Source organism: Bacillus sp. FSL K6-2944, assembly GCF_038005385.1.
Taxonomy (GTDB): Bacteria; Bacillota; Bacilli; order Bacillales; family Bacillaceae_G; genus Bacillus_A; species Bacillus_A cereus.
On record NZ_JBBOTE010000001.1, the window covers coordinates 3682501 to 3797843 of the forward strand.

Consider the following 115343-nt stretch of genomic DNA (forward strand, 5'->3'; position numbering starts at 1 on the left):
AGCGACGGTTATTAATATATCATGGTGAAAAATGAAATGCAACACCTTTTATAAACTTTTTTTAAAACTGCCCACATTTCTTTTTTTATATCATATACTTAAACGAAATATCTCTTTCATGTATGAGCAATTCCTACATATATTTTATATAAAGTTACTCTATCAAAAGACGTTTCTTTCTATAAATAAGCGTTTTATTCATATAGCATATCATACAGGGAGGAATATATATGGACTATACCGATTTATTAATCAAACTAGGTCTCTCGGCTATTTTAGGATTTGCCATTGGTTTAGAACGTGAATTAAAACGGAAACCACTTGGTTTAAAAACGTGTTTAGTTATTTCTATTATTAGTTGCCTCCTAACGATTGTTTCTATTAAAGCAGCTTATAACTTACCACATACCGATCATATGAATATGGATCCACTTCGACTTGCCGCTCAAATTGTATCAGGAATTGGTTTTTTAGGTGCTGGCGTAATTTTAAGAAGAGGCAACGATAGCATTGCAGGGCTCACGACTGCCGCTATGATCTGGGGTGCTTCTGGTATTGGTATTGCTGTTGGGGCCGGATTCTATATTGAAGCGATATTCGGAATGTGTTTCCTTATGATTAGTGTCGAACTTATACCACTCGCGATGAAATATGTAGGCCCTAGATCATTTCGTCAACGTGATATCGCTGTGAAACTTGTTGTACGAAATATGGACAATATCCCAATCGTAATTGAAGAAATAAAAGAAATGGATATAAAAGTTAAGAATATGAAGCTTAAAACATTAGAAAACGGTTCTCACTATTTACATCTTAAACTATCCATTGATCAAAAAAGACATACTGCTGATGTTTACTATGCTCTCCAGCATCTTGAAAGTGTCCAACAAACTGAAGTGGAAAGTATGTAACGTAAAACAAACTCTCTTTAATTAGAGAGTTTTTCTTTTTTCTATAATGGCAACAATGAATGTAGTCCTACAAAGTAAGGAGGAATAGGCAATTGAAATCCCGTCCGAATTTAGTAGATACATTTCGTGATTCCATTATTTTTCGTTTAATTTGTTTTATTATTGTACTGACTGCTTTTTCCGGTTTTCTTATACATAGATTAGAACCTTTTCATTTCACTACATGGTTTGACGGAATTTGGTGGTCAATCGTTACCATTTTTACAGTTGGATATGGCGACTTTGCTCCCCATACGACGATAGGAAAACTAATAGGTATAAGTATTATTTTATTAGGAACTGGCTTTTGTTCTTATTATATGGTGCTGTTTGCTACTGAAATGATTAATAAACAATATATGAAAATTAAAGGTGAAGAAGCCGCTACTTCTAACGGTCATATGATTATCGTTGGCTGGAATGAGCGCGCAAAACATGTCGTAAAGCAAATGCACGTATTACAACCAAACCTTGATATCGTTTTAATTGATGAAACACTTTCTTTACTCCCAAAACCATTTCATCATTTAGAATTTATAAAAGGTTGTCCGCATCACGATCAAACTTTATTAAAGGCCAATATTGCAACGGCACACACCATATTAATAACAGCTGATAAAGAAAAAAACGAAAGCTTAGCGGATACACAGTCCATTTTAAATATTTTAACTGCAAAAGGGCTCAACCCAAACATTCACTGCATCGCTGAACTTCTTACTTCTGAACAAATACAAAATGCAACGAGAGCTGGCGTGTCAGAAATTATAGAAGGAAATAAATTAACGAGCTATGTATTTACCGCTTCTCTTTTATTCCCTTCCATTTCAGGTGTACTATTTTCACTTTACGACGAAATCTCTGATAATAAATTACAACTGATGGAGCTTCCATCGTCCTGCACCGGACAAACTTTTGCCAATTGTAGCTATACTCTTTTAAAGCAAAACATTCTCTTACTAGGTATAAAGCGCGACGAACAATATATGATTAATCCAGTTCATTCCTTTGTTCTCATTGAAAGCGACATACTCATTGTTATTCACCATTAGTAAAATGACGCTCTAATTCTTGCATGAGCACTTTCCCAATATTGATATATTTTCTTTTCACATCTCCATCTGGATCTTTCGGCTCAGCAAATTGATCCATTCCACTCGTTCCAGCTGTTAAAGTATTCACATTATCATCTAGTTCGTCTTGATATACGTGCGAAAGAATATACGGCGTTCCAAGACGAACTATTACGCCTGGTACATCTAGTTCTCCATCAATGGCTGTAAATGGAACTCGTAAAAATTGATACCCATCTTCTTCATCAATTTTGTAATCGAAGCATCCTTTATCATAATCCCAATTACCACCGATGCTATATCCAAGTGGTTTCATAATCTCTTCTAACTTATATAACGCATATGTACGTCCTTCTAAATTTGATTGAATCGGAATCAAGCCCATCCCTCCTAGACTTTTCCTTTAGCATACCCACTTTAGTTTGAATATACTGATGGACTTTTCGATAAAATAATAAAAAGCGACCGGAATCCGGTCGCTTTTTATTATTTTAAACGCTCTTCTAATTCTGCTTTTAATTCTTCAAATCCTGGTTTACCAAGTAAAGCAAACATGTTTTTCTTGTATGCTTCTACTCCAGGTTGGTCAAATGGATTCACGCCTAATAAGTAGCCGCTCATCGCACATGCTTTTTCGAAGAAGTATACAAGGTAACCGAATGTGTACTCATTTAATTCAGGAATATTTACGATTAAGTTTGGTACTCCCCCGTCGCTATGTGCAAGTAATGTACCTTCGTATGCTTTTGTGTTTACGAAGTCTACAGTTTCACCAGCAAGGTAGTTTAATCCGTCTAAATCGTTTTCTTCTGATTCGATTGTTAGTTCATGTGTAGATTTACCTACTTTAAGAACTGTTTCAAATAAGTCACGACGCCCTTCTTGAACGTATTGACCTAATGAGTGTAAATCAGTTGAGAAGTTTGCTGAAGATGGGAAAATGCCTTTTTGATCTTTTCCTTCACTTTCACCAAATAACTGTTTCCACCACTCAGCGAAGTATTGAAGTGCTGGCTCATAGTTAACAAGCATTTCAATTGTTTTTCCTTTATTGTATAAAGCGTTACGAACTACTGCGTATTGGTAAGCTGGATTTTCTTCTAGTTCTGATGTTCCGAAGTCATCATGACCAGCAGCTGCACCTTTCATCATCTCTTCAATATTTAAGCCACTTACTGCGATTGGTAATAAACCAACTGGCGTTAATACAGAGAAACGACCTCCAACATCATCTGGAATAACAAATGTTTCGTAACCTTCGTTATCAGCTAATGTTTTTAATGCACCACGCGCTTTATCTGTAGTTGCATAAATACGTTTGCGAGCTTCTTCTTTTCCATACTTTTCTTCTAATAACTTACGGAAGATACGGAATGCTAGTGCTGGCTCTGTTGTTGTACCTGATTTGGAAATAACGTTAATAGAGAAGTCTTTACCTTCTAATACGTCCATTAAATCTTTCATGTAAGTGGAGCTAATGTTTTGTCCAACAAATAGCACTTGTGGAGTTTTACGTTGTTCTTTAGAAAGCGTGTTGTAGAAAGAATGGTTTAACATTTCGATTGCTGCGCGTGCTCCTAGGTAAGAACCACCAATACCTACAACAAGTAAAATGTCAGAGTCATTTTTAATTTTTTCTGCGCATTTTTGAATGCGAGCGAATTCTTCTTTGTCATATTGAAGCGGAAGGTCTACCCACCCAAGGAAATCGTTCCCAGCTCCAGTTTTTTCGTGGATTGCGTGATGTGTTACTTTCACTGCATCACGTAAATAAGTGATTTCATGTTCACCGATGAAGGATAACGCTTTAGAATAGTCGAACGTTACATGTGTACTCATCTTTTTCCCTCCAATTATGGATATGTATTTCTGTATTCACTTTAGCGAAACTGAAGTTGTAAATCAAGCGATTAGGCAATTGTAAACGTAACCAATATATATTTTTTAGAAAAAGTTCATTTTTTGCATAAAAATTCGCATTTTTCGGTATAGATGTATATACATCCATTTCCAAACATTTTTTATGTATAAAAACAACATAACTACCCCATTCTATAAAAGAGTTAATTAACTCATCGCTTGCTCATGCTTCACAATTAAGGGGGGCTTTTTCATGAGTACTTTGCAACGTATCGCATTAGTCTTTACTGTAATTGGCGCTGTGAACTGGGGATTAATCGGGTTTTTCCAGTTTGACTTAGTAGCAGCCATTTTCGGTGGACAAAATTCAGCTCTTGCACGTATTATTTACGGCATCGTTGGTATATCTGGGCTTATCAACCTTGGTTTACTGTTTAAACCATCTGAAAATCTTGGTACGCACCCAGAAACAAACGAAATTCGATAATCAGTATGTCCTTTCACCTCCGACATACGAATATGATTGCATGCAATCATATTTGCAAATATATATCATAAGATAAAGTAAAAGAGGAACGCTCATATGCGTTCCTCTTTTACTTTGTTAACTCAGACTCTTCAATCCATTCTGCCAACTTTTCTCGCAGCGTATTAAATCCGTTTTCAGATGGGTTCGGTATAAGAATCCTTCCTTGTTTTCTTTTCGCCGCTTTTAACGATAAACTCATTTTTCTGTGCTCTTCATCAATTGAAAGTACCTTTACTTCTACTGTATCGCCGACCTTTAAAAAGTCATGAATATCCTTTACATATCCATTTGTAATTTCAGATATATGCACAAGTCCTTGTGTTTCTGCATCTAACGCTACAAACGCACCGTAATCTTGAATTCCAGTCACTTTCCCTGTTACAACCACTCCTGTTGTATATTGTTCTGACATATGAAACACTCCCATACGTTTACCATTCTCTCTACAATTATAGAGAGCAAAGCAGATATATTTATTTTAAATATCCGATTGGTTAGTACGCATTCTAGATAACAATATCTAGAATGCGCATACCTTATATTAGTAAATTATACCACTATGACAGAACTCATTCAAAATTCATGAAAAATTTCCCTTAAAGAAGTATAATTCTCCAATATTGGGATAGACTACTAACACATGGCTTTCTAGTATTCCCCCCCCTTTTATGGACAAAACGTATTACGTTTTGTCCTTTTTTTATTTTCAACAAACCGTTCCATTCTCTTCATTGCTTCCATAAGTTGTTCAAGCGACGTCGCATAAGAACAACGAATAAACCCTTCACCACTTTCGCCAAATACGCTACCAGGGACAACAGCTACTTTTTCTTCCAGCAATAACTGTTCTGCAAATTCCGCTGAAGATAATCCTGTTGAAGATATAGAAGGGAAAACATAAAATGCTCCGCCCGGCACATGACACGTTAAGCCCATTTCATTGAAAGATGTCGTCATAAAATTACGACGCTTCTTATAACTATCTCTCATCCGAATTACTTCATCATTCCCCGCACGTAACGCTTCAAGTGCTGCGAACTGAGACATCGTCGGTGCACACATCATGGAATATTGGTGAATTTTGAGCATCAATTCTGAAAACTGAACAGGAGCTGCAATCATACCGAGACGCCATCCTGTCATCGCAAATCCTTTTGAAAATCCTGAAATTAAAATCGTATGCTCGCGCATATTTTTAATACTCGCGAAACTTGTATATGCTTCGTCGTATACAAGCTCTGCATAAATTTCATCAGATAATACAATTAGATTGTACTTCTCAACAATCACTGCTATTTCTTCAAGCTCGAATTTATTTAGCATTGCACCTGTCGGGTTATTTGGTGAACAAAGTAAAATCGCCTTTGTTTTCGCTGTAATAGCTGCTTCAATTTGTTCTGGTTGTACTTTAAACTCGTTTTCTAGCTTAGTCTCCACAGGAACCGGAACTCCTCCAGCTAATGTCACAAGTGGTGCATAAGAAACGAAGCTTGGTTCAACAATGAGCACTTCATCATCAGGATTTATAATGGCACGCATCGCTACATCTAACGCCTGGCTCGCTCCAACTGTAACAATGATTTCATCACTTGGATCATAAGATACTGCAAATTGTTTTTTTAGATACTTTGCTATTTCTTGACGGAGCTCCAATAATCCTGCATTTGCTGTATATGACGTATACCCTTGTTCCAAAGAACGAATACATGCTTGCCTTACATTCCAAGGGGTAACAAAATCCGGCTCTCCTACCCCGAGGGAAATAACACCTTTCATATTTGCTGCTAAATCAAAAAATTTTCGAATACCAGATGGTTTTAAAGATTCTGCTGATCTAGATAGTTCAAATTGCTTCATGGTGTCACCACAATTCGCTTATCATCATCGTCTTTTTCATAAATAACGCCCTCATGTTTATACTTCTTCAAAATGAAATGAGTAGTTGTAGAAACGACAGATTCAATTGTTGCTAATTTCTCAGAAACAAACATCGCTACTTCCCCCATCGTTTTACCTTCTAATGTAATAGAAAGATCATATGTCCCTGACATTAAATAAACGGATTTCACTTCTGAATAACGATAAATTTGCTCAGCAACCGCATCAAACCCAACGCCGTGCTTTGGCGTAACTTTCACATCGATCATTGCCGTTAAACCTGTATGTTCTTTCACTTTCGTCCAATCGATATGTGTTACATAATCCACAATAATCTTTTCATTTTCTAATCTCGCAACCATCTTCTTTACTTCTTCTACTTCTATATTTAACAGCTTCGCTAATGTATCTACAGATAATCGACTACTCTTTTCAAGACAAGCTAATAATTCTAATTCTTTTTCTGTCACCATATAAATCATCCTTCCTTTTCGTTTGTGTCTAAATTATACAAATACCCTTTCCAGTTTGAAAAGAAGATTTTTCTATTGAATTATGTCAAAATAAAGTGAAACTTTAATCAGCGGAAAAATGCGTGATAAAGCGAAAGGGGATGGAACCGTGAAACCAAAAATTTATATTGCTGAACCAGTTCCGACATTTGTAGAAAACTATTTATCAGAACACTGTGATTATGAAAAATGGGATCAAAATGAGAAAGTACCTCGTGATGTTCTATTAGAGAAAATACAAGATAAAGATGGGTTATTAAATTTCGGATCTGCTATTAATGAAGAATTACTGACAGTGGCTCCTAACTTAAAAGTAGTGAGCAACATTTCTGTTGGTTACGATAATTTTGATTTACAAGCGATGAAAAATCGAAAGGTTATCGGAACAAATACACCATACGTATTAGATGATACAGTAGCTGATCTCGTTTTCGCCCTTATGCTATCAGCTGGGCGCCGCGTTTGCGAACTCGATTCTTACGTAAAAAATGGTGAATGGAACGCTGAAATCGGAAAAGAACACTTCGGACTAGATGTACACCATAGCACAATTGGTATTATCGGTATGGGCCGAATTGGAGAAGCCGTTGCAAAACGAGCAAAATTCGGATTTGATATGAATGTTCTTTACTATAACCGCCGTCGTAAAGAAGAAGCTGAACAAAAATTCGATGCTACATATTGTGATTTACAGACGCTACTGAAGCAGTCTGACTTTATTGTTCTTCTTACTCCATTAACAGATGAAACATATCACCTTATCGGAGAAAAGGAATTTTCATTAATGAAAGAAACAGCAATCTTCATTAATGCTTCTCGGGGGAAAACAGTAGATGAAGAAGCGTTAATCCATGCTTTAACAGAAAAGAAAATCTTTGCAGCAGGCATCGATACTTTTACACAAGAGCCAATCCAAAAAGATAATCCACTCTTATCATTACAAAATGTTGTGACTTTACCGCACATCGGATCTGCAACATTAAAAACTCGTCAGCAAATGGCCATGACCGCCGCTGAAAATTTAGTTGCAGGATTACAAGGAAAAACACCGCCTAATATTGTGCGCGGGTAATACTGAATAAACGAAAGGCAAGATGACATCGTCATCTTGCCTTTTTTGTTAACATATTTTCTTCTTCCTTGGAGATGATATGAACAAAAATCAATGGAGTGACAAAAAATGAATCATAAATATACTTGTCCTTATTTCACTTTTTCCACTCGCGGCACTACTGTTCATTACGAATTGTATGAACATGATAATAAAACAGAACGCCCTACTTTCGTACTCGTTCACGGCTTTTTATCTTCCTCATTCAGTTACCGCCGTCTCATTCCTTTACTAGCGAAGGAAGGAACAGTCATTGCTCTTGATTTACCACCGTTCGGAAAAAGTGATAAGTCTCATCTGTTTAAGTATTCTTATCACAATTTAGCAACGATTATTATTGATTTAATTGAACATTTATCTCTCTCAAACATTGTATTAGTTGGGCATTCTATGGGTGGGCAAATTTCTCTCTATGTAAACCGTATACGTCCTGAACTCATTTCAAAGACGATTTTACTATGTAGCTCGAGCTATTTAGCGCGCGCAACCTTACCTTTACTATACTCTTCTTATTTACCGTTCTTTCATTTATACGTAAAGAACTGGATTATACGGCGCGGCATTGTTCATAACTTAATGAATGTCGTTCATGATCACTCATTAATTGACGATGAAATGAAAAAAGGTTACTCCGCTCCTTTTTATGACAACCGTATATTTCCCGCTTTAACTCGCATGATACGAGACCGTGAAGGTGACTTATCTTCAACTGAATTACAAAAAATCGAAACACCTATCCTACTCATTTGGGGTGAAAAAGACCGCGTCGTCCCTGTACATGTAGGTCATCGTCTACACAAAGATTTACCGAATTCAAAATTTATTTCTTATGAAAATACAGGACATTTACTACCTGAAGAAAAGCCTGAACATGTTTATGAAGAAATTATCGCTTTTTCCGCGCAATAAAATGAAACTTTAATCAGTCCCTACCTAACTTCTTTGCTTCCGCTGAATTTTGAGGTGAGGGTCTTACTGCCCGGAAAATAGCGGGATAATATAAAAAAGGCTGTCGGAAATTCCGACAGCCTATAATGAACAGCTTCCACCTTCTTTTATTACAAGTAATTCCATAGCTAATTTCTCACATTTTTCAAGCGCAGGTACTTCCTCAAAAGACATAAAGTATATATGTTGAATCTTCTTTGCGATGTATTTTGGATCGTCAAACACACTTATGACGTTCACAACATCGCTCGCTTCTGTTTCATAAAACTCCGGTCCCATTTGAAACGGATCCCAATTCTTCACAACCTCTATCATCTTTTCATATGTACCCATTCGCTTCCCGCCTTTTCACTTTTTAATACTTTTCTTTATCCTATCACATCAGCTATTCTATAAGAAGAGAGAGAACTTTCATAACTTATTGGTTTTACAGAAGAAGGGAGCAAACTTATGCAACTATTTCATAAAGCAATCAATCGACGTGGAACGCATAGTATAAAATGGGATACATATAAAAACGAAGAACTTATCCATGCTTGGATTGCTGATATGGATTTTGAAGTACCAAAACCAATTCAAACTGCCTTAAAACAACGAATCGAACATCCGATTTTTGGCTATACACTTCCTCCCGAAAATATTGGGAATATTATTTGTAACTGGACAAAACAACAATACGACTGGGATATTCAAAAAGAATGGATTGTCTTTAGCGCCGGAATCGTTCCAGCTCTTAGTACGAGCATACAGGCTTTCACAAAAGAAAACGAATCCGTTCTCGTACAACCACCTATTTATCCTCCATTTTTCGAAATGGTCACAACAAACAACAGACAGTTATACGTGAGTCCATTACAGAAACAAAATGATACATATGCGATAGACTTCCAGAATTTAGAAAAGCAGTTTCAGCAAGGCATCAAACTCATGCTTCTTTGTAGCCCTCATAACCCAATCGGGCGCGTTTGGACGAAAGAGGAACTTGTGCAGCTCGGATCGTTATGTACTAAATATAACGTAATCGTTGTGGCGGATGAAATTCATTCCGATATTATTTATGCAGATCATACACATACACCGTTCGCTTCCTTATCTGAAGAATTAGCAGAGCGCACTATCACTTGTATGGCTCCAAGTAAAACATTTAATATCGCTGGATTACAAGCATCGATTATTATCATTCCAAATGAAAAACTCCGTCAAGCCTTTACATCTATCCAATATAGACAAGGCTTCCACGGATTAAATATCTTCGCTTATACAGCGATGCAAAGTGCCTATACAGAATGTAATGATTGGCTAAACGAAATTCGATTATATATAGAAGATAATGCTCAATTTGCTTGTGAATATATTAAAACTCACATACCTGCTCTTTCCGTAACGAAGCCAGAAGGTAGCTTTTTATTATGGATTGACTGTTCTCGTCTAAAGCTTTCTCAAAACGAGCGTACTGCATTACTTGAGGAAAAAGGAAAAATCATTGTTGAACCTGGTGAGAAATACGGGTTAGGTGGCGAAGAACATATTCGAATTAATATCGGCTGTCCACGATCTGTTTTAGAAGAAATTTTAAACAGACTGCGTCATACGTTTTCATAATAAGAAAGGAGTCTGTCCCCCTAATCATTCTTGGACAGACTCCTTTGTCATATTTTGTCGGTAAGTCGCTATATTTCAAGTTACGGTCGATATATTCCAATAATCGCTGATATATTTTTAATTACATTTCACAAAGAAAGCTACCATTCACGGTAGCTTTTACTTTTTCTTCATATCCGATGCTTTTTTTACAATTACGCCACAAGCAATTCGATCCCCTGATTTACCTGTCGGTTGAGTCATACCATCATCAGGGTTTTCTGTAATAATAATAGACGCTCCATCTTTTCTATGAATCGTCGTTTTTCCTTCTTCAAGTGTGATGTGAGGTGCATCGATTTCCGCTTTAATCTTTCCAGAACCATCTGCAACTACGTTCGGTAAATCACCGTTTTCTGCACCCTTCGGATTAAGAAGACCATGTTTTTTATCATCAGGATTAAAATGATTCCCGGATGATTCAAAACGAGGTGCCTTACACTCTCCGATTTCATGTACATGTAGTCCGTGTGGTCCTGGCGTGAAACCTTCTCCTTTAATCGTAATTTTCACGCCACTTGTTTGCTGCACTACTTTCGCAGTCCCTACTTCATCTCCTGAAGCATTATGTAATTTCACTTCAATTTCTTTCGGCTTTCCTTGGTCACAACCTGCCATCAGAAATAATAAACAACAACTGAAAAAAAGCCGTTTCTTCATTTTATTCCCTCCAAAATATATTCTGCCCTTAGATTGTCCGAGCATAGAGGGAAACATACAAAAATGCATTACTGTTTCTTTTCAGCTAATAGTTTTTCTTCAACTTTCTGCAATCGCTCTGCTTCTCTTTTTGATACACGAATAAACATGCGCCACGTGGCAATAGCACCGATAATAAATAGAACGCAAACAATCCCTGGAATAATATATTCTGTTTTATCTTCCGGAAAATATAAAGGCATCATATAGAACACTCCTTATTATAGGATTTATAAAACATCAGAATTTTCTGTTATATCATTTTAAATTATAGTGGAACCTATCCATATTCTCAAGGGGCGTTCTGAAAGCAAATGATTTCTTTGACTCCTTCTCCTACTTTCCTTACTATAAACTTGAGGTGAAAAATATGAGAGAAACATTTGAAATTGGCGAAATCGTTACTGGTATTTATAAAACAGGAAAATACATCGGCGAAGTTACAAATAGCCGCCCTGGCAGTTACGTCGTAAAAGTATTAGCTGTTTTAAAACATCCGGTGCAAGGTGACTTACATAACGTAAAACAAGCTGACGTACCATTTTTCCATGAAAGACGCGCTTTAGCTTTCCGTGAACAGACGAACATTCCAGAGCAAATGGTGAAAAAATATGAAGGAGAAATTCCGGATTATACCGAGTCACTAAAATTAGCATTAGAAACTCAAATGAATTCATTTTCTGAAGATGATTCACCTTTTGCAGAGCGTAGTCTAGAAACATTACAACAGTTAAAGAAAGACTACAAACTCTAAAAAACAAAACGACCAAATTACATAATGTGCAATTTGGTCGTTACTGTGTGCTCACTTTCTTTAACACTTTTGAAAAATCAACAAGTTCTCCTAATGTTGGAGGTGCTGGCTTTACTAAATACTCTTTATCTTTTTCTACTAGTTTAAAAATATTGTACGTCGTCATCGCATCATCAAGCGCACAATGATGCTTCCCTGTCCCTACTTTTCCATACGCCTCAATTGCTTTCCATAATCCTGTTTGATTTCTTTCTCCAAAAAACTTCTTATACTCAAGCGATAAATCACGACACTGTCCGAAGAATGGAAAAGCTATCCCTGCCATTTCACAATTATGTTTCAGCACTTTCATATCCATATTTCCCCACGTTACAATTGTCGGTTTACATTTCGTTTCGTATTCTGCAAGCTTCTTAACGAGTTCAGGAAATGAAATCCCTTTATCCACGACTTCTTGTTTTATTCCCAAAAACTTCTTACATCGATCCGTTAAAGAAGGAAATGTTTTCGGCCTGACATGTGATGAATACGTATCTTCTACCTTACAGCCAGCAACTGAAACGAGTCCTACCTCAATAATCTCTGGAAAAAATCCTTTCGGTTTCTTTCTATGCTGGGGCATCGTAAACTCAAAGTCTAAAAATAAAAATCGTTGTTCATCCATACGATCCCTTCCTTATCATTTTTGTCATTCCTTTCTATTTGACACTCCTACACGAACAAGCTCGAATGCTAATTCCATTTTAAATATTCAGATTGGATGTATCTTATATATATGTCAAATGCCCACAAATATTTTAAAAAATAAGAAAAAATGACCTATGCAGAAAATATGACAAAATCTCTCCTTTCATTTACATCCGCAGTTTTTCTACTTTATAATGACGTTATGTGTGTTTCATCTAGTTAATATTTGACACACTAAGAAAAATGAATGAAAGGAGATGAGATTTTTGCACGAAACAACGCAAGAACTCGCTAACTGGCAGTATTATTTTGCTATCGCAGTCTTTTTAATTACATATGCCATTATTATTTCTGAAAAAATTAATCGCGCTGTCATCGCACTTCTCGGTGCAGCATTCATGGTAATTGTGGGGGTCGTCGATCTACATAACGCCTTTACGAAACATATTGAATGGGGAACGATTACGCTACTCATCGGTATGATGATTTTGGTGAACATTACGAGTAAATCAGGTGTTTTCCAATACGTTGCCATTAAAGCAGCAAAAGGGGCACAAGGAAATCCAATTAAAATTTTAATTTCCCTTTCCCTACTTACCGCGCTTGGCTCCGCATTTTTAGATAACGTTACAACTGTACTTCTTGTTGTTCCAGTTACTTTATCTATTACGCGCATACTGCAAGTAAATCCTGTTCCTTATTTACTTTCTGAAATTATTTTTTCAAATATTGGAGGAACAGCAACATTAATTGGTGATCCACCTAACATTATGATTGGTTCTGCAAATAAGCATTTAGACTTCAATGCTTTCCTATTAAATCTAGCACCAATCGTAATTATTATTATTGCAGTTACAGCAACAATACTTTACTTCATGTACCGTAAACAATTAATTGCCGATCCTGTACAAGTTAAAAAATTAATGAGCTTAGATGAAAAACAATACATTAAAGATCCAGTATTAATGAAAAAATCTTTAACGGTACTTGGACTTACAATTGTAGGTTTCATGACTCATTCTATTTTCCATATTGATGCCGCTATTATCGCCTTAACTGGTGCTACTGTACTTATGTTAATTGGTGTGAAAGAACATGAAATTGAAGAGGTATTCGCAAGTGTAGAATGGGTAACAATCTTCTTCTTCGCAGGGCTATTCGTACTTGTTGGAGGACTTATCGATATCGGTCTTATCAAAATGTTAGCTCAAAAAGTAATTGGTATAACAGGCGGAGATATTTCTTACGCATCCATCCTTATTTTATGGGTATCTGGTATCGCCTCTGCAACAATTGATAACATCCCATTCGTTGCAACAATGATTCCACTTATTAACGATATGGCAGTTGGGCTAGGCTTATCACCATCTGACGCACAAATCGATGTATTATGGTGGGCATTAGCACTAGGTGCTTGTCTGGGCGGAAACGGAACATTAATCGGAGCTTCTGCTAACGTAATCGTTGCAGGTATCGCGAGCCGCGAAGGACATAAATTTAGTTACATGGACTTCCTAAAAGTCGGTTTCCCAATTATGATCGTTTCATTAATCATTTCTCACATTTATATTTATTTACGCTACCTTATGTAGTAAAAAAAGCGCTCTGATAATCAGGGCGCTTTTTTACTTATATCTAAAATATATCGACTTATCAACAAAAAAGAAAAATCTACTCTTTATATCTCACCGGTTCATTTCGAATGATAAATAAATGAATCGGTAAGAACACTGAAAATGTGATTACATGAATAATCGTAAATAATATAGAGTTCGTTCCGTATCTGTCTAAAATAGCGTAGATAAGATAAATGGACAATACAATCAATACAGCTGTTGCTAGTAAACTTATAATTGGTACGAAATTAAAAATAAAACATGCAACGTATATACCGAATACTTTCCACCCTGCTTCTTCTTTCAAAAAATCTGGTAATTTATCTTTCGCTAAGTCACCCCATGTCTTACTATTCAAAAACGGAATAAACGCAAGCACCCCGTCCGTTGCACCATCATTTTTCGCCATCGAATAAAGTGCAAAAGCCGTTAACAAATATGAAATAATTGCCCAAATCAATATAACAAGAATAAACGCAAAACTAAGAGCAAAGAAACCTGCTAATACGCCTTGATCCTCCATCTTATCCTCTCCTCTCTACTTTCAACATATTTCATTACATTGCAAGTTATGTTTTAAAATTTATCCAAACTCTTTGTATAATAAGAGAAGAAAGAGAATAAGAGAGGAGCAACACTTATGCATCCATTTGTAAAAGCATTACAAGAGCATTTCACAGCTCATCAAAATCCTGAAAAAGCAGAACCTATGGCTCGTTATATGAAAAATCACTTCCCATTTCTAGGTATTCAAACACCGGAAAGACGCCAATTATTAAAAGACATCATTCAAATACATACTCTCCCAGATCAAAAAGACTTCCAAATTATCATACGTGAGCTTTGGGACTTACCAGAACGTGAATTCCAAGCGGCCGCACTTGATATTATGCAAAAATATAAAAAGCATATAAACGAAACTCATATCCCCTTCTTAGAAGAACTGATTGTCACAAAATCTTGGTGGGACTCTGTCGATAGCATCGTCCCTACATTTTTAGGCGATATCTTTTTAAAACATCCAGAATTAATTTCTGCCTATATTCCAAAATGGATTGCATCAGATAACATATGGTTACAACGTGCCGCTATTTTATTCCAACTAAAATATAAACAAAAGATGGATGAAGAACTTCTTTTCTGGATTATTGGACAACTACATTCTTCAAAAGAATTTTTCATTCAAAAAGCGATTGGCTGGGTCCTTCGTGAATATGCAAAAACAAATCCGGATGTAGTTTGGGAATACGTTCAAAACAATGAGCTCGCTCCATTAAGTAAGCGTGAAGCAATTAAGCATATTAAGCAAAATTACGGAATAAATAATGAAAAAATAGGCGAGACTCTATCATAGATAGACGCGTTCCTCTATTGAGATTTAAAAAAGAACGTGTTAGAATATGTTCATTATTATTAATATAAGTAGCGATGACGGACTTATAAGTACTTGCATAAAAAGCGATTCAGGGATAGTGAAAGCCTGAAGCCGCAAGGAAACGGCAGTCCCGAGCAATACATGATAAAGTGGATGCACCTTTTGTGTATCAACTAGGGTGGAACCGCGGGCAAACGCTCGTCCCTAGGCAAATAAGCCTTGGGATGAGCGTTTTTTTATGTTCTTTTTAGCATATACTGCTCGTTTCCAAAGTATCAGAGTATGTCATCGCCAATACGTTAACTTTCAAAAGGAGGATTTTCTTATGTATTCAATGGAACAAGTTGTAAACTTAGCGAAACATCGCGGTTTTGTTTTCCCTGGTTCTGAAATTTACGGTGGTCTTGCAAACACTTGGGATTACGGTCCACTTGGAATCGAATTAAAAAATAATGTTAAAAAAGCTTGGTGGAAAAAATTCATTCAAGAATCTCCATACAACGTTGGTTTAGACGCAGCTATTTTAATGAACCCTAAAACTTGGATAGCTTCTGGTCACGTTGGTAACTTCAACGATCCAATGATCGACTGTAAAAAATGTAAAGCTCGTCACCGTGCTGACAAATTAATTGAGGATGCTTTAGATGCAAAAGGCATCGAAATGGTTGTTGATGGTCTTACTTTCGACCAAATGGCTGACTTAATGAAAGAACATGAAGTAAAATGTCCTGATTGCGGTAGTGAAGAATTCACTGAAATCCGTCAGTTCAACTTAATGTTCAAAACATTCCAAGGTGTTACAGAGTCTAGCACAAACGAAATCTTCCTTCGTCCTGAAACAGCACAAGGTATTTTCGTAAACTTCAAAAACGTTCAACGCTCTATGCGTAAAAAGCTTCCATTTGGTATCGGCCAAATCGGTAAGAGTTTCCGTAACGAAATCACGCCTGGTAACTTCACATTCCGTACACGTGAATTCGAACAAATGGAACTTGAATTCTTCTGTAAGCCTGGTGAAGATTTAGAGTGGTTTGCATTCTGGCGTGAAACTTGTAAAAACTGGTTACTTTCACTTGGTATGTCTGAAGAGAGCATGCGTCTTCGTGACCACGGTGAAGAAGAGTTATCTCACTACAGTAATGCAACAACTGACATTGAATTCAAATTCCCATTCGGTTGGGGCGAACTTTGGGGCGTTGCATCTCGTACAGACTTCGACTTAAAACGTCACATGGAACATTCAAACGAAGACTTTAACTATATTGATCCACAAACGAATGAGCGTTACGTGCCATACTGCATCGAGCCATCTTTAGGCGCAGACCGCGTAACATTAGCATTCTTATGTGATGCATATGAAGAAGAGCAATTAGAAAACGATTCTCGTACAGTTCTTCGTTTCCACCCTGCTTTAGCACCATACAAAGCAGCTATCTTACCATTATCTAAGAAGCTATCTGAAGGTGCTACTGAAGTATTCGCAGAATTAGCTAAAGACTTCATGGTAGACTTTGATGAAACTGGTTCTATCGGTAAACGTTACCGTCGTCAAGACGAAATCGGTACACCATTCTGTATCACATATGACTTCGACTCAGTTGAAGACAAAGCTGTTACAGTACGTGACCGTGACACAATGGAACAAGTTCGTATGCCAATTAGCGAACTAAAAGGTTTCTTAGAGAAGAAAATCCAGTTCTAATTATAAGAAAAAGAGGCTGCTCATAAGAGCGCCTCTTTTTTACTTTTCACGTTTTTCTTTAATTGCTACTGTACATCTTGATATACATAGTAAATCATCATTTTCATCAATAATACGAACATCCCAAACCATTGTCGATTGTCCTCTATGTATCGGTGTTCCGATCGCTGTTACAATTCCATCTTTCTTTGAGCGAATGTGGTTTGCATTAATTTCTAATCCGAAACAAATACATTTTTCTTGATCAATTAAATTATATGAACCAACACTTGCCACTGTTTCCGCTAATGCAACCGATGCACCTCCATGTAAAAATCCAAACGGTTGATGCGTACGCTCATCAACAGGCATCGTAGCAACTACCTTATCTTCTGTCATCTCTAACAACTCAATTCCAAGTGAATCCATTAAAGTTTTTGCCATATCGCTTCCCCCTTCTCTTACTTTAATTAAATGTATAATTTTACCTATTTATTTTCAAACTACTTATAACACTTATATAAGGAGGCTTCACCTAAATGAAACAGAAATTTTGTATATTACTGCTTATGTTCTCCTTGCTGACTATTGTACCAAATTGTGCAATAACAGCCAAAGCATCTAACCTGACAATCGATGTTAAGACTGTAACGCAAAAAGGTAAGAAACCTTATATAGAATATCAAATAAATAGGCCTTCTTTTCACAACTTTTCTGATTCTAAATTTCAAAATAAACTCAATTTATACTACAAAAAATCCACTGACAAATTTAAAAACAAATTAGAAAAAGAAGCAAAAAAATATTATAAAGAGACAGAAGGATCTAGTACACCCTTTCATCCGTACGTAGCAAATGTTGATTATAAAGTCTCTTTAAACAAACCACCTTTTCTTAGCCTATATGTGAATTACTATCAATATACTGGCGGAGCACACGGTCTTTATACGTGGAAGGCAAATACATTTGATTTAAACGAAAAAAAGGTGCTGCACTTAGACGATTTATTTCAACAAAAGGATAAATATAAAGATGTAATCCGTGCAGAGATTGTACGACAAATTAAACAAAATGAAAGCATTTATTTTCCTGATGCAACTGAAAAAGTAATGAGTATGAAAAAATTTCACTTCTTTTTAGAGCCAGACAATCTCGTCATTTATTTCCCTTTATATGAGATTGCTCCCTATTCAAGTGGAATTCCGCAATTTCGTATTCCATATACGTTGCTAAGAGACTATTTAAAGCCTTCTTATCAAAATATTTTGATTGACAACAAGTAAATATTTTCGCTACGATAATGTTAACCTAAAAACAACAGGAGGTTAACATTATGAGGAGATTTCATGTTTTAGATTTAGCATTAGCTGCCATGTTCGTTGCTCTTATGGCCATCGGTGCAAATATTGTATCTTGGGCACCTTTCTTACAAGTAGCAGGCATCCCATTATCTATGCAACCATTTTTCGCAATTTTAGCAGGTCTTCTTCTTGGAAGTAGACTTGGTGCCTTATCCATGACTGTATATATGCTCGTTGGCTTAGCCGGCGCACCAATCTTCGCTAACTTCAAAGCTGGATTTGGAGCACTTTTAGATCCTACTGGTGGTTTTATTATCGCATTTATTATCGTTGCTTACGTATCAGGAAAACTAGTAGAACAAAAAGAAAGACCCACTTTCATTACATTTACAATTGCCTCTTTCACTGGAATTATTTTAACTTATATAATCGGTACTACTTACATGTACGGAGCAGTCAATCTCTTTATGGGCGGTAATATGAGCTATAAAGCTGCTTGGATGATTATGATGTGGTTTGCAGTAAAAGATATTGCATTTACAATTATCGGTGCTATTATCGCACCTCGCATATACTATGCTGTGCGTCGCTCTGCTTATCAGCATTCTCATTCGACGATTTCATAATAAAAAAAATGAGTTATTTCAGTATACTGAAATAACTCATTTTTTATTTTCGACAATATACGACACATATTAAAAATAAATTTTGTTATGATAGTCCAGAAAATCTTATATTTTGTACATTTAATTAAAACAATGTTCTGGAGGAAAGTCAGTGAAACTATCAAAAAACACACTTATTAAAATAGGTGTAGGCGTACTATCTTTACTTTTCATGCTATGTATATACAGAAGTTATACATTATATGGAAACGGCGAGTTAGGAATGAACTATATGCTTGGAAACGGTATAGCATTCTTCTTGCTATTTCTTACTATAATTAGTTTATGCGCGGCTGTAATCTTTATTATCATCGGATTAATTAAGAAAATACGAAAAGTAGCAGCAAAAAAAGTTTTTATAACATCTATAATACTATTTCTTACATCAGTTATATCAATCCTTATTTTCCTTTTCACCATATCAAAAGTAACGAATATAGAGGAAGAATATCAGGCTATTCAAGTTCAAAAGAAAAAAGAAGCTGATTACTTAAAGGCTGCAGCATCTTTTTATAACACCATAGAAACTTTCGAATACTCTGCATCATATGTATTGTCCGAGTATTCAACTACATGGTCAAACGCAATAAATAACCGAAGTGATTTCAATACTGCTCTTAGATCTAAGAAAAAAGAAATTGATCATATGGTTGTAGCTGTAGATGTATTTTATAACGGCATGGGAAGAGATTTAAGGTTGGTCTCTGAGGCTGCAAAAGAACAGCCAAGTAAGTACAAAGAAACCTATGAAGAATATAAAAAAATGTATGGTATTGTGACTGCACTTAATGAACAATCTCAATCTCCAAGCGGTAGTTTAATTACATTTAATCAAAATGTTAATACATTAATTCAAGAATACAAAAAATCTGCCGGAAATATTAATATCGCTATTTCTAATGAAATTAAATCAAAAGCTAATGAATTGAAGCCGACCGATAAAAACTTAAGTTCTAATTAAAGACACTCTCTCTAGAGTGTCTTTTTTTCATAAAAAGTCCCCTTTAGATTGCACAGTAAATTACATATCTCTACTGTACATCCAAAAGGGACTTTACCTATAAATTAAGACTCTTGATTCGCTTGTTCTTCTAAAATTTTCTTCATCATTGCAACCATGTCATCACGTAATTCTGGGTGTTGCAGGGCCATTTCAATTGTCGTTTGAACGAATCCTAGCTTTTCACCTACGTCGTAGCGCTTTCCTTCGAAATCGTAAGCAAATACACGTTGGATTTCATTTAAGCTTTGGATTGCATCTGTTAATTGAATTTCACCACCAGCACCGACATGTTGCTGTTCTAAGAACATAAAGATTTCAGGCGTTAAAATGTAGCGGCCCATAATTGCTAAGTTTGAAGGAGCTGTACCTTGTGCTGGTTTCTCAACGAAATTGCGAACTTGGTAACGACGACCTTCTTGTTCTAATGGATCGATAATTCCATAGCGATGTGTTTCCGACTCTGGAACAGTTTGTACACCAATAACAGAAGAAAGTGTTTTTTCATACTCATCCATTAATTGACGTAAACACGGTTTCTCAGCTTGGACAATATCATCACCTAGTAACACTGCAAACGGCTCATCACCAATGAATTTACGCGCACACCAAACAGCATGTCCTAGTCCCTTCGGCTCTTTTTGACGGATATAATGAATATCTACCATTTTTGAAGAAGCTTGTACTTTTTCAAGCAACTCATATTTTTTCTTCTCTAATAAGTTTTGTTCTAGTTCAAATGCATTATCAAAATGATCTTCAATAGAACGCTTTGTTTTACCAGTAACGATAATAATATCTTCGATACCCGATTTCACTGCTTCTTCTACAATGTATTGGATTGTTGGTTTATCTACTATCGGTAACATTTCTTTCGGCATTGCTTTCGTTGCTGGTAAAAAACGTGTTCCTAATCCAGCTGCTGGGATTATCGCTTTTCTTACTTTTTTCATCACAAAATACCCTCTCTCCTGTCGGAATCAATAGCAATCATTTCCTACATAAAACAAAAGGGAGATTTCGCTCCCTTTTGTTCCTTACTACTTAAAATTACTTTGTATTATAAACGATTCATAATGTCTTCTTTAATAGTAAGTAACTTTTGTTCACTATTTTGTAAAGAACTATCTTTTACACCAAAGTAAAACTTAATCTTCGGCTCAGTTCCAGATGGACGTAGGCAGAACCATGAACCATCCTCTAATTGATATTTTAACACATTTGATTTCGGTAAGTGAATCTCTTCTTTATGTCCATCTTGTAAAGATGTAACGATGCTTGCTTTATAGTCTTCCACTGCTACGACTGTTAAGCCTGCTACTTCTTTCGGCGGATTCTCACGGAACGTTGCCATCATCTCTTGGATTTTTTCAGCTCCATCTTTTCCTTTTAACGTTAACGATACAAGGTCTTCACGGAAGAAACCGTACTTCTCAAATACTTCTAATAGACCGTCATATAACGTTTTCCCTTGTGATTTGTAGTATGCAGCTACTTCACATGCAAATAGGACAGATTGTACTGCATCTTTATCACGGCAGAATGGGCGGATTAAATAACCATAGCTTTCCTCATAACCGAATTGGAATTCATATTGTCCGCTTTCTTCATACTGCCTAATTTTCTCACCGATAAATTTAAATCCAGTTAACGTATCAACTGTATCTAAACCGTATGCTTTCGCAATTGTACGGCCAATCTCAGACGTTACGATTGTTTTTAATACGACACCGTTCTCCGGAAGCGTTCCGTTTTCTTTCTTTTGAGATAGTAAGTAATCAAGCATTAATGCACCTGTTTGGTTTCCTGTTAATACTTGGAACTCACCATTATGATTACGCACTGCTACACCAAGGCGGTCTGCGTCAGGATCAGTTGCGATTAATACATCTGCGCCTACCTTTTCACCGTCACGAATGGCATACTCAAACGCTGCGTGCTCTTCTGGGTTCGGTGATTTTACTGTAGAGAAGTTTGGATCTGGTAACTCTTGCTCTTTTACAACTGTCACATCTGTAAATCCAACTTCTTTTAAACCACGGCGTACAGAAATATTTGATGTTCCGTGTAATGGTGTAAAGACGATTTTTAAGTCTTTGCCGACCTTTTGCACCATTTCTTTATTAATGATGACATTGTTCAATTCTGCAGCATATGCATCATCTACTTCTTGTCCAATAATATGTAATAAACCGTCAGCTTTTAATTGCTCTACATCAGCGACTTCAACTGTTAATTCATCTTCTACTGCATTTACGTAGCTAATTAACTCATCTGCTTCTTTTGGAGGTAACTGTCCACCATCTTCACCGTATACTTTGTATCCGTTATATTCAGGTGGATTATGGCTTGCCGTAAGAACGATTCCACTTACTGTATGTAAATGACGAACTGCGAAAGAAAGTACTGGCGTTGGACGTAAGCTTTCAAACACATATGTTGTGATACCGCGTGCCCCAAGTGTAGCAGCAACTTCCATTGCGAACTCAGGTGATTTATGACGAGAATCATAGGCTACAACAACACCGCGTTTTTTCGCTTCCTCACCTAATTTTTCAATAAAGCTTGCTAATCCTTTTGTTGCTTTACGAACTGTATATACGTTTAAACGGTTCGTACCAGCACCAAGTTCACCACGCATACCACCTGTGCCAAACTCTAGATTTTTATAAAAGCTATCCTCGATTTTCTTCTCATCTTGCTTCATATTTTCTAGCTGTTCTTTTAATTCTGCATCTAATTGTGCGTAAGAAAGCCAGCGACTAAATTCTTGTTTCCAATTCATTCTTCTCTCTCCTCTCGCTCGTCATACCTTTATTATATGAAAAAAACATGCTGTATCTCAATATTTTATAAAATCTAACAGGATTTTACTAGGAATATTTGTATACACTATTGTTAAATACTCCACTAAAGGGAATGAGGATTATGCACGAATGGGGCTTGTCAGAAGAGCTCAAAATACAAACAAAGCAAATGATTGAAATTGCTGAAAAAGAACTATCGATTATGAGGAACGCAATCGATAAAGAAGACGAATGTATTTTATGCAAAATGGAAGATATTCATCATATGTTAGCAAATGTACAAACATTGGCAGCTACATACTATATTCAGGCATATTTATCACCTTATACGGAAAGTTCATCTTTTATTACAACAGCTATCCAACATTTAAGCGCCAGAAAACATGGTGCTCTTATCGTTGTGGAAAGAAACGAGACGCTTGAAGCTCTCATTCAAACTGGAACGACATTAAATGCTCATTTAACTGCGCCATTACTCGAATCAATATTTTATCCAGGTAACCCTCTTCATGACGGTGCCGTTCTCGTAAAAAATAATCATATTGTCTCAGCTGCTAATATTCTTCCTTTAACGAAAAGTACAGAAGTTGATCCTGAGCTAGGAACACGTCACAGAGCTGCAATTGGCTTATCAGAAAAGAGTGATGCACTTATATTAGTTGTCTCTGAAGAAACGGGCCGTACTTCTTTTGCTTTAAACGGGATTTTGTATACGATTTCTTTATAAACACTTTTTTGAACAGCGCGGTAGTAAATGAAATTATATCGAATTACCAACAAATATACCTACTATATCAATAGAAAAGGCTGTCTCCAAAATTTGAGACAGCTTTTTCTTCAAAAAAATTATTCTTCTACAAAATGCTCGAAAAGTATACGAATTACCTATACCATTGCTCGAGCTGACCATAAATTATTTGCTCACAGGGATGTCTAAGTACACTTACTACTCTTTTTGTACTCAAAACATGTTTAGACCTCTTTCATAACAACTATATGTTTTCTAAAATGCTTCACTTCTAGCTATTATTTTTTATCTATTTTTAAGAAATAGTAAAAAAGGGTACTTTAGAAATCCTATCTAAAGTACCCTTTTATTAAAAATCTATTTTATTATAAAGAATAATTGGAGACTGCAAAATGATAAAAATATAGCATACTTTCAAAATTATTTATAATTATTAATATTAATATTAAACATAAAGCAACTACTTTTACACGTCTCATCACTTTAAAACCATATGCTAATAATAACGGTATTGTAAACAGCATATGTGCGCCATAAATAAATGCTTCAGATGCCCCAAAACCAATAATTCCATGTAAAACAATATTAAATAGTAAACAGAAACTTAAAAACCTTACGAAAGGCTCTTTTCTAAAGTTTTTCCATACAGCTACTATTATAAAAGCATACACAGATACAATCACAATCCACCCGATCATAGTATGCGATGGAAGTATATTTAATTGTGCGAATTGCTCACCTTGTCTTAAAGTAACTTCCGAGAATGGTCCAAAGATGAATGAAGATCCTAATAATAGATGAAATACTAATATACCTGATGGCTTAACGTATTCTGGTGAAAAACTCTGTCCTTGCGCAGCAAAGTCCATACTACCCTTTAATCCTTCGATAAGAACGACATTATTTGCGTTCATTGCTAATACAAACAGGACCACGACAATAACAATCGAAATACCAGTCCAAATAATTTTTTTCCGTAGTTTCTTATAACTCATCAGACTACCTAAAAACCACATAAACGAATTGGTTAATGTAACCCCTGTTATTACTATTGCCAACAATACATTCGCAATACTAAATCCTATTTTCGCTTCTTTTTCCCCTGTAATAAATGGATAGCATACAAAGCACATAAGTACCAATGTGAAATTTGCATAGCTAAAAGATTCTGGTGTCCACGTAATAACTAACATTGTAGCTGAAAATCCATACATGACCGCTAGTAAAAAAGAAACAATCGTATTCTTACAAATTTTACAGCATAATGTATAAATCATCACTACACTGAACGCGCTTAAAAACGTTTGAATGAATATAATACCATGTACAATATTCCCTACTTTTACTGTCTCCAGCATCCACATGAATTGTTGAATAAAATAATAAAGGAATGGATGTCGGAACCAGGTCGCCGCTGCTACATCTACTTTTTCAAGGAAAAAGGAGATGATATAATATCCTTGATCAAAAGAAAAATAGGTATCAACCACCCACGCTTCAATAAAAAGCTTAGAGTGAGTATCCATTTTCCAACCGATAAAAAAATAAAATGACCAATAAAAAATGAAAAGGACAAGGGCTAATATCCCCTTTCCTTTATAATCATTCCAAATATTCAATACTTCTTCTCCTCTCTACGGTAGAAATAACATAATTAGATGTGCCACGTATCCAATAACTGTTCCTAACACAAGCCCACCAAAAATCTCATGCCAATGATGTCCTTGACGCTCTCTTAATTTTTCTTCTTCCGAACTTATATGTTTATTCAACATTCTTGCATGTTTACCAACTGTACGGCGAAGTCCTGTGGCATCAATGATAACAATTGTTAAAATTGCCATCCCGATTCCAAACATCGGTGTATTAAACCCTTCATGAAACCCTATTGTCATGACCATACTTGATAAAATCGTTGTATGCGTGCTAGGAAATCCACCATTTCCAACTAAACGAAAAGCATCTTTTCCAGAACGAAGATAATTCACTAAAAATTTCAATACTCCCGAAGCTACCCAAGCTATAAATGGAAGTATACAATATAAATATGTTCCCATTGCTTTACCTCCTATGATTTTGCAATAAATAAAATGCCAGCTACTATACATACCATTCCAGCAATTTTCATGAAATTGATTGTTTCACCAAATAATAATGCTGACGCAATAATAACAAATACATATCCGAAACTCACCATTGGGTATGCATAACTTAAATCAACCTTTCTCAGCACAATCATCCATAATAATGCACTTAAACCGTAAAAAGCTAGTCCGAAAAAGTTCGGTACGTTAATGAAATTCATAATACCTACAGCCGCTGAACTTTGTGATTTCATTGCGCCAAACTTTAATAAAATTTGCCCTACAACTCCCATACCAACTGATAAAATAATCATTAAAAATTGTTGCATCTCTATACTCCTTAACCGTTTATATTCAAAAAATGTTTTATTCCAAATAAAAAACGTTTAAGACACTCCTCTTAAACGTTTTAACAAACCCGAATAGAGTAATTAAAAGTTCAATAGTATAATAATAACTGTTATCGCATATAACAACACTGTTATTAAAATATGCTGATCCTCTAATAAAACTTTATCTGGTTCTCCACCTTTATCTTCCATGTGAACTAAATATAAATAACGAAAAATCCCGTAAATTACAAATGGGATTGTCCACATTAAATAGATACTTTTCCCTGCATTAAAAGTAAAGATAGCATAAGTTACAATAGTTGCCGATGTAACAATTGTACTTAATTGGTCTAACAAAGCAGGAGAATAACTTTCTAATACTTTTCTATGAGAACCTTTATTATTCTGTAACAATACTAATTCATGTCTTCTTTTATTAATAGCCAAGAATAGTGACAGTAATAATGTACATAATAAAAACCACGGTGTAAATGGCACTTGAATAACTAATCCACCGGCCAATGCTCGTAAAACAAATCCAGCTGCAATAATTAAAATATCAATGATTACAACGTGCTTTAAACGAATTGAATACGCTACATTTAAAATAAAATAGGCTGCTAATACTAAGCACAATAACGGATTTAATATATATGAAACTACTAAAGACGCTACTAAAATAACACAACCTGCCGTAATAGCAAAGTACGGATTTAATGCCCCCGATGCCATCGGTCGATATCGCTTAACAGGGTGTTGTCGATCTGCCTCAATATCCATAAAATCATTTAAAATATAGACACAGCCAGATATTGCACAAAATAGCGCAAAACAAATTGCAGCTTGTGCCACCATAGTTAAAGATACTTGTTTTATTGAAAAGACTAACGCTGCAAATACAAGCAAGTTTTTAGTCCACTGTTTCGGGCGTAACTGTTTAAAAAACAATACAACTATATTTTGTTGAGATAAAGTCCCTTCCCTCATAATAATAAGAGTGCTTCTATTTTTGTCACTCTCTTCTTTCCCTCCCTATTCAATTGTTATTTACTTCTAATACAGGGAAAATTATATCACATAAGTATAACATTGAAAATCAACTATTAAATACCAATAAAAAAGGCTGTCTCAAAAATTTGAGACAGCCTTTTCTTCAAAAAATCATTCTTCTCCAAAACGCTCCACAAGTGTTGCAAGTGTACGTACCATTGCACCAGTTGCTCCAGCTGGACCTAAGTCGTGCGCGCCTTTTGTTTCTGATGTTCCAGCGATATCTAAGTGTACCCACGGTGTATCTTCAGCGAATTCGCCTAAGAATGTACCTGCCATAACCGCATGTCCTTCACGGCCTGGTGAGTTATTTAAATCAGCAAACTTACTGTTTCGAACGCGTTCTTTATCACGATCAAAAATCGGTAGTTGCCAAATTGGCTCATCTGTTTCCATAGAAGCCTCTAGCACTTGCTCAAATAACTCTTCATTATTTGTCATTGCGCCTGTCGTATAGTTTCCAAGTGCAACAATTACACCGCCTGTTAATGTTGCAACATCAACAAGGTAGTTTGCACCAAGTTTTTTCGCATACGTAATACCGTCAGCTAAAGCTAGACGACCTTCTGCATCCGTATTTAATACTTCAATTGTTTTTCCGCTCATAGATGTAATTACATCGTCTGGCTTAAATGCCGTACCACTTACAACGTTATCAGTTGAAGGAATAACAGCGATCACATTTTGTTCTGGGCGAAGTTCACCGATAATTTCCATCGCACCTAATACAGCAGCTGCACCGCCCATATCACCTTTCATACCGACCATGCCTTCACGTGGTTTTAAAGAATAACCACCTGTATCGTATGTAATACCTTTTCCAACGAATCCAATGACATCTGTCCACTCTTCTTTTCCTTTATAAATAAGAGCAATCATTTTCGGTGGCTCTACACTACCTTGGTTTACTGCAAGTAACGCACCCATACCAAGATCTTCCATCTCTTCTTTCTCAAGAACTTTATAGTCCATATCATACTTCTCCGCTAATTCAACAGCATACTCAGCAAGCTTTGTCGCTGTTAATACGTTTGGCGGCATATTTACAAGTGTACGAGCTGAATTTGTTGCACGTCCATGTACGTAGCCAACTGTTAATGCGGCTTCAATTTCTTGTGCATCTTCCGCTGTAATAGCCGTGAACTTCTCTAACTCTACACGATCCTTTTTATCTGATTTATACGTTTGTAATTCATATGTACCAAGGCCTTGTACCTCTGCTGCAATATGAGCGACATCAATCGCGTCTAATTTCTCTGTTACGAAAGAATCAAGTAAGATTGCTGCATCTTGTACTTTTGCTGATTGCAGTGTTTTAAATGCCTTACCAAGAGCCGCACGTAACGTTTCTGTCGTGTAAGACTCTTTCTTGCCTAAACCAACAAAGTAATAACGTTTCACATTTGTTTTTCCTAAGCTATGCACTTTCGAAATGGCCTTTTTCTTCGTAGATAATTCTTTCTCTTCTAGTAAAACTTGTAATTGTCCTTCAAACGCTTTGTCCAGTTCTTGTACAAAACTACTCATTTTCTCTTCTTCAAATAAAGCAACAATTACTGCTTCATGACCTGCTAATTCTTTTTGTACTTGAAACATGTTCAGACCCCCTAAATTTCTCTACCACCATTATAACTTTATTTTCGATAAAATGCGACAATTCTAACTACAGTTATATGACGTGTAAAATCCCCTCTATTATGAAATAAGCCAAGAAAAAAAGTCTAGCGTAATTACGACTAGACTATCTTTGTTTTAAATATTGACCACGAAACACTTGCATCGTTTCGTCTTGATTTAACATCGTTAACTCTTCTTCTGTAAACTTACCATTTCCTACTTTTACTACGTACACATTTACTTTTTTCTTACCCCATTGGCTATAAACATCTTTCACCGTATCATAATATAGATCAAGACGGTTTCCTTTTATTGCACCGCCCTTATCAGCTACTACACCATATCCATAACCTGGTACGAATAGAATCGTTCCAATCGGAAATACGCGTAAGTCCGCAGCGATTGTGGAATATAAATCCCTTTTCACTTTAACACCTGAATATGTAATACCATACTCTGGATGCCCTGGCCTCTTACCAGTTGACTCAATCCCCGATGTATAACCTGTTGCAGTCATTTCAATTGAACGATATTTAGACCAGTCGTTTGCCTGCTCTAAAGCATTTATCACTTCTTTACTCGGAGCAACATTTCTCTTAACTTCTGCTGCATGTACTTCTTTTGCACTCGTTCCCTCATACTTCTTTACAATCTCTAATAAAGAAACTCCTGTGAAAGCATTCCATGTTACGCATAATGCAATTGCAAGTAAACAAGTCATCATAATGCGAATACAATATCGTTTTAACATTTTTATATTCCACACTCCTTCATCGTTAATCATTCCCTATACCATGAAGGAATATGCAAAAAAATAATCTCCAACTTAATTGGAGATTAAAACATTTGATATCCGCTTTTCCGAAGTTTCTTGATTACGACTCCTGCTAAAGCAGCCCCTACTAATCCAGTAGATAGAATAAATACGTCTGCTTGTCCTAAGTGCGATACACTTGTCCCAAACGAAGAAAATGTTTCTTTCGGTTTTGAAAAATAATCCCACATACTCGCTTTATTAATAATAAGCATACAAACAATAGGATACACAATAACCATTACCCAAGTAGCTCGCAAAATCATGTTGAGTAAAAATCCAATTCCAAAGAACAAAATAAAGAATAACATCATTGAAATAAGTAGTACCGGTATACTCACTCTTTTCCCCTCTCCTTCGCACGTGCCGTAAATACGTGATAAGCTGTATAACCAAATGGTTCGCCTGGATTTAATGTTTTGTCCACTTCAAGATGTAGTTCTGATCTTCCTTCTAACAAATATTTAATAAGCACAGACGTATTCGGATCGTCCGCAATCTTATCCGGATGTAAGAACGCCACTTCAGACAATTCTTTCTCCTGTATAATAATATTTTCTCCTTCAGGCTCCAAAAGAAAAATAATCATATTATCACTAATCTCATTACGAATAACACCCGATCGAACACCAATGATCCCCTTCACATGAGCGACAATGCCTGTCTCTTCTAACACTTCGCGTTTCACAGCTTCATCAACCGTCTCACCTTCATTTACAAAACCAGCCGGTAAAGACCATTTCCCTTTTAATCCACTGTATTTCTTCTTAACAAATAGCCACCTACCATCTTTTGTAGCTACTAAACCACTAACAGCTAGCCATACCTTCCCTCGTTTCTCCATGATGTAATAACCTCCTCTTTCAGAACGGACAGAATATTCTTTCTTTTTATATTATACTATATTTTTAATATGAAAAAAGCAGAAACAGCTCTTAGCCGTTTCTGCTTTTTCTACTATATATTAAAAGAACTTTAATTTACCTTTTTTAAGAACTAATAAAGGTCCACCTAATAAGAATAGGTAACGATTATCGATTACTTTCTTCATGAAGGAAGCTTTCCAACCTGTTAACTTTTTACCCATAACAACGCCCATTGCATCGTCATGACCTAAAGAACATACAGATCCTTTATTATCAAATGCGAATTTTTTCATTTCACCTTTACCACGAACTAATACAGTTAAGTTGTGTGCAATATTGTAACCTTGTTGAATTGCAATTTGTGCTGTTGGTGGGTATGGACGGTTAATTTCTTCATTAATGATTAACGCTGCGTCACCAACCATGAATACATCTTCATATCCTGGAGCATGCATGTACTCATCAACTTTTACACGTCCGCGCATTGCTTCAAATCCAGACTCTTCCACAATACCGTTACCACGAACACCTGCAGCCCAAACTACTGTTTCAGACTTAATTAATTCAGTGTCATCGCCATTCGCAACGATAATACCTTCTTCAGTTGCTTCTTTAATTGCTGTACCGATGCGGAATTCTACACCTTTTTTCTCAAGTTGTTTTACAGCGTATTCTACTAACGCTGGATCGAAACCTGGAAGTGCTGTTGGAGCAGCTTCTACACAGATGATACGTGCTTTTTCACGTGGTACATTGTACTCTTTGCAAAGTTCAGGAACACGGTTTGCAAGCTCACCTACGTACTCGATACCAGTAAATCCAGCACCACCAACAACGATTGTTACTAACTCATCGCGTTGTTCAGTTGCATATTTAGAGAAACTAGCTTCCATATGCTCACGAATTTCACGAGTTGCATTAATGTTAGCGATTGAGAATGCATGCTCTTTTAATCCTGTAATTCCGAATGTTTCTGATTCAAAACCAAGACCAATTACTAAGTAGTCATACTCTAACTCGCCGTCTTTTAAGATAATGCGTTTTTCAGCAGCTTTAATTTCTACTACTGTGTCTTGTACAAAGTTCACTTTATTTGTATCAATAACGTCTTGAATATCTAGACAGATTTTTTCATCTTGTAATGTACCAGCTGCGCTCTCGTGTAACCAAGTCGCTTGGTAGTGATAGCTGTTGTTGTTTACTAGCGTAATTTCAGCTTCATTTACAGATAATGCTTTTTGCAGACGAACAGTCGTAATCATCCCGCCATAACCTGCACCTAAAACTACGATTTTTGGAGTCTTCACCAAATCACAACCCTTTTCTTTATATAATAGTAATGAGAAATAATACCAAGTACTAAAAACTCTATTTGTCAAGAATGTGGAATTTATCACATTCTATATCATAACAAAACGCAGTCAAAAAATCGTACGAATTTTGTCATAGAAATTTAACATAATACTTCCCTATATTAGTCGGTTTTATTCCAGAATTCAAGCGTCTGGAGAATTATCAATATTTTAAAATAACATAGCGTTTTCAAGGGTTTTTTAGACTTTTTTTCATGTATTTTCCTTTCTGTATATTTTATACAATAAAAAAGAACCTATGCGAAAACTTACACACAATTCAGTCGTTTTCAGAAGTATTATGAACTCAAATATGCTATCATTTATTTGAAAGTGTCATCATTTGCAGGATTTTCGTGTACATATGAACAATATATGAAATCAATATCAAAATTCCATCTATAGGGGGAATGAAAGTGGCAGAAAATCAAAAAGTTTACGACATAACAATTATTGGTGGTGGTCCAACAGGGCTGTTCACAGCATTTTATGGCGGTATGAGACAAGCAAGTGTAAAAATCATTGAAAGCTTACCTCAACTTGGAGGACAATTATCCGCACTCTACCCTGAAAAATACATTTATGATGTAGCTGGATTCCCAAAAGTGCGCGCACAAGAATTAGTTGATAACTTAAAAGAGCAAATGAAGAAATTTGACCCAACCGTTTGTTTAGAAGAAGCTGTCGATACGCTTGAGAAACAAGCTGACGGTATATTTAAACTTGTTACGAATAAGCAAACTCACTATTCTAAATCAGTTATTATTACTGCTGGCAATGGTGCTTTCCAACCACGCCGCTTAGAATTAGAAGGTACAGCAAAGTATGAAAAGAAAAACTTACATTATTTCGTTGATGATATGAATAAATTTGCCGGTAAGCGCGTCGTAGTATTTGGCGGCGGCGATTCAGCTGTTGATTGGACAATGATGTTAGAACCGATCGCTGAAAAAGTTACAATCGTTCATCGCCGCGATAAATTCCGTGCGCATGAACATAGCGTCGAAAACTTAATGAATTCTCGTGCAGAAGTAAGTACACCGTATGTTCCAGTTGAACTCATTGGTGATGACAAAATTGAACAAGTCGTTCTTCAGCACGTAAAAACGGAAGAAAAAGTTATCATCGATGTTGATGACGTAATTGTAAACTATGGCTTCGTTTCTTCTCTTGGCCCAATTAAAAACTGGGGCTTAGATATACAAAAAAACAGCATCCTTGTAAATTCAAAAATGGAAACAAATATTCCTGGCATTTACGCTGCTGGTGACATTTGTACATATGAAGGAAAAGTAAAACTCATTGCTTGCGGCTTCGGTGAAGCACCAACAGCAGTAAACAATGCAAAAGCTTACTTCGATCCAAATGCAAAACTTCAACCAATGCATAGCTCAAGCATGTTTTAATATGTAGAAATAAAAGCTCCTTCCATACGTGGAAGGAGCTTTTATTTTATATACCACGAAAGCACACTGAATTCGATAAACTATCGAACTCAGTGTGCTTTTCGTCTAAAAAAATTATTGTTTTCTTCTTCTACCTAATACGAATAATACTCCGCCAACTAAGAATGAAATTCCAGCACCAACTGACATCATCCATGGAGACGCTGCCCCTGTTTTCGGTAATTCTCTTTCTGTTTTTACTTGCGGCTCTTTAATTATTTTTTCCAATCTTACTTCTGGTTCCTTCGGTTCTTTCGGATCTTCCGGTTTCACTTCTGGCTCCTTCGGCTCTTTCGGATCTTCCGGTTTCACTTCTGGCTCCTTCGGCTCTTTCGGATCTTCCGGTTTCACTTCTGGCTCCTTCGGTTCTTTCGGATCCTCCGGTTTCACTTCTGGCTCCTTCGGCTCTTTCGGATCTTCCGGTTTCACTTCTGGCTCCTTCGGTTCTTTCGGATCTTCTGATATCTTAAAATCTTCTTTTGTTTTCGGTAAAATTGTAACTGTAGGCTCAAGTGGCGGATTTATTTTATCGTCCACTACTGCTTTATTTGTTATCCCTTTACTCGGCGCTTCTTTTACCTTCGCTTTAAAAATAATACTACGTTCTTTCGTATCTGTAATTTCTAGATACTTGGCGATTACTTTTCCAAACTCCATTTTTAACTCTATTGGATTTGGCTCAGCCCCTTCAAATCTAATACTACCTTGCACGTATTCTAAACCGGCTGGAATTTCATCTTCTATTGTAACTACATCTAGTTTTCCGTTTTCCACCGTATTTTTGAAGCTAATTCGGTATTCTACTTCTTCTCCTAGCTTTGGCTCTTTATTACTTACTGTCTTCGCTGCTGTTAACTTACCATCTTTATATTCTGGCTTTATTTTCGCTGTCGGTTCTATAACTGGATGTTTCGGATCATCCACTTCAATAATCGCTTTATTTGTTATTTCTCCTCCAACTTTTGCTGTTTCTTTTACCTTTACTTTAAAGATGACACTTCTTTCTTTCGTATCCGTAATTTCTGGATACTTCACTGTTACTTTTCCATTCTCTACTTTAAGCTCTGTAGGCACAGGCTTATCACCTACGGCCTTCAGACTTTCTTTCACATACTCTAAACCAGACGGAATTTCATCTTCAATCTTTACATCAACTAACTTCCCGCCATCTACTATGCCGTTAAAAGTAATTCGATATTCGATTTCTTCCCCTAGCTTTGGTTCATGATTACTTACTTCTTTCCTTGCCTCTATTTTCCCATCTTTATATTGCGGTGTAATTGGTATAAGTGACTCAACCGGTGGATTTGTCGGATTATTATCATCCACAACCGCCTTGTTTATAATTTCTCTTCCTACTTGTACTGTTTCTTGTACTTTCGCTTTAAAGATGATACTTCTTTTTTTCGTATCCGTAATTTCTGGATACTTTGCTGTTACTTTTCCATTCTCTACTTTAAGTTCCACCGGATATGGTTCCGGCCCATCAGACTTTATACTATCTTGTACGTATTCTAAACCGGCTGGAATTTCATCTTCTACCTTTACTTCAGTTAGTTTTCCGTTCTCTACCGTATTTTCAAAGCTAATTCGATATTCTACTTCTTCTCCTAACTTTGGTTCATGATTACTTACTGTTTTTTCTGCTTGTAATGCACCATCTTTATATTGAGGCTGAATAGAGATATTCGGTTGCTCTGGTGGATTTATTGTATCTTCCACAATCGCCTTGTTCACAATCTCTTCGCCTACTTTAGCTTTTTCTTTCACTTTCACTTTAAAGACGATACTTCTTTCTTTCATATCCGTAATTTCTGGATATTCCGCAAGGACGATTCCGTTTTTCACTTTCACATACAACGGTTTCGGATTCTCTCCCTCGGCTCTTTCACTACCTTCTACAAACTCTAAGCCAGTTGGTAATTCATCCTTAATCTTCACCTTCGCTACTTTTCCATGCTCTACTACGTTACGGAAAGTAATTCGATACTCTACTTCTTCTCCTAATTTTGGAGCTGGATTATTTACTGTTTTCTCAGCTTTTAGTTTTCCGTCCTTATACTCCGGCGTAATAATCGCTTCTGGTTTTTGCGGCGGATTCTTCGGATTGTCATCATCTACAATTGCCGTATTCACGATTTTCTTACCGACTTTTGCTACTTCCGTTACTTTCACTTTAAAGATAATACTACGCTCAGCTGTATCAGTAATATTTTCATACTTCGCTGTAATTTTCCCAGCTTCTTCTTTTAACTCTACTGGCGCTGGCTCATTACCTTCTGATTTTAAACTATCCTTCACATACTCTAAACCAGTTGGTAATTGATCCTCAATTTTCACTTCTGCTAGTTTTCCGTTTTCTACCGTATTTTTAAAACTAATTCGGTACTCTACTTCTTCTCCTAGCTTTGGATCTTTTTTATTTACCTTTTTATCAGCTTTAACTTTACCGTCTTTATGCTGCGGGGTAATTTCTACTTCTGGTCGCTCTGGTGGATTTTTTGTATCATCAACAATTGCTTTGTCCACTTCAACAGAATCTTTCACCTTCACTTTAAAGATAATGCTTCTTTCTTTCATGTCAGTGATATTTTCATACTTCGCACTAACCTTACCAGCTTCTTCTTTCAACTCTACTGGTGCTGGCTTATCACCTTCTGCTTTTAGACTATCTTTCACATACTCTAAACCAGACGGAATTTCATCCTCAATTTTCACCTCTGCCAGTTTTCCATCTTTCACCGTATTATTAAATGAAATTCGGTATTCGATTTCTTCCCCTAGCTTCGGTTTATGATTATTCACCTTTTTATGAGTAGCAATTTTACCGTCTTTATATTGCGGTGTAATTTTTGCTGTCGGATCAATTACTGGATGGTTCGGATCATCAACATGGATAATCGCTTTATTTGTGATGTCTTTACCTATTGCAACTGAATCTTTCACCTTCACTTTAAAGACGATACTTCTTTCTTTCGTATCCATAATCTCTGAATACTTTGCCATTACCTTACCATTTTCTACTTTCAACTCCACTGGTTTTGGCTCTTCACCTTCAGCCTTTTCGCTTCCTTCTACAAACTCTAATCCAGCTGGAATTTCATCTTCTATTTTTACCTCTGCTAGTTTTCCATCTTTCACCGTATTATTAAAAATAATTCGATATTCGATTTCCTCACCTAACTTCGGTTCATGATTACTTACTTCTTTTCTTGCCTCAATTTTCCCATCTTTATATTGTGGTGTAATCGGTACATAAGGCTCTTCTGGCAGATTCTTTGTATCATCTATAATTGCCTCATTTACGATTTCTTCTCCCACTTTTACGCTTTCTTTTACCTTCGCTTTAAAGACAATACTTCTTTCCTCTGTATCTGTAATTTCTGGATACTTTGCCATTACCTTATTATTTTTCACCTGTAGCTCTACTGGTTTCGGTTTAGAACCTTCTGCTGTGATGCTGCCTTCTACATACTCTAAACCATTTGGTAATGTATCCTTTATATTTACCTCTACTAGTTTTCCGTTTTCTACCGTGTTTTTAAAACTAATTCGGTATTCTACTTCTTCTCCTAGTTTCGGTTTATGATTATTTGCTACTTTCTGCGCAGCAATTTTACCATCTTTATATTGCGGAGTAATTTCCACACGAGGCTCTTCTGGCTCATTTTTTGTATCTACTACGATTGCTTTATTAACAATCTCCTTGCCTATTTCTGCCTCTTCTTTTACTTTCACTTTAAAAATAATACTTCTTTCTTTTGTATCCGCAATTTCTAGATACTTTGCCATTACCTTGCCGTTTTCAAATTTCAATTCTACCGGACTTGGTTTAGAACCTTCTGCTTGTAAACTGTTCTCCACGTACTCTAATCCAGCTGGAATTTCATCTTCTACTGTAACCTCTACTAGTTTTCCGTTTTCTACCGTGTTTTTAAAACTAATTCGGTATTCTACTTCTTCTCCTAATTTCGGTTTTTTATTGTTTACAAATTTCTCTGCTTTAAGCTTACCGTCTTTATATTCTGGCGTAATTGTTACTTCTGAAGTTGTTGGATCTTTTGTATCATCAACAACTACTTTATTGACAATGCCTTCACCAACCTTAAATTCTTCTTTTACTTTCGCTTTAAAGACGATACTTCTTTCTTCTGTATCCATAATTTCTGGATATTTTGCGATTACTTTTCCATCTTTCACTTTCAGTTCTACCGGATCTGGCTTAGAACCTTCTGCTCGTAAACTATCTTTCACATACTCTAATCCATTTGGTAAATCATCTTTTATTGTTACCTCTGCTAGCTTTCCGTTTTCTACCGTATTTTTAAAGCTAATTCGGTATTCCACTTCTTCTCCTAACTTCGGTGTTTCATTATTTACCGTTTTCTTCGCTTCCACTTTTCCATCTTTATGCTGTGGAGTAATTTCTGCCGTCGGTGTTTCTGGCTCATTTTTCGTATCATCAATAATTGCTTTATTGACGATTTTTTTACCGACTTTCACTTCATCTTTTACTTTCACTTTAAAAGTGATACTTCTTTCTTCTGTATCCGTAATCTCTGGATACTTCGCCATTACCTTACCATTTTCAAATTTCAATTCTACTGGATCTGGCTTAGAACCTTCTGCTTTCACACTGTTTTCTACGTACTCTAAACCTTCGGGTAAAGTATCTTCTATTTTCACCTCTGCTAGTTTTCCGTCTTCTACCGTGTTTTTAAAACTAATTCGGTATTCTACTTCTTCTCCTAACTTCGGCGTTTCATTATTTACCGTCTTCTTCGCTTTCACTTTTCCGTCTTTATGTTGCGGAATAATTTCTGCTGTCGGTGTTTCTGGCGGATGTTTCGTATCGCTCACAATCGCTTCATTAACAATTGAATCGCTCACTTTACCTTTTACTTTCACTTTAAAGGTAATACTTCTCTCTTTTGTATCTGTAATCTCAGGATACTTTGCCATTACCTTACCGTTTTCAAATTTCAATTCCACTGGATCTGGCTTAGAACCTTCTACTTTTACACTATCTTTCACATACTCTAATCCATTTGGTAAATCATCTTCTATCTTTACCTCTGTTAGCTTTCCATGTTCTACCGTATTTTTAAAGCTGATTCGGTATTCCACTTCTTCTCCTAACTTCGGCGTTTCATTATTTACCATCTTTTTCGCTTCAAGTTTTCCATCTTTATACTGAGGAATAATTTCCGCAGTCGGATTAACTGGCTTATTTTGCGAATCATCAATAGTTGCTTTATTAATGATTTTTTTACCGACTGTTACTCCTTCTTTTACTTTCACTTTAAAAACGATACTTCTTTCTTCTGTATCCATAATTTCTGGATATTTTGCCATTACCTTACCGTTTTCAAATTTCAGCTCTACTGAATCTGTTCCGACACCTTCTGCTTTCAAACTATTTTCTACATACTCTAAACCTTCTGGTAAAGTATCCTCTATTATCACGTCTGTTAGCTTTCCGTACTTAACCGTGTTTTTCATACTAATTCGGTATTCTACTTCTTCTCCTAACTTCGGTGTTTCATTATTTACGCTTTTCTTCGCTTTAATTTTTCCATCTTTGTGTAATGGTGTGATTTTTGCTTCTGGTTCTTTCGGATGTTTCATATCATCCACAATTGCCTTATTGATGATTTCCTTACCTACTTCCGCTTCTTCCTTCACCTTTACCTTAAAGACAATACTTCTTTCTTTCATATCCGTAATATTTTCGTATTCAGCAATGACTTTTCCATCTTTCACACTTAACTTTAATGGAGCTGGTTTATCACCTTCAGCCTTTTCACTGCCTTTTACATACTCTAAACCGTTAGGAATTGTATCCTCTATTATTACCTTTTCTAGTTTTCCGTTTTCTACCGTGTTCTTAAAGCTAATTCGGTATTCTACTTCTTCTCCTAGTTTTGGTGATGGATTATCTACTGTCTTCTTCGAATCAATTATTCCATCCTTATGTTGCGGAGTAATTCTTTCCTCCGGCTCAATCGGTGGATTTTTCGTATCATCAACAATTGCTTTATTGACAATCTCTTTATCTACTTTTGCTTCTTCCTTCACCTTTACTTTAAAGACGATACTTCTTTCTTTCATATCCATAATATCGATATACTTAGCTTTGACTATCCCATTTTCAACAGCTAATTCTACTGGTCCAGGTGCTTCTCCTTCGGCCTTGATGCTATTTTCTACATATTCAAGACCTTTTGGAATTGTATCTTCCACTCGCACCTCTTCAAGTTTTCCGTTCTCAACCGTATTATGAAAACTAATACGGTACTCGATTTCTTCGCCTAACTTTGGCTTCTTATTATTAACTACCTTTGTAGCAGCAATTTCACCTTTTTTACTTTGCGGTGTAATAACAACCTTTGATTCAACAGGCTCATTTTTCGGATCTTTTGCAATTGCTTTATTTACGATTGCCTCCCCTACTTTTGCCGAATCTTTTACTTTCACTTTAAAAACAATACTTCTTTTTTCTGTATCCGTAATTTCTGGATACTTTGCCATTACTTTGCCGTCTTCCACTTTTAGTTCTACTGGCTCTGGTTTTATACCTTCAGCTTTCAAACTATCTTTCACGTATTCAACATCTTTAGGTAGTGTATCTTCTACTAGCACCTTTTCTAGTTTTCCGTTTTCTACCGTATTATAAAATGTAATTCGGTATTCCACTTCTTCTCCTAGTTTTGGTGTTTGATTCGTTACGCTTTTTTCAACATCCACTTTACCGTATTTATAATCCGGCGTAATCTTTTCTTCTGGATGCTCAGTTTGTCCATTCGGCTCACTCACAACCGCTTTATTAACGATCGTTTCTCCGGCTTTTGCCTCTTCTTTTACTTTCACTTTAAAGGCAATGCTTCGCTCTTTTGTATCCGTAATCTCTGGATATTTTGCGATTACCTTACCATTTTCTACTTTTAACTCTACTGGATTTGGTTCAGCACCTTCAGCTCTCTCACTGCCTTGAACAAATTCTAAGTTAGCTGGAATTTCATCTTCTATTGTAACTGCATCTAGTTTTCCGTTTTCCACCGTATTTTGGAAGCTAATTTGATATTCAAATTCTTCTCCTAGCTTTGGCTTCTTATTTGTTGCTTTTTTCTTTGCAGCAATTTTACCGGCCTTATGCTGTGGTGTAATCTTCTCTTCTAGATTCTTTGGTGGATTTGTTTTATCACTAACGGTTGCTTTATTAACAATTTCTTCACCAATTTTTGCAGTTTCTTTTACTTTTGTTTTAAAGACGATACTTCTTTCTTCCATATCCATAATTTCTGGATACTTTGCAATTACTTTTCCATTTTCAAACTTCAGCTCTACTGGCTCTGGTTTTGCACCTTCTGCTTTCAAACTATCTTTCACGTATTCAAGATTGCTTGGTAATTCATCTTCAATTGTCAATACATCTAGACGTCCATCTTTTGTCTTATTTTTAAATGTAATACGATACTCTACCTCGTCACCTAGCTTCGGTGTTTTATTAGATGCTATTTTTTTAGCTTCTATTTCTCCAGGGATCTCTTTTGGAGTCGTAACCGTAATATCTGCATCATCTGCAGTTTCATAATTTACCTCGCTACTATCTTGTCCCTTTACAACAACGATATTTTTTACTGTTGTATCTGATTGTACAGAAGCTTTCACTTTTACTTTGAATGTAATAACAGTACTTTCACCAGGCTTTAAAACACCGCCGTCTTTAGCATTTGCACCTTCACCAATACGGAAATCAATTTGATTATTTACAAACTCTGCTTCATCATCGCTTGCATTATCTGTTTTATTTCCTTTATTACTTCCAGACACATATTGAATAGATCCCGGAACATACTCTAAACGATCATCTAATTTATCAAAACCTTTTACATTAGATACAGGGGCTTGGTTATTTTTCGTATCATTTTTCACTTCAATTTGATACGTAAACTCTTCACCAGCTTTAACGTCCTTAATTTCTTTCCCAGCACTATCTAACGCCTTTTTATCAACTTGTAAGTTTGGCGCATTATGTTCTGTAACAAATGTAGCGTTATTTAATACGTAAATATCACCAGTAGCACCATTTGCTTTAAATTGCATTTTACCTTCTTTTAAATCATTTTTTACTTTAGCAGGTCCTTCAAGATGATACGTATGAATATCAGTACTAAATGAATTTGTCCAATCCGGATTATATCCTGGATATTTTTTCGTAACAAACTCGTTAGTACCATCCACTTGCACTTCTGTCATAGATGAATCATTAACATCATTTTTTTTACCGTTAATGTTTTCTAAATCTTTATAACCGAATCCAAAATCATACTGCCCAAAATCATAGGCATATATATCATTTTCAGCAGGATCTCCTTGTGACGAGAAATAACTAAATTTCGCCTTAAAAGCCCCTTCTTTTGGCGTGTTTATTTTATTAATACCAATAGTTGTCCAGGCTGCACTTTTTTGAGCAACTAACCCTTCCCAAATCTTCATATCTTTTACGGTTTCTTTATGGTTTTCATACACTAATATAAGATTCCAGTTGCCCCAGTAGTAACCACTGCCTTTTTCAAATTTAATTTGTGGCACATTCGCAACTGTCACCGTTTGAGAAATACCTTGCTTTGCAATTACATTTGTTACGTCAGCATATGCAACATAACCGGCACCAGCACCCGAGTAATTTGAAATATACGGTAAATAATCCGCTTTTCGTATACTATCAGCACTTACTTCAGCGTATCCTTTATTCCCCATTTTCATTTTAACGGGCTCTCTTACATCTGCATCGCTAACTCTATACTCTTTAGATGGATAAGTTGGCGTTCCCATAGCTGCTGTCCAAAATAAATACGCCTTTTTCACTTTACTTCCAGCAGGAATGTTAGGAAAAGCTCCTGTTGACGAATTAAAAGTACTATCATCGTTATCAACGTCCACAGTCATTTTATTCGTCTTATACCCCAGACTTTGTCTGCCATAATGATCGGTCGTCAAACCAAGTGTTACATTACCAGTCTGTACTAAATTACCAGCAGTAATTGTAGAATACAGTGGATCTCCAAATCCTTGCTTATCCCCTGTTTGCATTTGAACCTTCGAAGCATTCTCTGATGCAGCTTGTACTTTTGCATCGCTCTGATTTTCCGCTTCTTTTTCTAGTTTCTCAGCTTCGGTTACTGGTTGTTTTGGTGGTTCTGTTTTTGATGTAGGGTTATTTTTATCTTCTACAGATACTTTTAGCTTTTCATCAACTTTTTTAATTGTATTATTAGCTGATGGGCCAACTTCTTTCTTACTACTGTCAGCCTCCTCATCGGCATTAGCTGCTACCTTTTCTTCAGAAGGGATTCCCTCAACATCTACAGACATGTTCCCTATTTGTAGTTGATCCTTTTGCACACTAATTTTTTGCTTATACTCATTATTAAAATGTTGTGCACGACGAGCTTTTATTAACACAGTCATTTTTTCATGTGATTTTAAATCTTTAATTTTAAGATTAGAAGAAAGAACCTTTCCTCCCTTATCTTTTTCCTCTACATAGAAATCCGCTACCTTATTTTCAGGTAACTTCTCTCCGTTTACTTTCACAGATTGCGAAGGGAACGTAATTTCATTTTCATTATTTTGTTTAAGCACCAATTCTTGAATTGGTGTAGCTCCCGTATTTTCAATCGTATATTGAAATACGTGCTCCCTCTCTGCTACTTCTCCCTTATATATTTCAGCATTTACTTGCTCTGCCTTAATTTTCACATCATTTCCTTGTAGCTCATCCCAGCTTTTTTTATTTATCTCTGTAGCAAAAGCACTGGGTGAAGGCAATATGATGGATAGGAGAAGTGTGATCATCGTTACGACATTAAAACACTTCAATACTTGCTTCATATTTTCTACCTTTCTCCTTTCTATATACTTGCTATCCGTCTACTTAATTTCGTAGCCGTATACATAGCAATATATATCCACTCGCAACAATCCGACCTACGAAAATGTATCGTTGAAATCCCAATGTCAACAATATAAATCTCATAGAATATTACTATTTTAATTTATCAAAAATAGCATATATATCGGACACTTATACAAACCTTCACCATTTTTTAACATAGTAAAAAATGCCCTATTATATAGGTTTATATAACAGTTTAAGGATACATAAAAAGCTTAACATATCTCTTAATCTATTCATACATACAATAGAAATTTTACCATTTTTAGTCATTTCAGTTTGTTATTTATGATTAAAATTTTCAAAAAACAATAACCGTTACATGTAAAAATATGTTATATTATCAAGGAACATATATTCTTATTTTAAAGGAGGAATTTGTAATGATAAACGAACCCATTATCGTAAAAAAAGAAGCTTTCCAAGCAATCGGCGTTTCGATTACGACGACTAACGAAATAGAGGCATCTACTGAAGGAAAAATTCCCGAGCTCTGGAACCGATACTTTCAAGAACAAATGATGCATCACATCCCAAATCAAAAAACGAAAGAAACATTCGCATTCTACTCCAACTATGAATCAGATGAAACTGGTACATATACATTTACAATCGGTACGACCGTTTCTTCATTAGAAGACGTTCCTGAAAATATGACAACTTTAACAATACCTGCTGCTACATATGCGGTATTTACAACGAGAAAGGGACCAGTTGCTGAAGTCGTTTGCGAAGCTTGGGAATATATTTGGCAATGGTCGAAAGAAAATAAACGTGCCTTCACAACAGACTTCGAGCTTTACGACGAAAGAGCATTAGACCCAAATCATGCACAATTGGGTATTTATATTGCGTTAGCCTAAAAAAAGATGCCCATTCGGCATCTTTTTTTGTCGTTAAATAGCTACTGGGCAAATTCATTATTATTGTCTACAATGAGAAAGTGCAGTATAGAAATATTAGAAACTGTATAAAGTGAAACTATAATTAGTGGGGGCATCTCCCATTAAGTATTAGCCCTCACCAATCGGACGTTTACTGGTTTTTTAGTTTAAATTTGTCACATAGAAAGGAAGCAATATGGAGGAACTACAACAAAATAAAACTGCTTTAGAAGGAAGCGGAAAACCGTTATTAAAAAATACAAATTTCCTTTTTCTTTGGGCAGCTACTCTTTTTTCAAGCTTTGCTTTAGCCTTTTTTACTTTTTCACAAACGTGGTACATAGCAAAAACATTAAACCTTGAAGCTTCACTCGGTGTTGTTTTCGTAGCCCTTAGTGTTCCAAGGCTTATTTTTATGATTGTCGGCGGCGCTGTAGCTGATAAATTCCCGAAAAAAAATATTATGTTTTACTCCAATATCATTCGAGCGATTCTTGTCGCAACCATTCTCACATGGTTTATCGTTGGTGATGTAACGCTATATACATTTGCTTTATTCGCTTTATTCTTTGGACTTGCTGATGCTTTCTTCTGGTCAGCAGATGGATCTATCTTACCGGAATTGGTAGAAAAAAGCCGGTTAACACAAGCGAATTCACTTACACAAATGACGAACCAAGCATCGGTCATCTTAGGCCCTGTACTTGGCGGAATTCTCATTAAATTTACGAACTATGAGACAATCTTTTCCATTACGATTTTATTACTGATTGTCGCGGCCATACTCGTTCAAAAAATACAATTTACGATGCCAGAACAAAAAGATACAGATAAAGGTATGTTCACTTCCATTAAAGAAGGAATCTTATATGTAAAGGAATCGCCATTCCTTTCAACTTTCCTTATTTGTAGCGCCTTTTTAAACTTATTTTTAATCGGCCCGATGCAAGTTGGTTTCCCGCTTTTTGTTAAAAACGTGCTGCATGGTGATTCGCTCCAGTTTAGTTACTTAGAAGCATCTGTAGGCGGCGGAATGGCAATCGGTGCTGTCATTGTCGGTTTAAAAAATATTAATCGTAGACGCGGTCTATTTTGTATTATCATGATGCTATTGTCTGGTATATTCTTCTTAGCCATCAACTTTAGTACCGTACTTTGGCAAGCACTATTAGCCGGCATATTTTATGGTATTACAATCGCAATGGCTATCGTTCCGCTTATGGCGATGATTCAATCGACAGTAAAAGAGGAAATGATGGGACGCGTAATGAGCTTACTTATGCTATCATCAATGGGCTTTATCCCGCTCTCTTATGCATTCACATCAATCGCACTTGCAATGGGAATTCCAATCGTAACCGTTATGAAAAGCGGTGCAATTGCTGTTATCGTCTTCGTACTATTTGTAGCGATTCGTGTTCCAGTTGTAAGAAAGTTCGACTAGCTAATTAGAGTCATGTATTATACACATGGCTCTTTTTTGAATGGATCAAATAGTGATATTCCCTTACTTCTCCTTAATGCTGCTCCCCATTCTAATCCAACCTCTAAAAATAAATCTCGCACTGTACTGTATAAAAGTGCCCCAATGTCTTTACGAATTTCCCCATATTTATATGCTCTTACAACACTTTTCACGCGCCAAATTAAATTTCCATACACTTCTTCGTCAGCTAATATTTGCTCTAGTAAAACACCTTGTTCTAGTAACCCGCTCTTTTTATACGCAAGCTCGACCTTACTCCAAAATATATTAATTTTCTGCGGATTACTCGTCATCGGCAGAAGTGCGTATATAAAAGGCTTCGGTATATCATGACGGCAATATGTCTCATCAAGCTCGTACGTTATTTTTCTTTTCTCTTTTATTTGTGGAATGTTTTTAGAAAGAATTGTTTCCCTTTCGCTTTTTTGCTCCTTTCCGCTACAGCCAGCTGTATAATCCTCACTTTCACATGCGGACATTTTCATACGGTCATCCATGCGGTCAATTGCAGATATAAGAAAAATATATAAGTTCGCACTATACCCGCCGCGCTTATGTCTTTCTTTTGTTGCAACACGCTTTATAATTCCTAGTTCCTCTAACTTTGCAATTGAACGGCGTACTGTACGAATACTCTTTCCAACATTTGTAGCAATCGTCTCCATTAATGGACAAGCAACCCCCACTGTTTTCTGTTTCTCATTCACTGCATACTTTCCTAAAAAATGAATAATGGTAGCATCCGTTTTATTTAATTGAAATCGATAATGTTTCAAAACTTGTTTTTGATATGTATTAAACTCTTCTTTACTTTGAAATTCACTATATGGTTTCATTAAATTATATAAGCTTCCCATTTTTATCACCTGTTATGAAGTGACCTTTGTCAATAGTTTTTCACCCATAATATTTTTCTTGATGGCATACAAAAGCTTCAGAAATAAGATCTATCGACAGTTAACCACTCTGTTATTCGTGGATTGGTTACCTCAGGTTAATGGTTCGTCGTTAGGCTCTTATAATCTCACTGCGTGGATCACACCTTTTCAAATTCTAATAAATAGCTTGTTTATCAGAATTTCAGCCATGCCAGAAGAGGTGAGTCATAGATAGCCAGACCTGTAATTCACTATCTCTGAAGCTCATCTATGCCATCAATTGATACCTTTGGTTTCTAACTATGAATGAATCAATCAACTTCATATCCTTCCCTCTTTATTTTCGGTGAATTTTACCTGTTTCTAATCCCCATATAAAACACCCCAGTTCTCTTGCGATAGCTGTAACGGCAACATTTCTAGGTTTCCCTTGATATATCATGCGATAATATTTTCTTTGTAACCTTTCTACAGCCTGATCCGCATAAGCAATCACTTCGCTTCGTTGCCCTTTTTGTCTTGCTTTCACTCGCTTCGATTTTAATCCGATTGTTCCTTTTACCAACGCATTTGCACATTCTACAAGAGTAGACCTAACGGTCGAATTTCCTTGTTTTGTAATCGAACGTCGACTGATTTTTTCTCCACTTGAGCTTTCGCTTGGTGTCAATCCTACATAAGCCATAAATGCTTTAGCCGTGGGAAAACGAGTGAAGTCTGCAATTTCCACATGAACAGTCATTGCCGATGTTGTATCTATACCTTTTAAGCATCTTAAATTTGCGATTGGTTCTTCGTACCTTTCACGATGAGATAATTCTTCTAATCTCAGACTGAACCGCTCAATTTTATCGACTAGAACATCATACTGTAATAGGTATTCGCCTAACGTTTCTTTGAATAATCCTTGTAGATCAAGATTCTTTAACCATTTCATATAAGCGATTGTCCAGCTTGATTTCCCTTCATACACATAGCCATGCCTTAAAAGGAATGCTTTTATCTGTTGTTTTATTTTTTTCAAAGATGTTTTAAAATCACCTAACATGCGGATATACTCTTTCACGGCAACATCCTCTTCTTCTGGAACATATACTTCTTTATAGGTGCCATTTGCTAAATTAAGAGCAATCATTTTGGCATCGAATTTATCATTTTTAACCATTTTATTTTTTGATGAACTGTACATTGTTGTGGGAGCTAAAATATCACAATCAATTCCATTTTGTTCAAGAAGATTATGAAGTGAATACCCTAAACAACCAGCCTCATATCCAGCTTTAATTTTTATATCTTCACCATATTTTGTTTTCAGTTTCTCAACGAATTTTTTTACGAGAGATACATTTGAAGCACATCGTGCTTCTCTTACAATTTCCCCAGTTGTTCCGTGTAGTGCACATAAGCTAAAACTTTCCTTGTGGACATCCATCCCAATATAGATTATATTTTCCATAGTGGCCTCCTATTATCATAGGGTATAACCCCATTCATAATGTTTTCATTCATTATTATGGGTTAAAATCCCTGACTTGATAATCTAGGAGGTCACTTCATATTATCTCACTTATAAATAAGAGGCAGGAAGAAAAATTGGCGTGATAGTTAATATTTTTTTATTGGAGATGAAAATATGATCGTAATTAGTGCTTGTTTAGGTGGTATCGCTTGTCGGTATGATGGAAATGACAATCTCGTTTCAAAAATAGAGGAGCTTTTGCAAAAAGAAGATACAGTCCTCATTTGTCCTGAAATATTAGGGGGATTACCAACACCTCGCCCCTCAGCTGAAATTATTGGCGGGAATGGCGACGACGTTTTAGACGGAAAAGCGAAAGTGATGACAAAAGATGGTGAAGATGTTACAGAAGCTTTCGTAAATGGCGCTTATAAAGCATTAGAACAAATTAAAAATTTACACCCAGAATATATTATTTTAAAGGAACGCAGCCCATCTTGTGGTAGTTCTACGATTTACACTGGAGAATTTAACGGCAATAAGCAAACTGGGTTCGGAGTGACAACTGCTTTATTTAAAAGACACGGATTTAAAGTCATTTCAGAAGAAGAATTTGAAAGCAAAAAAAGGAATTGACCCTGTTCGTCAATTCCTTTTCTATCTGTCTTATTTCACGCCTAATTTTTCTTTCACTTTCGCTGGAAGCTCGTCTTTCTTTACTTCTTCCCAAGCTGATACACCTTTTTTATCTGAGTGATATACGCGTAGGAATGCTTCTTTACGAAGATTTTTCACAGCTGTAAATTCTAATTCTTTTTCTTTACCTTCTTTATCAAAGCCAGTCAACTTATATTCATAATCTTTAAATTTTTGACCATTATCAGCTTTACTATGAACTTCTTTTCCATCTACTGTAATTTGAACGTAGTACTCATCTTTACCCATACGGTTTAAATCACAACCAACTAACAAACTTGCAAATACAACTAAAATACTAAATAGTGCAATGTATCTTTTCATTTCCTTCACCTCATATGTTTTTTCTTATATTCTTATCTTAAAGCCCGGAGCTTAAAGAAGAAATTCAAAAACATGACATGAACATTACACTTTTGTAAGATAATAATTATTTCTTCACTTTAGAAATCGTCATTCCATCACCAATTGGAACGAGTACAGATTGTAAATGCGGGTCGTTTGCTATCATTTCATTAAACTTCTTCATAACTTCTGTATAACGTTTTTGTTTCGCACGCTCATCAGCTACACTACCGCCAATAACGTCTTTCACGCCAATTTCGCCACTTATCACGTAATTTCCTTATACCGTTTATTACGCCTTCTATTATGCCCTCAATTATAATCTCTATTACAAGATATCTTACTAAATTAATAATAGGTTTAATTACGTATTTCCTTATGAATTCAAGAATATCCTCCATCATATTTCCCTCCTTTTTTTCAAAAGGAAGCTGCTACTCCTCCGCGTCCTTTTACGTCCAATTACAATTGCTGCCCTACTGCGGCATATATCAACAAAACTAATACGTCAACAACATCCACAATAACGCTATTGAATTTGGAAGAAACTTCGGTAAATACTAATACTATAACATGGCTAAAACAATTATTTTTTCATCTATATTTGGGGATGCTCCCAAAAACTTTATAAAATCAAAGACAACTTTACTACAACTCTTCCCGTAACTAATTTATTATCGTGGTAAACCGTCTTCCACTACATCCGTAACAGTTCCATTCGGTTCAAAGATTACACGTAATGATCCTTCTCCACCATAACCAGTATAGTCATATACTGAATAAGATTTATATTTCTCAATCACATGTGGCTGTCCAATTGCAGCTTTTACCTGATTCGCGGGCATACCTTTTTTGATTTTCAAATAGTGATTGTAACTTACTGCTGCCGAATTGTTATTTACATCTTTATACCACGGTACACGATCGTTTTTTTCTTCATATTCCTTTACAGGCTCTTCAATACGTTTCGTAGATACCCGATTCTCCTTATCTTTATCTGTATCCTTTATAGCAGTACGTTCAATATTCACAACGTAACCATATGTATTTAATTCAACCATAATTTCATATGTACCATCCGTATCTTTTTCAGTATAAAATACGCGTTTTTCATTATTATTATAATGTTTTATATTCTCACCACCGTAGTCAATCGTATTAAGAATATCCGTATACGTCATACCTTCCTCAATCTTTTGAGATTCATCATGAGAAATATAACGCTTCTTTGATGATGGAGCATCCTCATTTTTAATACTTTCACGTTTACTCGTGGTCATAGGTGTTTTCTTCTGATCTTTTAATACTTCTTCACCTTCGGCCTTCGCTGGTTGCTTTGCTCCTACTTTTGTTAATACGTCTGTATCACTAGAACACGCTCCCAAAATCGATACTGTAGTCAACGCCACCCCTACTATAAGTACTTTCTTAAATAACTTCATTCTAATCCCCCCGGTGTTTTTTAATATCTAGTAATCAACGTATTTTAATGAATACGGAACTATTCAGTTCTATACAATTTGCTATAGCCTTCTCCCTCATACACCTTTTTTATATAAAGTGAAACTTTAATCAGCCCTCACCAATCGGGCTTTTATGGGATAAATCTACCTATTAGTAATAACCGGTGAAACTACAGCTAGTCCGAACACGATCGCCAATCATCTTCGTTACAAATATTAACATTAAATACAACTAATAAATAGTATATTTCTTCTATTTATTTACATTTCCGTTACGAAATCTTATCTTAAAACGAGCAATATGAAACTGGAATTCACAATATAAATCACATATACTACATATAATAACATTTAAATTAAATTCCAAAGTAACTTTACATGCATTTTCTGTTTTAACGCCAAAAGAAAAGACCTTTCTAACGATTTTATTCCATCGCTAAAAAGGCCTTTTCTATTTCGGCTAAAAACTTAGCACTCTTCTGGTTTACCAGCATTCGTCGCTGTACGGAAAGATGATCCACATCCGCATGATGCGATTGCGTTTGGATTGTCGATTGTGAATCCACCGCCAAGCATAGATTGTTTATAGTCAATTTTTACTCCTTTAACAATTGGAGCACTTTCTGTATCGATAACAAATTCAACACCGAAAAACTCAAGAACTGTGTCGTCTTCTTTTGGTTCTACTTCAAACCCTAAGCCGTAAGAAAGACCGCTACATCCGCCGCCGTGTACAGCAAGGCGCACATACTTCTCTCCATCTTCAGCATCTTTTAACATATCTTTAATTTGAAAAGCTGCTTGTTCTGTTACTTCAATCATGAAATACACCTTCCTTTCTGTTCTTAGTCCATTATACATCTTTACGCTTCTATCTTGTACTCATACACTCCGCGGCAAATTACTTCCGCAGGTCCTTTCATCAACACGTTTCCTTCTTCAGTCCACGCAATCATTAAATCGCCACCAGCTAAATGAACAGTAATTTCCTTACCGCGTTCCATCTTTCCATTTAAAATAGCAGCTACAACTGCAGCGCACGCTCCTGTTCCGCAAGCTTGCGTTACACCAGATCCACGTTCCCAAACGCGGAAGTTCATCTCGTCATCATTCAAAATTTCGATAAACTCAACATTTACTCGCTCTGGAAACATTTCATGTGTCTCGAGGACTGGTCCAAGTGTTGTAAGAGGTGCTTTTTCTACATCATCAACCAAAATAACCGCATGCGGATTTCCCATTGAAACAGCTGTAAATGCATAACGATGATTATTATATAAGAAGTTTTCACGAATAAATGGCGTTTCACCTTCACCAAGCATCGGTATTTCTGCACGTGTTAGACGCGGTGCCCCCATATCAATTTTCGCTAATGTCACGACACCATCTTCTACTGTTACTTCAGCCGTTACAATACCAGCTAACGTTTCAATTGTGAAAACTGTTTCTTCTACTAGTTTATGCTCATACGCATATTTCGCTACGCAGCGCAAACCATTACCACAGCTCTTTCCTTCAGAACCATCATTATTAAACATGCGCATTTTCACCGGAGCTACGTCTGAAGGGCAAATTAAAATCATCCCGTCTGCTCCAATACCAGTATTAATATTTGAAACCTTTCCCGCCACAAGAGCTAAATCTTCTTTAGGAATTTGCTCTTCAAACATATTTACATATATATAACTATTGCCAAGACCATGCATTTTTGTAAAAGAAAATTGGCTCATTTGTATTCACTCCAAAAATAATTTGTTATTTTAAGTATAGAATGCATGCTTTTAGAACACAATATGAATGTCCCCCGTTTCTCATATTTGACAACGTTTGGCGATGAGCCACTCTTACACAATTTGTGTAAGAAAAAAGCCCTTCTAAAAAGGGCCTTTTTTTATTTATCCCACTATTTTCAATTGGGGAAGGCTAATAATCAGCATTAGCCTTCCCCACAAAATAAAGTTTTATCTAATGGAAAAGGTGCTGCTAATTCGCAACACCTTAAAACATTGGATTTTCATCCAAATACTCATATACATTATTAACAAGCTCTTCTACTGTTGCACCTTGTACAACTTCACCATTTACAAGTGCAAACGGTCCTTCAAAACAAATACCACAATACCCTAGACAACCGTACTCCATTACATCTAAATTCGGATCTTTTTCTAATTTTTCTAGAGCTGCTTGTGAACCACTTGCAAGGTTACCTACACAAAATTCAATTAATGGTTTAATCAAAATTCTCCCCCCTGTACTACAAAACAAATTACCTTTTCACTTTATCTATAAGAAGAAAACTAAGCTGTTTCTTGTTGTTTTCGTTACACAGTCTAAACTATTTAGTTACTTCATTACTTCACTTCAAAGTAGATGACTTCTTCTATATAACATGCTACTTCCAATGAAATAGTAACTACAAAGGAAAAACAGTTTATTTTACTTTTCTTCTTATTGTACAACAGAGTATTCATTCATGCATTGTTATTTGTTCACAAATTCGATATAATTTGATTGAGTAAAGTCAAAATATTTTATTAATATAAAATTTTATGATTAGGGGATATTTCAACAGAAAAGGGGTAATCCATCATGAAACACCTCGTAATACTAGGTGGCGGCTACGGTGGAATGAGAATTCTGCAAAGGCTACTTCCAAGCAACCAACTTCCAGATGATGTACAAGTGACATTAATCGACAAAGTACCATATCATTGCTTCAAAACTGAATATTATGCATTAGTTGCGGGTACTATTTCAGAAACGCATATTCGTATACCGTTTCCTGAACACCCACGCCTCAATATTCAATACGGCACAATAACAAATATTGACCTCGAAGAAAAAGCTGTTCATCTCGATGGCGGCGAAGCAATCCAATATGATGACTTAATTATCGGACTTGGCTGTGAAGATAAATATCATAACGTTCCTGGGGCTAGGGAATATACACATAGTCTACAATCAATTGAACAAACACGTAAAACATATGAACAATTAAATAGTCTAGAACCAAATGCAACAGTAGCTGTTGTTGGTGCTGGCTTAAGTGGCGTTGAAGTAGCAAGTGAACTTCGTGAAAGCCGTTCTGATTTAAAAATCTATTTATTTGATCGAAAAGATAGAATTTTATTCCCGTATCCAGAGAAATTAAGTAGATACGTAGAAGAATGGTTCGTAAAACATAAAGTTAATATTATAAGAAACTCTAACATTACAAAAGTGGAACCAAATATTGTGTATAATCACGATGAACCACTTGAATGTGATGCAATTGTCTGGACAGCTGGTATTCAAGCAAATGAAGTTGTTCGAAACCTTCCAGTTGAACAAGATGGTAGCGGACGGGTTGTCTTAACGAAATATCACAATATTCCAAACAACGAGCATGTTTACGTTGTAGGAGATTGCGCAGCACTTCCACATGCACCATCTGCCCAACTTGCTGAAGGTCAAGGAGAACAAATTGTCCAAATATTATTAAAACGTTGGAATAATGAACCACTCCCGGATGAACTACCTGTTATTAAATTAAAAGGTGTTCTAGGATCTCTTGGTAAGAAGCATGGATTCGGTTTACTCGCAAACCAACCATTAATGGGACGTGTACCGAGATTATTAAAATCTGGTCTTCTTTGGATGTACAAATATCATAAAGGTTAATACTTTACAGGCTGTCTACTATGTAGGCAGCCTCTTTGCATCAGTTTTTAAAAATTATCAGACACATCTTTCTCAATATTTATAATGATTTATTTTTCATTTTTATATTAAAAAATATTGATAAACATTGTATGCTATTTGTAAGTTGTTTTATTATTTCCTTGAAGACCGAATTCATTCGGTCTTATTTTTTATGTGATAAATACTTTTGTAGGAGGCATTACATTCCACTTATGAACTTATCGAAACTAAACAATCGAATAGAAGCGAAAAAGAAAGAGTTAATCTATCTCGTTGAACGATACGGATTGACTCATGATAAAGTGATTTCTTTCAGCCAAGAATTAGATCGTTTACTTAACTTATTAATAAAACTCAAGACGAAGAAAAAACGTTGCTCTTTATAACCGTTATCTTCTCTTTTTTGATACGATATAACTAGAATCAGAAAGGAGCGATTTATGTTTATATTAAAAAACGTTATATATAAAGATATACTATACATTCCTTATTTACAGATTCAAAAAGAAAAGATTACTTGCATTATCGGTGAAAGCGGAAGCGGAAAAAGCACGTTGCTTCGCATGTTAAACGATTTACAATCTCCAACATCCGGCACAATTGAATATAATGGAAAATTAATTTCTGATTATCACCCTATTCAATTACGTCGTGACGTAGTTATGCTTGGGCAAACTCCACCTATTTTTGATGGAACCGTTAAAGACAACCTATTAATGGGACTTCGTCTTTCTGAAAAACCATTTCCAAATGATGATGCCCTGCGGAGTGCATTACAAACCGTTAGCTTAGACAAGCAATTAGAAGATAGCGCCTCCTCACTATCTGGCGGTGAAAAACAAAGACTTGCCTTTGCACGTATCGTACTTATGGATCCGCCTGTCTATTTATTAGATGAACCTACTTCAGCATTAGACAGTGATACAGAACGCCACGTTATGAAACAATTTACTGAACTAGCACGAAAAAAGAAAAAAACAATTATCTTCATCACACACTCACAACAACTTCCAGAAGAAGTTGCAGACGACATTATTGAGATTAGTAAAGCAAACGGTGCAACTAGAAAGGAAGTGCTCTCTGTTGAAGGGCGTTATTGAACTCCAAATTTGGCAACTTGCAGCTGCCTATATTTTCATTCTTATTTTAATTGGACTTGTAAAATTAAAAGGAATACCTCGCGAAAAACAAATCGCGCTCGCAACATTCCGTATGACGATTCAGCTCGTACTTGTTGCATATGTCCTTACATACGTATTTGAAAACAGTAATCCATTTTATACAATTGCTCTCATTACTTCTATTACTACCTTTGCAATTTTTAATATTTATAAACGAGTTAACATCCCAATGTCTAAAGAATTAAAACGAGTAGCCGCCCTTTCCATGGTCGCTGGATCAATTGGGCCACTTCTACTATTTATCTTTGTTATTATCGGACATGATCCGTGGTATGCTCCGCAATATATCGTCCCTATTACAGGAATGTTAGTTGGGAATGCCATGACTGGTGTTTCTCTCGGCGCAAATACGTTCTTAAACAATATGAAATCGCAAAGAGGTCAAATTGAAGGTGCACTTATGCTCGGCGCAACACCGAAAGAAGCAGCTGCTCCGCTCATTCGAGACGCTTTTGACTCTGCTATTTTACCAACAATTAATTCTATGGTCGGAATGGGAATTATAAGCTTACCAGGCATGATGACTGGTCAAATATTATCCGGTATATCACCATTCACAGCCATTCAATATCAAATCGCCATCATACTCGGTATTTCTGGAAGTACTGCCTTTGCTATCATTATCTTTTTACAGCTTGGATATAAAACGTTCTTTAATAAGCGATGTCAATTGAAAGAAATTGACTATGGTGCACGGTGAATCGTGCGTAGTTCACGATGAATGAAATTATATTAACGATTTTTTCAATATATCTATCATAACTTGCAATATATCAACGATTTTTCAAATATATCTATCATAACTTGCAATATATCAACGATTTTTCAAATATATCTATCATAACTCAGAATATATCAACGATTTTGTACGAAATATCGATTTACCGACAAAAAGTGACATAATAAAAAGAGGAGGCTATTTGCCTCCTCTTTTTATTTGTATTACGCCTTCTTCACGAACTGTGATTTTAACTTCATAGCTCCGAAACCGTCGATTTTGCAATCGATATCGTGATCGCCATCAACTAGACGGATACTCTTTACTTTCGTACCGATCTTCACAACTGAAGAAGTTCCTTTTACTTTTAAATCTTTAATAACAGTAACTGCATCGCCGTCTTGCAGAACGTTTCCGTTCGCATCTTTTACAACTTTTGCACCATCATTATTTTCAGCTTCTGCTTCTTGGCCCCACTCATGAGCACATTCTGGACATACGAAAAGAACGCCATCCTCATACGTATATTCTGAATTACATTTTGGACAATTTGGTAAAGTAGCCATAAATTCATTTCCTCCGTTCATTATTTATACGTAAAAATCAAAATTGATGTTTACATCTCGATAAATAAAATTTGTATAGCATTTCTTTATAGTGCCATAGTCTCACGTTATTGACAAGCCTACCTCAAATTCTCATTTTTTATTGTATTTTACAAAATTTCAATTCGTATGCCTTTTTTCTATTTGTTCTTCTACTAATTTTAAAAATCTTCGTTGTGCATTTTTATTTTTTACGAGCAATCGAACTCTTAACTTACTTTGTAAATATGAGCGAACTTTGTAGTTCGTAATAAATAACTTTCGATACTTCTCGTCTTCATATATCATTCGAAACCATTCATACTGCTGCAAGTAAAGTATGTTAGCATCAATCTTTTTCGTGTGTAAACCCGTACTTAAACTAATAGATCCTATTAGAGCTTCTATTAATACTGAAATCATTTCTCTCCCCCTAATAAACAAAAGAAGAACCTTCACAAGATTCTTCTTTTCAAAATGAACGAGTTCCCTCTAGAAACCCCAATTATTTTCTTCAATGTAAATTTGATATTCTTCTACTTCTTCTTCACTTAACTTCTTATTATTTTCATATACCTCTTGCCACTCGAAATAATCTTCATCGAAATAAACAGCAAATTTAATTTTCACGTTTTTCTTCTCTGTATAATCATAACCAGTAAACTCTACTACGTCATAATCTTTTTCTTTCTTCACAAACTTCCAAGTTGGATTATCAGTCATAATCTCTAAAGTAACCCCTTCGCCACTTGAACGAACAACGTTTTTAATATTCGGCTCAGTTGGTAAAAAGGACAGCCCGAACGCAGCTAATCCATACACAATCCCGACTATAATCTGTAAACCAATCATACCAGCAATACTCACGCCGCCCTTTGATTGTAAGAAATACGCCTTCTCATGATCAGACGCATCTTCTCCCTTACGAAAAACACGAACAGCCTGCTTATAATATAAACGGTTTCCTTGCCATCCAGTAAATATCATCATTCCTAATTGAAGAGCTAAACTAAATGTTACATAAATCCCATCTGGAATATCTATAAAAGGGGGTATAACTATACTAGGTATAGCCAATAACGCAAATATAATAAATAACTTATACATTTTACGATAAGCTAACCAAAAAGTTGGGAAGAAAAAGGCTACCCAATTCCATGTATTCCCTTGCGCTGGATTTTCTACTTTACCCCACTTAAAGTCATAATAAGCTGTATTCTTTTGAACAACTTTATGTAATTCTTGTGGAGAAATCGTTTCTTGTAAAACCGTGTCCTTCACGTACATCATCCTTTTCTTATTTCTATATACATTTATTGTATATGGACAAAATGAAGGAATCTAACAAAAAGTACACATATTTCATAAAAATGAACGGAAATCGAATATATTCCGACAATTATCCGTTTCTTATTTCATTTTACTTTTAAATATATTAAAATAATCATGTATCATATCTTTAATACACTAAGTTAATTATTTTATATATTCACTAAAAAGGATGCATCAAAATCATTTTTATACATCTTTTTTAGTGAATATATACTACTATTTTAAAACAAACATCTCGACTTAAGAGCGCTCACAAATTAGCCTTCTACTATTTCAAACATATTTCCACTTACACAACTAATGAATAGTCCATTATTACCTTCCTCAATTGATACAATAAAATCTATTACAACAACATTTTTAGGAAGTTTAATTATATTTTTTACTTCGCCACATTCAGCATCAAGTATTATCAATTCTAAATTTGAAGTTGCAATGTAAATTTCTCCATCTTTATATAACAGAACCTCTGTAATATCATGTAGAGTAGTATTGTTCCAAAGCACTTTACCTGTTTGAATATTAATACCACAAATTCTGCCTTCTCCTAAGGACAATACCATCATCTCTCCGATAAGAAATGGAGGCAATTCAATTTCAAAAGACATATTTACTTCATATAACTTTTGACCGCTCTTATGATCATAACATTGTATTTGTCTACTTACCCCTTCATATCCATACTCAGTTCTTGTTAATAGTATTTTTGCTTCCTTTGATTCAATGCAAGAGTACCATACCTCATCAAAAGCTTTTTCAAAAATTAAGTTACAGCCTTCTTTTCCATATTCCCACTTTTGTAATACCTCCATTGCTACACATATAAAATGTTCATTAGTTAAAGTAACTGGTTCATTTGGATTACAATCTTCCATCATTTGTTTCCATCGTGTAGAAGCATCTAATAATTGAATGGCAATTGCAACATTACTATATGCATCAACTTCCCCATCTTCATCAAAAGGATTCCCTGCTAATACATAGTAATCTGTGCCAAGATGGCACTGCAATTTTTCTCCTCCGACTCGAACATTCTTTTCCCATACTTTTACTCCACTTTCAAGCTCTAATAAAACATTGTAGCCTTCTTGTGTAATAACTAGTAAACGTGGTAACTCTTCTCCCGTAGTTTTTACATCTTGTATAATATGCCCTTCTATTTCTAAATCCCATAGAAGCTCCCCACAACTTGATGAAATAGCGTACAATTTCGCCATACTTTCTCCAAATCTATTTGCATGCCAAATAATTACGACACCATTCACAGTAATGCAATTACAATCTTCTACTATTGGAATACGGCACTGCCAAATCTCTTCTTTCGTTTCACTATCGAGTTTACGAATTCTGTGGTTATTTTCCTCTACATAAAAGATACTCTTCTTATCATGAGATAGTACTGGAGTAAATATCGGTTCAACCTCTCTCCCTTTTAAATACTTCCATTTTAATTCATACTTGTCACTTGTAGAATGATAAGTTCGATACATAATTTCGTCATTTCCATTTACAAGTTTAGGAACAAATGGATCAATTTCTAACATTCTATGGTAAGCATCTTTGATTCGAAAAGAATCAAATCCACTCATGTAAATCTGCCCTATCTCCTTTTTAAGAAACGAAAAAAGTACTCGTAAAAATTGCTCGCTATCAACACTAGCTAATTTCTTGCCTCTCTGATTAATAATGAGAAATTCCCCATCTTTCTTCTTAAATTCCATCTTTTTTTCATATTCATTTAAGAAAATTGTAGCGTCATCATATTTAAAAACCTCGATACAAGCATCAAACAGCTGACAAATCGGTCCTATTATGTCTGTTTTTTCTTGAAACACAATTCTCTCATCTATACTAAGTACTATTTCTCCAGCATTTTCTGTCGGCAGTTTATTTAGTTCGATTTGAAACTTTTTCATTATTTCCTCCCTCTTAATCACGTTGGAATACTATGTTTCTTTCCCCCACATTCCCCTTCACTTTCTCAATAATATCTTCTATACGTTCCGCTATACATTCCAGCTCCCATTCTCCCTCACCGTGCATAGCTGTATAAACTGGACAATTCTCATCATTACTATCTACAAAAATCGGGTCTCCAAGATATGAATCTATCCCTATTACAATCCATCCTTCTTTCCAATCTCCTTCTTCATTCCCGACTAAGCTTTGTCCTTCTTCATCAAAACTATAACCAAGTTGCCCTTCTTCTATTTCTTCACTATTAAACAATTCTATCGTCATAGGTTCAGATTCATACTCTAGCTCAATTTCATTATCCTCAGCACGATCTACATGTGCTAAAAGTTGTTTAATTTTATTATGGTTAATCATGATATCTTCTCCATTCTATCTTTTAAAAATCTAATTTTATTCATAATGAGCTGCCGCAAGTAACATTTGAGCAATAAACTTCCATGAAATATTTTCTGGAAACTTCTCTCCTTGATTTATATAAACCGATTCACAAGAACCTAACCAACTATTTAATGCCTCTAAATAAGTCTCTACCTCTACATTCTCCCATTCATCTTTATTCACTTTAAAATCCTTTTGGAGGTATACAAGAAATTTTAATAAATCTTCTTTAGAATTTACGTGATCGAGGTATTCATACACATCCATACTCCGTCCCTCCCTCTATTGCGTGTTATCTAAACTAACTATAATATATGACATAAGATTCTTAAAACTATTATTTGAGATAATATGAAGCGACCTCCTAGATTATCAAGTCAGGGATTTTAACCCATAATAATGAATGAAAACATTATGAATGGGGTTATACCCTATGATAATAGGAGGCCACTATGGAAAATATAATCTATATTGGGATGGATGTCCACAAGGAAAGTTTTAGCTTATGTGCACTACACGGAACAACTGGGGAAATTGTAAGAGAAGCACGATGTGCTTCAAATGTATCTCTCGTAAAAAAATTCGTTGAGAAACTGAAAACAAAATATGGTGAAGATATAAAAATTAAAGCTGGATATGAGGCTGGTTGTTTAGGGTATTCACTTCATAATCTTCTTGAACAAAATGGAATTGATTGTGATATTTTAGCTCCCACAACAATGTACAGTTCATCAAAAAATAAAATGGTTAAAAATGATAAATTCGATGCCAAAATGATTGCTCTTAATTTAGCAAATGGCACCTATAAAGAAGTATATGTTCCAGAAGAAGAGGATGTTGCCGTGAAAGAGTATATCCGCATGTTAGGTGATTTTAAAACATCTTTGAAAAAAATAAAACAACAGATAAAAGCATTCCTTTTAAGGCATGGCTATGTGTATGAAGGGAAATCAAGCTGGACAATCGCTTATATGAAATGGTTAAAGAATCTTGATCTACAAGGATTATTCAAAGAAACGTTAGGCGAATACCTATTACAGTATGATGTTCTAGTCGATAAAATTGAGCGGTTCAGTCTGAGATTAGAAGAATTATCTCATCGTGAAAGGTACGAAGAACCAATCGCAAATTTAAGATGCTTAAAAGGTATAGATACAACATCGGCAATGACTGTTCATGTGGAAATTGCAGACTTCACTCGTTTTCCCACGGCTAAAGCATTTATGGCTTATGTAGGATTGACACCAAGCGAAAGCTCAAGTGGAGAAAAAATCAGTCGACGTTCGATTACAAAACAAGGAAATTCGACCGTTAGGTCTACTCTTGTAGAATGTGCAAATGCGTTGGTAAAAGGAACAATCGGATTAAAATCGAAGCGAGTGAAAGCAAGACAAAAAGGGCAACGAAGCGAAGTGATTGCTTATGCGGATCAGGCTGTAGAAAGGTTACAAAGAAAATATTATCGCATGATATATCAAGGGAAACCTAGAAATGTTGCCGTTACAGCTATCGCAAGAGAACTGGGGTGTTTTATATGGGGATTAGAAACAGGTAAAATTCACCGAAAATAAAGAGGGAAGGATATGAAGTTGATTGATTCATTCATAGTTAGAAACCAAAGGTATCAATTGATGGCATAGATGAGCTTCAGAGATAGTGAATTACAGGTCTGGCTATCTATGACTCACCTCTTCTGGCATGGCTGAAATTCTGATAAACAAGCTATTTATTAGAATTTGAAAAGGTGTGATCCACGCAGTGAGATTATAAGAGCCTAACGACGAACCATTAACCTGAGGTAACCAATCCACGAATAACAGAGTGGTTAACTGTCGATAGATCTTATTTCTGAAGCTTTTGTATGCCATCAAGAAAAATATTATGGGTGAAAAACTATTGACAAAGGTCACTTCATAACAGGTGACCGAATATGAAGAGTACAATTTGGGCAGACGATGACTATTTAAAACTAGCACCCATTAACGATGAACTAATCAAAAAAGCAGAAGAAGTACTGAACGTAAAGCTTCCAGAATCATATATAACCCTTCTAAAAGAACAAAATGGGGGAACTCTTCGTCTCGATGTTCACCCTACTTCAAAGCCAAATTCTTGGGCAGACGATCACGTTAATGTATCTGGTTTATATGGTATTTCTTTTAATGAAAATGAATCTAGTATTTTAGAGAGCCGCTATTTAATTCGAGAATGGGAAATGCCTGAGAATATCGTACTTTTATCTGGTGATGGACATACATGGATTGCATTAGACTATCGAAATGTAGCTGAAAATCCTCCAGTTATATTTATCGATAATGAGTTTGAGGAAATTATTGAATTAGCACCTAACTTTGAAAGTTTCTTACAAAACTTAACTACTTATGAATATGACGAAGAATAAGCCTGGCTCTAAAAAGGAGCAAGATTTTATTACAAATTTACACGCCACTTTAAAACCACTCGGCTTTAAGAAAAAAAGACATACATTTTTCAAAGCTGAAAACGGATTTTATAAGCTCATTAACATACAAAAAAGCCAGTTTGGAGATGATTTTTATATAAATATAGGAGTTCACCCTATCGGTCTCCCGCAGCTTATTACGAACCAATTACAAATAAAAGAAAACATTTCAATATTCGCTTGCATTCTACAAACAAGAATAGAGCCTATACATATCAAACAGAACCAGCTATTGCACAATGTTTCACATGAAACTATCAACATTCCGAATTACCTTTCTACTATTTTCGACTGGTTTCAAACGTGGGCATCTTATGAAAATTTAGTGGAAATAAATATACATTCCATTACTCCGGTACTAGCTGTCGTTCCAATATTAGAAGAAAAAGCGTTTCTACTTCTTACCTGTTTTTCTTTCTACAAATTAAGACAGTACGAACAAGCTAATCGCTACTTCCAGCAATATTTACATTGCACCGTGCATCTGAATACCGAGGAAAAAGAGCCCATATTCTTTCACGAAGTTGATATGTATATGAAAAAACTAGTAGAAAGTACAATGTAATTTCACATTGTACTTTCTACTAGTGCTTTATATTCCTCTTGTAACTTTTTAAATCGGAAACATGTTATCCCCCTACAACTCCCGAGTAATATTCATTTCTTCAAATGAATCCTTACTAACTTCCAATCCTTCACTATCTTCCGTTCCAATCATTGCTACTTCTTCTTTGGACAACTTAATTTCCTCATTTGGACTTTGGATTTTTTTCTTATACACGAGTTGTAAAAGCTCTATTTGTTCCTCTGTCAGTTCATACTCTTCTTCTAGTCTTTCTATTGCTGATGCTGTATCAAGTAATGGAATTTCTAATAAGAATCCGCCGTGCTCTTCCATCTCTTCAAATGAATCAATTGAATACGCACCGCTATCCTCAATCCAAAATGCAGTTGTAATAAAAGGAACTGTTTCGCCTTCTACTTCTTCTAATACGTATTGAAGTGCTTCTTCTTTCGCAATATCTATTACTTCCGAAGGTGCCCCTTCAAAATAATTTTTCGCATCAATCCACTCATCAATTCTCTCGCTATTCACATCTTGAAGACATACAATCGTGTAATTCGGATGAAACGTAATTGTCCCTTGTCCGCCTTGGCTATCTTGCATACTATAGTTAAATCCATCCCATGAACTTTCATGTGAGAAATCTGGACAATGCGCTACATTAATTGCATGGGCAATCGAATTTAAAACGCATCCTTTCCATAATTGTTCTCTATCTATATGTAATTTATATTTACTCATCATCTTCCCCCATGCGCATATTTTTTTCTATTATCTTTCCTCTACACAATACTTGTAAATACTTTTCTATCTACTACAAAATAAAAAAGACAATACCCCCCACTGTATTGTCCATTTTCTTCCCTACCATTTCTCTCTACACGTCTCAATTAAATGCAGTAAATACCTCTTCGTCATATCTGCTCTTCTCCACCTTGAGAGCATTCGCTTTTCTTTTGGATTGTGCCGTATTCTCGCTACTTCTTTTAATAAGAGCTCCCATTCTTCCGCTGAACGTTCTGACAAGTATTGCAATCCTCTATCTTTTGAAACGATTGTTTTATAATCTAGTGTATATAAAATGCGTCCCATCGTAACGACAGCTGATTCTACCCACTCTTCTATAAAAAATAAATATGGCTTCTTCGCCTTTTCACTCCAGTACTGTTCTACGTTGTATTTCATCGTATTTACTACATCATTCCATTGTATTTGCAGCGGAAGATCTTCTGCTTCTTTTCCTGTAACTGTAATGCCTTGATTTTTCAACGTCCACCATGTGACCGCATTAATGTCCCAATGACCAACATTAGCTTTACCATCTGCACAATACACGTACTCGTTCATTTCATCATTGTATTTCCCTAAGTCAGCAAGCGGAATATACATACCGTCCATTCTTTTACCTAGCGTATTGTCACTAAGTTTCTTATGTAGTTCCACAAGCTGCTGTTTTTCAGCTTCATTCACGGAATCATTTATCACTGTAACAAAATCAACATCGCTCGTTTCCTTATGAAATGCACCTAGTGCGATGGATCCGTAAATATATACCCCGACTATTTTTTCATCCAAAAAAATTTCTTTTAATTCTACTGTGTACCGCTCCATTAACTGTTGTACTTCCGTTGGTAACGCATGCTTCACTCCATTTTTAATATCTATCCCTCCAATAAAAAAGCCTTTGCAAATTCGCAAAGACTTCTTGTTTTATAAATATTTCTCGATTTCTTCATAAACATCCTTCAAACGAGGATTTCCTTCTCCAACAATTTCTCCATTTACAAGAACGACCGGATAAAATAAATCTTCTTCCACTACGCGCTCAGCGAATGCTTTTTTATCTGCATCTTCTTGTTCTTCTTGGAAATCAATATACTCGAAATTAAATTTATTTTCTTGTCCTTCATATTTACGACCAATTGCCGCTTGTAACCATTCAAACGTTTCTGTTGAAGATGGCATTCCGACGCAGCTCGCACAAATTACTTTCGTCCCATACACTTGCACATTAACCATTTCTTCTCCCCCACTTCTTGTCCCAACAGTATATTCAGATGTCTTATTACATAAGCACATCATTTTACAAACTTATTCCATACCCCTATACTGAAAAAACACGATACAATATTTCGACAATAAAACAAGAAGAGAAAAAATAGATTTTCCCCTCTATCTTGATTATAATAAAACTGATGAAAGGAGTCGATAAAAATGGAAAACCCACATATGCAAGAACAAGTATTAGAAGTATTAGATAAATTACGTCCATTCTTACTTCGCGATGGCGGAGACGTTGAATTAGTAGACATTGAAGAAGGTATCGTAAAACTACGCCTTATGGGTGCATGCGGAAGCTGCCCAAGTTCTACAATCACACTAAAAGCTGGTATCGAGCGCGCGTTACTTGAAGAAGTACCAGGCGTTATCGAAGTAGAACAAGTATTTTAATTAAAAGCGGAAGCGGCTCGTTCAGAACAGGAGGTCATTGGAGCTCCTGACGAAGAGGCGCTTTTTGCCTCACAGGAAGGCGCGAAATGGCCGACTGTTCTAGCCGCTGGAGCTAGATATTAATCTAAAAGCAGAAGCGGCTCGTTCAGAATCGCCTTCTAAAAGGAGACCAAATTTGGTCTCCTTTTTTATTCAAATCACATTTATCCGTTAACATCATAAAACAAAATTGGAAATCCTTCTCAAAAAATGCGATAATTAATACTATATAGTGAATCGTTCACACATATACAGTAAAAAAACATAGGGGGACGACAGATGCCAAAAATGGGGAACACTTTTGTAACAATTCAAGAACTAGAAAAGAAAAAAGAGTATTTATTAGGCCTTTCATCCGTTATACCAACATGGAATACAAGCTATCAATTTTTATTTAAAGAAATCCAGCAAGAATTATTGGGTAAAGTAAATGAAAAGCTCGAAAGGCATCAATTCGTTTTAAATATATGTACAGATCAACAGGTAGGGGCATAATGTATTACATAAAATTGTGGTATATAAAAAAGAGACCTCACTCGGTCTCTTTTTTATATTTTTAAGATAACCAATCTAATTTTCTAATCCCGAGCTTATCTACTGGTAAACGAAGTGAGCCATAAAAGTACTTCATAAATTGCTCTGAGCGGTTTACATCGTGTAAAATGGCTTCTAAGCGATCTCTATATATGCTTTTTTGTTCTTCGTTTCCAGTTTGATAATATCGTTCGACCGTTTCAAAATAGTGAAGCGGGAACAGGAGCCTTGCAAATAATAAACGCCAACCAAATGAGGACAGCGAGTAATTCCGTTCATAATCTGTAACAAATTGAACGATTGTTTGATCCCAGTCTTTCTTTTTTTCAATCATCATATAGCGAATCCATTCTGCTATATCTCGAGTTGGGTGATCATACACCCAATCAAAAGGGAGTTTGAGACGCTTCGTTTGATGCCATAATAAAGGTGTGAATCGTTCTTGGCAAATTGTCGCTGCATCCGTTAGTTGCGGCGTATCATCCATTTCTGTATCAACAACATATTGAATGGCATTTTCTGCAACTCCTAAGTAATACGGGAAGGATTCAATAAACAATTGATCGAATACGTCTGTAGGGTGGTTCATCACTTGTGATTGCCAAAACTTTTCTAACTGATCGAGTCTCTTTTCCCATAACGCTTTCCATTCACCAATGCGGCTTAATTGCTCGATTTCTTCTGGAAAGAATGCACCTCGTTTATGGAATATAGAAAGTTCACTTCCTAATGACGTAGCATGTCGTTCTAACGCTCGCATACCTTTTAATAAGCAGTAATTTTGTTCTTCTATCTCACTTACATAGTAGCCGTGTATAGTTGGAACGAAAGTCGCTACAGTTATATCCCCTTGCTGGTTCATATAGTCACTGAGCTTTTTCATCTCTACAAGTACTTCTTCCTCCATTTCTCCAATTGGAACAAGTACATAAATTTTGTTGCGAATCCAAAAGCTTTTATAGGGGCCAAGGGGGATTAATTCTTTAACATGCATGTGATAATGCTCATAAATATGCTGAATCATCGCAGTCGCCACCTATGGTTTTTCTTTATATATATGAGCTTGTGCTCGCCTTTCATTCCTATGCACATGATAAAGCAACGAAACGTATACAAATACTAAAAAGAAAAAAAGGTGATAAACATGAAAGAATCAAATCAACTACAAGAAAGAGCATTACAACTATTACAAGAACGTGGTGTAACAATTGACGATATTGCTGAACTTGTTCATTTTCTTCAAAAAAAATATCATCCAAATTTAGAGATGTCAGAATGCCGTTACAATGTAGAACGTGTACTATCAAAACGTGAAGTACAAAACGCACTGATTACTGGTATCGAGCTTGATGTCCTTGCTGAAAAGGGAATGCTAAGTGAACCGTTACAAGATATTGTAAAACGTGATGAAGGCTTATACGGAATTGATGAAGTTATCGCACTTTCTATCGTGAACGTGTACGGCTCTATCGGTTTCACGAACTTTGGATATATTGATAAATTAAAACCTGGTATTTTAGAATACTTAAATGATAAATCAACTGGAAAGGTGCATACATTCCTTGATGATATCGTTGGCGGAATCGCTGCCGCTGCTTCAAGCCGTTTAGCGCACCGAGCTGAGCACTCAGAATAATAATGTTTTCTAGGCCGTCAGTTTCATGCTGACGGCCTTTCGTATTCCATAAGCATAAATTCTCTTCCGCGACTCAAAAAAATAGTCCCTTGTTTAAATCCGATATTTTTATATAACGTAATCGCTCTTGTATTAAATGTTGCTACGCTTAATCGAAACATTTTTGCATTAAACTCTTTCGTGGCAAACGCTATTCCAGCTTGGAAGAATTCTTTCCCTATTCCCTTCCCAGTTAACGCCGGCTTCATGCCAAGTCCGATATCAATCACATCTTCTCCACCATATAAATTAGCATCTCTTCCACCTGGCACTTGTGCATTTGCTCCAAAACAAAAATAACCGATGAGGTCTCCTTGATCGTCACAACAGCCATAATACGTTCCATCTAATAGCTCTTCTATTACTTCTTTCTCGCCTGAAAAACTATATAAACTATAAGGTTCCTCGTACGTCCACGTATTTATCTTCTTTGCTTCTTCTATCGTTAACTTATGTATATCCACTTTCTCTTTCCCCCTATTATATTTCTATTAACAATATTCGATATTCATCTTATAATTCATCTTTCTCAATATATTTTTTAAATTTATCGCTTCATTTTTATGGAAGATTTTTCTTATTATGTTACGATTAAACAGAATCATTACAAATAAGGTGGTGACAATTTGAATTACTTTTCTTATCTCTCCTCGGAAGAACGGCAAAATTTTTTCTATAAAGAACCTCTTAGTTTTTCAAAAAATATAGGGAAAGAACAACTAGCTTACGCACTAGGCGCCACACTATATACTCCTGGCACGAAAGAAACGATTGCGGAAGATATAATTAGAAAGAAACATGTGGATGCTACCTCAATTATTCTTTGTCTAGAGGACGCTATCAGCGATGAGGAAGTAAAACTTGCAGAGCAAAACATCGTCGTTCAAATACAGCAAATCGCTAACTTAGTCAGTGCCAACATACTAAATCAAGCAGACATCCCGCTTCTTTTTATTAGAGTTCGACAGCCAAGTCAACTGAAGACAATTGTTACTGAATTAGGTAGTGCTGTTCATTGTTTATGTGGTTTTGTCTTTCCAAAATTCACACCGATTAACGGAAAGACTTATATCGATCAGCTTGCATATATAAACGAGTTATACTCATTATCGCTATATGGCATGCCGATTTTAGAATCCCCCGAAATTATGTATAAGGAAACACGGGCAGAATCATTATTACAAATAAAGGATTTACTAGATTCTTATCACGATTACATCTTAAATGTACGTATTGGTGCTACTGATTTTTCAAGTCTATTCAGTATTCGGCGCAATAAATACACACCTATCTATCATATTACCGTTGTCCGTGATTGTATTTCAGACATTATTAACGTTTTCTCAAGGGCAACAAATGAATATATTATTTCAGGATGTGTATGGGAATATTTTTCTAATGATCATGAAGAAGGGCTTATTCAAGAGGTATCACTTGACCATGCAAATGGCTTAATCGGAAAGACAGTTATTCACCCATCTCATATTAAAGTTGTACAGGCAATGCACATTGTCACAATGGAAGATTATTTAGATGCGAGATCAATTTTACAAAATGCAGATACGTATAATGGAGTGCTAAAAAGCAGTTTTTCTAACAAAATGAATGAAGTAAAACCTCATTATGGCTGGGCTCGCAAAACCATTTTAAAATCTAATATTTACGGGGTGCTACATGAAAACAAACAATTCACCGATCTCCTTATTACAAACGCAAAGCAACACGTATAACGTTTTAAATAATATACAAGTCCATGTAGAAGTACGTGATAATCCATATAATTTAGCGCTAGACAATCTTTTTCAAATGGCTGCGAGAATAAATAAGAAACGTAGTTTTTTATTTGTGAGTACAATCCTTGGAAAGCATCTTCCTATTAAACCTGCAGTCTCTCTATCAAGTGGAGTTGCTCTCGCTGCAAGATATTTGGAAATACTACATAATATTTCTCATCCATTTCAAAAAGAAATTTTAAATCTCATTTCATTAGAAATTGATGAAATCCCAGAGGAAGTATTTCGTTATCAATATCCTCTGCAAGAAGAAGTTGTGTTCATCGGATTCGCTGAAACAGCGACAGCACTTGGTCATTCTATGTTTCAATGCTTTCAAAATGCAAAGTATGTGCATACAACTAGGGAATCGATACCCCACCTAGAATCTGTCATTACATTTGAGGAAGAACATTCTCATGCAACATCGCACCGTTGTTATGTAGATGAAAGCTTTTTTCAAAACAACAACCCGATTGTTCTCGTAGATGATGAGATGACAACAGGAAAAACAGCATTAAATATTATTAGATCTATTCAAAATAAATTCCCACGAGAAGAATATATAATTGCTTCTTTATTAGACTGGCGTTCTCATACTAATAGAAAACAATTTAAACAATTAGAAGAAGAACTTCAAATTAAGATTCATGTTATTTCTTTATTAGAAGGCAGTATTCATACAACTGGTCAACCATTAAATATTGCAAAAACAGATATTCAAATTAAAGAAACAAAACCTGATTTCAAAAAGCATACCCTTACCTGTCCAAAATCACCCTATACATCAAATTATATAAAATATACTGGGCGATTTGGCATTTCAGCATATGAACAAAAGCACATTCATTCTTTCGCTCAAGAAGCAGGAAAAACTTTAAAAAGAGAAAGAATGGGAAAACGAACACTCTGTCTCGGAACGGGTGAATTTATGTATATCCCAATGAAAATTGCTGCTGAAATGGGTGAAAATATTTTATACCAATCTACAACAAGAAGCCCTATCCATCCTGTTTCAAATGATGTAAACTACGCCATTCATAATCATTTCTCATATCCAAGTCCTGAAAATTCTACTATTACAAATTACTTTTATAATATTTCACCTGTTATGAAGTGACCTTTGTCAATAGTTTTTCACCCATAATATTTTTCTTGATGGCATACAAAAGCTTCAGAAATAAGATCTATCGACAGTTAACCACTCTGTTATTCGTGGATTGGTTACCTCAGGTTAATGGTTCGTCGTTAGGCTCTTATAATCTCACTGCGTGGATCACACCTTTTCAAATTCTAATAAATAGCTTGTTTATCAGAATTTCAGCCATGCCAGAAGAGGTGAGTCATAGATAGCCAGACCTGTAATTCACTATCTCTGAAGCTCATCTATGCCATCAATTGATACCTTTGGTTTCTAACTATGAATGAATCAATCAACTTCATATCCTTCCCTCTTTATTTTCGGTGAATTTTACCTGTTTCTAATCCCCATATAAAACACCCCAGTTCTCTTGCGATAGCTGTAACGGCAACATTTCTAGGTTTCCCTTGATATATCATGCGATAATATTTTCTTTGTAACCTTTCTACAGCCTGATCCGCATAAGCAATCACTTCGCTTCGTTGCCCTTTTTGTCTTGCTTTCACTCGCTTCGATTTTAATCCGATTGTTCCTTTTACCAACGCATTTGCACATTCTACAAGAGTAGACCTAACGGTCGAATTTCCTTGTTTTGTAATCGAACGTCGACTGATTTTTTCTCCACTTGAGCTTTCGCTTGGTGTCAATCCTACATAAGCCATAAATGCTTTAGCCGTGGGAAAACGAGTGAAGTCTGCAATTTCCACATGAACAGTCATTGCCGATGTTGTATCTATACCTTTTAAGCATCTTAAATTTGCGATTGGTTCTTCGTACCTTTCACGATGAGATAATTCTTCTAATCTCAGACTGAACCGCTCAATTTTATCGACTAGAACATCATACTGTAATAGGTATTCGCCTAACGTTTCTTTGAATAATCCTTGTAGATCAAGATTCTTTAACCATTTCATATAAGCGATTGTCCAGCTTGATTTCCCTTCATACACATAGCCATGCCTTAAAAGGAATGCTTTTATCTGTTGTTTTATTTTTTTCAAAGATGTTTTAAAATCACCTAACATGCGGATATACTCTTTCACGGCAACATCCTCTTCTTCTGGAACATATACTTCTTTATAGGTGCCATTTGCTAAATTAAGAGCAATCATTTTGGCATCGAATTTATCATTTTTAACCATTTTATTTTTTGATGAACTGTACATTGTTGTGGGAGCTAAAATATCACAATCAATTCCATTTTGTTCAAGAAGATTATGAAGTGAATACCCTAAACAACCAGCCTCATATCCAGCTTTAATTTTTATATCTTCACCATATTTTGTTTTCAGTTTCTCAACGAATTTTTTTACGAGAGATACATTTGAAGCACATCGTGCTTCTCTTACAATTTCCCCAGTTGTTCCGTGTAGTGCACATAAGCTAAAACTTTCCTTGTGGACATCCATCCCAATATAGATTATATTTTCCATAGTGGCCTCCTATTATCATAGGGTATAACCCCATTCATAATGTTTTCATTCATTATTATGGGTTAAAATCCCTGACTTGATAATCTAGGAGGTCGCTTCATATTATCTCATGATTACGATGAAGTATTTGTTTTTATTGAGCGTGATTTAGGAGAAGAAGCCCTGTTTCCTCTTCTACAGCAGTTACAAACAGTTATTCCTTTTATTCATATCGTCTCATTTTCAAATAGCATAGAAAAGGAAGGTTGATAATTATGGTAAAAGTAAATTCTCATATTAGTAGTTACAATCCAAATGATGCTATTTTTCTATTAAAAGATATTAGTGATTTAATGAAAGAAAGTTCCACGGAAACTAGAGAACAAGCAATTCAAGCTGGCACACACTATTCCGAAATGTTACCAATGGAATATAAACCATCTAAAGCGTATATGGATTTATTCTTTTCTTCCCTGCAACAATATAAACACAAACTAGCCATCGCTGTTGGAGTTGTCGCCGAACAGATTATACAAACTAAAGGAACTAACCTTGTCCTCGTTTCATTAGCTCGTGCTGGTACACCTATTGGCATTCTTATCAAACGCTACATACGCTATCAATACAACCTTGATGTACCTCACTATTGTATTTCTATTGTTCGCGGACGCGGTATTGATGAAAATGCACTCCATTATATTTTGGAACATCACCCTAAAGAAACAATTCAATTCATTGATGGGTGGACTGGAAAAGGTGCAATAAAAAAAGAATTAGAATATGCAGTACACACATTTAACGAACGAAATAATACACACATTTCTCATTGTATGGCTGTGCTTGCTGATCCCGGTTACTGTACTTCAATTTACGGTACACGTGAAGATTTTCTTATTCCTAGCGCTTGCTTAAATGCAACAGTCTCTGGACTAATTAGTCGCACTGTACTAAATGACACCTATATCGGTCCAAATGATTTTCATGGTGTTAAATATTATAAAGAGCTAGAACAAGAAGACTTATCAAATTTCTTCGTTGATGAGGTAACAGAGTTATTCCCTTCTGTTCATTCTCATATAGATAATCAATTACGTTATATTACTTCAACTTACACTGATCCCTCTTGGCAAGGATTAAAAGATATACAGTCTATCCAAAATCACTTTGAAATTGACGATATTAACTTAATTAAACCAGGAGTCGGTGAAACAACTCGTGTATTACTCCGGAGAATACCGTGGAAAATTTTAATACGTAAGCAAAACAATCCCGATTTAAAGCATATTTTACTTCTCGCTAAAGAAAAGAATGCCCCAATTGAAATCTATGAGAATATGGCTTATTCATGTTGCGGGCTCATTAAGCCTCTTAGGAAGGAAACAAGATGATTTTCGCCAGTGATCTTGATCAGACGCTTATTTATTCCCGGAAATCGTTTCGTGCCCCTATAGAAGATGAATCAATTCAACCCATTGAAACTATAGATGGGAAAGAAATTTCTTTCATATCACATAAAACCATTTTACTACTAAAAAAATTACAACTGCACTCACATTTCATCCCAGTTACAACAAGAACTATTAAGCAGTTTCAGCGTATTGCTTTATTCCAAAACGAAATCATTCCCGAATACGCCATTACAAGTAACGGCGGCAATATCCTTCATAACGGGAAACAAGATGGTACTTGGAACAGGAAAGTAAAAGAAAGACTATCGGTTGAATGTATAGAGAGAAACGACATACTAAAGGAATTTGGACAAATAGCTCATAAGGATTGGGTTATATCGCAAAAAACAGCTGATGATCTATTCCATTATTGCATTATTAAACGGGAGAACATTCCTTATGATGAATTATCATCCTTCACTTCCTGGTTAGACAAACAAGGCTGGAATCATTCACTTCAAGGTAGAAAGCTATACTTTGTACCAAAACCAATTAATAAATGGGACGCCGTGCAATATATAAAAGAAATTTTGCAAATAGATACGATTATTACAGCTGGGGATTCTTTACTTGATTTATGCATGCTTGAAAAGGCGAACCATGCCTTCGCACCACTTCACGGTGAGTTAGGGGCAATGCATGATAACTTACAACCCCATATTTTAAAAACAGACGCAATCGGCATATATGCCGCAGAAGAAATCGTAAATAAATCACTTCAAATTATTCACAGTTCATTACCTACCTCATGATCATCATATGCACAATTGCATACGCACCGCGGTTAAACAGATGGTACAATTTATTTGAATCGCTGTTGCTACACTTCTTGATTAGAGAAAAGGCGTTAAAACGGAAATTAGCGTCTTATCAACCTCAAGCAATTGGCACATTTTGTCATCTTAAAAGACACTCCAACGAGTGTCTTTTTTTCTATATCCAACAAGGACTTACTCATTTCAAAGTATAAATACATAAAATAATGTAAATCATGACACGCATGAATCACTTTCTAAAAGTTATAAAGTAGATTCAAAATAAAAAAGCACTCTTAACTAGAGTGCTTTTTACTTTCAAACAAGGAGGCTACATATATGGATAGTACTCTCGTATTTAACTTTGGCATTGGTATTGTTATCATTTTATTTGTTTTCTTTGTACTTTGTATGAGCGGTGTGTAACAGTCTTTTAGGTTCTGGTGCAACAATAGTGGAATGTGAAAAAAGAATAGAAGATTCCTAACGGAATGGAACTTTATGCTGTTAAACCAAAGAGTTCATTGATAAGATATATCTGCTTTTGGACAGACTTCTCCCCTTGGAGAGTTTGTCCTTTTTTGATCATATGCATAGCTTCTATTCCAGTAATCATTTTTATAGCTGTAGGGAATGATTTCAATCCTAGCATATTCCGAATCCGTTTTTTGATAAACCGATGATCTTGCTCAATGATATTGTTTAAGTATTTTTTTACACGAAGTGGTATACCGTGTGGTATACACTTTTCTTCCTTTAGTTCACGTACTGCAACAGGATAGGCTTTATCGCCATCAGCAGTTATCGAACGAGGTTTTGTGGCATGAACAGAAGCCAAGGCTTTCTTTAGAAAACGTTTGGCAGCCTTCGCATCTCTTTTACGACTTAAATAAAAATCAATCGTGTTTCCTTCAGAATCAATCGCGCGATATAAGTACATTTTCTCTCCTTTGATTTTGATGTATGTTTCATCCACACGCCAAGAATCATTGGTTGGTTTCAAATGTTTTCGAATACGCTCATTTAATTCTGGTCCATATTGATGCACCCATCGCATAATTGTTGTATGTACTAAGAATAATCCTCTTTCCTCCATCATTTCCACTAAATCACGAAGACTTAAGTTGTACCGCAGGTACCAACGTACGGTTAATACAATGATATCAGGCTGATACTGTTTCCATTTGAATATATTTTCTTTTTCCATACTGATCACACACCTTTTTTTAGTAATAGCACCAGTATTGCCAAGTTTGAAAGAGCATTTTCAAATCATTTCGCTTTTTTGCACCAGAACCGTCTTTTATGCTGATAACTCTTTTAAAGTATCACTTAATTTGAACTTTCTTAATTGTAATGACGCAATCAATGCTGCCCCCGCTCCAAGCATCACGCTAGCTAAAGCCAGTATGACCACTTGATTATACGGAATAATAATAACCGTTAACTCTAAGCTTGATAACACTATATAACTAAACAAAATCCCACCAAAAATGCCAATGCAACCAGCTATCGCTCCAAGTAAAGTTCCCTCTAATAAAACGATCCTTCTCATTTGCTTTGGGATAGCTCCTACCGCACGAATCATACTAATTTCAGCACGTCTTTCATGTAAACTTGCTACTATCGCATTCATTAATCCTATACCAGAAATAATGAAAACAATTACAACTAACAAGCTAATTAACATCATCATTTGCGATAATAACTGCTCTTGTTCTTTCAATAAATCATAACTGTTTATAACTTCTATATTCTCTTTATTCTTTGTAATTTCTTTTACTTGCTTCTTAATTGCTTCAAATGACTGATTAGAATTTGTCATAATTTGAATCGCTTCATATCCTTGTACGTGAAACTTATCGCGAGCCCATTGTTCATTTACAAAAACATCTAACCCTCTTAACCTTAATCCTTGCTCAATAATTGAAACGACTTTAATCGTTTGTTTTTCTTTTCCCTTTCCTTGTACTTCAAACGTATCTTGCAACTGAAGCCCTAAATTTTTAGCCACTTCCTTCGTAATGACTCCCTCACCATCTTCTAATGGCTTATTTAAAGTTTGTCCTGCAATCACTTTCGCCTTTGTTACTTTCTGATACGCTACAATATCATTACCTACAACTTCCATTGAATCAGAGTTCAAATTGTTTTTTTTCATAAATTCATACCATTCTTGATTCGCTTTTTTAAAGTCATAATTCACAAGCTTTGCTGTAAAGTCAGTAGCATTCCCAACACTCGTCTCTACACCATCAATTTTTTTAACCTTCTCCATCCAACTAAACGGTAATGTTCCTATTCCTTGCGACTCTACTGGAATTCTTACTACTAAGTCCGCTGGTAAATGTTTTTGTAATCCTTTTTTCATACCTTCATACATAGAGTTTACATACATCGTTCCAACAAGTGCTAACATAAAACCAAATGCTAGTATAGCAACCGACACAGCTGCCTTATTTCGATAACGAATGACATTCCGGCTACTAATCGTCGTTTCAATTCGTAATATCATTTGAATCGGTTTTGCAATCACTGGTGCTATCACGCAAATAAATAACGGGATCGCAAATAACAAACCGACCGCGAATAAAAGCGCTCCTATCGCACTTGGATTAAAACCGATATACTCCTCTAATACGCTACCTGCTAGCCCAATAACAGTACCAATAATTAAAATGCTAAGGCTAAAAGCACTCCATCTTTTTTCTTTCTTCTCATTACTAGGAAGACCTGGGCGGAGTGCTTGAACTGGTGGAATCTTTCTAACCATGAAAGCTGGTATAATAGCCCCTATGATAGACATAACAATCCCTAGTAAAAAAGTAATGAGTAAAATCTCACTTAAAATCGAGAATGATGCTTCCCCTGCCCCCTCAATATTCACCCATTTGTTAATGAATGATGCTGCAATTGTTTGCGTACCTGCCCCAAGAATAACCCCTGCTAACGATCCGATCGCTCCGATGCATAAAGCCTCTAATAAAACGACTACTATAATTTGATTTGGGTTACTACCGAGTGCACGTAATAATGCCCATTGCTTAAATCGACTTCTGACAGATAAGAAGAAACTTCCCATTATTAAAAGGGCTACTACAAATAAGGCAATACCACCTAAACTAAAAATTAAAGGCTTCATTACATTTAGTCGTTCAAATGCCTTATCGACATAAGTACGTTGATCCACCTTTATATTTTCTATCTTCTTATTTACATCAAGAGCAATCGCCCTTTTCACATTTACATCGGCTGTTTTCACTTGAACGAGATTAAACTGATTTGGTAGATTTAATTCTTTTTGAAGCCACTGGATTGGAAAATAAGCCCCATGCCCCATTGCCGCCATTAACGGCGGATTTAAAATGCCGACGACTTTCACAGTCTTTTCTCCATGTTGTGGGAATGGCAGTTTAATCGTATCTCCCAATCGTATATTTTCACGTTCTGTATACCCTTTTGTCAGCGCTACTTCAGCACCTTTTTTCGGATATCGCCCTTCTACTATTTTATAAGAATGCATTTCTGGAGAATCTTGCTCAACACCCCAATAAGATGGCTTTCCCGATAACTCTTTATAATGCGGAAAAGGATATGGTATAAGTGCTTTTGATATTTTCTCAGCATTTTCTAAGCCATCTATTCCCTTTAAACTTTCATTATTTAAATACATATCGTTTTTTATATAGCCAAATTGTAAATTATAATCTCCATATCGGCTTACTACTTGTTCCTTCACACTCTTCTCTACTGATTGATTTCCTAGCAATAACATCGTCGCTAACATAACACCTAAAGCTGCACCGAGAGCAATCAACATATTTCGCAGCCAATTTTGTTTCATCGATTTTACTGCATACTTAATTACCCATCGCATCACCTTTACCCCCTACTTTAAAGTGGCGATTCATAATCTCTTGAATGTGAGTAACTTGTTGTGGGATATTTCGAAACTTCCACCCTTTACTTTCAGCATGTTCATGAATCACTTCACCATCTAATAAGAAAACAACTTTATCCGCATGAGCCGCTACGAACGGGTCGTGCGTTACAATAACAGCTGTTTGCCCTAACTCATCACACGCATTGCGAAGTACCGCAATTATGTTTTTGCTATTTTCCGAATCTAATGCCCCTGTTGGCTCATCCGCTAATATAATTGCCGGTTCATTTGCAAAAGCTCTTGCTATCGCAACCCTTTGCTGTTGCCCGCCTGATAACTGTGCTGGTAAATGTTTTTCTTTTCCTTTTAACCCAACAAGCTCTAATAAACGAGTCGCTGTCACGGTTGCCTTCTTTTGCGAGACATTATCTAACAATAAAGGTAATCCTACATTCTCCTCCGCACTAAACACCGGAATCAAATTAAACTGCTGAAAAATAAAACCGATTTTATGCCTTCTAAATAAAGCGAGCTCTTTTTCTTTTAATGTTGAAATCTCTGTACCGTCAACTCGAATACTACCTACCGATGGAATATCTAATCCACCTAACAACTGAAGTAAGGTCGTTTTACCCGATCCACTTGCCCCCATAATACAAACGAAATCTCCTTTTTGAATTTGAATATTAATACCTTTTAGTATTTTCACTTTACTATCCCCAATATCAAACGATTTTTCTAACCTTTCAATTTCAATAATATTCATCCCGATATCCCCTTCTCTCTCTATTTATCAATCTATATATTCTATTCAAAATACAAATTTCCTACTATTTTGTATTTTTTTGTCACATACTAATATTTCTCATGTCAGAAAAATTGACTCTCGCAAAAAAAGTAACCATAATAGTTACACGAATACATAAAAGCTATTCACATATCCACAAATAGGAGGAAGAAAAATGAAACATGTAATCGTTTATGCACACCCGAATACAGAAAGCTTCAACCATGCGATTTTAGAAACGGTAAAAAGTGAATTAGAAGGAAAAGGTCACGAAGTACGCGTTCGCGATCTATACGAATTAAACTTTAATCCAGTATTAGGCGCTTCCGATTTCATCTCATTTTCTCAAGGAAATACACCAGAAGATATTAAAGAAGAACAAGAGCATATCTCTTGGGCTGATAGCATTACATTCATTTATCCAGTGTGGTGGGCGGGACTTCCTGCTATTTTAAAAGGATACGTTGACCGTGTATTTAGCCACGGATTCGCTTATGCTTACGGTGAAAACGGTATTGAAAAGTTATTAAGCGGTAAAAAAGGATTGTTATTATCTACAATGGGAAATACGAAAGAAGCATACACAGCAGGTGGCATGTTTGATGCAATGAAGAAAACAGCGGATGTTGGTATTTTTGAATTTACAGGCATTGAAACAATTGAGCATACATTCTATACAAGTGTTCCTTCTGTGGATGACAGTGTGCGTAAGCAATATCTTGAAGAAGTGAAAGACGTTGTGAATCGTGCATTCTAACAAAATTATATCGGCGATTTTTCAAATATATCGACTTACCGATAAAAATCAACACTAGTCACAACTGAATGTTAGCCCACACCAATCGGGCTGCCAACAAATATCAGAAAAAAAGCTGTTCCAAAGTTTGGAACAGCTTTCTTCATTACATCTTCTCAATCCACTCCGTCAAGTTATGCACAACTTGCGTCGGTTGTACTTCGTATTCTGTTAACTTCTCCACAGTTGTGACTCCAGTGTGGACAAGAAGCGTATGCATACCAGCATTTATTCCTGCTAAAATGTCTGTATCGTAGTTATCCCCAACCATTAATGCTTCATTCTTTTCTATGCCAAGCACTTTCAAAGCTTGTTCCATAATGATTGATTCTGGTTTTCCGATAAAGATTGGATCCACACCTGTTGATACTGCTACAACTGATGTTAATGAACCATTACCTGGTAATAATCCTCGCTCAGTTGGGATGGCAATATCCCCATTTGTAGAAATAAACGTCGCGCCATTACGCACAGCAAGACACGCTTTTGCTAATTTTTCATATGTGATGTCACGATCTAAACCCACAACAACGAAATCAGGATTTTCATCCACAAGTTCAAATCCTTTTTCCACAAGTGCATCGTGTAAGCCTTCTTCACCAATCATATATACAGTTGCGTCTTGTTTACGTTCATAAATGAAGTTCGCAGTCGCCATACTCGTTGTGAATACTTGCTCTGCTTTCGCTGGAATATCGAAACGAACAAGCTTTTCTGCTACCTGTTCCGGTTTGCGAGTTGAGTTATTCGTAACGAATAAATATGGAATGCCGCGCTCTCCTAATGCTTTTACGAAGTCGCTTGCTTCTTCAATTTGTTCTTCTCCGCGATACATCGTACCGTCTAAGTCAATTAAGTAACCTTTATACATCGATTATGTCTCTCCTTCTATGCTAACGTTCTCACCTTATCATACCACTCTTATATTACCCGCTTTTCCAAAAGAAAAAAACGCTTTACCTTAAAGCGCCCCATAACGTTCATTTTTTCTCTTTTATTTGGTAAGAACAACTACAATCGCCCTCGCACATATTTGCTAGCGTTTTCACTTCTGCGTTCGTAAATAGACGCTTATACATTTCTTTTTCATCTTCACACACTTGCGGGAATCTCTCGGCAATTTCCTTTAACGGACAGTTTTGTTTTTCAATTACGAAAGATTTCTCTCCATCTCTCTTTATTTGAACCATATAACCATTTTTCTCTTGCATAGCTGCTATCTCTTGCACTTTATATGCTAAATTCTTTTGATTACTCACTCTCTTTTGTAACTGTTCTTCCATTCGCTTCGTTCTCTCTTTTAAAACGTAACGAAGTATTTTTTCATCGCCCATTCGAGCTAAATCTTCTAGCATATCAATCGCAAATTGCTTATACTCTTTCGGGAATGTATCTTCTCCCTTTTCGCTTAATCCATACAAATAAGTTGGTCTTCCGACATGTTGCCTTACCATCTTAGAATAAATGAGTCCGTCTTTCTCAAGATTACTTAAATGTCTTCGAATCGCCATTTCTGTAATCTCTAAAACGTCAGCTAGTTCCGCTACCGTGTGCTCTCCCTTTACTTTCAACAATTGTACAATCTCGTCTTTCGTAGTACGTGCTTCCCCCATACTTCACCCTTCTCCCTTTTCTTTCTCACATACAATATAAGATCCCCAAAAGGCATTCTCTGGGGATCTTATAAGCATAATTATTCTGGTACAAATGCAGATACAGGTCCTAATTCCTTTTCTAAATAACTGCGAATATTTGCTGGGTACCTTTCTACCACTGCAATATGTTTTTGAATCGTCTTATATAATTCATCATGATTCATTTGAATATAATCTTGCGTAAGCATTTTTCGAAGAAGGATAATTTCTTTCATCCCTTGTCCATCTTCTTCACTTATCACTCGCTCGTCCATTAAAATATCAATAATATCTTCATAGCTTCCTGGATCGCGCATAATAAATCCATCAATCATCGCATTTCCTACATCTAATACACAATCAATAATAAGATGGGCTATGCGCTCTAATGCGTAAAATTCAAACTCGGTTTCATATATCTTTTTCTCTTGAAATGTACTTGTTGCTCGTTCTAAACATACTAGCATTTGTTCTATTTTCTTTCTGTCTACAAAATACATGAATGTCACCTACCTGGAAATTAAAGCATTTACATTTTAATTGTAACGCTTTCTTCTGAAAAAATCGACAATTTTTCGAATTCACCTTTTCTCCGTTATTTGTTATAGTTATATTTGTATGATTTTTGAAATTGGAGGAATGGAATCTTGGAACGTGAACTCGCACTAGAAATTGTCCGTGTAACAGAAGCAGCTGCCTTAGCATCCGCACAGTGGATGGGCCGCGGAAAGAAAAATGAAGCAGATGATGCAGCAACTACAGCAATGCGTGATATGTTCGATTCAGTAAACATGGCAGGTACAGTTGTAATTGGTGAAGGAGAACTTGATGAAGCACCGATGTTGTATATTGGTGAAGAACTAGGAACAGGTAACGGTCCAGAAGTAGACATCGCCGTTGATCCATTAGAAGGTACAAACATCGTTGCAAAAGGTCTTGCAAATGCAATGGCAGTTATTGCAATCGCAGACAAAGGGAACCTTCTTCATGCTCCTGATATGTACATGGAAAAAATCGCGGTTGGTCCAAAAGCAGCTGGTAAAATTAGCTTAGATGATCCAATTGAAAAAACAATTGAAATTGTAGCAGAAGCTAACAATAAAAAGATTCGCGATCTAACAGTTATCGTTCAAGAACGTGAACGTCATCAAGATATTATTGACCGTGTTCGTGCAAAAGGTGCACGCGTAAAATTATTTGGTGACGGTGATGTTGGTGCGTCAATCGCAACAGCACTACCTGGAACGGGTATCGACTTATTCGTAGGTATTGGCGGAGCTCCAGAAGGTGTTATTTCTGCAGCAGCATTAAAGTGCCTTGAAGGTGAAATGCAAGCTCGCTTAGTTCCAATGAACGAAGAAGAAGAAGCTCGTTGTCGTGAAATGGGATTAGAAGATCCTCGTCAACTTCTTATGTTAGATGACTTAGTATCTGGGGATGATGCAATCTTCTCAGCAACTGGTGTATCTGCTGGTGAGTTATTAGACGGTGTTAAATTCCTTGGCGGAGATTTAGCTGAAACATACTCTATCGTAATGCGTTACAAAACAAGAACAGTACGATTCATTAAAACGCATCACCATTTAGATCATAAACCACACTTAAACTTAGATATTTAATAAAGGAGCCATGTGTATGGAAGAACGTTTCTTTCTGTACGACGATACTGTCGCTACAAAAACTCGTTTCGTTAGCTTTATGGGAGAAAATGAGCGTCACGATTTAGCGCTATTATACTCCGATCGTCATTACGGTAAAACAATTGTCCTTGATATGCAACGCAATAAATTTGCAATCATCGGTGCTGACGATTTAAACGAACCAGGCTACTTAGAGCATGCATTTTCTATGACTGAAGAAATTGCAGAAGAACTACGCTCATTTTTATTTGAACTTATATAATTTATCGTATGCACCAGCTATTTTAGCTGGTGTTTTTTCATCATTAGTATTTAGAATTTTCAATCTTTTGTGTTATAATTAAGAATAAATCTATTTGGATAGAAAGGACGTTATCTACGTATGCCAACAACTACTTTGTAATGGACCAGCAATTGGATAGCATTACTCTCAAAAAAGCACCGTGCTTTTTCAAGGGAGTAGTCTGCCCATTCCCATTACAAAGGAGCGTATTGCATCTGTAGTATGATGTTTACGGAGGTTCCTCTTTGGGGACCTCCTTTTATTCTTGTCTTTTTCTCATGCCTTCATACTACAAGACATCCAAATAGCTGTATTACGTTCCTTTACCACTACTATAAGAGGTGAAGGAAAATGCAGAAAGTACAACTTTCTTGGAGTTTATATGAAAACGAGCAAAACACAATCGAAAAATATTGTAAAAATTGCAGACGTACTACCCTATTTACCGACACAAATATTCGTAGGCATAACGCCAACGGAAAAAACATATACCGCTTTGCCATTTATAAATGTCCGAAAGACCATACGTGGAATCAAAAACTTCGTATTTATAAAGCATTTACTGATCACGTTGAAACAGTCGATATGACGCAGCAGGATCAGCCAGAAACAACTACTACCATTTCCATTACGCAACATCAAGAAAGCGGCATAACCGAAATCACGATCGTATTAGATATTGTTTTCGGTTCCCACCGCATCGATAAAGCCTTATCCACATATATTTCCGACTGGAGCCGTACACGCATTGTGGATAAAATTAAAAATGGGGATATTCAATTAAACGGACAACAAATGAAGCCAAATACAATACTTTCTGAAGGCGATCATATCTCGATTTGTTTGTAAGCAAAAATATGCAAAAAATCCTCTTACAATTGTAAGAGGATTTTTTTATTTCTTCACTTTTCGTAATACAAAATGTGCGCAACCGAAGTTACAGTACTCGTATAAATACTCCGTTAACGTACTAATTTTCGTATCATATGTCGCACGTTGGTTACTATCATCAAAGAATCCGCGCAATCTAAGTTGCTCATATCCCCAGTCCCCAACGATGTAATCATATTTATTTAAAATTTCTGCATAGCGCTCTTTAAATGCTTCTTCACTAAAACCGTCACGAAAGTTTTTAATTACTTCGTACTGAACATTATTAATGCTCACCGTAGCATGAATCTCTTGCTTTTGCTCCATCATTAACTTCCTCTCTAAGCATTCTTCTTTTTATCGTATCACAAAGCATAACAACCAACAATTTCAAATACAAAAAATTGCAAATTAGTACATGCTATGGAGAAGGAGGTGATACATCGTGAAAAAACAAATTTTACTTTCCCTTCTCACTCTTTCCTTATTTGCAGGCTGCCAATCAGCGAACAAAGCTGAAATGGAACGTGAAGAAGGAAGCCGTGTTCTTGTTTCCAATAAAAACGACATGTATCATACGGAAAATACAAATACAAGACTCACAAGAGTCGGTTATTCTTCTAAACAAAAGCATGAAGTATCTAACAAACAAGTAGGGGCCATTAATCGCGAGCAGGTCGCTGAAATGATTACAAGCATGACAGTCAAACTTCCTGACGTTACAAACGCTGCTACACTCGTTACTGATGATGAAGTGTTCGTTGTATACCGTGCAAACACAACGGATCCAAAACTCGTAGCGGATCAAGTATATAGAGCTGCTTTGTCCATCGTTCCTCGCTATTATAAAGCATATGTATCAACAGACCAAAAGTTGATTTCTCAAATTCAAGGGCTTCAATCTGGCGCATTAAATGATACAGAATATACACAAAGCCTCGATATGTTAAAACGAGAAATGAGTAAAAATCCTCATTTGAACAATACGGGAGATCAGACTTTGAATGATATGATTAAAAAGTAAAACAGGTGGAGAAAATCTCCACCTGTTTTACTTTTTATTTTTTATTACGATCCGCATAAACCTCCATCGCATCACACATAAACTGCGCTAATCCCTCACCAAACTTATCGATATTTTTCGTAAAGCGCTCATCAGCGACGTACATTTGACCGAGTCCTTTAAAAGCATCTAACGAATATTCACCGAAGTTTTGCAAGTAATCGTACCATACTTTAATAGCTGCCTGCGCCTCTTTAGAATCTGGTGCATCGTGTCTAAGCGTTGCTAAATTTCTATAAATAGCATTAAACTCCTCTTGGTTCTCTTTTGACATACCTTTTGCGTATTCGTTCGCTTTATCTACAGCTGCGTCTCCCCATTTTTCACGTGCTTCTTCTTCATATGGGTTATGGCTGAAATCGAATCCTTCAAATTTCTCTTTATTCGTCATTTCAATCTCTCCTTTTGTATGCTGAATTGTTTTATCAATCGTCGCAATCACCTTATCTAATCTGGCACGCTTTTCAAGAAGCATCTTCTTATGAAGCTGTAGTGCCTCTTCGCGATCAAATGATGGACTCATGATAATCTCTTTAATTTTCTTCAAAGGGAAGCCAAGCTCTTTAAAAAACAAAATTTGCTGCAATGTCTCTAAATTTTCATTGGAATACAGACGATATCCAGACTCTGTCGTCTCGTCTGGGGTTAACAACCCAATTTCATCGTAATGATGCAGTGTGCGCACACTAATTCCAACTAAATCAGCTACTTCTTTTACTCTCATTGTCATTTGTATCTCCCCCTTAGTACATACGATAAAGTATGACGCAACGTTAGAGTCAATAAGTAAATTCATTTTCTTTCTAAAAGTTTCATCTCTCCCCTATTTCATGCATAATAGATATGTACATATATTAGAAAGCGGTGAAAGTATGGTTTCAAATACTGTAATTGCCAGCATCATTTTTCAACTCATTGTCTCGATTCTGGTCCCAATTATCGTACTCGTTTATTTCCGTAAAAAATATAATATGAATTGGAAAGTGGTCGGCGTTGGTGTTCTTATCTTTATCGGATTCACCCAAATTCTTGAAACACCATTCCACCTATTTATGCGCGGTAATCCAACAATCGCTCCATTTTTAGAAAATCCGTTTGTCTTCGCAATTTATGGCGGATTGACTGCTGGTATTTTTGAAGAATTAGGACGCTTCGTTGCCTTCTTCTTCTTACTAAAAAAATATCTAGAATATAAAGATGGCTTCGCTTATGGAATTGGTCACGGCGGAATTGAATCTATTTTAATTGGCGGTTTTTCTGCATTACAAGCATTAATCTTTGCTAATTCTATTAACGATGGTAGCTTCGCTCGACTGATTGAACAAAAACCCGAGCTTAGCATTTTACAGGACATGTTAATTCAGCAACCTGCCTACTTATACTTCCTTGGTAGCTTAGAAAGAATTATGGCACTCGTGCTTCAAATCGCCTTTACAATGCTTGTTTTATACGCAGTCAAACAGAAGAAATATATCTTCCTAGTATACGCTATACTATTCCACGCATTTGTAGACTTTTTCGCGGCACTTTACCAAACAAAAACAATCAACATCTTCGTTGCCGAAGGAATTACACTTCTGTGTACAATTGGCGCTGTCGTTCTTATTCGCAAAATGAAAGAGAAATTAATGAGTGTACCGGAGTAAAAAATAAACCACCAAAATTGGTGGTTTATTTTTTATATGGATGATAACTTTTGCCCTCTTGCAGCTCCCTCTTTGTTTCTGCATCTATAACGATATATTTATGAAACTCTCCTACTTCATTTTGAATAAAAGAAGCGAAAAAGTATACTTGGCGATCAGAGTGAACAAAAAAATCTTGAAGTACCACTCTACCTCGACAACCGACAGCTGTTTTTTGTAGGAAAGAAAATTCTTCATCAGGCACTTCTTTAAATAAGATTTTTTTCCGAACACTATATGCTGCATTATTGTATTCTTTATAGATTTTCTTATCTAACTGTTTATAAAAAACATCCTCACTCACAAATGACTTATTTCGATTGCTTGGATAATTTAGTTTTTGATTCGACTCTGCATAAGTTGTGGACAAGTGTATAAAAAAACAAAGACTAAATACAATACATATCATTTTATTCATGATTGCACCTCAAATGTTCATTATCCACATTACTTTTCCACATATTTAAATCAATATGCTGTTTCCAATAAAAAGGAATTATTTCTACATTTGTCGAAGTATATAGCGTCAACTTGAAAGATGGGGATGAATTATGAAGAAAATTATTGTAATACGACATTGTTCAGCAATTGGGCAAAAACGTGATGATGAATTAACGACCGATGGAAAAGACCAAGCAAACACCCTTGCTACATTCCTCTTAGAAAATCATCTACAAATCGATCATATTATTTCAAGCCCATTTGTCCGAGCTATCGATTCCATTCGGCCCTATGCGCTCCAAGCTAACTTATCTATCCAAGAAGATGAACGATTAACTGAACGCATATTGAGCAACATTCCAATGGATGATTGGATGCAAAAACTAGAATCTACTTTTACAAATATAGATATTGCCTTTTCAGGCGGAGAGTCAACAAAACAAGCAACAGACCGGGCCCTATCGCTTATTCAAGACGTTTTACAATTAAACCATACGACAACACTACTTGTTACACATGGCAATTTACTTACGCTCATTTTAAAGCATTTTGATCATACGATTGGCTTTAATGAATGGAGAACTCTAACGAATCCTGATATTTACGAAATTACAATCGACGAACAATGTATCATAAAACGCTTATGGGAAGCATCGTCCAAGTAATATCCCTTTCCAAAACATTCAGTTGACGCCACGAGAAGAGACTGTTCTAACAATAGAAAGGGGTATCATTTCATATGTACGAAGACGTACTTGCTTTACTACATAAAACAAATGTTTCTTATGAAAAATTCGAACACGAACCAGTACTCGATTATGAGACCGATCGGATCGTACGCGAGAGACTTGGCTTACAAGGCACTCCAAGTAAAAGCTTATTTTTAAAATCAAAGTCTGGAGATTATTACGTATTTTTTACGTTAGAGGGCACAAGGCTCAACCGGGGAGAGATGAAAGAACTATCAGGAGAACGCTTATCTCTCTGTTCTCCTGATGAACTGCGAGACAAAACTGGTTGTACGCCGGGATGTGTGGCTCCTTTCGGATATTCACACGATGTAACAATTATTGTGGATAACGCTATTTATACGTACGATAAAATTTTAATTACACCTGGTGTTCCTGAATTTACAATTGAATTATCCACAGAAGAATTAAAAAAGATTTTATTAACATGTCCAAATACCGTTTTAGAGTACAAACAAAAAGAGAGCTAATCATTAGCTCTCTTTTTTTCATTATTTAGCTTCTGCTGTTTTTTCTTTTGCAGAACGTACTTGCTCGTCCGCATGGTAAGAAGAACGCACAAGTGGGCCAGCTTCACAGTGGCTAAATCCTTTGCTAAGTGCAATTTCTTTAAGCTCTGCAAATTCTGCTGGTGGGTAATATTTAAGAACTGGTAAATGCTTCTTAGATGGTTGTAGGTATTGCCCAAGAGTTAAAATATCCACATTGTTTGCACGTAAGTCATCCATTGCTTCAATTAAATCTTCTCTCGTTTCACCTAAGCCCACCATAATGCTCGATTTAGTTGGAATATCAGGCTGCATTTCTTTCGCTCGACGTAAAAACTCTAATGAACGTTCATATTTTGCTCTAGCGCGAACTCGGTCAGATAATCGACGTACTGTTTCAATGTTATGGTTTAAAATATCTGGTTTTGCATCCATTAACATTTTTAAGTTTTCTTCTACTCCACCCATATCAGATGGTAATACTTCGATAGACGTGAATGGGTTTTTACGACGTACTGCGCGTACTGTTTCAGCAAAAACAGCTGCTCCCCCGTCCTTTAAATCATCACGTGCAACCGCTGTTATAACAACGTGCTTTAAGCCCATTTGTACTACTGAATCTGCTACGCGTTCTGGTTCTTGTAAATCAAGCTCAGTTGGTAAGCCTGTTTTAACCGCACAAAAACGACAAGCACGTGTACAAACCGCACCTAAAATCATAAATGTTGCTGTTTTTCTTACAGCCCAGCATTCATGAATATTCGGACATTTTGCCTCTTCACAAACGGTATGAAGATTCTTAGAACGCATCATTTTCTTTAAGCCTGTATAGTTTTCATTCGTGTTTAACTTAATTTTCAACCATTCGGGCTTGCGCTTATATTCTGTTTGTTTTGTCATGGTTATCAACTCCGCACAATATGAAATAGTTTACCGTGTTCGCTTCTTTCAATGTAACATATCTATTCTAACGTATGAAAGCGATTTGCTCAAATGAAGATTCTAAGATTTTTTCCAATCGTTCCCTATAATGAAATACTCCGTATATCCCACACTAAAAAGAGTGATGTTGTGAAAGGAGTCTATTTCATGCTTCGAAAAATTTCTCTTTTGCTTTCTATTTGTTTTCTTCTCCACCAAAACATCGCTTACGGTGAAGATAATCAGCAAAGCATATACGAAAAGCGCATGGCACTATATAAAGAAACCGAGCAGTCTTCAGGCATTCCATGGTATTACTTAGCTGCAATGGATCAATATGAAAGAAATATACGGAGCGTAAGAAAAGATATTCCGAAAAAACCAGATGCCATCATTTCCCTTTATTTTAAACCAGAAATATGGGCTGGACCTATTAATAGTAACGATACTCTCCCCCATACAATTTCTCTATTTGGCGGAATAGGTTTAGATGGTGACAAAGATGGATTTGCAAATGCAAATAGCGACCGTGATCTTCTGCATACCGCAGCGACTATTTTAAGGAAACAAGGAACGTCAGAAGACCGTATTAAAATTATGCTCTGGGAATATTATAGACGTGCAAAAACAGTTGATTTAATTAGCGAATATGCCCAAATTTATAAACATTATGGCCGTATTAATTTAGAGGGAAATGCTTTTCCTCTTCCGATCCGTAGTGACCATAGCTACCGTAGTACTTTCGGCGCTGGAAGAAGTTTTGGCGGCAGAAGGATTCATGAAGGAACAGATATTTTCGCCGGATATGGCGTGCCAGTAAGATCGACTTGCTATGGCATTATTGAAACGAAAGGTTGGAACCGCCTTGGTGGATGGCGCATTGGTATTCGCGACCTTCATAACAATTACCATTATTACGCTCATTTAGGCGGGTTCTCAAAAGAAATACAGCTTGGACAAATTGTTGAGCCAGGGAAAGTAATCGGATTTGTTGGTAGCACTGGTTATGGACCTCCTGGTACAGCCGGAAAATTTCCGCCCCACTTACATTTTGGCATATATAAAGACAATGGCTATACAGAATGGGCCTTCGATCCATACATGCATTTAAGCCTTTGGGAACGCGAAGAACGAGCAAATACAAAACGATAACCGTAGCTGCATTGCTACGGTTATTTTTTATCCATTAAAAACCTGGCTGATCCGGGTTTCACTTTATTTACAACTAACTATCTGTTTTCTTTTTATCAGGTACAGCAACACTTCCACTTCCATAATACGTAGGCACTTCCCCTTGAACGATACGCGTCGCAATCGGAACATTTTGTTTCACCGTTATCTCTTTCGTATGAAATGGAATAATTACTTGCAATGTTACTTCCATTTCCATAACAATTTGAATCGCTGTAGTATTAATCCCATGCGGCTCAATTTTTTGTTTAATATCTGTATTCACATGCCCAATTGGCGTGAAATGAATCGGAATATCTGGTCCTATATTACCAAGAAGCGCATTATCAGTTACACGCCCAAAAGGAACTGCCATAGTCGCCCCGTTTTTTTCAGAAATACCTAGCTCCTTCAACTTCCCTTGTTCTACTTGCTGCAAATATTTTTCTATGTACGTGGTCGTTGACGTTACGATTTCATTTACTTGCTTTGTATTTAAATTAATTGTAGATACTTTTCCGTTTTTATCATTCTGTACTTTCATTAATGAATCTACATCGAATCCTTCATTAATTCGATCCTTTACTGCCTTCGTCATAATTGCCGTCGCCATTTTATGCGTCTCTACTTCCCCATATTTAATTAAGGTCGGCTGAATATTATTATTCACAATCCACAACCCTTGCGTAAGTAATATAATAAAAAGAATAAACGACATAAGCAGTATATACCGAAAGGCAATAGGTCCCCTTCGAAACCGCGAGTTTTTCGAGCGAAATATACTCATAAAAAAACCTCCTTCTTATATCATTTCTATGCAAGAAGGAGGGACGATATATGCTTATCTCATTTTTAATAATGCTTCTTTTCCAATCGTTCCTGCTGGAATGCCTAATGCTTCAGCTCCAGTCGTTACCGATTCTAGCGGCGCTTCAAGAAGTTGTTCAATCGTTCTTACACCAACCGCACGGCCAGCAATAATTCCTCGATCACCTAATTTCTCATTTAAAAGACCTACATCTAATGCACCACACATAATATATCCTTTATCGCTCATTACAGCTAGCAAATTTGTCTTTGGAAGTTTCACGCTAACCGCAATAAACGTATAATTATCAATTATAATTGGCTCCACATTAACCATAGTTCACACTCCTCTCTTTCTTATCTGTATGACAAGAGAAAAATGAGTGTTACAAGTTAACTAGCCTATAGTTTAACAGAAGAAGTATAAGTTATTAACATATCTGTTAACACATCTCTAAGTAGTTCTGGCATATAATATTGTTTGTCAGAAAGTGTGGATAGCTCTGGGTATAAGTAGCCAAATGTAAACATATCAATTGTTCCTACTGTATATATACGATCTAATTCCAGCGATTCCCCGTTAATTAATACATCTTCGAGTAAAATTTTATTCCCAGGAATCGTATCTGGAATTACTTCTACACCCGCGTAAATCATTTTCCCCATCACTTTCCCACGAAATCCGAATCCTTTCACCTCAAGATTCTCCATATTCGGCTTACGTGCTTTCAAAATAACTTCTCTTAATATCTTTCCTGGAACTTTCAAAGCACACGGATTAATTGGATGTGGACAAATTCTGTGAATATCTCCGCGCGTTACGACACCCTCTTCTAACCCTTCAAGAAGTACACCAGCATTCACCATGCCAATTTCTGCACCGCACCATGTTTTCAGCGCACTTGCTAACATATAAGAAAACGGCGTCTCATGAAACCAATCAACCTGTAATGACTCTTTTAAATGAACGACAGGCTCTGCCATTATATGCTTACTTTCTTCCTGCAGTATTTCAATTGTGGATAACGGCTCGCTATAAGCACCTAACCGTTCCGTCTTAATCGCTCTACCGTCCTTTTTCAACAGCTTCTTCGTCTCTTTATCCACAGTAAGCTGCACGTGCCCAACGTAACGTCCCCACTTTTCACAGCAACAAAGTAAAGTATTATTCATTAGAACACCACGCTCAAATAAATGATGCGTATGTGCCCCTAAAATAACATCTATATCATAATGCTCTGCCATATACTCATCCATACTTTTTCCAAGGTGAGAAAGGACAACTGTAATATGTGCCTCATCTCTCACTTCTTCTAAAATAGACTCTAAATGGATAAGCGGATCTTCAATATGCCAATCGAGCATTTGATAAAACTCTGGATACGCAACAGTTAACCCGATAAAAGCAATCGTAATCCCATCTGTCGTTGTATGTAATTTATAAGGCTTTGCCCATGATGGACGTACACCTTCTTTTTCAAATAAATTTGCGACAAGTACTTCAAATCCAGCATCATCATAGAGCCGATTTAAATGCTCTTTCGCTAACGTAATGCCTTCATTATTTCCGATCGTTACATAATCATATAACGCCTCATTTAAAAGCTTCGTATTCCCAAGCCCATTTGTCGCTTCCGAAATACTATGAAAACGATCCACATGATCACCGATATCAATCGTCAAAACAGTCTCTCCCGCTTCCTGTCTTCGCTTTTTCTCCCCTAGAACAAACCGAGAAATTTGCGGCCAATTTTCAAAATGACTATGTATATCGTTTGTATGATAAAGGTGGATGATTGTTTCTTTATTTGTATTCAGAGAAAAAACCTCCTCTCAGTTCCTTACTGCCATTTACGCTATGCGCACACAATAATCCTGTAAATACTTTTCGTCTTTTCTTGCTATTTTACATTGTACTCGCATTGTGAGAAAAAGCAAAAGATTGTCCTTTTTATATGAGAAACTTTTGCTAATGCAGGAAAGAATTCCAGATAGTGGAGGAAGGGGTGGATTTGTCAAAAAGTTTAATAGAGAATTCAGTGGGTGGTTGTTCAAGTGGATTTGTCAGTATCTTTGTCTTAAACCTAGTCGTTCTCTGTTCTTATAAAATATTTGGGGTATGTGAGGATTTTCTTTTGTCTTATCTTGTCGACAAATCGATATTCCTTGTCGAAACGTTGATATATTGAAATAATCGTTGATATATTCCCGTTTATGATCGATATATTTGAAAAATCGTTGATATATTTAGCTGAACACCCACCCGGGTATACTCTCCCAAGCCAAGACAAATCCGCAAAACAAAAAAGCGCCCTGCACAGCAGGACGCTTTCTTCATACATATATTATCCAGTTCCAGCGGCTAGAATGTTCGGTGGCTTCACTTCTTCCTATGAGGCAAAAAGCGCCTCTACGTCAGAAGCTCCATCCCCCTCACATTCTGAACGAGCCGCTTCCACTTTAAATATGTCCAGCTTCGCCTCCTAGACCCTCATGTCTAAGAACCTTCCGTACGAGAAGATAAAAAGCATCTTCTGTGCGAAAGAACCTTAGCCAACCGGTCTGAACAGTCGGCTCCGCATTTCTATTTAACCAATAGAACCTTCCATCTCGACTATATATAAAAGAATAAAACGTAGAAAACCGCATCTAATCAATGTTTTAGGAGTTTAATGAAATTTGTTTTTTGATGTTTTTCGTTATTTATTTTACAAAACGGTATCACAAATGGTATCACAAAAAAATTAAAAACAAAAAAGCACAGCGTGTATAAGTCGTGCTACCAACACCCTTATACCGTCCGCCTATCATGACTAGGCAAACACTTGCTGTACTTTTACGAACTATTTTACAGTACGTAAGGGCTCCTTAGCAACAGTTTGCTTATACTTGGCATTCTGTTGCTTTTTTGTTTCCCAGAAGGAGACACATATATATGGAAAGAAAAAGAATTGAGGTTGTAGCAAGTAAAGAGTCATTTCATAATTTATCACCATTTATAGAAGTAGAAGAACTAAACAAAACTGTACGTGCGTACAGAGACTCTATCCGTATGCTTATTAAGCGTACCGATGTACAATCTAAACTCATTACATTACTTGAAATTCTAAAACGCCACAGTTGCAAATATGTAGGTGTGAGTTTCCTGTGCAAAAACAGAATAGCTGAAAAAATGGAAGTTTCCTATAAAACTGTACAACGTTTAATGAAGAAGCTTGTGGATCTAGAGATGATTAAACAGGTGGCAATGAAACGTAAAAAAGATATGCTTCAAACTTCTAACGCTATTATTATTCAACCTATTGTGGAAGAAGTGTCCAACAAGACACAAGGTGAACGTCCTACAAAGTGTCCTACCATTAAAACAAAACCTGTTTCCTTAAAACAAAATATAAAAGATATAAATAAACGTAATAGTAATGAGAATAGCAATACTCCAGAAGAGAATATTGAACAAGCTGATTTTGTTGCTCACTGGGTACCAGAGCGTTTTATTTCTTTAGTTCGCTCTTTTTATGGTGATTCTAAAACAATTCAAGAACTGTGGAAGGTTGTAAGACAGTGTAATAACATTGTTAATCATACAACAGGAGATAAAGCATTTAATAAGGACCAAGAACTTACTATTGGCTTAAAAGCTATTAAAGAGCTTGTTATGAAAATTAAATCCGGAGTAAAAATGAAGAAAGGGAAATTCGCTTATTTCAACGGAATTGTAAACAACTTAATGGACAAGTTCTACTTTGATAAAGAATTTATGGCCATCTAAAAACACCTAGCTAAATTAACTAGGCGTTTCGATTTTTAAAATATCCATGAATTGAATTTTATGTATTATATTCGGGCCATTACTCACTACAATTCTACCCATTTGTTGTTCAAGTTTAACAATTTTCCCTTGAATGATATCTGGTTCTTTATATTTTCGATACACTGTAAACACTAATTCTATATCATCCTGTACTGCCAATTGTATTAGTTCAGCAGCTTCTTGTTGCTCGAATTCATCCATGTATGGTCTAGGTTCCTTTTTTGAAGTACTTTTCTTCTTTGGTGGTTTCGGAATTGCTGTTGACATGTAATATCACCTCATTAAACGTTTTAAGCGTATTGATAGTTATTTCTTACTTTATCAACTGATAGTATATTGGCTAATTTCAACGTTCTAACTTGTTGTTTTTTCATGCAATACACCAATATACGATCTTCATATATCTTTCTAACAATAACAGTTCTTTGAGAGAAATCTCCTGAACCGTTTAAATAAATTAATTCAATTGGTATTTTTTGATTAAACGAGCATGTAAGTAAATAATTCATAAGATGACCTCCCGAAAGAACATTTGTTCGTAATTAAATATTAGAACAAATGTTCTGTTTTGTCAATGAATCAGAAACCAATATTTACAGTTATTACGTAAAATTGGTATGATTTACTTATTAATAAAGGGGGGAGATTTTTGAGTCTAAACATGTATTTAGGGGAAGTACATAACCAAACACAAAGTATGAATGCTGTATGTACCGCTACCATTCAAGGTATGGAACAAGTTATTCAATCGATTGATGCTTTTACAAGTGATACCGTTCTACAAGGGCAAACTTACGATAGTGCAAAAGCGTTTTTTGCAGAAACTTTTCGCCCTTTAGCACAAGGAATCATTTACTTATGTGAAGAATTAATCCGTCAGAACGATGCCTTTCCAAGTCAATTTCAATCACAGGTAGCTTCAACAGATGTTATTGAACAAGAAATATTAGAACAAATTCGAGAAATTGATCGAATGATAGCAAGTACGGAAGCACTCAATCAAGCTATACCAATCTCGGGCATGGACGCTATGGTAAATCTTTTTGCTGTCATGAGGCGTAAACTGCAAGAAAAATTAGAACACCTATATGAATTTAATCAAACATCTAGCGATAACTATAATACAGCAATTCAATTAGCCGCTAGCATTGCGACGGGTCTTGCTGAAGTCCAAAGTGGGAAAGGTTTTAGTCCAGCAAGTGGCACATTTAGTACACAAGGATTAAATATGGAGTGGGCGACTTCAATTCAATCGATTACACAAGATAGGAAGCGTCAGGCTGATAATTCAATTGAAGAAGGTGCAATGTGTGGCAAAATCCCACCACAATCAGAACAATCCTTTTGGGATAGAAATAAAAAGGATTTGAACGATGCCTGGACTGGTATTTCCACTGGGGTAGTAGATGGCGTTGTAGACGCATGGGACGGATTTGTTGCTTTGGGAGATAAAGAGACTTGGTTGAATATGCGGGATGCGATTGTAAACTATGAAGAAACACTTCCTGCTGCATGGAATGCCTTATCAGATTCATTCATGAATGAATTTTGGAATGGGGATATGGAAAGTAGAGAACATTATGCAGCTTATGCAGTCACCTGTTATGAAGTGACCTTTGTCAATAGTTTTTCACCCATAATATTTTTCTTGATGGCATACAAAAGCTTCAGAAATAAGATCTATCGACAGTTAACCACTCTGTTATTCGTGGATTGGTTACCTCAGGTTAATGGTTCGTCGTTAGGCTCTTATAATCTCACTGCGTGGATCACACCTTTTCAAATTCTAATAAATAGCTTGTTTATCAGAATTTCAGCCATGCCAGAAGAGGTGAGTCATAGATAGCCAGACCTGTAATTCACTATCTCTGAAGCTCATCTATGCCATCAATTGATACCTTTGGTTTCTAACTATGAATGAATCAATCAACTTCATATCCTTCCCTCTTTATTTTCGGTGAATTTTACCTGTTTCTAATCCCCATATAAAACACCCCAGTTCTCTTGCGATAGCTGTAACGGCAACATTTCTAGGTTTCCCTTGATATATCATGCGATAATATTTTCTTTGTAACCTTTCTACAGCCTGATCCGCATAAGCAATCACTTCGCTTCGTTGCCCTTTTTGTCTTGCTTTCACTCGCTTCGATTTTAATCCGATTGTTCCTTTTACCAACGCATTTGCACATTCTACAAGAGTAGACCTAACGGTCGAATTTCCTTGTTTTGTAATCGAACGTCGACTGATTTTTTCTCCACTTGAGCTTTCGCTTGGTGTCAATCCTACATAAGCCATAAATGCTTTAGCCGTGGGAAAACGAGTGAAGTCTGCAATTTCCACATGAACAGTCATTGCCGATGTTGTATCTATACCTTTTAAGCATCTTAAATTTGCGATTGGTTCTTCGTACCTTTCACGATGAGATAATTCTTCTAATCTCAGACTGAACCGCTCAATTTTATCGACTAGAACATCATACTGTAATAGGTATTCGCCTAACGTTTCTTTGAATAATCCTTGTAGATCAAGATTCTTTAACCATTTCATATAAGCGATTGTCCAGCTTGATTTCCCTTCATACACATAGCCATGCCTTAAAAGGAATGCTTTTATCTGTTGTTTTATTTTTTTCAAAGATGTTTTAAAATCACCTAACATGCGGATATACTCTTTCACGGCAACATCCTCTTCTTCTGGAACATATACTTCTTTATAGGTGCCATTTGCTAAATTAAGAGCAATCATTTTGGCATCGAATTTATCATTTTTAACCATTTTATTTTTTGATGAACTGTACATTGTTGTGGGAGCTAAAATATCACAATCAATTCCATTTTGTTCAAGAAGATTATGAAGTGAATACCCTAAACAACCAGCCTCATATCCAGCTTTAATTTTTATATCTTCACCATATTTTGTTTTCAGTTTCTCAACGAATTTTTTTACGAGAGATACATTTGAAGCACATCGTGCTTCTCTTACAATTTCCCCAGTTGTTCCGTGTAGTGCACATAAGCTAAAACTTTCCTTGTGGACATCCATCCCAATATAGATTATATTTTCCATAGTGGCCTCCTATTATCATAGGGTATAACCCCATTCATAATGTTTTCATTCATTATTATGGGTTAAAATCCCTGACTTGATAATCTAGGAGGTCGCTTCATATTATCTCTCTATTATTTTAACATAGTCGAGGAACATTTTTTCTTTTCAAGAATATATATAATGAGGAGGAAATACTTGTGAAAATCGCAATTTCTGGTGGTACAGGCTTTATCGGTAAATCCCTTTCTACTTTTTTTATTCAAAAAGGATATACTGTTTACATTCTCACACGAAAAAAAACTACTGAAACTTCCGACCCTAACCTTCAGTATGTTCAATGGACACCAGATTTACAAACCTTCCCCCTCTCTTCTATTGATGTAGTTATTAATCTAGCCGGAGAGTCTATTAATAGTAGATGGACAAAGCAACAAAAGAAAGCCATTTTAAACAGTAGAATTCAAACAACAAAAGGACTCATTAAACAATTGCAGGGACTCCATACAAAGCCACACACATTTATTAACGCAAGTGCTATTGGATACTACGGAACATCTGAAATAGAGTCTTTTACAGAACAGCATGAGACTCCTGGAAATGACTTTTTAGCAAATACAGTATATTCATGGGAACAAGAAGCATCTAAAGCACGTTCTCTCGGAATACGAACAATCTACGCAAGATTTGGAGTCGTATTAGGTGCAAATGGAGGAGCTCTTCCAAAAATGCTACTTCCCTATCAATTCTATATCGGCGGCACCATTGGTTCTGAGAAACAATGGTTATCATGGATTCATATAGACGATGTCGTTCGTATGATGGATTTCATCATACACAAAAAAGAAATTGATGGTCCTCTTAATATGACAGCACCAACACCCATAAGAATGAAGGAATTTGGAGAAAACATTGCAACTATAATGAACAAGCCTCATTGGTTGCCTGTACCTTCATTTATCATTCAAACTTTATTAGGTGAAATGAGCATACTTGTACTAGAAGGGCAACGTGTATTACCCATTAAGGCAATTGAACATGGATACCAATACACATTTCCGGCAATAGACCATGCATTACAAAATATACTTTCGCATACAATGTAGTACTTCTAAAACACAATTTTACATGGGCTCTTTCAAAACTTTCATTTTCTAGGATCCGAAGCATTACCATACAAATAACCTTTCAGTTACTTTCCCTTAACTTCCATTAGCATTATAAAGTAACAGAAATGAGGTACCTATGAAAATATTGCTCAAACAAGCCATTGTATACCCTATTACATCTCAAAAGTTTCAAGGCGATGTACTCGTTACAGGAGAGCGAATTACCGAGGTCAAACCTTTTATTCAACCTACTCAAGATATGACCGTTATAGATGCACGAGCACTCCATCTCTTACCTGGCTTTATTGATGTCCATACTCACCTTGGTCTCTATGATGAAGGCACTGGTTGGGCTGGAAATGATGCCAATGAAACATCTGAAGTTTCAACACCACATATTCGTTCTTTAGATGGAATCCACCCTTTGGATATCGCCTTTCAAGACGCTGTACAAAACGGAATTACAACCGTTCACGTTATGCCTGGCAGTCAAAATATTATCGGGGGGACTACTTGTGTAATAAAAACAGCTGGAACTTGTATTGATCATATGATTATTCAAGAACCTGCTGGTTTAAAGATTGCCTTTGGAGAAAATCCTAAAAAAGTCCATAGTAATGGAACAAAAGAATCCATTACACGTATGGGGATTATGGGGTTACTTCGGGAATCATTCTATGAAGCACAACACTACGGGCACGAAGCTGATTTTCGAATGCTTCCTATTTTAAAAGCATTACGTCGTGAAATACCCGTACGTATCCACGCTCACCGAGCAGATGATATTAGTTCTGCGCTACGCTTTGCAACGGAATTCAACCTCGATCTACGTATTGAACATTGTACAGAAGGACACTTTCTTGTTGAAGAGCTTTCGAAACATAATTTGAAGGTTTCAGTTGGTCCCACTCTGACACGTCGTTCTAAAATCGAACTAAAAAACAAGACATGGGATACTTACCATATATTATCTAAAAATGGTGTGGAAGTTTCTATAACAACAGATCATCCTTATACACCCATTCAATATTTAAATATTTGTGCCGCTGTCGCAGTAAGAGAAGGATTAGACGAGAAAACAGCACTAGAAGGAATCACCATATTCCCAGCGCGAAATTTGCGTTTAGAGGATAGAATTGGAAGCATCGAGGTTGGAAAAGACGCCGATCTCGTGTTATGGACTCATCATCCTTTCCATTATTTAGCCAAGCCTGTACTAACTATGATTGATGGAAAAATAATTTACAAAAAAAATAAAAAAAACTAGTTTATTTTTTTGACTAGATAAAGTATTATACGATTATAAACTGAATGAAACCATAATCAATTTGTGTCGTGATTATCATTTTCAAATTGATGAATGGGGAAGGCAAATGGTGCGCCACCAGCGTTAGAAACTGGTTCTAGTGGGTTCGATTCCCACCCCGAAATTTTTTAAAGATTGATATAAAAATTTCGAGGGTGGGGTGTTTTTTCGTCATGCTACCCTCGTGTGAGGAGGAGTTAGTATGTTGAAAAAACGCGACTTACACGACAGCCACGTTCTATACGAGTTAATGGTGGATCCAGCTGTCTTCCCTTTTGTGCGTCAAAAGGCTTATTCTTATGAAGAATATTTATTCTTAACAAAACAAACGATTGAAGCTGAAGAGCGTGGTGAATTAATTTCACGCACAATTTTAGATGAATGGGGTAACCCTATCGGAACAATTACTTTATTTGATGTGCAAGAAAAAGCTGGATTTCTCGGGACATGGCTTGGCAAACCATATCATGGAAAAGGCTATAATAAATTGGCAAAAGATTCATTTTTTAGTGAACTTTTCTATGAATTAGATATTGAAACAATTTTCATGCGTATTCGTAAAATAAATATTCGTTCTATTAAAGCTGCAGAAAAACTGCAATATGTGAATCTAGCAAACGAAACAAGAAAAGCCGTATATGATGAAATTAACGCAAACGAAGAAGTATATAACTTATATGAAATTCCAAAAGATCAATACACACTTGCTACAATGCGAGATACAACCTTCCAAGATGCTCATCAATTAAAAGAAGCATAATCTAAATTTTCTGAAATGATAATCAATCATTAACATTTTCCATATGCGTATATCCCCTCATGTCTTTGGAAACGATAAATAGTAACTTTAAGACACGAGGTGATTTGTAATGGATAAAAAGAAACGTGATAAAGCAAAAAACACATTATCTAGTACACAAGAAGTTCTCTATCAACGCGAATTTCAAAAAGCAGATCGTGCAGCAGGATATCGCTCGAAAAGCATTTAAAGTGAAAATGAATAATTAGAAGTTTCCCCCCTAATTATTCATTTTCATTACATAATTTTCTCGATTGATAGAAGTAAGCAAAAAAGCCCCTTATACATAATGGGCTTTTTTTGCTGTGGACAACTTTATCCACAAAACCAACAGAATTGTTAGTAATTTTCAAAAACATTTAATATTTTTCTATATTAAAGCATATATCAGCTGTTTTAATTGTGGATATTTTTCTAAAAATTGTGGACAATGTGGATATAGTTGTTAATATTCCGACTTTACTGTTTAATGAAAGCGCAATCCTTTTGTGGATAACTGGCTGAATTTTCTTTGAAAATAATAAAGAACCCTCTTTACATATACAAAGAGGGTTTCATATTAAGTAAAAGATTGTGCAAGAGCAGGTGATTTAATAGGTATATGACGCGGTTCTGCATGATTTTCTGCCAAAATTGCATCTACAATATGACCAGCTGGCTCTGGAAGATAGATGCTTTTCATTGCTTCTTTCATTTGAAGAAGCTTCACATCATCTTGTAATAATGCCTCTGTTTTTGCAAAAACCTCACTATCATCGCGAATGACAACTGCTGCTCCCTTTCTTTCAAAGTACATCGCATTTTCATTTTCTTGTCCTGGAACAGGCTTATATAAAATGACAGGTACTTGCAACGCTGCTGCTTCACTTAATGTTATTCCGCCTGGCTTCGTAATCATACAAGAAGTAACACGGAATAATTCATCAATATTTTCAACATACCCAAACACTTTTAATACATCGGAATTTTGCTTCTGTAAACTTAATAAATCCTGTTTTAAAGCTTCATTTTTCCCACAAACGACAACTACTTGTAAATTAGGCACTGACATAAATGATTGGCATAGTTCTTTTACATTTCCTAATACCCCATGAGCACCTGCTACAATTAGTAAAATCTTTTTATTCTTACATAACTGATATTTAGTATATATGATTTCTGGATTTACCTTTAACTCAAAACTACTCCGAATTGGAATTCCTGTTTCAACAATTTGTTCCGCAGGTACACCGATATCAACCATCAATTCTTTCACATGATCCGTTGCAACAAAATAACGATCTACTTCTCGATGAATCCATATTTTGTGCACGCAAAAATCCGTTAATACGTTATAGACAGGAATTGAAATACCTGTTTGTTTCTTCAATTCTGGTACAGCGATAATTGGAAATGTATTAATTACAATATCTGGTTTCTCCACCTGTAATAGTGTTTTCAAACGTTTTCTTCCAAAGTTCGCATACCAAGATGCTATTTTCTTATCATAAATTTTTTCTACCCCGTAATAAAACAAACGATATAATTCTTTTCCTATTGTATAACTTTTTAAATATAGATATTTTGTAATGTCAGTTATAAATGGATGTGATTCTCCAAACAAGTCGCATACAATAACATCTTCAATTCCTTTTTGGCGAAATGTTTGTTCTAATGTTTTTGCTACTTGCACATGACCATTACCGTAATGTGCAGTTAATATTAAAACCTTGGGGTTTTTTATCAAACAAATCCACTCCTAGCTTTTTGTTTCTCCATATTGCATATACGACAATAGGAAAAACATTTTCCTTAAAAATTACATAAACAGATTCTAATAATTCCCTTTCAGCTATGTACCTGTCGTGGATATGCAAAGCATATAAGATTGACCCCTTAATCCTATCTGTGCTCATATCTTTACATTATACTTTCCTATAAGAGCTTTCGCAATAACTTACAAATGTTCTCTATTCCATGATACTCACTCTTTTACTTCTTAATTCTTTTTACTATTTTGATTTCCCTTTACAATTATGTAAATTTCTCCATTTATTCCGTACAAAATTATGGATATTCTACTTTCAGTATACTCTTTTATCAATATATACTCTAGATTTTATTGTAAAGAAAGCAAAAAGCCTAATCCAATATTTGGATTAGACCGCTTGTAAAATATATTTAGCATGTTCTACATTTTTCTCAGTAGGTGGTTCTACATTTGCGAGTGGATACTTGTGTCCAAGCGCCTCCCATTTATATACACCAAGCTTATGATATGGTAACACTTCAACTTTTTGAACATTAGACAGACTTTGAATAAAGCTAGATAGTTTTTGTAGATCCTCTTCATTATCCGTAACACCAGGAACTAATACGTGTCGTACCCAAATCGGTTTATTCTTATCCGATAAATAACGAGCAAATTGTAAAATATGTTCATTTGATTTCCCTGTTAATTTACGATGCTTTTTGGAATCGATATGTTTCAGATCCAATAAAACTAAATCTGTATAATCCATTAAAATATCTAGCTTATTTTGGAATTCTGGTTCCTCAGAATAACAACCACCAGAAGAGTCGATTGTTGTATGGATACCAGCCGCTTTACACTTTTTAAACAACTCAATTAAAAAGTCTAGCTGTAATAATGGCTCTCCACCGCTAACTGTTATACCGCCTCCGGAAGCTTCAATAAATGGAAGGTAACATGTCACATCCTGCATCACTTCTTCAACTGTTATTTCTTTACCTTTACCGATTTCCCACGTATCAGCATTATGACAATATTGACAACGTAATAAACACCCTTGTGTAAATATGACATAACGAATCCCCGGGCCATCAACAGTACCACAAGACTCTACAGAATGTATTCTTCCTTTTACCATGTTACTTCCTCCTTTATTGAAACAGCCTCCCTTCGCTATATATTAAGAGCGAAGGGAAACCTTTTTCATTTACATGCTTTCATGCATTGTACGGTTAATTACATCAATTTGTTGTTCACGAGTTAATTTAATAAAGTTTACAGCATAACCAGATACACGAATTGTTAATTGTGGATACTTCTCAGGATGTTCCATTGCATCCATTAATGTTTCACGGTTAAATACGTTAATATTTAAGTGGTGCCCTTCTTTTACTGCATAGCCATCAAGCATTGATACTAAGTTACGTACTTGTACATCATCTTCTTTACCAAGTGCTTTCGGAATAATAGAGAATGTATTAGAAATACCATCTTGTGCATCTTCATATGGTAATTTAGCCACAGATAATAATGAAGCTAATGCACCCTTTGTATCGCGTCCATGCATTGGGTTCGCACCTGGTGCAAATGGTTCTCCAGTACGGCGGCCATCTGGAGTATTACCAGTTTTCTTACCGTAAACAACGTTAGATGTGATTGTTAAGATTGACATTGTATGAACAGAGTTTCTGTATGTTTTATGTTTACGAAGTTTATTCATAAATGTTTTTACAAGATTTACAGCAATCTCATCTACACGATCATCATTGTTACCGTATTTAGGGAAATCTCCTTCAATCTCGAAGTCAACTGCAATACCATTTTCATCACGAATTGGTTTTACTTTTGCGTACTTAATTGCACTTAATGAATCTGCTACTACAGATAGACCAGCGATACCTGTTGCCATTGTACGAAGAACGTTTGTATCATGAAGTGCCATTTCAATACGTTCATAGCTATATTTATCATGCATGTAATGGATAACATTTAATGTGTTTAAATATAGACCCGCTAACCATTCCATTGTCATATCAAACTTATGCATAACTTCTTCATAATTTAATACTTCAGAAGTAATTGGTGCGTACTCAGGACCAACTTGTGCTTTTGACTTTTCATCTTTACCACCGTTAATCGCATATAATAATGCTTTCGCTAAGTTTGCACGAGCTCCGAAGAACTGCATTTGTTTACCGATTCTCATTGCAGATACGCAACATGCAATACCGTAATCATCGCCGTATTCAGGACGCATAATGTCATCATTTTCATATTGAATTGCTGATGTTTTAATAGACATTTTCGCACAGTAGTTTTTAAAGTTCTCTGGTAATTGTTTAGACCAAAGAACAGTTAAGTTTGGTTCTGGAGCTGGTCCTAAATTATCTAATGTATGCAAGAAACGGAATGAGTTCTTTGTTACTAATGGACGACCATCTAATGCCATACCACCGATAGATTCAGTTACCCAAGTTGGGTCACCAGAGAATAATTCATTATAATCAGGTGTTCTTGCGAATTTCACAAGACGTAATTTCATAATGAAGTGATCTACAATTTCTTGTACTTCTTCTTCTGTTAAAGTACCATTTGCTAAATCTCTTTCAATGTAAATATCTAAGAATGTAGAAGTACGTCCAAGACTCATTGCAGCTCCGTTTTGCTCTTTAATCGCTGCAAGGTATGCGAAGTATAACCATTGGAATGCTTCTTGTGCATTTGTTGCTGGCTTAGAAATATCGAAGCCATGAGAAGCAGCCATTTCTTTTAACTCTTGAAGTGCACGCATTTGCTCAGATAACTCTTCGCGTAAACGCATTGTATCTTCGCTCATTACACCACCAGTTAAATTCAAATCAGCTTTTTTCGCTTCAATTAAATGATCAATACCATATAACGCTACTCGGCGATAGTCACCGATAATACGTCCACGTCCGTATGCATCTGGAAGACCAGTAATAACACCTGATTTACGTGCATTTCTCATTTCTGGTGTGTATGCATCAAATACACCTTGGTTATGAGTTTTTCTCCACTCTCTAAAAATACGACTAAGTTCTTTATCCATTTCGTATCCATAAGATTCACAAGCTTGTTCTGCCATACGAATACCACCATATGGTTGTAAAGAACGTTTAAATGGTTTATCAGTTTGGAAACCGACTACTTTTTCAATATCTTTATTTAAGTATCCTGGGTCATGTGATGTAATAGAAGAAACAATTTTTGTATCCATATCAAGAACGCCACCGTTTTCACGTTCTTTCGTTGTTAAATCCATTACTTGATCCCAAAGTTGTTTCGTTGCTTCAGTTGCTTCTGCTAAGAAAGATTCGTCCCCTTCGAAAACGTTTACATTATTTAAAATGAAATCGCGAACATCAATCTCTGCTTTCCATTTTTCACCTTTAAAGTTTTCCCATGCGTTTTTAACATTTTCTAATACTTGAGTCATCCTAATCTCCTCCATTTTTGATTAGTACAGGACTAAGATTTTTTATATAACAGCTTACACACTTAGAATACTACTTTTTTACGAAAGTGAACGAAATAGTTGTGACATGTTTGTGAAATATTGAGCAAACTACTATATATATAGTGTTAACTTCATTTAAAAGTCTTTAAAATTAACCCTTTCCTTAATTGTATTTTTTTGGTATCCTTATATACGAGTCCTATTTTGTAATATAAGAACAATACCCATTGTAGAGCTGTAATACTCTTATCTCCTAATCTGTTATAGTTTTTATAACAGAACAAAAAAGTGTACACATGTTGTACACTTTTTTTGTTACTTCTATAAAACATCTCTTTTTCTATTGCCATCATAGAATCCGCCACGATTGTCTGTTATTGCAATTATTTGATCTAGTCCTTCTATATGATCACCTATAATTCGAAGTACAGCTGGTGGATGACCTATTTTAGCAAAATGTTCACTGGGACGAATACGGTTCATCTTATCGACCTCAACACGACTTACACATGCAACTTCAAATCCTGAAAGAATAGCTTTCACTTGGGCTACACACGGCGCCAGTAAAGATCTATACCCAATTTCTTTCAAACACTTACGGCTAAACGCATTCGGTACAGCGATAAGAGAGCCTACGCCTAGATCTTTTCTATCACAAGCTAAATTTAATGCATATTTAAATGCAGTTACAAGATGAAGCGGTACTCTTAAATCTAAATAATGATTTAGATCATTTAATGCAACATCTGTTCCATCTGCAATAGCTTTCGCAAAAGGATATAGCTCACTCGCTGGAATAACAAAATCGCCATCTATAAATAACACAATTTCTCCTTTTGCAAAATACGTTCCAAGTGAGCGCCCCACATCATTTCCGAGTGCTTCTTTATATACAATTGTCGTTGCCCCTTTGTCTTTTGCAATTTTTTTCGTTTTATCTGACGAACCATTTACGACAACGATAATTTCGAAGGGTTCAATTTTGCGAAGCTCTTCTATAACGTTTCCAATTGTTTTCTCTTCATCTTGTACGGGAATAACAACCGATAGTTGCTTTCCTTTATAGAAATCAGATGTAACACCCCACCCTTGATAAAACTCTTCAAAACTTAAAGTATGATAGACACTATCCCTTTTCCTATTTCCATCATAATATCCTCCGCGCTCATCACTGCTTAATATCCGTTCTGCTACTGCTTCTATATGATCACCTATCATTCTTTTTTCAGATTGGGAAAGATTTGTCCCATATGCAGCATGCTGGAATGGACGAAATTTATTCGGCGTAATAACGTCAATAGCACAATGACGACTAATTCTCCATTTACTTTGAACTAGGCGTAAATGAGCCACAATAGGATTAACAAAACATTCATATCCGATGCTTTGAACGACTTCTTTCGTCAGCGCATGAGGTACATCTAATAAAGAATTCATTTTTAATTCTTCACGCTCTAACATTGCATTTAATATTTGGCGCCATACTGTAATAGAAGTGGTTTTTTGCCTTTTTAAAAATAATGCATCCAAATTATTTAAAACTCCATCTGCCTGATCGTATAAAATCGGATTAAGGAATAATTTTAATTTTGAAGTTGGAATAGCAAAATCACCATCTATAAATAGTAATACATCACCTATCGCATGTTTTGCGCCGACTGCACGTCCAACATCGTTCCCTAGTAGCTCTGTATGCTTGATTACTTTACACCCTAAACGATCTGCAACATCTTCTGTTCCATCATTACAACCGTTTGCTACTACAATGATTTCTACTGGATTTAATGGTCTTACCGATTGAATAACGTCTGAAATCGTATCGACCTCATTACATGCAGGAATAATAACAGATAATGACTTAGCCATTGTTTTGTTCACGAAACCACTTAATTGTTTCCTTCAATCCGTTTTCCCACGTTACTTTCGCCTGAAATTGAACAAGCTCTTTTAATTTTGTTACATCTGGTCTTCTATTTGGAATTTCTTCAAAACCATGAGGATATACTTCTTCAAAAGGCACTTGGACAATCTTCGAAGAAGAATTCGTTAATTTTTTAATTACTTCTGCTACTTCTTTTATGCTCTTTTCATTCTCAGAACCTATATTAATAATCTCACCATTTACCTTCTCATCCATTGCCCGAATCGTTGCCTCTACCGCATCACTTACATACGTAAAACAACGTGTCTGCTTTCCATCTCCATATACGAGAATGTCTTCTCCTTGCAGTGCCGCGCGGATAAATCGCGGGATTACTCCTGCATATGGACCATCTTTCGCTCTTGGACCATAAATATTAAAGTATCGAACAATCGTTACTGGTAAACCTTCTAATGCGTACCCTAAACATAATGTCTCTTCCAACGTTTTACAAACTGCATAACTCCAACGAATTTTAGAAGTTGCCCCGTACAATCGATCTCCCTCTTCAGAGAAAGGCGGCTTGGCCTTACCATATACTTCTGAAGTAGAAGCAAAAACTACTTTCTTCTTTCCTTTTAACGCTGCTTGTAAAACATTTCTTGTCCCATCAAAATTCGTTTCTATGAGCTCTATACTTTTTTCCATTGTTGTTTTCACACCTAAAATTGCTGCTAAATGAAACACGACATCATGCTGATCTACTAATTCATAAATAGAATTTTTATCTAAAACACTTATTGGAATAACACGGATTTCTTTCATTAACTCTTTATGGTACTTATTTTTACCTTTATAAAAGTTATCCACAACAGTGACCTCATAACCTCTTCTCATCAACTCTTCAGCTAAATGCGACCCGATAAATCCGGCCCCACCTGTAATTAAACATTTCTTACTCATTTACTCACCTTCTTTACAATCCCGCGTGTATCTATTACTCGATCCATTCCTTTAAAAAGCTTCCAATCAATATTAGAATGATCCGTTAAAATTAAAATACAATCCGCTTTTTTAACTTTTTCTTCATCTAAAGAAACAGATTGGTACACCTTATCTCCAATTTCTGCGGAAGAAATATAAGGATCATGATATTCTATCTCGTATCCTTGATTTCTTAATAATTGAATAATCGGTAACGCTGGTGATTCTCTCAAATCATTTACATCTTTTTTATACGCAATCCCTACAATTAACACCGTTGCAGGTAATTGCACCACACTTTTTACTTTCCGGACCATTTTCTCTGGCATTTCTTCATTAATTATATGTGCAGCCTCAATTAATTGACTAATTGCCCCATTCTTTTTTATTCTCCATTGAAAATATAAAGGGTCTACGGGAATACAGTGTCCCCCTATCCCTGGCCCTGGCCAATACGGAGTAAACCCAAATGGTTTTGTAGATGCCGCTTCAATGGCCTCATAAAAATCAATGCCTAAACTTTCACATAGTGTGTTTAGTTCATTTACTAAAGAAATGTTAACTAAGCGCTGAATATTTTCAAATAGCTTGCACATCTCTGCTACTTTCGGAGAGCTAACAGGTACAACTTCGTCAAAAATGGTACTATATAAATCCTGTACCTTTTGTTTACACTTTTCTGTTTGTCCACTAATAACTTTTGGAATAGCTTGAACTGAATATTGACTATTTGCTGGATCAATTCTCTCAGGGGAATATCCGATATAGAAATCTTCCCCTACCTTTTTACCATTTTGAGAAATAATAGGTAGGATGACTTCTTCAAGTGTGCCTGGATATGTGGAGCTTTCAAAAATGAAGGTTTGTCCTTTTTGAAGGTTTTGTTGTATATAATGCGAAGCTGAAATGAGGGCACTTAAGTCTGGTTCTCTTTGTTCATTAATTGGAGTCGGGACAGTGACAATAACATAATCACTATTTTGAAAATCAGCAATGCCTTGATCCGGTGTATTTACTGTTAATTTTTTTTTCGTCAATAAACTTTGTAACTCTTTAGAAGAAACATCCGGAATATAACTTTCTCCTTTTATAATTGAGTCTATTTTTCTAATATCTTTATCTAATCCAAGTACTGTATGCCCTCTTTCTGCAAAATGTACCGCTAAAGGAAGGCCAACATACCCTAGCCCAATAATAGCTACTTTACTACTATTCATTTGTATTCTCTTCTTCCCTTCTCAATTGTTGAATTACATCTCTATCTCTATCTCCATCTGTAAAACCACCACGTTCGTCCGTACATTGTAATAAATACGCAACCGCTTCAAGTTGATCACCGAAAATACGATCAAATGCTGAAATACGCCCATTTACAAATTCGTGTTGCTCTGGACGTACGCGATTTGTTTTTATAACATCTACTAACTCTACTGTTGTAATAGAGAATCCTTCTAAAATAGCTTTCACTTGTGCTAATGGCGGAATGATAAGGGAATCATATCCTATTTTCTCTATTACCTTCTTATGAATGGCATGTGGTACAGCAGTTAGTGAGTTATTCCATAAATCTGGTCGTTTCGCTATCAAATTCACAAAGTATTTTCCCATACTAATTGGATCTGCTGGATGAAACATATCTAATAAGCATTGTAAATCATTTAACACCACGTCATTTCCATCTTCAACAGCATGTAAAAATAGAGTGAGTTTTTTTGCTGGAATAACAAGATCACTATCAACGAATAAACAAATATCTGCCGTAGCATGCATGGCACCTATTGCTCGTGCTACATTATGTCCAAGCGCCTTCGTAAATTCAACAACAATAACATTCTCTAGCTTTGCCTGTTTAACAGTCTCAACATCTGCTCCATTCGCGACAACTATAATTTCATCTACACCTGCTTCTTTCACTTCTTTTATAACAGACCTTATGGTTATTTTCTCTTCTGATACTGGGATAATGGCACTATATTTCGCTTTATTCTTTTGTAATAAAACTGGTTTATACTTTCCTACAAACTCTCTATCTCTATTGTTCTCTGAAAAACCACCGCGTTTACCATATGTTTCGATTACGTATTGTAAAGCTCGCAAATGATCACCCATAATACGACTAGTCGCTTTCGGATAAGGAGAGCCAGGTGATGTACCAGTATGCACAGGTCGAACTTTATTTGTGTAGATGACATCAACTGAAGCCATATCAGAAATATCTACTCCTCTAGACATCGCCATCGCTTGAAATAATGCTGGATCTGCTAAATTCCACCACCCCAGTTTTTCAATCACTTTACGACTTATCGCATGTGGTATTGCAATTAAAGATCCTACAACAAACTCTTTCTTGTTCAAATAACGATTTAACATATATTTTCCAACCGTCGTATAATGCGGTCTCATCTTCAAGTAAACGGACCATGTTAAATTATTTAAAACAATCTCATGCCCTTGTCGTATTCCTTTAATAAAATTGTATAATTCTTCACTTTTCATGACGATATCACCATCTAAAAACAAAACAATCTCACCTTTTGCTTCTCTAGCACCAATTGCCCGTCCCACATCATTACCAAGAGAATCTCTATAATAAATCACACGGCAATTATGCTGTAATGCTATTTCCTTCGTCCCATCTGTAGATCCATTATCTACTATGATAACTTCATATGGTTCGAGTTTTCTTACCTCTACTAAAACTTTTGATAAAGTACTTGCTTCATTATGCACTGGAATAACAACTGACACTCTCATACTTGTATCACTCTTACCCTTCCAAGCGAACATAAGCAATAATAGGAATACGCACAACTACATCTTCTGGTGGTCCATAAGAAGGAGAAGTACGAACAATTACTGCCCCATCCGTCACAGATAAAAGAACGCCTGCAATGATTTCTACAGCTGTCACAACTTGCACTAGTTCGCCAACATGGTTACGTAATTCATCAGTAAATAACATATATAAGTCTCCTTTCTTACGCTTCTTTAATTGATATAATACTTATAAATGGTAATAAAACCTCTGTTCCTATTCCTTCTTGCAATGTTAAGAAGTCATCACCAACTGCTACAATAACACCTGTTAATTGTCCAACTGTCACCGTAATTTCTACGTTTTTACCTAAATACTGCTTTGCAATTTCTTTAAAAGGTGATGTATTGCATTCTTTTAAAATGTTACAAATAATAGATTGAAATCTACTTGATTCAATAACTTCTTCCGTAGCTTGCTTAGAGTTTCTTTGAATAAATCTCGCGAAGTTTTGTGAAAATAAAAGTCTTTCCACAGCAGGCAATAACTTATTATCTAAAAAATAATCTAATTGTCTATTAAACAATCTTGATAATTTATGCCAATATTTTCTGAACAGACACATACACTTCTCCTCCTATTATTTTTAGATTATAAAATTTTACATCCATACATCTTAATGTATACAAAATGGATATTTTTGTGATAGGTAAGACATACATTTTCTAAAAGAAATATTTGTTTCAGAGCATAAAAAAAACTATCCAAAAGGATAGTTTCTTACACTTCAATATTCCGCAATATCGAATAAATGTCATTATTCACTTTACCAAATGATTTAATATTATTTTGAATGTTAGATAATAAAACAACATATACACTACCATTTTTACTAAATCCGTTTAAGCAATTCCAACCTGGCATTACACCATGATTCGAATAGCTTCCTGGGTCTACGTACCATCCAAACCCGTAATCCTTTTTTCCACCCGTAAACATTTGATCGTAACTCTCTTTTGAAATTAATTTTCCAGAGTATAACGCCTCATTAAATAAATATAAATCATGTGCACTCGTATATATATCACCACAACCATAAAGTTGTGACATGCTTGGAATATTAGGTGTTGTCATATTATTATTTACTATTTTATAACCCGTTGATGGGAATCTTGTTTGTTCTAACGCTGTGCCAAAGCCAGAATGTTTCATACCCGCAGTAGCAAAAATATGTTGTTTAATATATTCTTCGAGTGACTGCCCACTTACCTTCTCTGCAATATAAGCAAGTATAGAGTAGTTCGAATCAGAATACTTCCACTTCTCTCCCGGACCACCAATACGCTTTTGATTTCCTATCCGCTTTATCAGTTCTTCATGAGAAATATCTTCTTTTCCCTGCTCATATTCGGGAATCCCTGATGTATGTGTTAATAGATGTTTTAGCTGAATATTATTACCTTGTGGAAAATCTGGAATATACTTCGCAACAGTATCTTCTACTTGTAATTTATTTTGATCTTTCAATTGCATAATAGCAGTTGCTACAAACGCCTTTGAAATAGAACCAATATAAAAAGTCGTCTCTGAATTATTCGGTACTTGCTGCTCTTTATTTGCCATACCGTACCCTTTATTCAGAAGAACTTTTCCGTTCTTCACAATAACAGCTGTCCCGCTAAATCCTGCGTTTTGTAAATACTGGTCCAATTGAGCGTTTTCATTAATTTCTTGAGGTGGTCCTTCAGCAGGTTTCTCCGCTGCTTGCGCTTGCTTCATTTGTTCTTCCTGCTCTTTTTGTTTTTGCTTCTGTGCTTCTTGTTTCTTTTTTTCTTCTTTCTTTTTTAACTCTTCTTGTTTCTTCATTTCTGCTGCCGCTTTTAAAATTTCTTCTTTCTTATTATGCGCAACAATTTTTGTATACATGAAATATACAAGTGATAATAGTAAGACGAGAATGATTGTTCTTTTTATGTATACAATCGGCCGATGTGCTTTCCCATTCGCATTATTTTTTTCCTGATCCATAATTGCTTTTTTCCCCTTACTCACCAATAATTTAATTCCTCTACTAAAGATTCGTTTTAGTAGATTATGGATAATCCATTCTATATCATCCCTACTTTATCACGCACTGCACATATTACCAACCTATATGTACAAAAAAGAAAAAGAAAATTTACAAAAGTAAGATTCCCGTTAAATTATTAACAAAAAAAAGAGGATATCCTCTAAAAAATTGATGTTATCAATCTTTTGGGACATCCTCTTATCTCATTATTTATACGTGTTTTTTCATATCATCGGCAACAGATTCAACATTTGTACCTACGATAACTTGTACACTAGTATTACTTAATTTCATAACACCTTTTGCACCAGCACGTTTTAATGCTGCTTCATTTACTTGACCAGCATCTTTTACTTGTAAGCGTAGACGTGTTGCACAGTTATCAATAACTGTTAAGTTTTCTTTTCCGCCTAAAGCTGCTACGTAAGTTTCACCAATTGAACCTGCAACTGGTGCATCACCATCTTCAACTAACTCATCGTCATCTTCACGACCAGGAGTTTTTA

The 115343-nt window shown here is 35.9% G+C and carries 116 protein-coding genes and 3 pseudogenes (1 of these 119 running past the window's edge); 48 read left to right on the forward strand and 71 right to left on the reverse strand.

Going from position 1 to position 115343, the window contains the following annotated elements:
• Positions 1-230 precede the first annotated feature (230 nt).
• Both MHH55_RS18875 and MHH55_RS18880 read left to right on the forward strand, forming a co-directional pair.
• A complete protein-coding gene (locus MHH55_RS18875; protein ID WP_000386676.1) occupies positions 231-911 on the forward strand; it encodes an MgtC/SapB family protein in 681 nt (226 codons plus the stop codon).
• 92 nt (positions 912-1003) lie between these two features.
• Positions 1004-1999 (forward strand): potassium channel family protein, encoded by a 996-nt coding sequence (locus MHH55_RS18880; protein ID WP_000842320.1) that lies wholly within the window; start codon positions 1004-1006, stop codon positions 1997-1999.
• On the opposite strand, the gene MHH55_RS18885 is transcribed toward MHH55_RS18880, so the two are convergent.
• Together MHH55_RS18885 and MHH55_RS18890 are read right to left on the reverse strand one after the other, a co-directional pair.
• Positions 1986-2399: a YugN-like family protein gene (locus MHH55_RS18885; protein WP_000612334.1), complete on the reverse strand. Its 414-nt coding sequence runs from the start codon at positions 2397-2399 to the stop codon at positions 1986-1988. The genes MHH55_RS18880 and MHH55_RS18885 overlap by 14 nt on opposite strands.
• 107 nt (positions 2400-2506) lie before the next feature.
• Entirely contained in the window at positions 2507-3859 is a 1353-nt protein-coding gene (locus MHH55_RS18890) for a glucose-6-phosphate isomerase (RefSeq protein WP_000103654.1), read from the reverse strand.
• 274 nt (positions 3860-4133) lie between these two features.
• On the opposite strand from MHH55_RS18890, the gene MHH55_RS18895 reads away from it, so the two are divergent.
• Positions 4134-4367, forward strand: a complete 234-nt coding sequence (locus MHH55_RS18895) for a DUF378 domain-containing protein (protein WP_000105788.1) — start codon at positions 4134-4136, stop codon at positions 4365-4367.
• A gap of 109 nt (positions 4368-4476) precedes the next feature.
• Here MHH55_RS18895 and yugI read toward each other — a convergent pair whose 3' ends face one another.
• The 3 genes from yugI to MHH55_RS18910 all read right to left on the reverse strand — a co-directional run bounded on the left by yugI (position 4477) and on the right by MHH55_RS18910 (position 6760).
• Complete coding sequence (yugI, locus tag MHH55_RS18900) at positions 4477-4821, reverse strand: S1 domain-containing post-transcriptional regulator GSP13 (protein ID WP_000003764.1); 345 nt, start codon at positions 4819-4821, stop codon at positions 4477-4479.
• 254 nt (positions 4822-5075) lie between these two features.
• Positions 5076-6266, reverse strand: coding sequence for an aminotransferase (locus MHH55_RS18905; RefSeq protein ID WP_000808536.1), 1191 nt, complete (start codon positions 6264-6266; stop codon positions 5076-5078).
• The gene (locus tag MHH55_RS18910; RefSeq protein ID WP_000255696.1) at positions 6263-6760 is read right to left on the reverse strand and encodes an Lrp/AsnC family transcriptional regulator; all 498 of its coding nucleotides are present in this window, start codon (positions 6758-6760) and stop codon (positions 6263-6265) included. The genes MHH55_RS18905 and MHH55_RS18910 overlap by 4 nt, the downstream gene beginning before the upstream one ends.
• A gap of 118 nt (positions 6761-6878) precedes the next feature.
• On the opposite strand from MHH55_RS18910, the gene MHH55_RS18915 reads away from it, so the two are divergent.
• Together MHH55_RS18915 and MHH55_RS18920 are read left to right on the forward strand one after the other, a co-directional pair.
• Complete coding sequence (locus MHH55_RS18915; RefSeq protein ID WP_002041993.1) at positions 6879-7871, forward strand: 2-hydroxyacid dehydrogenase; 993 nt, start codon at positions 6879-6881, stop codon at positions 7869-7871.
• A 108-nt stretch (positions 7872-7979) separates the two neighbouring features.
• On the forward strand, positions 7980-8819 hold the full coding sequence (locus MHH55_RS18920; protein ID WP_001015860.1) for an alpha/beta fold hydrolase: 840 nt from the start codon (positions 7980-7982) through the stop codon (positions 8817-8819).
• Between the two features lie 120 nt (positions 8820-8939).
• Here MHH55_RS18920 and MHH55_RS18925 read toward each other — a convergent pair whose 3' ends face one another.
• Positions 8940-9191: a YugE family protein gene (locus MHH55_RS18925; RefSeq protein WP_000537638.1), complete on the reverse strand. Its 252-nt coding sequence runs from the start codon at positions 9189-9191 to the stop codon at positions 8940-8942.
• 117 nt (positions 9192-9308) lie between these two features.
• On the opposite strand from MHH55_RS18925, the gene MHH55_RS18930 reads away from it, so the two are divergent.
• Entirely contained in the window at positions 9309-10460 is a 1152-nt protein-coding gene (locus MHH55_RS18930; RefSeq protein WP_001175821.1) for a MalY/PatB family protein, read from the forward strand.
• Between the two features lie 159 nt (positions 10461-10619).
• Here the strand turns inward: MHH55_RS18930 and sodC are convergent, their stop codons facing one another.
• On the reverse strand, positions 10620-11159 hold the full coding sequence (gene sodC / locus MHH55_RS18935; protein WP_000746520.1) for a superoxide dismutase [Cu-Zn]: 540 nt from the start codon (positions 11157-11159) through the stop codon (positions 10620-10622).
• 68 nt (positions 11160-11227) lie between these two features.
• Positions 11228-11404, reverse strand: coding sequence for a hypothetical protein (locus tag MHH55_RS18940; protein WP_000982757.1), 177 nt, complete (start codon positions 11402-11404; stop codon positions 11228-11230).
• Between the two features lie 164 nt (positions 11405-11568).
• Between MHH55_RS18940 and MHH55_RS18945 the strand changes: the two genes are divergently transcribed.
• Positions 11569-11952 carry a kinase-associated lipoprotein B gene (locus MHH55_RS18945; protein WP_001209344.1) on the forward strand — a complete coding sequence of 128 codons (384 nt, stop codon included), beginning with the start codon at positions 11569-11571 and terminating at the stop codon, positions 11950-11952.
• 40 nt (positions 11953-11992) lie between these two features.
• Here MHH55_RS18945 and kapD read toward each other — a convergent pair whose 3' ends face one another.
• Complete coding sequence (gene kapD, locus MHH55_RS18950; protein WP_000344356.1) at positions 11993-12616, reverse strand: 3'-5' exonuclease KapD; 624 nt, start codon at positions 12614-12616, stop codon at positions 11993-11995.
• A gap of 289 nt (positions 12617-12905) precedes the next feature.
• On the opposite strand from kapD, the gene MHH55_RS18955 reads away from it, so the two are divergent.
• Positions 12906-14231, forward strand: coding sequence for an ArsB/NhaD family transporter (locus MHH55_RS18955; RefSeq protein WP_000545209.1), 1326 nt, complete (start codon positions 12906-12908; stop codon positions 14229-14231).
• A 79-nt stretch (positions 14232-14310) separates the two neighbouring features.
• Here MHH55_RS18955 and MHH55_RS18960 read toward each other — a convergent pair whose 3' ends face one another.
• Positions 14311-14778 (reverse strand): hypothetical protein, encoded by a 468-nt coding sequence (locus tag MHH55_RS18960; RefSeq protein ID WP_078187087.1) that lies wholly within the window; start codon positions 14776-14778, stop codon positions 14311-14313.
• Positions 14779-14895: 117 nt separating this feature from the next.
• Here MHH55_RS18960 and MHH55_RS18965 point away from each other — a divergent pair, with 117 nt between their 5' ends.
• Together MHH55_RS18965 and MHH55_RS18970 are read left to right on the forward strand one after the other, a co-directional pair.
• Complete coding sequence (locus MHH55_RS18965) at positions 14896-15609, forward strand: DNA alkylation repair protein (protein ID WP_000553309.1); 714 nt, start codon at positions 14896-14898, stop codon at positions 15607-15609.
• A gap of 346 nt (positions 15610-15955) precedes the next feature.
• A complete protein-coding gene (locus MHH55_RS18970; protein ID WP_000287151.1) occupies positions 15956-17332 on the forward strand; it encodes a glycine--tRNA ligase in 1377 nt (458 codons plus the stop codon).
• A gap of 39 nt (positions 17333-17371) precedes the next feature.
• Here the strand turns inward: MHH55_RS18970 and MHH55_RS18975 are convergent, their stop codons facing one another.
• Positions 17372-17755, reverse strand: a complete 384-nt coding sequence (locus tag MHH55_RS18975) for a hotdog fold thioesterase (RefSeq protein ID WP_001140612.1) — start codon at positions 17753-17755, stop codon at positions 17372-17374.
• A 95-nt stretch (positions 17756-17850) separates the two neighbouring features.
• On the opposite strand from MHH55_RS18975, the gene MHH55_RS18980 reads away from it, so the two are divergent.
• From MHH55_RS18980 to MHH55_RS18990, 3 genes are all read left to right on the forward strand, one after another.
• On the forward strand, positions 17851-18594 hold the full coding sequence (locus MHH55_RS18980) for a DUF3298 and DUF4163 domain-containing protein (protein WP_000810329.1): 744 nt from the start codon (positions 17851-17853) through the stop codon (positions 18592-18594).
• A 50-nt stretch (positions 18595-18644) separates the two neighbouring features.
• Positions 18645-19238: a biotin transporter BioY gene (locus MHH55_RS18985; protein ID WP_048538405.1), complete on the forward strand. Its 594-nt coding sequence runs from the start codon at positions 18645-18647 to the stop codon at positions 19236-19238.
• A gap of 151 nt (positions 19239-19389) precedes the next feature.
• Positions 19390-20238 (forward strand): hypothetical protein, encoded by an 849-nt coding sequence (locus tag MHH55_RS18990; protein WP_048538404.1) that lies wholly within the window; start codon positions 19390-19392, stop codon positions 20236-20238.
• Between the two features lie 104 nt (positions 20239-20342).
• On the opposite strand, the gene galU is transcribed toward MHH55_RS18990, so the two are convergent.
• Entirely contained in the window at positions 20343-21230 is an 888-nt protein-coding gene (gene galU / locus MHH55_RS18995; RefSeq protein WP_002097988.1) for a UTP--glucose-1-phosphate uridylyltransferase GalU, read from the reverse strand.
• A gap of 107 nt (positions 21231-21337) precedes the next feature.
• Positions 21338-23062, reverse strand: coding sequence for a phospho-sugar mutase (locus MHH55_RS19000; RefSeq protein WP_001104221.1), 1725 nt, complete (start codon positions 23060-23062; stop codon positions 21338-21340).
• A 143-nt stretch (positions 23063-23205) separates the two neighbouring features.
• On the opposite strand from MHH55_RS19000, the gene cdaS reads away from it, so the two are divergent.
• Positions 23206-23811: a sporulation-specific diadenylate cyclase CdaS gene (cdaS, locus tag MHH55_RS19005; protein ID WP_000545252.1), complete on the forward strand. Its 606-nt coding sequence runs from the start codon at positions 23206-23208 to the stop codon at positions 23809-23811.
• Between the two features lie 386 nt (positions 23812-24197).
• Here cdaS and MHH55_RS19010 read toward each other — a convergent pair whose 3' ends face one another.
• From MHH55_RS19010 to MHH55_RS19050, 9 genes are all read right to left on the reverse strand, one after another.
• Positions 24198-25451: a DUF6080 domain-containing protein gene (locus MHH55_RS19010; RefSeq protein ID WP_065212301.1), complete on the reverse strand. Its 1254-nt coding sequence runs from the start codon at positions 25449-25451 to the stop codon at positions 24198-24200.
• A 15-nt stretch (positions 25452-25466) separates the two neighbouring features.
• Complete coding sequence (locus MHH55_RS19015) at positions 25467-25889, reverse strand: divergent PAP2 family protein (protein ID WP_000537660.1); 423 nt, start codon at positions 25887-25889, stop codon at positions 25467-25469.
• 11 nt (positions 25890-25900) lie between these two features.
• Positions 25901-26245 (reverse strand): EamA family transporter, encoded by a 345-nt coding sequence (locus tag MHH55_RS19020; protein ID WP_001183889.1) that lies wholly within the window; start codon positions 26243-26245, stop codon positions 25901-25903.
• Positions 26246-26347: 102 nt separating this feature from the next.
• Positions 26348-27235: a decaprenyl-phosphate phosphoribosyltransferase gene (locus MHH55_RS19025; protein ID WP_016123674.1), complete on the reverse strand. Its 888-nt coding sequence runs from the start codon at positions 27233-27235 to the stop codon at positions 26348-26350.
• Between the two features lie 174 nt (positions 27236-27409).
• Positions 27410-28894, reverse strand: a complete 1485-nt coding sequence (gene pepA / locus MHH55_RS19030) for a cytosol aminopeptidase (RefSeq protein WP_000487950.1) — start codon at positions 28892-28894, stop codon at positions 27410-27412.
• Positions 28895-29039: 145 nt separating this feature from the next.
• Positions 29040-29666, reverse strand: a complete 627-nt coding sequence (locus MHH55_RS19035) for a 3D domain-containing protein (RefSeq protein WP_000920103.1) — start codon at positions 29664-29666, stop codon at positions 29040-29042.
• An 86-nt stretch (positions 29667-29752) separates the two neighbouring features.
• Positions 29753-30070, reverse strand: coding sequence for a YuiB family protein (locus tag MHH55_RS19040; protein ID WP_000027016.1), 318 nt, complete (start codon positions 30068-30070; stop codon positions 29753-29755).
• Positions 30067-30573, reverse strand: a complete 507-nt coding sequence (locus tag MHH55_RS19045) for an NUDIX hydrolase (RefSeq protein ID WP_000415313.1) — start codon at positions 30571-30573, stop codon at positions 30067-30069. The genes MHH55_RS19040 and MHH55_RS19045 overlap by 4 nt, the downstream gene beginning before the upstream one ends.
• A gap of 120 nt (positions 30574-30693) precedes the next feature.
• A complete protein-coding gene (locus MHH55_RS19050) occupies positions 30694-31902 on the reverse strand; it encodes an NAD(P)/FAD-dependent oxidoreductase (RefSeq protein ID WP_000856612.1) in 1209 nt (402 codons plus the stop codon).
• A 461-nt stretch (positions 31903-32363) separates the two neighbouring features.
• On the opposite strand from MHH55_RS19050, the gene MHH55_RS19055 reads away from it, so the two are divergent.
• Positions 32364-33353 (forward strand): NAD(P)/FAD-dependent oxidoreductase, encoded by a 990-nt coding sequence (locus tag MHH55_RS19055; protein ID WP_000829785.1) that lies wholly within the window; start codon positions 32364-32366, stop codon positions 33351-33353.
• 114 nt (positions 33354-33467) lie between these two features.
• Here MHH55_RS19055 and MHH55_RS19060 read toward each other — a convergent pair whose 3' ends face one another.
• Complete coding sequence (locus MHH55_RS19060) at positions 33468-43289, reverse strand: isopeptide-forming domain-containing fimbrial protein (protein ID WP_340881044.1); 9822 nt, start codon at positions 43287-43289, stop codon at positions 33468-33470.
• A 447-nt stretch (positions 43290-43736) separates the two neighbouring features.
• On the opposite strand from MHH55_RS19060, the gene MHH55_RS19065 reads away from it, so the two are divergent.
• Positions 43737-44216: a GyrI-like domain-containing protein gene (locus MHH55_RS19065; RefSeq protein WP_071730789.1), complete on the forward strand. Its 480-nt coding sequence runs from the start codon at positions 43737-43739 to the stop codon at positions 44214-44216.
• Positions 44217-44433: 217 nt separating this feature from the next.
• Positions 44434-45681, forward strand: coding sequence for an MFS transporter (locus MHH55_RS19070; protein ID WP_000391943.1), 1248 nt, complete (start codon positions 44434-44436; stop codon positions 45679-45681).
• 17 nt (positions 45682-45698) lie between these two features.
• Here the strand turns inward: MHH55_RS19070 and MHH55_RS19075 are convergent, their stop codons facing one another.
• Positions 45699-46580 (reverse strand): helix-turn-helix domain-containing protein, encoded by an 882-nt coding sequence (locus tag MHH55_RS19075; RefSeq protein ID WP_078187058.1) that lies wholly within the window; start codon positions 46578-46580, stop codon positions 45699-45701.
• Between the two features lie 358 nt (positions 46581-46938).
• The gene (locus tag MHH55_RS19080; protein WP_340880263.1) at positions 46939-48057 is read right to left on the reverse strand and encodes an IS110 family transposase; all 1119 of its coding nucleotides are present in this window, start codon (positions 48055-48057) and stop codon (positions 46939-46941) included.
• A gap of 177 nt (positions 48058-48234) precedes the next feature.
• On the opposite strand from MHH55_RS19080, the gene MHH55_RS19085 reads away from it, so the two are divergent.
• Positions 48235-48696, forward strand: coding sequence for a DUF523 domain-containing protein (locus MHH55_RS19085; protein WP_000635481.1), 462 nt, complete (start codon positions 48235-48237; stop codon positions 48694-48696).
• A 30-nt stretch (positions 48697-48726) separates the two neighbouring features.
• Here MHH55_RS19085 and MHH55_RS19090 read toward each other — a convergent pair whose 3' ends face one another.
• The 6 genes from MHH55_RS19090 to MHH55_RS19115 form a co-directional block, all read right to left on the reverse strand.
• Positions 48727-49080, reverse strand: a complete 354-nt coding sequence (locus tag MHH55_RS19090) for a YxeA family protein (protein ID WP_078187094.1) — start codon at positions 49078-49080, stop codon at positions 48727-48729.
• Between the two features lie 106 nt (positions 49081-49186).
• Entirely contained in the window at positions 49187-49372 is a 186-nt protein-coding gene (locus tag MHH55_RS19095; protein ID WP_017656985.1) for a methyltransferase, read from the reverse strand.
• Positions 49373-49775: 403 nt separating this feature from the next.
• Entirely contained in the window at positions 49776-50543 is a 768-nt protein-coding gene (locus tag MHH55_RS19100; protein WP_078187095.1) for a hypothetical protein, read from the reverse strand.
• Between the two features lie 489 nt (positions 50544-51032).
• A complete protein-coding gene (locus MHH55_RS19105; RefSeq protein WP_000573826.1) occupies positions 51033-51386 on the reverse strand; it encodes a HesB/IscA family protein in 354 nt (117 codons plus the stop codon).
• A gap of 41 nt (positions 51387-51427) precedes the next feature.
• A complete protein-coding gene (gene dapF, locus MHH55_RS19110; RefSeq protein ID WP_078187096.1) occupies positions 51428-52294 on the reverse strand; it encodes a diaminopimelate epimerase in 867 nt (288 codons plus the stop codon).
• A gap of 268 nt (positions 52295-52562) precedes the next feature.
• The gene (locus MHH55_RS19115) at positions 52563-52802 is read right to left on the reverse strand and encodes a YuzB family protein (RefSeq protein ID WP_000595026.1); all 240 of its coding nucleotides are present in this window, start codon (positions 52800-52802) and stop codon (positions 52563-52565) included.
• 351 nt (positions 52803-53153) lie between these two features.
• Here MHH55_RS19115 and MHH55_RS19120 point away from each other — a divergent pair, with 351 nt between their 5' ends.
• From MHH55_RS19120 to MHH55_RS19135, 4 genes are all read left to right on the forward strand, one after another.
• Complete coding sequence (locus tag MHH55_RS19120) at positions 53154-54224, forward strand: NAD(P)/FAD-dependent oxidoreductase (protein ID WP_000682068.1); 1071 nt, start codon at positions 53154-53156, stop codon at positions 54222-54224.
• Positions 54225-54457: 233 nt separating this feature from the next.
• Entirely contained in the window at positions 54458-54631 is a 174-nt protein-coding gene (locus MHH55_RS19125) for an aspartyl-phosphate phosphatase Spo0E family protein (protein ID WP_001054091.1), read from the forward strand.
• A 54-nt stretch (positions 54632-54685) separates the two neighbouring features.
• Positions 54686-55345, forward strand: a complete 660-nt coding sequence (locus MHH55_RS19130) for an ABC transporter ATP-binding protein (RefSeq protein ID WP_078187097.1) — start codon at positions 54686-54688, stop codon at positions 55343-55345.
• A complete protein-coding gene (locus MHH55_RS19135; RefSeq protein WP_078187098.1) occupies positions 55329-56126 on the forward strand; it encodes an ABC transporter permease in 798 nt (265 codons plus the stop codon). Before MHH55_RS19130 ends, MHH55_RS19135 begins: the two co-directional genes overlap by 17 nt.
• A 242-nt stretch (positions 56127-56368) precedes the next feature.
• On the opposite strand, the gene phnA is transcribed toward MHH55_RS19135, so the two are convergent.
• The 6 genes from phnA to MHH55_RS19165 all read right to left on the reverse strand — a co-directional run bounded on the left by phnA (position 56369) and on the right by MHH55_RS19165 (position 60682).
• Positions 56369-56710: an alkylphosphonate utilization operon protein PhnA gene (gene phnA / locus MHH55_RS19140; protein ID WP_000212737.1), complete on the reverse strand. Its 342-nt coding sequence runs from the start codon at positions 56708-56710 to the stop codon at positions 56369-56371.
• Between the two features lie 159 nt (positions 56711-56869).
• The gene (locus tag MHH55_RS19145; RefSeq protein WP_139362479.1) at positions 56870-57151 is read right to left on the reverse strand and encodes a hypothetical protein; all 282 of its coding nucleotides are present in this window, start codon (positions 57149-57151) and stop codon (positions 56870-56872) included.
• A 69-nt stretch (positions 57152-57220) separates the two neighbouring features.
• Positions 57221-58018 carry a DUF2628 domain-containing protein gene (locus tag MHH55_RS19150; protein WP_002026505.1) on the reverse strand — a complete coding sequence of 266 codons (798 nt, stop codon included), beginning with the start codon at positions 58016-58018 and terminating at the stop codon, positions 57221-57223.
• Positions 58019-58317: 299 nt separating this feature from the next.
• Positions 58318-59976 carry an outer membrane protein assembly factor BamB family protein gene (locus MHH55_RS19155; protein ID WP_048538398.1) on the reverse strand — a complete coding sequence of 553 codons (1659 nt, stop codon included), beginning with the start codon at positions 59974-59976 and terminating at the stop codon, positions 58318-58320.
• Between the two features lie 13 nt (positions 59977-59989).
• Positions 59990-60391 carry a hypothetical protein gene (locus MHH55_RS19160; protein WP_078187100.1) on the reverse strand — a complete coding sequence of 134 codons (402 nt, stop codon included), beginning with the start codon at positions 60389-60391 and terminating at the stop codon, positions 59990-59992.
• A 36-nt stretch (positions 60392-60427) separates the two neighbouring features.
• Positions 60428-60682, reverse strand: a complete 255-nt coding sequence (locus tag MHH55_RS19165) for a DUF7660 family protein (RefSeq protein WP_000383680.1) — start codon at positions 60680-60682, stop codon at positions 60428-60430.
• A gap of 185 nt (positions 60683-60867) precedes the next feature.
• Between MHH55_RS19165 and MHH55_RS19170 the strand changes: the two genes are divergently transcribed.
• The 3 genes from MHH55_RS19170 (at position 60868) to MHH55_RS19180 (ending at position 63441) form a co-directional block, all read left to right on the forward strand.
• On the forward strand, positions 60868-61986 hold the full coding sequence (locus tag MHH55_RS19170; protein WP_340880263.1) for an IS110 family transposase: 1119 nt from the start codon (positions 60868-60870) through the stop codon (positions 61984-61986).
• Positions 61987-62345: 359 nt separating this feature from the next.
• Positions 62346-62816, forward strand: coding sequence for an SMI1/KNR4 family protein (locus MHH55_RS19175; RefSeq protein ID WP_002025033.1), 471 nt, complete (start codon positions 62346-62348; stop codon positions 62814-62816).
• Positions 62803-63441, forward strand: coding sequence for a DUF4304 domain-containing protein (locus tag MHH55_RS19180; protein WP_048538396.1), 639 nt, complete (start codon positions 62803-62805; stop codon positions 63439-63441). The genes MHH55_RS19175 and MHH55_RS19180 overlap by 14 nt, the downstream gene beginning before the upstream one ends.
• A gap of 72 nt (positions 63442-63513) precedes the next feature.
• Here MHH55_RS19180 and MHH55_RS19185 read toward each other — a convergent pair whose 3' ends face one another.
• From MHH55_RS19185 to MHH55_RS19195, 3 genes are all read right to left on the reverse strand, one after another.
• Positions 63514-64182, reverse strand: a complete 669-nt coding sequence (locus MHH55_RS19185) for a hypothetical protein (protein WP_078187101.1) — start codon at positions 64180-64182, stop codon at positions 63514-63516.
• A gap of 123 nt (positions 64183-64305) precedes the next feature.
• On the reverse strand, positions 64306-65100 hold the full coding sequence (locus MHH55_RS19190) for a nucleotidyltransferase domain-containing protein (RefSeq protein WP_000788486.1): 795 nt from the start codon (positions 65098-65100) through the stop codon (positions 64306-64308).
• A 51-nt stretch (positions 65101-65151) separates the two neighbouring features.
• Positions 65152-65460 carry a YuzD family protein gene (locus tag MHH55_RS19195; protein WP_000248588.1) on the reverse strand — a complete coding sequence of 103 codons (309 nt, stop codon included), beginning with the start codon at positions 65458-65460 and terminating at the stop codon, positions 65152-65154.
• A 195-nt stretch (positions 65461-65655) separates the two neighbouring features.
• Here MHH55_RS19195 and MHH55_RS19200 point away from each other — a divergent pair, with 195 nt between their 5' ends.
• On the forward strand, positions 65656-65892 hold the full coding sequence (locus MHH55_RS19200; RefSeq protein WP_000431159.1) for a NifU family protein: 237 nt from the start codon (positions 65656-65658) through the stop codon (positions 65890-65892).
• A gap of 318 nt (positions 65893-66210) precedes the next feature.
• A complete protein-coding gene (locus MHH55_RS19205; protein WP_001125507.1) occupies positions 66211-66426 on the forward strand; it encodes a hypothetical protein in 216 nt (71 codons plus the stop codon).
• Positions 66427-66487: 61 nt separating this feature from the next.
• Here the strand turns inward: MHH55_RS19205 and yutH are convergent, their stop codons facing one another.
• On the reverse strand, positions 66488-67489 hold the full coding sequence (gene yutH, locus MHH55_RS19210; RefSeq protein WP_078187102.1) for a spore coat putative kinase YutH: 1002 nt from the start codon (positions 67487-67489) through the stop codon (positions 66488-66490).
• A gap of 120 nt (positions 67490-67609) precedes the next feature.
• Between yutH and MHH55_RS19215 the strand changes: the two genes are divergently transcribed.
• Entirely contained in the window at positions 67610-68101 is a 492-nt protein-coding gene (locus MHH55_RS19215) for a phosphatidylglycerophosphatase A family protein (RefSeq protein WP_000665103.1), read from the forward strand.
• Positions 68102-68124: 23 nt separating this feature from the next.
• Here MHH55_RS19215 and MHH55_RS19220 read toward each other — a convergent pair whose 3' ends face one another.
• Entirely contained in the window at positions 68125-68604 is a 480-nt protein-coding gene (locus MHH55_RS19220; RefSeq protein ID WP_000351157.1) for a GNAT family N-acetyltransferase, read from the reverse strand.
• A gap of 162 nt (positions 68605-68766) precedes the next feature.
• Between MHH55_RS19220 and MHH55_RS19225 the strand changes: the two genes are divergently transcribed.
• On the forward strand, positions 68767-69870 hold the full coding sequence (locus MHH55_RS19225; protein WP_025686784.1) for an HpcH/HpaI aldolase/citrate lyase family protein: 1104 nt from the start codon (positions 68767-68769) through the stop codon (positions 69868-69870).
• Positions 69815-71020, forward strand: a pseudogene (locus tag MHH55_RS19230) (phosphoribosyltransferase family protein); the annotation flags it as partial. The gene MHH55_RS19225 and the pseudogene MHH55_RS19230, both read left to right, overlap by 56 nt.
• Before the next feature lie 347 nt (positions 71021-71367).
• On the opposite strand, the gene MHH55_RS19235 reads toward MHH55_RS19230, so the two are convergent.
• Positions 71368-72486 (reverse strand): IS110 family transposase, encoded by a 1119-nt coding sequence (locus tag MHH55_RS19235; RefSeq protein WP_340880263.1) that lies wholly within the window; start codon positions 72484-72486, stop codon positions 71368-71370.
• Positions 72487-72585: 99 nt separating this feature from the next.
• Here MHH55_RS19235 and MHH55_RS19240 point away from each other — a divergent pair.
• The 3 genes and pseudogenes from MHH55_RS19240 to MHH55_RS19250 form a co-directional block, all read left to right on the forward strand.
• Positions 72586-72735 (forward strand): annotated as a pseudogene (locus MHH55_RS19240) (adenine/guanine phosphoribosyltransferase); the annotation flags it as partial.
• Between the two features lie 5 nt (positions 72736-72740).
• Entirely contained in the window at positions 72741-73853 is a 1113-nt protein-coding gene (locus MHH55_RS19245; protein ID WP_078188111.1) for a cysteine protease StiP family protein, read from the forward strand.
• On the forward strand, positions 73850-74665 hold the full coding sequence (locus MHH55_RS19250; protein ID WP_139362576.1) for an HAD family hydrolase: 816 nt from the start codon (positions 73850-73852) through the stop codon (positions 74663-74665). Before MHH55_RS19245 ends, MHH55_RS19250 begins: the two co-directional genes overlap by 4 nt.
• Positions 74666-75167: 502 nt before the next feature.
• Here MHH55_RS19250 and MHH55_RS19255 read toward each other — a convergent pair.
• The 3 genes from MHH55_RS19255 to MHH55_RS19265 form a co-directional block, all read right to left on the reverse strand.
• On the reverse strand, positions 75168-75875 hold the full coding sequence (locus MHH55_RS19255) for an IS6 family transposase (RefSeq protein WP_100910607.1): 708 nt from the start codon (positions 75873-75875) through the stop codon (positions 75168-75170).
• Positions 75876-75971: 96 nt separating this feature from the next.
• A complete protein-coding gene (locus MHH55_RS19260; protein WP_134266036.1) occupies positions 75972-78545 on the reverse strand; it encodes an FtsX-like permease family protein in 2574 nt (857 codons plus the stop codon).
• Complete coding sequence (locus MHH55_RS19265; RefSeq protein WP_017656994.1) at positions 78529-79317, reverse strand: ABC transporter ATP-binding protein; 789 nt, start codon at positions 79315-79317, stop codon at positions 78529-78531. Before MHH55_RS19265 ends, MHH55_RS19260 begins: the two co-directional genes overlap by 17 nt.
• Positions 79318-79513: 196 nt before the next feature.
• Here MHH55_RS19265 and MHH55_RS19270 point away from each other — a divergent pair, with 196 nt between their 5' ends.
• Complete coding sequence (locus tag MHH55_RS19270) at positions 79514-80095, forward strand: NAD(P)H-dependent oxidoreductase (RefSeq protein WP_000683439.1); 582 nt, start codon at positions 79514-79516, stop codon at positions 80093-80095.
• Positions 80096-80240: 145 nt separating this feature from the next.
• Here the strand turns inward: MHH55_RS19270 and MHH55_RS19275 are convergent, their stop codons facing one another.
• The 3 genes from MHH55_RS19275 to MHH55_RS19285 form a co-directional block, all read right to left on the reverse strand.
• A complete protein-coding gene (locus MHH55_RS19275; RefSeq protein ID WP_000276467.1) occupies positions 80241-81005 on the reverse strand; it encodes a TIGR01457 family HAD-type hydrolase in 765 nt (254 codons plus the stop codon).
• Positions 81006-81114: 109 nt separating this feature from the next.
• Positions 81115-81747, reverse strand: a complete 633-nt coding sequence (locus tag MHH55_RS19280; protein WP_000503345.1) for a helix-turn-helix transcriptional regulator — start codon at positions 81745-81747, stop codon at positions 81115-81117.
• An 80-nt stretch (positions 81748-81827) separates the two neighbouring features.
• Entirely contained in the window at positions 81828-82268 is a 441-nt protein-coding gene (locus MHH55_RS19285) for a DUF86 domain-containing protein (RefSeq protein ID WP_025686790.1), read from the reverse strand.
• Positions 82269-82415: 147 nt separating this feature from the next.
• Here MHH55_RS19285 and glpX point away from each other — a divergent pair, with 147 nt between their 5' ends.
• From glpX to MHH55_RS19300, 3 genes are all read left to right on the forward strand, one after another.
• Entirely contained in the window at positions 82416-83387 is a 972-nt protein-coding gene (gene glpX / locus MHH55_RS19290) for a class II fructose-bisphosphatase (protein WP_000439090.1), read from the forward strand.
• A 16-nt stretch (positions 83388-83403) separates the two neighbouring features.
• Positions 83404-83670, forward strand: coding sequence for a DUF3055 domain-containing protein (locus MHH55_RS19295; protein ID WP_000392606.1), 267 nt, complete (start codon positions 83404-83406; stop codon positions 83668-83670).
• Between the two features lie 372 nt (positions 83671-84042).
• Positions 84043-84540 carry a hypothetical protein gene (locus MHH55_RS19300; RefSeq protein WP_001174567.1) on the forward strand — a complete coding sequence of 166 codons (498 nt, stop codon included), beginning with the start codon at positions 84043-84045 and terminating at the stop codon, positions 84538-84540.
• A 45-nt stretch (positions 84541-84585) separates the two neighbouring features.
• Here MHH55_RS19300 and MHH55_RS19305 read toward each other — a convergent pair whose 3' ends face one another.
• On the reverse strand, positions 84586-84888 hold the full coding sequence (locus tag MHH55_RS19305; RefSeq protein WP_000435943.1) for a YutD family protein: 303 nt from the start codon (positions 84886-84888) through the stop codon (positions 84586-84588).
• A 118-nt stretch (positions 84889-85006) separates the two neighbouring features.
• Between MHH55_RS19305 and MHH55_RS19310 the strand changes: the two genes are divergently transcribed.
• Positions 85007-85585, forward strand: coding sequence for a YhcN/YlaJ family sporulation lipoprotein (locus MHH55_RS19310; RefSeq protein WP_078187092.1), 579 nt, complete (start codon positions 85007-85009; stop codon positions 85583-85585).
• Between the two features lie 34 nt (positions 85586-85619).
• Here MHH55_RS19310 and MHH55_RS19315 read toward each other — a convergent pair whose 3' ends face one another.
• Positions 85620-86354: a MerR family transcriptional regulator gene (locus tag MHH55_RS19315; protein WP_000178775.1), complete on the reverse strand. Its 735-nt coding sequence runs from the start codon at positions 86352-86354 to the stop codon at positions 85620-85622.
• Positions 86355-86454: 100 nt separating this feature from the next.
• Here MHH55_RS19315 and MHH55_RS19320 point away from each other — a divergent pair, with 100 nt between their 5' ends.
• On the forward strand, positions 86455-87270 hold the full coding sequence (locus MHH55_RS19320; RefSeq protein WP_002204855.1) for a YhfC family intramembrane metalloprotease: 816 nt from the start codon (positions 86455-86457) through the stop codon (positions 87268-87270).
• Positions 87271-87295: 25 nt separating this feature from the next.
• Here MHH55_RS19320 and MHH55_RS19325 read toward each other — a convergent pair whose 3' ends face one another.
• The gene (locus tag MHH55_RS19325) at positions 87296-87727 is read right to left on the reverse strand and encodes a hypothetical protein (protein ID WP_078187091.1); all 432 of its coding nucleotides are present in this window, start codon (positions 87725-87727) and stop codon (positions 87296-87298) included.
• Positions 87728-87860: 133 nt separating this feature from the next.
• On the opposite strand from MHH55_RS19325, the gene MHH55_RS19330 reads away from it, so the two are divergent.
• Positions 87861-88415 (forward strand): histidine phosphatase family protein, encoded by a 555-nt coding sequence (locus MHH55_RS19330; protein WP_000721022.1) that lies wholly within the window; start codon positions 87861-87863, stop codon positions 88413-88415.
• A 74-nt stretch (positions 88416-88489) separates the two neighbouring features.
• Positions 88490-88969 carry a YbaK/EbsC family protein gene (locus MHH55_RS19335; RefSeq protein ID WP_000272746.1) on the forward strand — a complete coding sequence of 160 codons (480 nt, stop codon included), beginning with the start codon at positions 88490-88492 and terminating at the stop codon, positions 88967-88969.
• Between the two features lie 21 nt (positions 88970-88990).
• On the opposite strand, the gene lipA is transcribed toward MHH55_RS19335, so the two are convergent.
• Entirely contained in the window at positions 88991-89887 is an 897-nt protein-coding gene (gene lipA, locus MHH55_RS19340) for a lipoyl synthase (protein ID WP_000166372.1), read from the reverse strand.
• 189 nt (positions 89888-90076) lie between these two features.
• Between lipA and MHH55_RS19345 the strand changes: the two genes are divergently transcribed.
• Complete coding sequence (locus MHH55_RS19345) at positions 90077-91060, forward strand: M23 family metallopeptidase (protein ID WP_078187090.1); 984 nt, start codon at positions 90077-90079, stop codon at positions 91058-91060.
• Positions 91061-91133: 73 nt separating this feature from the next.
• On the opposite strand, the gene yunB is transcribed toward MHH55_RS19345, so the two are convergent.
• The 3 genes from yunB to MHH55_RS19360 form a co-directional block, all read right to left on the reverse strand.
• Complete coding sequence (gene yunB, locus MHH55_RS19350) at positions 91134-91865, reverse strand: sporulation protein YunB (RefSeq protein ID WP_000021800.1); 732 nt, start codon at positions 91863-91865, stop codon at positions 91134-91136.
• A gap of 54 nt (positions 91866-91919) precedes the next feature.
• Positions 91920-92222 (reverse strand): YunC family protein, encoded by a 303-nt coding sequence (locus tag MHH55_RS19355; protein ID WP_000248466.1) that lies wholly within the window; start codon positions 92220-92222, stop codon positions 91920-91922.
• Positions 92223-92287: 65 nt separating this feature from the next.
• On the reverse strand, positions 92288-93703 hold the full coding sequence (locus MHH55_RS19360) for a bifunctional metallophosphatase/5'-nucleotidase (protein WP_217485693.1): 1416 nt from the start codon (positions 93701-93703) through the stop codon (positions 92288-92290).
• A gap of 1117 nt (positions 93704-94820) precedes the next feature.
• On the opposite strand from MHH55_RS19360, the gene MHH55_RS19365 reads away from it, so the two are divergent.
• On the forward strand, positions 94821-95654 hold the full coding sequence (locus MHH55_RS19365) for a cytosolic protein (RefSeq protein WP_078187088.1): 834 nt from the start codon (positions 94821-94823) through the stop codon (positions 95652-95654).
• Positions 95655-95669: 15 nt separating this feature from the next.
• Here the strand turns inward: MHH55_RS19365 and MHH55_RS19370 are convergent, their stop codons facing one another.
• Both MHH55_RS19370 and MHH55_RS19375 read right to left on the reverse strand, forming a co-directional pair.
• The gene (locus MHH55_RS19370) at positions 95670-95963 is read right to left on the reverse strand and encodes a YolD-like family protein (protein ID WP_000100793.1); all 294 of its coding nucleotides are present in this window, start codon (positions 95961-95963) and stop codon (positions 95670-95672) included.
• Between the two features lie 23 nt (positions 95964-95986).
• The gene (locus tag MHH55_RS19375; protein ID WP_015670470.1) at positions 95987-96205 is read right to left on the reverse strand and encodes a hypothetical protein; all 219 of its coding nucleotides are present in this window, start codon (positions 96203-96205) and stop codon (positions 95987-95989) included.
• Positions 96206-96345: 140 nt separating this feature from the next.
• Here MHH55_RS19375 and MHH55_RS19380 point away from each other — a divergent pair.
• Positions 96346-97296, forward strand: a pseudogene (locus tag MHH55_RS19380) (T7SS effector LXG polymorphic toxin); the annotation flags it as partial.
• 348 nt (positions 97297-97644) lie between these two features.
• Here MHH55_RS19380 and MHH55_RS19385 read toward each other — a convergent pair.
• Entirely contained in the window at positions 97645-98763 is a 1119-nt protein-coding gene (locus MHH55_RS19385; RefSeq protein WP_340880263.1) for an IS110 family transposase, read from the reverse strand.
• A gap of 179 nt (positions 98764-98942) precedes the next feature.
• Here MHH55_RS19385 and MHH55_RS19390 point away from each other — a divergent pair, with 179 nt between their 5' ends.
• The 4 genes from MHH55_RS19390 to MHH55_RS19405 all read left to right on the forward strand — a co-directional run bounded on the left by MHH55_RS19390 (position 98943) and on the right by MHH55_RS19405 (position 102146).
• Positions 98943-99848 (forward strand): TIGR01777 family oxidoreductase, encoded by a 906-nt coding sequence (locus MHH55_RS19390; protein ID WP_078186912.1) that lies wholly within the window; start codon positions 98943-98945, stop codon positions 99846-99848.
• A gap of 139 nt (positions 99849-99987) precedes the next feature.
• Complete coding sequence (locus MHH55_RS19395) at positions 99988-101118, forward strand: amidohydrolase (RefSeq protein ID WP_000698319.1); 1131 nt, start codon at positions 99988-99990, stop codon at positions 101116-101118.
• Positions 101119-101359: 241 nt separating this feature from the next.
• The gene (locus MHH55_RS19400) at positions 101360-101917 is read left to right on the forward strand and encodes a GNAT family N-acetyltransferase (protein ID WP_000914737.1); all 558 of its coding nucleotides are present in this window, start codon (positions 101360-101362) and stop codon (positions 101915-101917) included.
• A gap of 109 nt (positions 101918-102026) precedes the next feature.
• A complete protein-coding gene (locus tag MHH55_RS19405; protein WP_000358482.1) occupies positions 102027-102146 on the forward strand; it encodes a YfhE family protein in 120 nt (39 codons plus the stop codon).
• Positions 102147-102515: 369 nt separating this feature from the next.
• Here the strand turns inward: MHH55_RS19405 and MHH55_RS19410 are convergent, their stop codons facing one another.
• The 12 genes from MHH55_RS19410 to nagE all read right to left on the reverse strand — a co-directional run.
• Positions 102516-103682, reverse strand: a complete 1167-nt coding sequence (locus tag MHH55_RS19410; RefSeq protein WP_000594693.1) for a diglucosyl diacylglycerol synthase — start codon at positions 103680-103682, stop codon at positions 102516-102518.
• Positions 103683-104094: 412 nt separating this feature from the next.
• Complete coding sequence (gene pflA / locus MHH55_RS19415) at positions 104095-104826, reverse strand: pyruvate formate-lyase-activating protein (protein ID WP_000238459.1); 732 nt, start codon at positions 104824-104826, stop codon at positions 104095-104097.
• A 69-nt stretch (positions 104827-104895) separates the two neighbouring features.
• The gene (pflB, locus tag MHH55_RS19420; protein ID WP_000195471.1) at positions 104896-107145 is read right to left on the reverse strand and encodes a formate C-acetyltransferase; all 2250 of its coding nucleotides are present in this window, start codon (positions 107143-107145) and stop codon (positions 104896-104898) included.
• Between the two features lie 152 nt (positions 107146-107297).
• Positions 107298-107519, reverse strand: coding sequence for a hypothetical protein (locus MHH55_RS19425; RefSeq protein ID WP_002094217.1), 222 nt, complete (start codon positions 107517-107519; stop codon positions 107298-107300).
• Positions 107488-109032: a glycosyltransferase gene (locus tag MHH55_RS19430; RefSeq protein ID WP_139362461.1), complete on the reverse strand. Its 1545-nt coding sequence runs from the start codon at positions 109030-109032 to the stop codon at positions 107488-107490. The genes MHH55_RS19425 and MHH55_RS19430 overlap by 32 nt, the downstream gene beginning before the upstream one ends.
• Entirely contained in the window at positions 109025-109990 is a 966-nt protein-coding gene (locus MHH55_RS19435) for an NAD-dependent epimerase/dehydratase family protein (RefSeq protein WP_000037020.1), read from the reverse strand. Before MHH55_RS19435 ends, MHH55_RS19430 begins: the two co-directional genes overlap by 8 nt.
• A complete protein-coding gene (locus MHH55_RS19440) occupies positions 109987-111228 on the reverse strand; it encodes a nucleotide sugar dehydrogenase (protein ID WP_001088925.1) in 1242 nt (413 codons plus the stop codon). The genes MHH55_RS19435 and MHH55_RS19440 overlap by 4 nt, the downstream gene beginning before the upstream one ends.
• Positions 111221-112765, reverse strand: a complete 1545-nt coding sequence (locus tag MHH55_RS19445) for a glycosyltransferase family 2 protein (RefSeq protein WP_001266466.1) — start codon at positions 112763-112765, stop codon at positions 111221-111223. The genes MHH55_RS19440 and MHH55_RS19445 overlap by 8 nt, the downstream gene beginning before the upstream one ends.
• Before the next feature lie 13 nt (positions 112766-112778).
• On the reverse strand, positions 112779-112973 hold the full coding sequence (locus MHH55_RS19450; protein ID WP_000899469.1) for a hypothetical protein: 195 nt from the start codon (positions 112971-112973) through the stop codon (positions 112779-112781).
• Positions 112974-112989: 16 nt separating this feature from the next.
• Positions 112990-113391, reverse strand: coding sequence for a hypothetical protein (locus tag MHH55_RS19455; protein WP_000335530.1), 402 nt, complete (start codon positions 113389-113391; stop codon positions 112990-112992).
• Positions 113392-113546: 155 nt separating this feature from the next.
• Complete coding sequence (locus MHH55_RS19460; protein WP_078186910.1) at positions 113547-114794, reverse strand: serine hydrolase domain-containing protein; 1248 nt, start codon at positions 114792-114794, stop codon at positions 113547-113549.
• Between the two features lie 253 nt (positions 114795-115047).
• On the reverse strand, positions 115048-115343 hold the 3' portion of the coding sequence (gene nagE / locus MHH55_RS19465; protein WP_000938900.1) for an N-acetylglucosamine-specific PTS transporter subunit IIBC. 1207 nt of this gene lie beyond the right edge of the window; the window shows 296 of its 1503 coding nt (coding positions 1208-1503); its start codon lies beyond the right edge, outside the window; the stop codon is at positions 115048-115050.

What these genes read in the sequence shown, in the direction of transcription:
- MHH55_RS18875 (WP_000386676.1), top strand. Translation starts at nt 231, where the DNA reads ATGGACTATACCGATTTATTAATCAAACTAGGTCTCTCGGCTATTTTA.
- MHH55_RS18890 (WP_000103654.1), bottom strand. Translation starts at nt 3,859, where the DNA reads ATGAGTACACATGTAACGTTCGACTATTCTAAAGCGTTATCCTTCATC.
- MHH55_RS18895 (WP_000105788.1), top strand. Translation starts at nt 4,134, where the DNA reads ATGAGTACTTTGCAACGTATCGCATTAGTCTTTACTGTAATTGGCGCT.
- yugI (WP_000003764.1), bottom strand. Translation starts at nt 4,821, where the DNA reads ATGTCAGAACAATATACAACAGGAGTGGTTGTAACAGGGAAAGTGACT.
- MHH55_RS18905 (WP_000808536.1), bottom strand. Translation starts at nt 6,266, where the DNA reads ATGAAGCAATTTGAACTATCTAGATCAGCAGAATCTTTAAAACCATCT.
- MHH55_RS18910 (WP_000255696.1), bottom strand. Translation starts at nt 6,760, where the DNA reads ATGGTGACAGAAAAAGAATTAGAATTATTAGCTTGTCTTGAAAAGAGT.
- MHH55_RS18915 (WP_002041993.1), top strand. Translation starts at nt 6,879, where the DNA reads ATGCGTGATAAAGCGAAAGGGGATGGAACCGTGAAACCAAAAATTTAT.
- MHH55_RS18920 (WP_001015860.1), top strand. Translation starts at nt 7,980, where the DNA reads ATGAATCATAAATATACTTGTCCTTATTTCACTTTTTCCACTCGCGGC.
- MHH55_RS18925 (WP_000537638.1), bottom strand. Translation starts at nt 9,191, where the DNA reads ATGGGTACATATGAAAAGATGATAGAGGTTGTGAAGAATTGGGATCCG.
- MHH55_RS18930 (WP_001175821.1), top strand. Translation starts at nt 9,309, where the DNA reads ATGCAACTATTTCATAAAGCAATCAATCGACGTGGAACGCATAGTATA.
- sodC (WP_000746520.1), bottom strand. Translation starts at nt 11,159, where the DNA reads ATGAAGAAACGGCTTTTTTTCAGTTGTTGTTTATTATTTCTGATGGCA.
- MHH55_RS18940 (WP_000982757.1), bottom strand. Translation starts at nt 11,404, where the DNA reads ATGATGCCTTTATATTTTCCGGAAGATAAAACAGAATATATTATTCCA.
- MHH55_RS18945 (WP_001209344.1), top strand. Translation starts at nt 11,569, where the DNA reads ATGAGAGAAACATTTGAAATTGGCGAAATCGTTACTGGTATTTATAAA.
- kapD (WP_000344356.1), bottom strand. Translation starts at nt 12,616, where the DNA reads ATGGATGAACAACGATTTTTATTTTTAGACTTTGAGTTTACGATGCCC.
- MHH55_RS18960 (WP_078187087.1), bottom strand. Translation starts at nt 14,778, where the DNA reads ATGGAGGATCAAGGCGTATTAGCAGGTTTCTTTGCTCTTAGTTTTGCG.
- MHH55_RS18965 (WP_000553309.1), top strand. Translation starts at nt 14,896, where the DNA reads ATGCATCCATTTGTAAAAGCATTACAAGAGCATTTCACAGCTCATCAA.
- MHH55_RS18970 (WP_000287151.1), top strand. Translation starts at nt 15,956, where the DNA reads ATGTATTCAATGGAACAAGTTGTAAACTTAGCGAAACATCGCGGTTTT.
- MHH55_RS18975 (WP_001140612.1), bottom strand. Translation starts at nt 17,755, where the DNA reads ATGGCAAAAACTTTAATGGATTCACTTGGAATTGAGTTGTTAGAGATG.
- MHH55_RS18980 (WP_000810329.1), top strand. Translation starts at nt 17,851, where the DNA reads ATGAAACAGAAATTTTGTATATTACTGCTTATGTTCTCCTTGCTGACT.
- MHH55_RS18985 (WP_048538405.1), top strand. Translation starts at nt 18,645, where the DNA reads ATGAGGAGATTTCATGTTTTAGATTTAGCATTAGCTGCCATGTTCGTT.
- galU (WP_002097988.1), bottom strand. Translation starts at nt 21,230, where the DNA reads ATGAAAAAAGTAAGAAAAGCGATAATCCCAGCAGCTGGATTAGGAACA.
- MHH55_RS19000 (WP_001104221.1), bottom strand. Translation starts at nt 23,062, where the DNA reads ATGAATTGGAAACAAGAATTTAGTCGCTGGCTTTCTTACGCACAATTA.
- cdaS (WP_000545252.1), top strand. Translation starts at nt 23,206, where the DNA reads ATGCACGAATGGGGCTTGTCAGAAGAGCTCAAAATACAAACAAAGCAA.
- MHH55_RS19015 (WP_000537660.1), bottom strand. Translation starts at nt 25,889, where the DNA reads ATGGGAACATATTTATATTGTATACTTCCATTTATAGCTTGGGTAGCT.
- MHH55_RS19020 (WP_001183889.1), bottom strand. Translation starts at nt 26,245, where the DNA reads ATGCAACAATTTTTAATGATTATTTTATCAGTTGGTATGGGAGTTGTA.
- MHH55_RS19025 (WP_016123674.1), bottom strand. Translation starts at nt 27,235, where the DNA reads ATGAGGGAAGGGACTTTATCTCAACAAAATATAGTTGTATTGTTTTTT.
- pepA (WP_000487950.1), bottom strand. Translation starts at nt 28,894, where the DNA reads ATGTTTCAAGTACAAAAAGAATTAGCAGGTCATGAAGCAGTAATTGTT.
- MHH55_RS19035 (WP_000920103.1), bottom strand. Translation starts at nt 29,666, where the DNA reads ATGTTAAAACGATATTGTATTCGCATTATGATGACTTGTTTACTTGCA.
- MHH55_RS19045 (WP_000415313.1), bottom strand. Translation starts at nt 30,573, where the DNA reads ATGGAGAAACGAGGGAAGGTATGGCTAGCTGTTAGTGGTTTAGTAGCT.
- MHH55_RS19060 (WP_340881044.1), bottom strand. Translation starts at nt 43,289, where the DNA reads ATGAAGCAAGTATTGAAGTGTTTTAATGTCGTAACGATGATCACACTT.
- MHH55_RS19065 (WP_071730789.1), top strand. Translation starts at nt 43,737, where the DNA reads ATGATAAACGAACCCATTATCGTAAAAAAAGAAGCTTTCCAAGCAATC.
- MHH55_RS19070 (WP_000391943.1), top strand. Translation starts at nt 44,434, where the DNA reads ATGGAGGAACTACAACAAAATAAAACTGCTTTAGAAGGAAGCGGAAAA.
- MHH55_RS19075 (WP_078187058.1), bottom strand. Translation starts at nt 46,580, where the DNA reads ATGGGAAGCTTATATAATTTAATGAAACCATATAGTGAATTTCAAAGT.
- MHH55_RS19080 (WP_340880263.1), bottom strand. Translation starts at nt 48,057, where the DNA reads ATGGAAAATATAATCTATATTGGGATGGATGTCCACAAGGAAAGTTTT.
- MHH55_RS19085 (WP_000635481.1), top strand. Translation starts at nt 48,235, where the DNA reads ATGATCGTAATTAGTGCTTGTTTAGGTGGTATCGCTTGTCGGTATGAT.
- MHH55_RS19090 (WP_078187094.1), bottom strand. Translation starts at nt 49,080, where the DNA reads ATGAAAAGATACATTGCACTATTTAGTATTTTAGTTGTATTTGCAAGT.
- MHH55_RS19100 (WP_078187095.1), bottom strand. Translation starts at nt 50,543, where the DNA reads ATGAAGTTATTTAAGAAAGTACTTATAGTAGGGGTGGCGTTGACTACA.
- MHH55_RS19105 (WP_000573826.1), bottom strand. Translation starts at nt 51,386, where the DNA reads ATGATTGAAGTAACAGAACAAGCAGCTTTTCAAATTAAAGATATGTTA.
- dapF (WP_078187096.1), bottom strand. Translation starts at nt 52,294, where the DNA reads ATGAGCCAATTTTCTTTTACAAAAATGCATGGTCTTGGCAATAGTTAT.
- MHH55_RS19120 (WP_000682068.1), top strand. Translation starts at nt 53,154, where the DNA reads ATGAAACACCTCGTAATACTAGGTGGCGGCTACGGTGGAATGAGAATT.
- MHH55_RS19125 (WP_001054091.1), top strand. Translation starts at nt 54,458, where the DNA reads ATGAACTTATCGAAACTAAACAATCGAATAGAAGCGAAAAAGAAAGAG.
- MHH55_RS19130 (WP_078187097.1), top strand. Translation starts at nt 54,686, where the DNA reads ATGTTTATATTAAAAAACGTTATATATAAAGATATACTATACATTCCT.
- phnA (WP_000212737.1), bottom strand. Translation starts at nt 56,710, where the DNA reads ATGGCTACTTTACCAAATTGTCCAAAATGTAATTCAGAATATACGTAT.
- MHH55_RS19145 (WP_139362479.1), bottom strand. Translation starts at nt 57,151, where the DNA reads ATGATTTCAGTATTAATAGAAGCTCTAATAGGATCTATTAGTTTAAGT.
- MHH55_RS19150 (WP_002026505.1), bottom strand. Translation starts at nt 58,018, where the DNA reads ATGATGTACGTGAAGGACACGGTTTTACAAGAAACGATTTCTCCACAA.
- MHH55_RS19155 (WP_048538398.1), bottom strand. Translation starts at nt 59,976, where the DNA reads ATGAAAAAGTTTCAAATCGAACTAAATAAACTGCCGACAGAAAATGCT.
- MHH55_RS19160 (WP_078187100.1), bottom strand. Translation starts at nt 60,391, where the DNA reads ATGATTAACCATAATAAAATTAAACAACTTTTAGCACATGTAGATCGT.
- MHH55_RS19165 (WP_000383680.1), bottom strand. Translation starts at nt 60,682, where the DNA reads ATGGATGTGTATGAATACCTCGATCACGTAAATTCTAAAGAAGATTTA.
- MHH55_RS19170 (WP_340880263.1), top strand. Translation starts at nt 60,868, where the DNA reads ATGGAAAATATAATCTATATTGGGATGGATGTCCACAAGGAAAGTTTT.
- MHH55_RS19175 (WP_002025033.1), top strand. Translation starts at nt 62,346, where the DNA reads ATGAAGAGTACAATTTGGGCAGACGATGACTATTTAAAACTAGCACCC.
- MHH55_RS19180 (WP_048538396.1), top strand. Translation starts at nt 62,803, where the DNA reads ATGACGAAGAATAAGCCTGGCTCTAAAAAGGAGCAAGATTTTATTACA.
- MHH55_RS19185 (WP_078187101.1), bottom strand. Translation starts at nt 64,182, where the DNA reads ATGAGTAAATATAAATTACATATAGATAGAGAACAATTATGGAAAGGA.
- MHH55_RS19195 (WP_000248588.1), bottom strand. Translation starts at nt 65,460, where the DNA reads ATGGTTAATGTGCAAGTGTATGGGACGAAAGTAATTTGTGCGAGCTGC.
- MHH55_RS19200 (WP_000431159.1), top strand. Translation starts at nt 65,656, where the DNA reads ATGGAAAACCCACATATGCAAGAACAAGTATTAGAAGTATTAGATAAA.
- MHH55_RS19205 (WP_001125507.1), top strand. Translation starts at nt 66,211, where the DNA reads ATGCCAAAAATGGGGAACACTTTTGTAACAATTCAAGAACTAGAAAAG.
- yutH (WP_078187102.1), bottom strand. Translation starts at nt 67,489, where the DNA reads ATGATTCAGCATATTTATGAGCATTATCACATGCATGTTAAAGAATTA.
- MHH55_RS19215 (WP_000665103.1), top strand. Translation starts at nt 67,610, where the DNA reads ATGAAAGAATCAAATCAACTACAAGAAAGAGCATTACAACTATTACAA.
- MHH55_RS19235 (WP_340880263.1), bottom strand. Translation starts at nt 72,486, where the DNA reads ATGGAAAATATAATCTATATTGGGATGGATGTCCACAAGGAAAGTTTT.
- MHH55_RS19245 (WP_078188111.1), top strand. Translation starts at nt 72,741, where the DNA reads ATGGTAAAAGTAAATTCTCATATTAGTAGTTACAATCCAAATGATGCT.
- MHH55_RS19250 (WP_139362576.1), top strand. Translation starts at nt 73,850, where the DNA reads ATGATTTTCGCCAGTGATCTTGATCAGACGCTTATTTATTCCCGGAAA.
- MHH55_RS19255 (WP_100910607.1), bottom strand. Translation starts at nt 75,875, where the DNA reads ATGGAAAAAGAAAATATATTCAAATGGAAACAGTATCAGCCTGATATC.
- MHH55_RS19260 (WP_134266036.1), bottom strand. Translation starts at nt 78,545, where the DNA reads ATGCGATGGGTAATTAAGTATGCAGTAAAATCGATGAAACAAAATTGG.
- MHH55_RS19265 (WP_017656994.1), bottom strand. Translation starts at nt 79,317, where the DNA reads ATGAATATTATTGAAATTGAAAGGTTAGAAAAATCGTTTGATATTGGG.
- MHH55_RS19270 (WP_000683439.1), top strand. Translation starts at nt 79,514, where the DNA reads ATGAAACATGTAATCGTTTATGCACACCCGAATACAGAAAGCTTCAAC.
- MHH55_RS19275 (WP_000276467.1), bottom strand. Translation starts at nt 81,005, where the DNA reads ATGTATAAAGGTTACTTAATTGACTTAGACGGTACGATGTATCGCGGA.
- MHH55_RS19280 (WP_000503345.1), bottom strand. Translation starts at nt 81,747, where the DNA reads ATGGGGGAAGCACGTACTACGAAAGACGAGATTGTACAATTGTTGAAA.
- MHH55_RS19285 (WP_025686790.1), bottom strand. Translation starts at nt 82,268, where the DNA reads ATGTATTTTGTAGACAGAAAGAAAATAGAACAAATGCTAGTATGTTTA.
- MHH55_RS19295 (WP_000392606.1), top strand. Translation starts at nt 83,404, where the DNA reads ATGGAAGAACGTTTCTTTCTGTACGACGATACTGTCGCTACAAAAACT.
- MHH55_RS19300 (WP_001174567.1), top strand. Translation starts at nt 84,043, where the DNA reads ATGCAGAAAGTACAACTTTCTTGGAGTTTATATGAAAACGAGCAAAAC.
- MHH55_RS19305 (WP_000435943.1), bottom strand. Translation starts at nt 84,888, where the DNA reads ATGGAGCAAAAGCAAGAGATTCATGCTACGGTGAGCATTAATAATGTT.
- MHH55_RS19315 (WP_000178775.1), bottom strand. Translation starts at nt 86,354, where the DNA reads ATGACAATGAGAGTAAAAGAAGTAGCTGATTTAGTTGGAATTAGTGTG.
- MHH55_RS19320 (WP_002204855.1), top strand. Translation starts at nt 86,455, where the DNA reads ATGCATAATAGATATGTACATATATTAGAAAGCGGTGAAAGTATGGTT.
- MHH55_RS19325 (WP_078187091.1), bottom strand. Translation starts at nt 87,727, where the DNA reads ATGAATAAAATGATATGTATTGTATTTAGTCTTTGTTTTTTTATACAC.
- MHH55_RS19330 (WP_000721022.1), top strand. Translation starts at nt 87,861, where the DNA reads ATGAAGAAAATTATTGTAATACGACATTGTTCAGCAATTGGGCAAAAA.
- MHH55_RS19335 (WP_000272746.1), top strand. Translation starts at nt 88,490, where the DNA reads ATGTACGAAGACGTACTTGCTTTACTACATAAAACAAATGTTTCTTAT.
- lipA (WP_000166372.1), bottom strand. Translation starts at nt 89,887, where the DNA reads ATGACAAAACAAACAGAATATAAGCGCAAGCCCGAATGGTTGAAAATT.
- MHH55_RS19345 (WP_078187090.1), top strand. Translation starts at nt 90,077, where the DNA reads ATGCTTCGAAAAATTTCTCTTTTGCTTTCTATTTGTTTTCTTCTCCAC.
- yunB (WP_000021800.1), bottom strand. Translation starts at nt 91,865, where the DNA reads ATGAGTATATTTCGCTCGAAAAACTCGCGGTTTCGAAGGGGACCTATT.
- MHH55_RS19355 (WP_000248466.1), bottom strand. Translation starts at nt 92,222, where the DNA reads ATGGTTAATGTGGAGCCAATTATAATTGATAATTATACGTTTATTGCG.
- MHH55_RS19365 (WP_078187088.1), top strand. Translation starts at nt 94,821, where the DNA reads ATGGAAAGAAAAAGAATTGAGGTTGTAGCAAGTAAAGAGTCATTTCAT.
- MHH55_RS19370 (WP_000100793.1), bottom strand. Translation starts at nt 95,963, where the DNA reads ATGTCAACAGCAATTCCGAAACCACCAAAGAAGAAAAGTACTTCAAAA.
- MHH55_RS19375 (WP_015670470.1), bottom strand. Translation starts at nt 96,205, where the DNA reads ATGAATTATTTACTTACATGCTCGTTTAATCAAAAAATACCAATTGAA.
- MHH55_RS19385 (WP_340880263.1), bottom strand. Translation starts at nt 98,763, where the DNA reads ATGGAAAATATAATCTATATTGGGATGGATGTCCACAAGGAAAGTTTT.
- MHH55_RS19395 (WP_000698319.1), top strand. Translation starts at nt 99,988, where the DNA reads ATGAAAATATTGCTCAAACAAGCCATTGTATACCCTATTACATCTCAA.
- MHH55_RS19400 (WP_000914737.1), top strand. Translation starts at nt 101,360, where the DNA reads ATGTTGAAAAAACGCGACTTACACGACAGCCACGTTCTATACGAGTTA.
- MHH55_RS19405 (WP_000358482.1), top strand. Translation starts at nt 102,027, where the DNA reads ATGGATAAAAAGAAACGTGATAAAGCAAAAAACACATTATCTAGTACA.
- pflA (WP_000238459.1), bottom strand. Translation starts at nt 104,826, where the DNA reads ATGGTAAAAGGAAGAATACATTCTGTAGAGTCTTGTGGTACTGTTGAT.
- pflB (WP_000195471.1), bottom strand. Translation starts at nt 107,145, where the DNA reads ATGACTCAAGTATTAGAAAATGTTAAAAACGCATGGGAAAACTTTAAA.
- MHH55_RS19425 (WP_002094217.1), bottom strand. Translation starts at nt 107,519, where the DNA reads ATGATGGCAATAGAAAAAGAGATGTTTTATAGAAGTAACAAAAAAAGT.
- MHH55_RS19430 (WP_139362461.1), bottom strand. Translation starts at nt 109,032, where the DNA reads ATGGCTAAGTCATTATCTGTTATTATTCCTGCATGTAATGAGGTCGAT.
- MHH55_RS19435 (WP_000037020.1), bottom strand. Translation starts at nt 109,990, where the DNA reads ATGAGTAAGAAATGTTTAATTACAGGTGGGGCCGGATTTATCGGGTCG.
- MHH55_RS19440 (WP_001088925.1), bottom strand. Translation starts at nt 111,228, where the DNA reads ATGAATAGTAGTAAAGTAGCTATTATTGGGCTAGGGTATGTTGGCCTT.
- MHH55_RS19445 (WP_001266466.1), bottom strand. Translation starts at nt 112,765, where the DNA reads ATGAGAGTGTCAGTTGTTATTCCAGTGCATAATGAAGCAAGTACTTTA.
- MHH55_RS19450 (WP_000899469.1), bottom strand. Translation starts at nt 112,973, where the DNA reads ATGTTATTTACTGATGAATTACGTAACCATGTTGGCGAACTAGTGCAA.
- MHH55_RS19455 (WP_000335530.1), bottom strand. Translation starts at nt 113,391, where the DNA reads ATGTGTCTGTTCAGAAAATATTGGCATAAATTATCAAGATTGTTTAAT.
- MHH55_RS19460 (WP_078186910.1), bottom strand. Translation starts at nt 114,794, where the DNA reads ATGGATCAGGAAAAAAATAATGCGAATGGGAAAGCACATCGGCCGATT.